Here is a 112,239-nt window from a genome sequence, read left to right on the forward strand (position 1 = left end):
GCCATCAGCGTGGGCGAATAGTCGCGCGCGCCCTGGCGGAAGGCACGGCGATCTGTTTCTGACAGGCGAGCGAGCATGAAGCGAAACGCGGGCGCCAAAGGCGTCGCAATGAAGGGAAGTCGGCGCCAGGTCGTCAAGCACCCGCTGGCGCATCCGGATTTGATTTATGCGTGCGCTGGATTATAGCGTCCGGAATGCGCCCAAATGCCCGTTCCGTGTGCAAAAGACGCTAAAATGCTCGTCTTGGCGATACCTGCCATAGCTACGCCTAACAACGCACCTGCTGGAGAATCGTATGTCAATGGCCGACCGTGACGGCAAGATCTGGATGGATGGCAAGCTCATCGACTGGCGCGATGCCAAGATCCACGTGCTCACCCATACGCTGCATTACGGCATGGGCGTCTTCGAGGGCGTACGCGCCTACAAAACGGTAGACGGCAGCACCGCGATTTTCCGGCTGCAGGAACACACCAAGCGTCTGCTGAACTCGGCCAAGATCTTCCAGATGGACGTGCCGTTCGACCACGCAACGCTCGCCGCCGCGCAATGCGAAGTGGTTCGCGAAAACAAGCTCGAGTCCTGCTATCTGCGCCCGATCATCTGGGTCGGTTCGGAAAAGCTCGGCGTGTCGGCCAAGGGCAACACCATCCACGTGGCGATCGCGGCCTGGCCGTGGGGCGCGTACCTCGGTGAAGAAGGCATCACCAAGGGCATCCGCGTGAAGACCTCGTCGTTCACGCGCCATCACGTGAACGTGTCGATGGTCCGCGCCAAGGCGTCGGGCTGGTACGTGAACTCGATCCTCGCCAACCAGGAAGCCATCGCCGACGGTTACGACGAAGCGCTGCTGCTCGACGTGGACGGCTACGTGTCGGAAGGCTCAGGCGAGAACTTCTTCCTCGTGAACAACGGCAAGCTGTACACGCCCGACCTGGCGTCGTGCCTCGACGGCATCACGCGCGACACGGTCATTACGCTGGCGCGCGACGCGGGCATTCAGGTGATCGAAAAGCGCATCACGCGCGACGAAGTCTATACCTGCGACGAAGCGTTCTTCACCGGCACCGCCGCCGAAGTCACGCCGATCCGCGAACTCGACAACCGCACGATCGGCTCGGGCGCACGCGGGCCGATCACCGAAAAGCTGCAATCGGGCTTCTTCGACATCGTGAACGGCAAGAGCGACAAGTACGCGCACTGGCTCACCAAGATTTAACGCGCGCGGCGCCGGTGTGAACCGGCGCAACGCACGCCCCCTGCATACAACGAGAATCCCTCATGAGCGAAATCAAGGAAATGCCGCTGGTCGAACTGTCGGCAAAAGACCTGCCGGCTTACTGCCCGAACCCGGCCATGCCGCGCTGGAGCGCCCATCCGCGCGTCTTTATCGACGTCACGCACGGCGAAGCCAAGTGCCCGTACTGCAGCACGCGTTACAAGCTGCGCGACGGCGAAGTGGTCAGGGGTCATTGAACACGGCGCACTGAGCATTGATTGCTCGTGGCGCCGCTTGCCGGGCCGGGCGCCCGCTTTATTGCGGGCGAGGTGGCAGGCGGTGTGGCGCGATTGCGCTGCGGGGTTCGCTTCGTAACCGGCTGCACGTGTCACGGTCTGGTTCGTGGTTCGACGGGCCAGTGCCGGTCATGCAACCGGCGGTGACCACGCCGGCGCGAACGCGTGGCCCGGGCCGAAAGCAGACACGCCACAGCAGGGCCGCCGCCGCGGTGCGTCCGGGCATGCCGGACGCGCGCCACGCGGGTCGCGGCCTTTCCCTTTTTACCTATCCGAATGCCACGCGCACAATTCGCGCGGGGCTTCGTTTCGACACCGGACACTCATTCTGATGCGTCGCGCGTTGGTTATCGCACCGAACTGGATCGGTGACGCATTGATGGCGCAGCCGCTGTTTGCGCGCCTCGTTAAATTGCATCCGCGCATCGTCATCGACGCGGTCGCGCCCTCGTGGGTCGCGCCCGTACTTGAACGCATGCCGGAAATCCGCGACGTCTACGCCACCGATCTCGCGCACGGCAAGCTGCAAATGCTGCGCCGCTGGCAGTTGGCGAGCGACCTGCGCGACGTGGGCTACGACGCCGCCTACGTGCTGCCGAACTCGCTCAAGTCGGCGCTGATTCCGTGGATGGCGGGGATCAGGCTGCGCATCGGCTACACCGGCGAAAGCCGCTATGGCCTGTTGAACGTGCGCCACGCGAATCCGCGCAAGGACGAGCGCCCGCCCATGGTGGGCCAGTACGCCGCCCTCGCCTACGCGCCCGGCGCCAAGTTGCCCGACGACCTGCCGATGCCCCGCCTCGACGCGGACCTGAACGAAGCGTCGCGCGTCTCGGCGCGCTTCAATCTGGATACGCGCGTGCCGCTGCTGGTGTTCTGTCCGGGCGCCGAATACGGCCCCGCCAAGCGCTGGCCGCCCGAGCACTTCGCGGCGCTTGCGCAGATGGTGGGTCAGTCGTTCCCCTACACGCAGATCGTCGCGCTCGGTTCGCCGAAAGATGCGCCGCTCGCGCAGGCTATCGCCGAGAAAGCGCCTAACGTGCGCAACCTGTGCGGCCAGACCGCGCTGGGCGAAGCATGCGCGCTGATTTCGCGCGCCAATGCGGTCGTCACGAACGACTCCGGGCTGATGCACGTGGCCGCCGCGCTGCGCCGGCCGCTGGTAGCCGTGTACGGTTCGACCGATCCGCGCCACACGCCGCCCTTGTCCGAGCTTGCGAAGGTACAATGGCTTCATCTCGAATGCAGCCCCTGTTTTGAGCGCGAGTGTCCGCTCGGTCATCTGAACTGCCTGAAGCAGTTGAGCGCCGAGCAGGTATTTGGCGATTTGCGCGGCATGTTGCTGGCGCAACGCTAAACGCCGCTGATACTTGCACGCAACACCGCACGCCCCTGAGCGCGTCGCGTCATGTTCGCGCCTTGCGGCGCGGGCATTCTGGCGCTCGGGTGCGATTGTCCGGTTCCGGGCTGTCCCGCTGACCGCTGCCTTGCAACCGCGCGCCGCGCACAAGAGACTGACGAGCCATGCCACGTTTTGCCCATATCTTCGAAGCCGCCGCCGATACGCTGAACGCCTATTACCAGGCCGTCGCCGAGGTGAATATCGACAGCTTGATGGGTCTGTGGATCGATGAAGAGTTCGTCAGTTGCATCTGCGCCGACGGTTCCCACCTGCACGGCCTCGACAGCATTCGCGCCGGCTTGCAGGTCCAGCTCGAAGCCGCGCCCGTTTCCATCGAACCGCTCGACATCCGCGTCTACGACAGCCTCGGCACCGTGGTCTACGCGATTGCCGAAGCGCACCGCCCGGCCGATCCGAAGGCCACGCCGGCCATGGTGTTCACCACTTACGTGATGGTCCACGAACGCGGCGAATGGCGCATCGCGCATATTCACGCGAGTCCTATGCCCAATGAGGCCGCCAGCCAGTTCGCCACGAAAATGCGGCATGGCCAGGGGTCGCTGCACTGACGCGCGCCGCGCGTTTTACTTTTTGCGTTTTGAAGCAGGTATGAGCACGCCCCGCAGGCAGTCCCCGGCACCGACGGAAGTCCCCTCGCGCAATTCGGGAACGGCGCACGACAAATCCGCTTCTTCCGGCACCGCGCGCGCCGCGGCCGCGGTCGAGGCTGCCGTTGACGCCGCGGTCGAGGCCACCGTCGAACTGCTCTACCGTGCGCCGCTCTGGCTGCCGAACCGGCACGCGCAGACTATCGTCCCGTCCTTGTTCGCACGCCGCCCCGCGGTCTCGTTTCGACGCGAGCGCTGGGACACGCCCGACGGCGACTTCATCGATCTCGACTGGGTGGAGCACGACGCGCAGGCCCGATCAGCGCTCGCGCCCGGTGCTGCGCGTCGGGTTCCCGCCGACACCGCCCCGCTCTTCGTGCTGTTTCACGGTCTGGAAGGCAGTTCGGGTTCGCACTACGCCGCCTCGTTGATGGCGGCCGCGCGCGAGTGCGGCTGGCACGGCGTCGTGCCGCACTTTCGCAGTTGCAGCGGACCGCTGAACCGGATGCCGCGCTTCTACCATCTCGCCGACAGCAACGAAGTCGACTGGATTCTGCGGCGTTTGCGCGCCGCGCATCGCGGGCCGGTCGTTGCGGCCGGCGTGTCGCTTGGCGGCAATGTGCTGCTGCGCTGGCTCGGTGAGCGGCGCGAAGACGCGGCGTCGGTGATCTCGGCCGCGGCGGCGATTTCGACGCCCATCGACGTGCATGCCGGCGGCCGCGCGTTGTCACAGGGCTTCGGTCTCGTCTACACGCGCAGCTTCCTGAAAACGCTCAAGCAGAAGGCCGAGCAGAAGCTGATCCAGTTTCCGGGCCTGTTCGACCGTGACGCGATGCTGGCGAGCCGCACCATGTACGAGTTCGACAACGTGGTGACCGCGCCGCTGCACGGCTTTCGCAATACCGATGAGTACTGGAGCACGGCGACCACGCGCCCGTTGCTGCCGCATATTCAGGTGCCGACGCTGGTGCTGAACGCGCGCAACGACCCGTTCCTGCCGGCTGAAGCATTGCCGTCGCGGCATGAAGTGTCGGCGGCGGTGGAACTCGACCAACCCAGGCACGGCGGCCACGCCGGCTTTATGACCGGGCCGTTCCCGGGCCGCATCGACTGGCTGTCGCGGCGCGTGTTCGGCTATCTGGAGCGGCACCTCGATCATGGATGACATCGTCAAGCAGGCCTTGGCCAAGTGGCCAAACGTACCGAGTTGCACCGGGTGGCTGATGCTGGATAGGCGCGGCAACTGGCGCATGCGCGACGAGGCCGCCCAGGCAAGCGGAACGCCCGGCACGCCGATTCGCCACGAAGCGTTGCTCGGGTTCATCAACCGCAATTACGACGCCGACGAGCAAGGGCAGTGGTTCTTCCAGAATGGCCCGCAGCGCGTATATGTCGAACTGGGCTATACGCCGTGGGTGGTGAGGTTGTCGGCCGATGCCGGCGGTGCGCTCGCATTGCAGGATCAGGCCGGCGGCGCTTTCGAGCCCGCAGCCGTGTTCGTGGATGAAGAAGGCGGGATTCTGTTCACCGACGGCTCAGCGCCACCGAAAGTCGCGGTCTTGCACGATCATGATCTGGAGGTGTTCTCCGATCATGCGACGTTGGCGGACGACTCGATGAGCGGCGAGTTTCGCTGGAACAATCAGGTCGTGTTGCCGTTGCAGGCTGTAAGGCGGGGCGATGTCGCCGGGCGCTTCGGGTTCGTGCCGAGTCCGGCCACCTCAGCCGCTTAAGCACCCTACCGGCTCGCGCCGCAGCTGATTCCTGCGAGCGAGGCCGGATCAACGCGGCGAAGCTCAAGCAAGATCTAACTCTTTTCGTCCAGCCGCTCCTCCTTATAGCGGCTCTCCATCTCATGCAGCCTCGCGTCGACGGTTGCGAGGTCGTAGTAGCCAATCGTCTTCAGATCGCGAGCGTCCTTCAGTTGGCGGATCGCCGAAGGCCACGCGCCTTCGAGCGCGAACTTCTCAGCCATCGCGCGATGCCGCGTCAACGCATCGCCCGTGCCGGCACTGGCCTGCGCGAGATACAGCCACCAGGCAGGCTGATCGGGCTGGGCCCGCGTCTCTCTCTGCGCGAGCGCCTGGGCATCGGCAAAGCGGTGCAACGTCAGCAAGGTGCGGATATGCATGTCGATTGCGGCGTTCGACTGCGGCCAGCGTTTCTGCGCGAACTCGGCCAGACGAGCGGCCTCGTCGTCGCGCCCTGCACGCCGCGCGATGTCGGCGGCCAACACGTCGAGGCTCGGCGAACTCCGCGCAACTCCGCCCTCGGCCCGCTCGCCTGCCGCGAAAGTGGCGCGACACGACGCCAATGACGCCAGCGCGTCGTCGTAACGCTCGAGCAGCATCTGCCCATACGCAATGCCGTACCAGTTCGCCGCCACGTTGACCGCCGTGCGGTCCTCGATCTCGGAGCGCAAGCGCGAAATTTCATCCCCGTACTCGCTGCGCGACTGGTCTTGCAGCAAACGCGAGCGAGCGCGCACAAAACCGTACTCGGCCGATTGATGCGGTTGCCGGTAAGGCGCGCGGCGCGCACGGTCTTCCATGTCGGCGATCCGTTCGCCGGTCAGCGGATGAGTCCGCGCATAGGCCGGCACGCCGGTGTCGCTCATTGCGGCGCGATCGAGGCGGCCGAAGAAGGTCGTCATCGCGTAGGGATCGTAGCCGGCGCCGGCGAGCAGCAGAAAACCCACGCGATCCGCCTCGTGTTCGGCGGAACGCGAGAAACGCAACTGGTTGTCGACCGCATACGCCTGGCCGCCGATCGCGATCGCGCTGCCCAGATCGCCACTATGCGCGAGCACGCCGGCGAGCACGCCGAACAAGAGGCCGGCGAGCGCCGCGTAGGTGCTGCGTTCGCCGGCCGTGATCATGCGCGAAATATGGCGCTGCAAGACGTGTCCCATTTCGTGGCCCAACACCGACGCGAGTTCGGATTCGGTCTGCGTCGCCACAATGAGGCCGGTGTTCACGCCGATAAATCCGCCCGGCAGCGAGAACGCGTTGATCTGCGTGTCGCGCACCGCGAACAGATCGAAGTCTGGACGATACCCGCCGATGTAGAGCGCGCTCGCCGCCGCGGCAAGTTTCGCGGCGACTGAGTTCAGGTAGTCGCGCACCAGCCAGTCGTCGAGATAGTCGGGGTCGCGGCGCAGTTCACGCATCACGCGCTCGCCGAGCTTGCGTTCAGCCTGCGGCGTGAGCGAGCCTGAACCACCGTTGCCGAGATCGGGCAATTGCTGCGTGACGATCGGCGCCCGCCAGTTGGTGTTCGCACCGGAATTGCCGGACAAGCGGCTCTGCGCCCCGCCGTACACGCCGAACACGCCTTGCGCGATATCGGACGGAATGAGCGGATCGCCGTAGACATCGGCCGGGCCGCTGACCAGCGGCGGCTCGGCGGATAGAGTGCTGGGCGCCAAGCCCGAAACACCCTGAGATTGCGCAAACGCGCCCGGCGCCGTCGCCAGCGCGACAGACAGCAACGCAGCAAGGAACCGTTTCGGACGCATCACGAGGTCGATATGACGAGGTCGAAAAACGAAGCCCGCCGCTCGGACTAAGTTAGCGGGCATAGAACGATTGTAATCAGTCGCCACGCGAGTTCGGGTGATTCACGTCATGGTGACTCGCGTGGACCTGGCGCTCCCAACCGCTCGCTGCGCGGCATAATCCACATGAGTGTCGCCGATGACGCCCTTGCGCATCGGCCCGCACAAACGCGCTGCTGCCGCCGCCGGGCTGCGCCGCTGCTATGATAGGCGCCCTCTGAAGGAGCCCAACCATGCCTGAACTCACTCATTTCGACGCCGCCGGCCACGCGCATATGGTGGACGTCGGCGGCAAGCACGAGACCAAGCGCATTGCGGTTGCGCGCGGCTCGATTCGCATGCTGCCGGAGACGTTCGCCCTGATTCGCGACGGCAACGCCAAGAAAGGCGACGTGATCGGTATCGCGCGAATCGCCGCGATTCAAGGTTCGAAGCGCACCGCCGATCTGATCCCGCTCTGTCATCCGCTCGCGCTGACGCGCGTGAAGGTGGATTTCGAACTCGATGAAACGCTGCCGGGCGTGCATTGCACGGTTCAGGCCGAAACGCTTGGGCGAACGGGCGTGGAGATGGAAGCGCTGACTGCCGTGCAGGTCGGGCTGCTGACGGTGTACGACATGTGCAAGGCGGTGGATCGTGGGATGACGATTACTGACGTGAAAGTGCTGGAGAAGCACGGCGGGAAGTCGGGGGATTGGGTGGCGGGGAGTTAACGGGTATTGTCGGCGCGTGGTCGATTCGGGAGTGAGGCGAAGCAACAGCGTATTCTGAAGATGCACCGGATTGTACGTGTGCAATCGGACCCAATCTTCATTGAGCGACCATTGCAGCGTCGAACGCTACCTGATCGCGCCTCCGGTCCGAATCGGCTACACCGGCGAAGGCGCGCCCCTGAAAATAGAGCACTCAATATTTAGGAATATCCATAAACCGCTGAAAGCTTTTCTCGTAGCAAGCGGCGATTGCTTCTAGAGTTGCAGACGCAATACGGAGATTCTTTCTCGCAGGACGGGTTGATGGCGACCACATTTCGTCATGTTTTATATACACAGCCGCAAGTCCCAGTTTGTCGTCATCGCAATTGGCGCGAAGCCGGCCAAAACATCGGTCAATCAGATTAGCGGGTAACAGATCGACTGAAGTCTCCCATGGGTCTTCTACGGTGCCAGCATCGGCATCGATCACTCTCGCAACTAGAATTTTGCGCCAGTTATCTTCGGGGCTGGCGTCGGATGTTATAAGGTGAACGACTGCGGAATAAGGGAATCCGTGAGACAGCAACGCCTTGGCTTGAGAAAAACCATATTCATTTGGGGACTTTCCTTGCTTAGCAAATTTGGCACGAACAGCCTTCAGTTCAATTGCCAAGGTTTCGGACACAACCAGTTCATCATTCTCGTAAGGGACGACTAGTAAATCTATGTCGCCCGGAAAGGACATCGCTGGGAGAACACTGTTTGAGCGAACAAACCTACTGACCATCACACCGCCGTCTCGCCCTATCGAATCATAGAAGTTCGGCACTATCCCTCTGTAGCAAGCCCCAAAGAGACGGCGATTGCAGACAAGGCGAGCACCCAAAGCGATTTCGTCGTCTTTTTCGACCAATCGTTTAGGCAACACAATCGCCACTTCCCCGTCGCGAATTCGACGCGGTCGATTCTTTAAGGAAATTCGTAGGCTGTCCATTTGGTTTTGCGAAGTGCGGCCGATAACAAGTATCCGAGAAAATATCCGTCTCCGTAGACCTCTCAGAGAAAGGAAGCCGCGAACCGGCCCGAGCGACGACGTTCGCAGTGATCAGAAGTCACTTTGACGGATCGACGGTTCCTTGCTTCCCAGTGTAGGGATTCACACTCCCTTTCGACGACCAATTGTCGTACTTTGTCCCGTTCGGGTTGGTTTGGTGATGTCCGGCAACGTAAGTGCCATTGCTACGTATGTATCCGCGAACGTAGTGTTCTCCGCCGCTACTTGAATGGTAACTACTGTGCCCGCCACCCAAGCCGCTGCCTCGTGCAAACGCAGTGGTGGAGATCAGGTATAAACAACAAACGGCCATGGATTTTATTTTCATGGTGGGTGCCCGAAGCTGGTTCGAATTGCAGTCAGGTTTCGTTCTGACTGTTATTGACGCCATGCAATTTCATAACCTCTTCTTCATCCACCCTGCTAAAACCAGCAGTGAAAATGCCACATGCGATGCAAATCATTTTTTACCCAATCATTGAATGCAAGGCGCATATCGTTGAAAGAGCAATCTGCTACCACTGATTTGTCAGTTAAAATCAGCTGATCAATCGAGCGGGTTTCGAACATGACGGTTTCTTGCCCTAGCTTCAAAGACGCGTTTCAGAAGAACATGGCAACACTGAACCTGCCCGCTCCCGACAGTCTGTTCTCGACGTACACCACAGCAATGACTAACTTGTCGGCGATGCTGAATGCACTGGCCAAACTTGGTCCTGGTGCAACGGCTGCGGAAATGATTGGTGCAACGACAGGACTGGAAATTGTCGCCGCAATAGCCGGGATCACGGCAGCGGCTTATACAGGTGCGGTGATTGGCAGCCTGATCGTTGCCGCAAACTCATCATCGGTCTGCGCAACAAGCGCCCAAGTCTCACCGACCGTAAGTCGATGGGCGGGTAGCAACGGCATGCGCATTTCCCCAGTTATGCTGACATTCTTGCAACGCCACCCAGAAGTCATGATCGCCGGTTCTCCGGCGCGGATGAGCTACGCTTTCCGCAATCGCGTGACAACACCGCAGCAAAAGGCGGCGACAGTATGAACTGGATTCTCGACCGCATAGCATTGCTGCTGGCTGCTGTCGCCTGTGCACTCGGTGCATGGACGTTCTACCGGTACACCGGAGAATGGTCGGGTGCGATCATCATGACGGTGGTGATTATCGGGCTGTTTGTCGAGAACCATCGTCTTCGCAAGCTACTGACGGAACATGGCATTGAATCTCGCCCGCGTCGGCGTCGGAACACGTAACAAGGCCGTCACGCGAGGCGACGACTGAGGATTCAGACATGTGCGAGCCGGTGGATCGCGGGATGACGATCACTGACGTGCGCGTCATCGCCCCGCTCGACCTCTAATGCTGTGAAGCTGTGAAGCTTTGAAACGAACGCAGTGGCTCAATCCTCGTCGCTATCGTCGTCTTCATTCACGTCGCCCGGGGGCATACCGTAGCGCTTGACCAGTTCCGCCTTGAAACCAGTCAGCGTTTTCTGCTCGTCGCAGAGCTGGTAGAGATAGCCCAGTTGCGACGGCCAGTCCTTCAGTTCCATCGCAAAGATCTTCAGGCGTTCGACGGTGTCGAACGCTGCCGCCTGATCGCCGCTCAACGCCTGCAGCACCGCATAGCGGCGCAACACCGTTTCGCCCGGTAGCAGCGCGATCGCCTGCCTATGCATGGCGAGCTTGTGTTGCAAATCCATCGAATTCATCGGCAAAAGCGTCGCCATGCCATAGCCGCCCCATGCCTGGAACAGGAACGACGGGTCGGCTCGATACTGGTCGGCGGGACGCGAGCCGTAGTACAGCACCTCGGCGCGCGCGTAATCGCGATACACCGGATACAGCGCCGCCAGTCCGCCAAACACCACCACGGCAAACGCGCCGAACGACACGCGTGCCGGCACGAGGCGCAGCGACCGGGTTTCCAGCAGGCCAAACACGAACATGGCCGGCAACAGGAAGAACATGTATTGCTGCGGATATTCGACCAGCGCGTGCATGACCAGCACACCGATCAGCGCAATGCCAAACACGCGCGCTGAGCTTTGCGGAGCGCGCACCACCCGCACGAGCCATGTGATCAGACCGGACAGCACGATTGCCAGACCGATCAGGCCGGTTTTCGCGAGCAGGTCGATGAAGATGTCGTGTGAATTGTTGGCGATCTCGACAGCGCCCAGCGATTTCACGAACTCATACTGGTAGCTCGGAAATTCACCCCAGCCGACACCCAGCAACGGATGCGTCTTGAACATCGTCCAGCCGTACTTCCACAACGCGAGACGCGGCGCGATCTGGCCGGCGTCCTTGAAGCGTTCTGCCGCGGACTGCCCAAGCTCCAGGTGATAGCGAACGTTGGCCCAGCGAATCAGCGCATTGACCACGAAAAACAGCACGGCCAGCGCGATCGGAATGATCCACTCGCGATTGCTGCGGCGCAGTTGCAGCTGATTGCGGGTCTGCGCGAACGCCATCCAGAAACCCGCCACCACGATCACGCCCATCTGCAGCCACGGACCCCGCGAGACTGTCAGGGCAAGGCCAACCGCGAAAATCGTCGACACGAGAAACCAGATGCTGACGGCAATTCGCCGCGTCTGCACGAGGAACAACGCGCCCGCCATCGCAAATGCGATATAGGTGGCGAGGTGATTGGCCTGAGCCATATTGCCGAACGGCCGGCGCTCGACCGTCACGTTATAGGCAACGACGAGCGGCGAGACGCGCGTTTCGAGGTGAAACAGCTGGATGACCTGGCAGAACACCGCAAACAGCCCGCCGACGATCAACGCGCCGGCTGCCCAGCGCAGCGCGGTCTCGTTGAGCTTGACCCGCGTGAACCCATAACCGGCATGCGTCGCCATGAAGGCCGCCAGCAGATAGCCGCCGCCGAGCCAGTTCATCGACGGCTGCGAGACCGGCAACAGCACCGATTGCGCCACTAGCAACAGCCCGAACAGCAACGGCACCAGCGCGACTACCGGCGACGCGAACGTCACGCGCGGCCTCGCGCTCGCGATCAGCAGCACGACACCCGCGCCGGTCAGCAGATACAACGCGAGTGCGGTGAATTCAGCGTAAAAGGTCGGAATCGGATACGTATGGTTGACAACTGCATAAGGCAGCACCAACGCGAGAGCCAACAGAATGAAAGACAGGTAGCGCGCGAAAGGGGTGGGCATCGAGTAACCGGTGGGCGTCAGCAACCGGCGCACTATACAAAAAAATTCTCCTGCTGTGCGCCGGCCGGGCTGAAATATCCCGGAAATCAGCCTTTTACGTGCGAGCGAATACGATTTGGCCCGCGCTGCCCATCATCTCGCCGTTACTCAAGAACGGCACTCCGGCGGGGCGAGATTCGACGCCAGGCTAGGCGCATCGGTGGGTGCCGGTCCGCCACCCGGCGCCGGCAGTGAGGATACCGTTTTACCGCCCGCGAAACATTCCCACGTGAGCGCTCCCGCCTGCACCGCGCCCTTGCTCAGCGCCACGCGCGCAGTCGGCGCGTCCGCATTGTCAGGAACCGACGGCACGAGCGTGAGCGTGTTCGAACCCGCGGGCGCGACTCGCGTCGTGAAGGCGACGGTAATCTGGCCGGTGTCGTCGTCGACCCGGATCGACTCGACATTGCGAGTGGCAGGCGGCGAGGCGTAACCGCCACTGAACGCATTGCCGCTCGCAGCGTTTTCAGCCACGGCCAGCCGCGCGGACGCCGCCAGCGAAAGCCCTTCGCCGACGCGGCTGCGCGCCAGATAGTCCTGATACGCGGGAATCGCATAGGCGGCGATCACGCCGACGATTGCCAGCACGATCATCAGTTCGATCAGCGTGAAGCCGGAACCGAGGCGTCGGCAGGCACGCGCCAGCCGCGCAGGCCAGCCCGCCCGGTCGAATCGCGCGCGCGGGGACAGCAAGGACTGGGAGTAAGGGGAATACGGCAAAGTAACGATCATCGGCAGGCTCCTGAAACGAAAAACGCCTGCTCCGCGGATTGGGAACAGGCGTTTCAATCGTAGCCAGCAGCGCTCTCGTCACACAGTCAGCCGAACGGCTAACGTTGCGGCGTGGTTCGGTTCAGCTTCGCAGCGGCGCATGAGACGCGCTCGCATCGGCGCCGAAGGCTCACGCCGCCGCGCGATTGGCATTGCGACGCTTGAGCAGATAACCGAGGATCACCACGAACAACGCACCCGCGATGCTCATGCCGTATTCGGCCCACGGCGTATCGAGGATCGGCCAACGGTCGCCGGCCGGGTCGTTGACGATCAGGCCGCCCGCAATCCAACCCAGCAGCGCGGCGCCGAGTGTGATGACAATCGGGAAGCGATCGAGCAGTTTGAGAACCAGCTGACTGCCCCACACGATCAACGGAATGCTCACCACCAGGCCGAAAATCACCAGCGCGAGACGGTGTTCGGGATCAGCGGACTCGGCCGCGCCCGCAATCGCGATCACGTTGTCGAGGCTCATCACCGCGTCCGCGACAATGATGGTCTTGATCGCCGACATCAGCTTGTCAGCCGGCTTGACGTTCTCATGCGCGTCGTGCGCCGGCGCCATCAGGCGCACACCGATCCACAGCAGCAACAGGCCGCCGGCGAACTTCAGCAACGGCACATCGAGCAGCACGACCGCGAACGCGATCAACGCCACGCGCAGCACGATAGCGCCAGCCGTCCCCCACAACACGCCCTTCGTGCGCTGCGACGGCGGCAAATTACGGCAGGCCAGCGCGATCACGACGGCATTATCGCCACCCAGCAGGATGTCGATGACGATGATCTGAATGACAGCGCCCCAATGGAGCGTGGCGAAGAACTCGAGCATGGTTGAAAGAATAAGAAAAAGTCCGGCGCGCGGCCAATAAAAAAGCGGAGGAGTCTACACTCCCCCGCTTTTTGAACCGCACGCTCACGAAAGGGTTTCGTAAGCGTATCAAAAAACACGCCGTGACTGCGCGTGAATTTCGACTTACAGCATTGCCTTCAGAAGACGCGCCATTTCCGACGGGTTCTTCGTGACCTTGATGCCGCACGCGTCCATGATTTCCAGCTTCGCTTCAGCCGTATCCGCACCGCCCGAGATCAGCGCGCCAGCGTGGCCCATGCGCTTGCCCGGAGGCGCCGTAACACCAGCGATGAAGCCGACCACCGGCTTCTTCATGTTGTCCTTGATCCACTCAGCAGCATTGGCTTCGTCCGGACCACCGATCTCGCCGATCATGATGACGGCGTCCGTTTCCGGATCGTCGTTGAACATCTTCATCACGTCGATGTGCTTCAGACCGTTGATCGGGTCGCCGCCGATACCGACTGCCGACGATTGGCCGAGGCCGATCGCCGTCAATTGGCCGACTGCTTCGTACGTCAGCGTGCCCGAACGCGACACGACGCCGATGCGGCCCTTGCGGTGGATGTGACCCGGCATGATGCCGATCTTCAGTTCGTCCGGCGTGATCGTACCCGGGCAGTTCGGACCGAGCAGCAGCGTCTTGCGGTTTTCAGCGCGCATACGAGCCTTCAGCTCGATCATGTCACGGACAGGAATGCCTTCCGTGATACAGATCGCCAGATCCAGATCGGCTTCGACCGCTTCCCAGATCGCGGCAGCAGCGCCTGCCGGCGGAACGTAAATCACCGACACGGTTGCGCCCGTTTCAGCCTTGGCTTCAGCGACGCTAGCGTAGATAGGAATGCCTTCGAAGTCTTCGCCTGCGCGCTTCGGGTTCACGCCTGCAACGTACGCTTCGCGGCCGTTTGCATATTCACGGCAAGCACGCGTGTGGAACTGGCCGGTCTTGCCGGTGATGCCCTGCGTGATGACCTTGGTGTCTTTGTTAATCAGAATCGACATGTATTGACCTCTGTTCGTTTGGCGTCGCGCGATTGCGCCGTGCGGCGGGATGTTCTTCGCCCGCGCCGCTCATGCGCCATTCACGCGCCGCCATTCGTAATCCTGGTAAACGCGCTCGGGACGAGGCTTACGCCTTGCCCGCAGCGGCCGCGACGACCTTCTGAGCCGCTTCTTCCATGCTGTCTGCCGCGATGATCGGCAGACCGGATTCAGCGAGCATCTTCTTGCCGAGGTCTTCGTTCGTGCCCTTCATGCGGACCACGAGCGGCACCTTCAGCGAGACGGCCTTCGACGCCGCGATCACGCCTTCCGCGATCACGTCGCAGCGCATGATGCCGCCGAAAATGTTGACCAGAATCGCGGTCAGGTTCGGGTTCTTCAGCATGATCTTGAACGCTTCCGTGACCTTCTCGGTCGTGGCGCCACCGCCCACGTCCAGGAAGTTCGCCGGTTCGCCGCCGAACAGCTTGATGGTGTCCATCGTTGCCATTGCGAGGCCGGCGCCGTTCACGAGGCAGCCAATGTTGCCGTCGAGCGAGATGTACGCAAGGTCGAACTTCGAGGCTTCGACTTCAGCCGGATCTTCTTCGTCCAGATCGCGATACGCGACGATTTCCGGGTGACGGAACAGTGCGTTCGAATCGAAGTTGAACTTGGCGTCCAACGCGATGACCTTGCCGTCGCCGGTCAGGATCAGCGGGTTGATTTCCGCGAGCGATGCGTCGGTTTCCCAGAATGCCTTGTACAGGCCCTGCAGGATCGCGCGCGCTTGCGGCAGCGAAGCGGCGGGCACGCCGATCTTCGTGGCCAGTTCGTCGGCTTCAGCGTCTTTCAGACCGGTTGCCGGGTCGACAGCGATCTTGTGGATCAGCTCAGGCGTCTTTTCCGCGACTTCTTCGACGTCCATGCCGCCTTCGCTCGATGCCATCACGACGATCTTCTGCGACACGCGATCGATCACGAGGCCGACATACAGTTCCTTCTTGATGTCAGCGCCTTCTTCGATCAGCAGGCGATTCACCTTCTGGCCTTCCGGGCCGGTCTGGTGCGTGACGAGCTGCATGCCGAGGATCTGTTCCGAGTACTCGCGAACCTGATCCAGCGACTTGGCGACCTTCACGCCGCCGCCCTTGCCACGGCCACCCGCGTGGATCTGAGCCTTCACGACCCATACCGGGCCGCCGAGCTCTTCCGCGGCCTTGACCGCATCATCCACCGAGAAGACCGGCTTGCCGCGCGGTACCGCGACGCCGAATTTCCGCAGGATTTCCTTACCCTGGTACTCGTGAATCTTCATGCGTGATTCCCTTCAGTCTGAGAGTTGGATTGAACTTCGTTTCCGCTGCCGTCGTTCATGCCGGACGCGTTGCCGCCTTCGCCTGCCTGGCGGACTGCCCCGTCGCCTGACGATGCCGCGCGATCCGCTGTATACGGAGCGCGGCCATACCAGCGCGGATAAAACTGCTGCACCGCCTCGCCGTCGAAACGCAGCGCGTGGCAGCGTCCCAGCTGGAATGGCGGTTTGTCGTTGGAATGCTCGCCTGTGCTGTTAGACGATTCGCCCCCTGAACCCGCGTTCGCGCCCGGCGTGCTGTCACCGGTGTTCCACACGTCGCCGGCGAATGCCTGAATCGCGGCGGTCGGCAGGATCGCGCACAACTCGGTGAGATGCGTGCAACCCACCGTGCCGCCGAGCAAACGGGCAGATTCACGACGGAAGTTTTGGCGGAGATTGAGCCCGATGAGGGCACGGTAGGCGGGATTGCTGGCTTGGCACAACCCTGGATAGGGCACCCAGTCGGACGACGCCTCGGCGTCGACGACATTGAGCTTGCGATCGATGGTGATGCGAAGCCAGAGTTCATGGATCGGCTGACCATTGGGCCGGACGCCCGACGCAAGCACCACATCACGCGGTTTTTCGTCGGTCAAGCACGCTTCCACATCCCACAGGCCATCGGCTCGCTCGTAGGCTTCCGCTCTGATTGCGCGACGATGGCGCAACTGACGGGACACTGGCGGGGAGAGCGGCATGCGGGAAGGAAAGGCCGGATTGGAAAACCCATGAATTTTAGCATACTGGGTATTTGAGACAGGTCGGAATGCGCGGTGGCGCGCCACAGGCGGCTGAGCGCGGAAGACACCGTCCCAACGGGCTTAGACGCGGGACACAGACCGATGCGGTTTAGTCGCCGGCCTACTCCTCGTCAATCCCCTTGAGGATTTTGCCGATGGTTGCACCCGAAAATCCGCGCGAAGCCAGAAAGCGGGCCTGCTTGGCCCGCTCGGCGGGCGTTTCGGGAAGCCGGCCGAATTTCTTGCGCCAGACGGCCTGGGCACGCGCGAGTTCGGTTTCGCGCAATTGCGCACTCGCCTCTTCGACGAGGGTCTGGTCGACCGCATGCTGCTTCAGTTCGCCGACGATACGGCTCGCACCCAGCCGCGACGAGCGGCGATGGATCAAGCTTTCCGCGAAGCGCGAATCGGACAGCCAGTTTTCGGCTTCGAGCGAATCGAGCAAGGTTTCGAGCGAATCAGTTTCCTCGACGAACGGCTTCAGCTTGCGCGCGAGTTCGGTGCGACTGTATTCACGGCGGGACAAATAGCCGAGCGCGCGCCCTTTCAGCGACCGTGCCGGACGTTGGGATTTTTTGGCTTCGTCTTGCCCGGGTTTCGCCTCACCTGGAACGCGACGCGAGCGGGTGTAGGTGGCCTCGGAAGGATCCGAGCCGGATGGCGGGGAGGATTCAAACTGAGCGCGCTGTGGGCTACGGCCCGCAGCGCGATCGTGTGCGTCGAACGATTCGAATGGATCGAACGACTCGTTGTCTTCATCACGCGGGCCGTCCGCGTGGCGTCCGGTATCGGACAACGGCCGGCCCTTGCGTATCACGTGATGGTTACTCTTCTTCGTCTGCGACTTCTGCGCCTGCGCCGGTCACCGCTTCAGCCATGGCATTCACGCCCAGTGACTCACGGATACGGTTTTCGATCTCGCGAGCGATATCCGGATTTTCGCGCAGGAATTCACGCGCGTTGTCCTTGCCCTGACCAATACGTTCGCCGCTGTAGCTGTACCACGCGCCGGCCTTGTCGACGATCTTGGCCTGCACGCCCAGGTCGATGATTTCGCCCTGACGCGAGATGCCTTCGCCGTACAGAATGTCGAAAATTGCTTCCCTGAACGGTGGCGACACCTTGTTCTTGACAACCTTCACGCGCGTTTCGTTGCCGATCACTTCGTCGTTCTTCTTGATCGAACCGATACGGCGAATGTCCAGACGCACCGACGCGTAGAACTTCAGCGCGTTACCGCCCGTGGTGGTTTCCGGATTGCCGAACATCACGCCGATCTTCATGCGGATCTGGTTGATGAAGATGACGAGGCAGTTCGTGCGCTTGATCGTGCCGGTGAGCTTGCGCAGCGCCTGCGACATGAGACGCGCTTGCAGACCCGGCAGCGAGTCGCCCATTTCACCTTCGATTTCAGCCTTCGGCACGAGTGCCGCGACCGAGTCGATCACGATCATGTCGATCGAGCCCGAACGCACCAGTGCGTCCGCAATTTCGAGCGCCTGTTCACCCGTGTCCGGCTGCGACACCAGCAGGTCGTTCACGTTCACGCCGAGCTTGCCCGCGTACTGGATGTCCAGCGCGTGTTCCGCGTCGATAAACGCCGCCGTGCCGCCGATCTTCTGCATTTCGGCAATGACTTGCAGCGTCAGCGTGGTTTTACCGGACGATTCCGGGCCATAAATTTCGACCACACGGCCACGCGGCAAACCGCCGACGCCCAACGCGATGTCGAGGCCGAGCGATCCGGTTGAAACCACCTGGATGTCTTCGACTACCTCACCTGCGCCGAGCCGCATGACCGACCCTTTGCCGAACTGCTTTTCGATCTGCGCGAGTGCGGCAGCAAGTGCCTTGCTCTTTTCAGCAGTCAGTCCAGCCGAGCCTTTCTTGCTTTCTTCCATGAATCGTCCTTTGCTATGATGAACGGCGTCTGAGGCAGATGTGCAGGTCACTTTTGAAGGACAGCACACGAAACTCAGACACTGTATAAAAAAACAGTAGTTTTGGCAAGCGCGATTCTCATGCGAACACGCATTTTTACCGTCGCGCCACCCCACTACCCACAATAATTTTCGGAGACCGCTGTGCGCCGGGGGACATCCCACGGTGCCGGCAAGGCCAGGCTGGCGCACCATGCGAATTCTGATTGCCGAAGACGACAGCATACTCGCGGACGGTCTGGTTCGATCACTCCGCCAATCGGCCTATGCCGTCGACCACGTGAAGACCGGCGTCGAGGCCGACACCGCGCTGTCCATGCAAACTTTCGACCTGCTGATCCTCGATCTGGGCCTGCCGCGCATGTCCGGGCTGGAGGTGTTGCGCCGCCTGCGTGCGCGCAATTCCAATATGCCGGTGCTAATTCTGACCGCTGCGGACAGCGTCGACGAACGCGTCAAGGGTCTCGACCTCGGCGCCGACGACTACATGGCCAAGCCCTTCGCGCTGAACGAACTCGAGGCACGCGTGCGCGCCTTGACGCGGCGTGGCGCGGGCGGCGGCCCGACGGTCGTGCGGCACGGATCGCTGTCGTTCGATCAGGTCGGCCGGATCGCCTACATCAACGAGCAGGTGATCGACCTGTCCGCGCGCGAGCTGGGCTTGCTCGAAGTGCTGCTGCAACGGATCGGCCGGCTGGTCTCGAAGGAACAACTCGTCGATCACCTGTGCGAATGGGGCGAGGAAGTCAGCAACAACGCCATCGAGGTCTACGTACACCGCCTGCGCAAGAAAATCGAGCCGAGCGGCGTGCGTATCATCACCGTACGCGGGCTGGGCTACTGCCTCGAGAAAGCGGCTGCGCCGGCTAACGCGAGCACCAACGCCATGAGCACGCCCCCGCCCGCCGAGCCTGAACCGCCCGCCTCGCCGCCGTCCGGCCCGATGCCGGCGAGCCACCACTACAAATAGAGGACGCCCATGTCCGCACGCGCAGACCGCGCTACGGCGCACGCGGCGGACCTCGACGAGGCGCGCGACGAGCGCTACGCCAACCCGTTCGCCCCGCCCGACGAAACCGAAGCTGCCGCCGAAGCACGCCCGCGCTCGCTGTTCGGCGAGATTCTCGACTGGATGCTGGCGCCGCTTCTGCTGCTGTGGCCAATGAGCCTCGCCGTCACGTATCTGGTCGCCAAGTCGATCGCGAACGGCCCGTTCGACCGCGCGCTCGAAACCGACGCTTACGTGCTCGCCCGCCAGATCCATCCGGTCAACGGCGTGGCCGAGTTGTCGCTGCCCGATTCCACTCGCGATTTTTTGCGCACCGACAATGTGGACAGCGTGTTCTACCAGGTGCTCGGCACGCGCGGCGAACTCGTGGGCGGCGAGCGCGATATGCCGTTGCCACACGAGGAAGACCGGCCGCAGCCGGGTCTCGTCGAATTCCGCGACGACGTGCTGCGCGGCAATGACATTCGCGTCGCCTATACCACGGTCGAGTTTCCGCAGACGCCGGGTGCGCAGCCGGTACTGGTGCAGGTCGCCGAGACGCTCGACAAACGCAGCCAGCTCGCCAACGACATCATCAAAGGCGTGATCCTGCCGCAGTTCGTGATTCTGCCGCTCGCGATCCTGCTCGTGTGGTTCGGCCTCTCGCGCGGCCTCGCGCCGCTGCACGCGCTGCAAGCGCATATCCGCGCGCGCCGCCCGGACGACCTTTCGCCGCTCGAAGCGCGCCGCGCGCCGCCCGAAATCGAGCCGCTCGTCACCTCGTTCAACGATCTGCTGACGCGCCTCGAACAGAACATGGAGCTGCAAAAGCGCTTTATCGCCGACGCCGCGCATCAGATGAAAACGCCGCTTGCCGGCCTGCGCACCCAGGCCGAACTGGCACTGCGCCAGGACGCCTCCGCCGAAGTGCACCGCTCGCTCGAACAGATCGCCACCAGTTCGGAGCACGCCGCACGGCTCGTCACGCAGTTGCTGGCGCTGGCGCGCGCGGAGAATCGCATGTCGGGCCAGATTTTTACGCCGGTCGAAGTGACGGAAGTGGCGCGCAGCGCAGTGCGCGACTGGGTTCAGGCCGCGCTCGCAAAGGAGATGGATCTCGGCTACGAGGGGCCAGACGAGCCCGTCGAAGTCGACGGCAATCCGGTCATGCTGCGCGAAATGCTGTCGAATCTGATCGACAACGCCATCCGCTATACGCCGCCGGGCGGGCGCATCACCGTCAGGGTGCGGCATGATGCGCCGGCCCGCCTCGTCCATCTGGAAGTCGAGGATACGGGGCTCGGCATTCCGGTCGCCGAGCGTTCGCGGGTGATCGAGCGCTTCTACCGGATTCTCGGCCGAGAAGGCGACGGTAGCGGCCTCGGGCTTGCGATCGTGCGCGAGATAGCGACCATGCACGGCGGCGAGCTGACGATCGACGATAACGTGTATCAAACCTCGCCGCGGCTTGCCGGGACGCTCGTACGTGTCAGCTTGCACATTCACGAGCGGGACGGGACTTACCCTAACGCCTCCTGAAAGCGCACACGCGCCATCTCAATATTAAGAAACGTTGACTGTGCATTGCGCGATTTTGAATATTAATTGACGCGCGTTGAATGAAATCGCGCTGCACGCCGCAAGCTGCGATTTCACCTCCCCACGTCAGTACGCCGTAAGTTTCCACTCCAATAATCGGTTTCACGGGAACGCCGTTACCGGCGGACCGCGTGCATATCAATATTGGAGACGACATATGGCTACCGTTGGCGGGCAAATCTCGCACGTGCCGATGACGAGTGAAGAGAAACGGGTGATCTTCGCATCGTCGCTGGGTACGGTTTTCGAGTGGTACGACTTCTATCTGGCCGGCTCGCTCGCGGCCTTCATCAGCAAGAGCTTCTTCTCCGGCGTCAATCCGACGGCCGCCTTCATCTTCACGCTACTCAGCTTCGCCGCCGGCTTCGCGGTCCGGCCGTTCGGCGCGATCGTGTTCGGGCGGCTCGGCGATCTGGTTGGGCGCAAGTACACGTTCCTCGTGACGATCGTGATCATGGGCCTGTCGACGTTCCTCGTCGGCTTTCTGCCGGGCTACGCATCGATCGGTATCGCCGCGCCGGTGATCTTCGTCGCCATGCGGATGCTGCAAGGTCTGGCGCTCGGCGGCGAGTACGGCGGTGCCGCCACCTACGTGGCCGAACATGCGCCGGCGGGTCGCCGCGGCTTCTACACGGCCTGGATCCAGACAACCGCTACCCTCGGCCTGTTCCTGTCGCTGCTGGTGATTCTCGGCGTGCGCACGGCAATGGGCGAAGAAGCGTTCGGCGACTGGGGCTGGCGCATTCCGTTTGTCGCGTCGATCCTCCTGCTGGGCGTGTCGGTGTGGATTCGTCTGCAACTGCATGAATCGCCGGTGTTCGAGCGCATCAAGGCAGAAGGCAAGACCTCCAAGGCGCCGCTGACCGAAGCCTTCGGCCAGTGGAAGAACCTGAAGATCGTGATTCTCGCGCTGATCGGCCTGACCGCCGGCCAGGCGGTGGTCTGGTACACGGGCCAGTTCTACACGCTGTTCTTCCTGACGCAGACGCTGAAGGTGGACGGCAGCAGCGCCAACATCATGATCGCGATCGCGCTTCTGATCGGCACGCCGTTCTTCCTGTTCTTCGGCTCGCTGTCGGATCGTATCGGCCGCAAGCCGATCATCATGGCCGGCCTGCTGATCGCCGCGTGCACGTACTTCCCGCTGTTCAAGGCGCTGACGCACTACACCAACCCGGCACTGGAAACTGCAACCGCGAAGGCGCCGATCGTCGTGATCGCGAATCCGGACGAGTGCTCGTTCCAGTTCAACCCGGTCGGCACCTCGAAGTTCACGAGTTCCTGCGACATCGCCAAGAGCGCGCTCTCGAAGGCCGGCCTGAACTACGAGAACGTCGCCGCGCCGGCTGGCACGCTGGCGGAGATCAAGGTCGGCGATACGGTGATCAACACGTATGACGGCAAGGCCGCCGACGCCAAGGATCAAGGCAAGGCGTTCGACAAGACGCTCGCGACGACGCTGAAGACCGCAGGTTATCCGCCGAAGGCCGATCCCTCGCAGATCAACTGGCCGATGAGCGTGGTGATCCTGACGATCATGATGATCTACGTGACGATGGTCTACGGCCCGATCGCGGCGATGCTGGTGGAAATGTTCCCCACGCGCATTCGCTATACGTCGATGTCGCTGCCGTATCACATCGGCAATGGCTGGTTCGGCGGCTTCCTGCCGGCGACCGCGTTCGCGATCGTGGCGGCGAAGGGCAATATCTTTTCGGGGCTGTGGTATCCGATCGTGATTGCGCTCATTACCTTCGTGATCGGCATGCTGTTCGTCAAGGAAACCAAGGACTCGGACATCTACGCGAAGGACTGAAACGCCTGATAGCCGCGGCAACTTGAAAAAGTTGTGCGCCGGGGGTTGACAGCCTCCGGCTGCGTCCGCATAATCTCGCTTCTTTCGGCGAATTAGCTCAGTTGGTTAGAGCGACGGAATCATAATCCGCAGGTCCGGGGTTCGAGTCCCTGATTCGCCACCAGTTGCAAGAAAAAGCCGCTGATCCGCAAGGTTCAGCGGCTTTTTTGTTTTGGCTTTCCAAACTGCAACTACAGCAACTTCAAGGAGGTTTCTTGATGACGTTTCGCACCGCCACGCTTGCCGTGGTCACCGCTTCGATCGTGCTTCTCGGCGGCGCTGCCGCGTCGGCCGTTCAGGCCCAGACACCGTCCGACAGCCAATGGCGCACGAGCGCGACCACGCTATCCACGCTGCTGCAGAACGGCTACAAAATCGTCGCTGTCGTGAACGGCGCTCAAGGCAGCGCCGGCCTGGCCGACACGATTTTCGTCCAGCGCGATCAGAGCGCCTTCAAATGCTTCGACCCGCAGCAGCCTGACGCGAAAACGAAAACGTCTGTCGCGCCGCCAGTCTGTTTCGAACTGGTTCCGCCGTCTGGAGCGGCGGGAACGCCCGAGTCGAAGTAGCCGTCGCGCGGGCAACCGCATGCCTCGCACGGCCGTCGTGCGGGAAAACGCAATGACCTGATTCAGGTGCCGCCCCTGATCGCGGGGCGATCGCGACGCGGCCGCCACTGCCCGACTAGGGCCGCGCTCCATTTCACGCATCCGCGCGACGATCGAGTCAGCCTGCTCGGTGACGCGTCGCGGATCCCTCGATCGAGCCGCGATATCAATGCATCACCGGTCCACCAACCGGCTCAGATTGCCCCGCACCCGCTGCAACAGGGCGATCAACTGCTTCGCTTCTTCGTCGGTGAAACCGCTCAGCGCTTCGAGCGCAACTTCGTCGCCGACCTTGCGCGCCCGGCCGAGGGTGCGCTCGGCCTTCGGCGTCATGCGGACCTGCCGTTCGCGGCGGTCCTGCGGGTTGGCGATCCGCTCGATCCAGCCACCCTCTTCCATGCGGTCGAGCAGACGGCCCGCCGATATCGGTGCGACCTCGAGCAGGTCAGCAAGCCGAGCCTGATTGGTGTCGCCGTAATGCGCGAGATAGGCGAGCACGCGACATTGCGCGCGCGTCAGGTCGACTGAGGACTTCGCAAGGTCGTCGAAACGCTTGCCGGTCAGACGGCCGACGTCGGAAATCAGAAAGCCGAAGCGCTCATCGAGTTGGGTTTTCATGGGCGGATTATACGAAAGGCCGCCGTTTTTCAGCGCTGAAGCCCGCGCAATTCAGGCTCCGCATAATTCCCGATGGCGCGCACTTGCGCAACCGATATACTAAGCATGCTTACTATATCGACGATCCTCGCTCATTCATGTCTTCCGACACTCCGGCGGCAAACACCGCCGCGCCGCTCAACCGATCGATGATCACCATTTCGATCATGCTGGCGACGCTGATCCAGACGCTCGACAGCACGATCGCCAACGTGGCGCTGCCGCACATGCAGGGCACGCTGTCCGCGTCGCAGGATGAGATCACGTGGGTGCTGACTTCGTACATCGTCGCCGCCGCGATCGCCACGCCGCTCACGGGCTGGCTCTCGGACCGGTTGAGCGTCAAGCGGTTGCTGATCGTCGCGATCGGCGGCTTCACGGTGTCGTCGGCACTGTGCGGATTGTCGGAGACGCTCACGCAGATCGTGGCGTCGCGCTTGTTGCAAGGCGTTTTCGGCGCGTCGCTGGTGCCGTTGTCGCAGTCCATCCTTCTCGATATCAACCCGCGCGAAAAGCAGGGCCAAGCCATGGCGGTGTGGGGCATGGGCGTGATGGTCGGACCGATTCTCGGGCCGACGCTCGGCGGCTGGCTCACCGACAGCTACAACTGGCGCTGGGTGTTTTTCATCAACGTGCCGATCGGCGCGTTCGCGTTGTTCGGCGTGGCGACCTTCCTGCCTTCGCGCGAGCCGAAGCACGACGTGAAGTTCGATGCGTTCGGCTTCGCCACACTTGGTCTTGCCATCGGCGCATTGCAAGCCATGCTCGATCGGGGCGAGCAACTCGACTGGTTCGGCTCGAACGAAATCGTCATCGAAGCGCTACTCGCCGCGATCAGCTTCGCGTTCTTTCTCGTGCATACGGCAACGGTCGGCAAGAAGTCGTTCTTCAAATACGAGCTGCTGAGGGATCCGAACTTCGCCACCGGCACGTTCTTTATCTTCGTGATCGGCGCGGTGATGTATGCAACGCGCGCCTTGCTGCCGCCCATGTTGCAAAACCTGATGAACTATCCGGTCGCGACCACTGGACTCGTCACGGCGCCGAGCGGCGCGGGCACGATGGTCGCCATGCTGTTCGCCGGGCGGCTGCTGAAGCGGATCGACGCGCGGATCTTGCTGCTCGCCGGCTTCCTGATCTCGGCGTTCGCGCTGTGGCAGATGATGCATTACACGATCGTGCTGTCGGCGTCGGATATCGTTTGGCCTGGCGTGATTCAAGGTTTCGGCCTCGGCCTCGTGTTCGTGCCGCTGAGCGCGTTGACCTTCTCGACGCTCACTCCCGAACTGCGCGCGGACGGCACCGCAACGTACAGCCTGATGCGCAATATAGGCAGCAGCATCGGCATTTCGATCGTGCAGACGCTGATGACCCGCAACACGCAGGTCTCGCACGCGGACCTTGCGGCCAATATCTCGGCGTTCAATCCAGCGGTCCAGCCCATGCTCAATAGCGGCTCGAACTACGACATGGCCGCGCTGAACGTCTCGATCACCCAGCAAGCGTCGATGATCGCGTATCTGAACGACTTCAAGCTGATGTTCATGGCGACGCTGCTGGTCATTCCGCTCCTGCTGCTGATTCGCCCGTCGCACAGGGCGCCGGATGCGTCGGTGGCGCACGCCGCGATGGATTGAGGCGCGGCGGCTGACATGTCGCCCCGAGTCCGGCGGGCTCCGAACCGGCAACCGAGGAACGTTCTGGCGCGGCCGCTGAACCGGATCACCGCCGCGTGACCCTACAAACAGCGCCGCAGGCCGCCTAGGCCTCGATCCGCGCGCGTGTCACACCTAACAGTCCCGCCATCGCCGCGCGCGCCGCGGCGGCATCGCGATCACGAATCGCTTCGAATACCGCCGTATGCTCGGCCAGCGATGCATTGAACACGTCCGCGCGTTTTGCATTCAGACGCAGTTGCGCTTCGAGCGTGCGCTCGATCAGCGTACCGAGCGGAATCAGCAACTCATTGCTGCACGCAATCAGCACGCTCAAATGAAACTGCAGATCGGCGCGCACCCATTCGTCGACATTGCGCGCGGACACCATGGCCGCATGAGCCGCCGCGAGTGCGTGGAAGGTGACGTCCGTGTGCGAGTCCGCCGCGAGACCCGCGGCATACGGCTCGATCATCTCGCGCATTTCCTGCAGCTTGAGCGCGAACGCCATCGGCTCGGCGACCCGCGAGTACCAGTCGAGCACGTCGACATCGAGCAGGTTCCACGCATGTTTCGGACGCACGCGCGTGCCCACGCGCGGACGTGATTCGATCAAGCCCTTCGAAGTGAGCGTGCGCAACGCCTCGCGCAACACCGTGCGACTCACGCCGAAGGTCTCCATCAACTCCGCTTCGCGCGGCAGGATCGAATCGGGCGCGTAATCGCCGCGCAGAATCGCGGTGGCCAGCAGATGGGCCACACGCCCATGCAGATCATGCTGAATAGCTTTCTCCCAGCGGCCTTGCGGCGCTATTGATATTGGAACTGAGCCCGGAAAAGAGCGCGATTATCGGGTATCTCCACCTTGATATCACCTGCTTCGGCTACGTCGTGTCGAGGTCCGGTCTCTCCACTATCTGGCGAATAGTACTATTAATAGTACTTAAATGCGCTTTTGTTGTAGCATGTGAATCCTCAAATATTCCGCATGGGACGAGGGAGCGCTAAACCGCTCACCAGACCGATGCCTCGCATGGGGCCGGAGTAAACGCTAAAGCGCTAACTCCGGCCGTGCTTTGCATGGGGCCGGAGTAAGCGCTAAAGCGCTAACTCCGGCCGACACACAGGAGACGTACACCATGAAAATCACCAAGCTCGAAACCTTCATCGTTCCGCCGCGCTGGTGCTTCCTGAAAATCGAAACCGACGAAGGCATCGTCGGCTGGGGCGAGCCGGTGGTGGAAGGCCGCGCGCATACAGTGGCGGCCGCCGTGGAAGAACTGTCCGACTATCTGATCGGCAAGGATCCGCTGCTCATCGAAGACCACTGGCAGGTGATGTACCGCGCAGGCTTCTACCGTGGCGGCCCGATCACGATGAGCGCGATCGCCGGCGTCGACCAGGCGCTGTGGGACATCAAGGGCAAGCATCACGGCGTGCCGATTCACGCGCTGCTCGGCGGCCAGGTGCGCGATAAGATCAAGGTGTATTCGTGGATCGGCGGCGACCGTCCGAGCGACGTGGCCAATAACGCGCGCGCCGTGGTCGAACGCGGCTTCAAGGCCGTGAAGATGAACGGCTCCGAAGAGTTGCAGATCATCGACACCTTCGACAAGGTGCAAGGCGTTATCAACAACGTGGCGGCGGTGCGCGAGGCGGTCGGACCGAACATCGGCATCGGCGTCGACTTCCACGGCCGCGTGCACAAGCCCATGGCGAAGGTGCTGGCGAAAGAACTCGACCCGTACAAGCTGCTCTTCATCGAAGAGCCGGTGCTGTCGGAAAACGCCGAGGCGCTGCGCGACATCGTCAACCAGACCAACACGCCGATCGCGTTGGGCGAGCGCCTGTATTCGCGCTGGGACTTCAAGCACATTCTGTCGGGCGGTTACGTCGACATCATTCAGCCGGACGCGTCGCACGCGGGCGGCATTACCGAGTGCCGCAAGATCGCATCGATGGCCGAAGCCTACGACGTCGCGCTCGCGCTGCATTGCCCGCTCGGCCCGATCGCGCTGGCAACCTGCCTGCAGATCGACGCGGTGAGCTACAACGCGTTCATCCAGGAGCAGAGCCTCGGCATTCACTACAACCAGGGCAACGACCTGCTGGACTACATCAAGAATCCGGAAGTCTTCAAATACGAAGACGGCTTCGTGTCGATTCCGCAAGGTCCGGGCCTCGGTATCGAGGTCAACGAAGAGAAAGTGCGGGAGATGGCGAAGGTCGGCCATCGCTGGCGCAATCCGGTGTGGCGCCATGAGGACGGCAGCGTCGCCGAATGGTAATCGCATGACGCAACGCCGCCCCAAGGGCGGCGTTTTTGATTTGCGCGGACGCGCTTTGGTATTCGCGCTCAGGCCTTTGTGCTTTCGTCTTTGCGTTCCGACCTTCGCGCCTCCATGAGGCACGGTTGACGCGTTACGTCGACGTGACGCGCACAGCGTCGCAGTAACGTAACATCCCGGACCGAACGGACTGAAACAGGCGTTTTGCGGCCCTTTCCCACCCTGCCACCATCCTCGCAAAGCCTTATCCAGAAAGGCTTTCACGCGATCTGTTCGGCATCGGACATACGCATGGCCCACTCCTTGCTCAAATGCATTCAAACGACAAATGCATCGGGGTACATCATGGGCGAATTCCTTCCGGACTATCTGCTGCGCGAACAGGCCGCCGTCGGCGCGCTGGTGATGTTCGGCGTGCTGCGCATCATCGGCGCGGCGCTGGCATACGAACGCGGCTGGCGCATCTCGGTCGTCGAGAAATGCTTTATCGGCGCCGCGGTCGTCTACTGTCTGCCGCAACTATTCGATCTCATGACGCATACATACGGTATGCGCGCCGCGGGAGCCGAACTCGAAGGCAAAGCCGCGGGCTGTGCCATCGCACTCTTTTGCGCGCCGATCCTCGGACATCGGCTCGGCCTCGAATAATCGGAGGCTGATCATGCGGCTGGCCAAGCGGCTCAGGAGGCGGGCGAGACCCGCATATCGAGCGGGCGACGTGCTGAAGCTCAAATCGGGCGGCCGTCCGATGACCGTGACCTGGAGCGGGCCCGTACTGTTCGCGTCGGGCAACTGGCTGATCTGCCAGTGGTTCAACGCGGCTGGCGACTTGCAGCAGGAGATGTTTCCGGAGGAGACCCTGGAACGGGCGAGCCACGCGCTTGCCGCCTGAAGAGCAGTAGCGGATTGCCGGCCACCGCCGGGCGACCGTGTGTATTGCGCCGCACGCGTTTTAACGTGCGGCGCTTTTCTTGACGTTCAGGGCGCCTGCGGGCCGTCGCAGACTTGAGTCACCGCGGACACGCACGGCGCTCAGATGGCGGCAGCCGCGTCGCTCGTTTTGCGGCCGGTTTTGCGACCCGTTATGCGGCTCTTTTACGACTCGTCTTGCAGCTCATCCCGCCGAGGGGTCAACCGAGCGCGGCAAACGCCGGCACGCTATGCGACAACGCGGCCGCCGCGACGAACGCGCCGATCATTGCCAACGCTTCCAGATACAGGACGTTGACGAAGGTATGGGCGTCCATTGTCGAGGCCGTCCGGCGCAGACGCGGCAGCGCCGAAAAGCGGTTGAGTCCGCCGAGCACCAGCGCGAGCGCGATAAGCGCGAGCTTGAGCATCAGCACATGACCCCACGTGCTGAGTTCGATCGCCTCGAACGAGCCGCCCGAACCGCGCACCGCGTTGAAGATGCCGGAGAGCAGCACCAGCGCGACCGCCACCACCGATACATTCGACACCTGCGTCGCCGTGCGGATCAACATGCCGCGCGCGGTCGAGGTGCCGAGCGCCGGCAGAACCGCGAGCCCCGCCGCCATGGCCAGCCCGCCCCACACGGTGGTGACGAGCACGTGCAGCGTTTGCATGGCGACAGCGGCCGAGGCCGGCCCGGCATCGGCCGCATGCCCGAGCGACGCCTTGCCCGCGGCCACCGCGATCACGGCCAGCCACAGCAGCGCGTTGCGCAGCATGCCGGTATGACTGGTCATGGCCGTGCCGAGCAGCACCAGCGCGCCGGCAAACGCAAGGCTCCAGCCATAGCCGACGTGGGTTTGCATGAGCACGGTCGGCACCACGCCGAGCGCGGCCGGCAAGCCGACGCCGCTCATCGATGCCGCCTGATACAGGAGCCAGCCGAGATCCGCAAGCACCAGCACGACCGTGGCGGTCAGCATCGAGCGTTGCGCGCGCAACCATGCGAGGCGCGCGGGCGAGACCTTCTGCTGGGCGTCCTTCGCGAGCCACGCGCCGAGCAGCGCCGAACCGACGGCAAACGCGAACGCAACGTTCATGAGCGCGGCCATGGCGACCTGCCCGATCCAGAGTGCGTCGATGCTCATTTGACGATGAACGTAAAGTTGCCTTGGGTACGGTGGCCGTCTGTCGCTACCGCCGTCCAATGCACCGCATAGCGGCCGGCGCTCAACTGCGGCAGCGGCAGACGCATGACCTTGGCGTCGCTCCCGTCGACTTGCGACGAAACCTGCGCGGCCGTGTTACCGCTCGCGTCGGCAAGGGAGATCTTGCTGAAAGCCGGCTCGAGCGGCTCGGTAAAACGGATCGTCACTTCGGTGGGCGCGACGACTTCGGCGTTTGCCGCCGGTACGCTCGATGCCAGGTGCGCATGGGCGAACGCGGTGGACGTCGCAACCAGCGCGGCGACGCCAAGCATCGACGCTCGTAGCGCCGGACGGGAAAAATGGAGTAGCTTCATGTATGGCCGATAGCGGATCATCAGGAGAACGGTGGGCGTCAACCCGGGCGCATCCAGGCCGGATAGGGCCGGCGCGCCCGGAAGTGTACGCTTCGATAGTTCGCGCGGGCGTCGGTTCAACCTGCTTTGTTGATAGATCGCCCGCGTTAGCCGCTTGTGCCTTTGATTGCTCAGGCAAAATTGAGATGATCGACAGGTAGTCTGAAGCAGCCCTGCGCGTCAAACTGTCGCATGGTGGTGACAGCCGGAACCTTCTCTAATGTCTCAAATAGTCACCATCACCCTTCGATGATAGAATGCTGCGTCGCCGCAGCGCCGGCTGCCCTTCACACCGAGCCGCTCGAAGTTCGGTCAGGTCCCCGATTTTGATGGAGTTACGCGTGTCTTCAAGACGCATTTTCCGCCCGCTGCTCGCCCTTCTGCTGATCGGCTCCGCGGGTGTCTATAGCGCTGCGAAAGCGCAGACTCAACCGAAGGCCCCCGACACGATGGAAGCGCGCGTGCAAGGCTGCACGGCCTGCCACGGCACTCACGGCCAAGGTACCGACAACGACTACTTCCCACGCCTCGCGGGCAAGCCGGCCGACTATCTGTACAACCAGTTGCAGAACTTCCGCGAAGGGCGCCGCAAGTACCCGCCCATGAACTACCTCGTCACGTATCTCTCGGACGACTACCTTCATCAGATCGCCACGTACTTCTCGCAGCAGCGTCCGCCGTATCCGCCGCCGGCCAAGCCGACGGTGTCGTCGAGCACGCTCGCGCGCGGCCAGCAGATCGTGCTGAACGGCGACGCCTCGAAGCAGATTCCGGCTTGCGCGGCCTGCCACGGCAAGACGTTGACCGGTATGCAACCCGCTATTCCGGGTCTGGTTGGCCTGCACTCCGACTACATCAGCGCGCAGCTGGGCGCATGGCGCTCGGGCTCGCGTCACGCCATTGCGCCTGATTGCATGCACACCATCGCCACGCGCCTGACTGACGAAGACGTGAACGCCGTTGCCGCATGGCTTTCCACGCAACAGGCTCCACAAAACCCCGTGCCGGCTCCGGCCCGCTCGATGAAGACTCCGCTTGCCTGCGGCAGCGAACCGCAATAAGGCACCGGGAGAGACACTCAAATGAAACGCAAGTCTTTGTTCGCCCTCTCGGCAGTCGTCGTCGTTGCGGCTGCCGCACTCGTTCCCGTCCTGTGGTCGGGCGGCGACAACCTGCATAACGGCACGGCCATGGCGGCAACGCCCGCCGACCAGGCCGCGCTGATCAAGAAGGGCGAGTACCTCGCCCGCGCCGGCGACTGTATCGCCTGCCACACGGTGCGCGGCGGCAAGCAATTCGCCGGCGGCCTGCCCATGGCTACGCCGTTCGGCACGATGTTCACGCCGAACATCACGCCTGACGACCAGTACGGTATCGGCAAGTGGACGCAGGACGACTTCTACCGCGCCATGCACACCGGCCGTTCGAAAGACGGCAGCCTGCTGTATCCGGGCTTCCCGTTCACGAGCTACACGAAGGTCACGCGCGCCGACTCGGACGCGATCTACGCGTACCTGCGTTCGGTCACGCCGGTCAACGTGGCGAGCCGTCCTCACGAACTGAAATTCCCGTTCAACCAGCGCAACATGCTGATCGGCTGGCGTACGCTGTTCTTCCGTGAAGGCGAGTACAAGCCGGATCCGACCAAGTCGGTCGAATGGAACCGTGGCGCGTACCTGATCGAAGGCCTCGGCCATTGCGGCATGTGCCATACGTCGATCAACGCCATGGGCGGCCCGGTCAATTCGGCGGCATTTGCCGGCGGCCTGATCCCGCTGCAGAACTGGTATGCGCCGTCGCTCACGTCGAACAAGGAAGCCGGCCTCGGTGACTGGGAAACCAAAGACATCGCCGATCTGCTGAAGACCGGCGTGTCGAACCGCGGTGCGGTGTTCGGCCCGATGGCTGAAGTGGTTCACAACAGCCTGCAGTACATGTCGGACGAGGACATCAACGCGATGGCCACGTACCTGAAGACGATTCCGCAAAAGAGCGAAGCACCGGAACCGCTGCAGCTCGAAACGTCCGAGAAGTTCGGCGGTGAACTGTTGAAGCAAGGCCAGAAGATCTACGCTGACAACTGCGCGAAGTGCCACGCGGAAAATGGCCTCGGCATGCCGCCGGCCTTCCCGCCGCTCGCGAACAACCAGTCGATCCAGATGCCTTCGGCGGTCAACCCGATCCGCATGGTGCTGAACGGCGGTTACCCGCCGAGCACGGACGCCAACCCGCATCCGTACGGCATGCCGCCGTTCGCGCAAGCGTTGTCGAATCAGGAAGTGGCAGCCGTTGTGACGTACATCCGTATGTCGTGGGGCAACCACGGTACGGCCGTGTCGCCGCAGCAAGTGTCCGATCTGCGCTCGGCGCCGCTCGACTAAGCAGCGTTCGTCGCACCCGGGGCGCGGCCAGCGAAATTCGCGGCCGCGCCCTTCGTTTTTTCAGGACCGGTATCATGTGGACGTTCTGGTCCTTATGAACCGCGCAGGAGGAAAGAGTCGTGCATGTCGGTGAGCGTTTCAACAGCATTACCCACCTCGTCGGCGCCGTGCTGTCGGTGGCGGGTCTTGCAACGCTCGTCACGATGGGCGCACTCGACGGCGACGCATACAAGGTGGTCAGCTTCAGCGTCTACGGCGCGATGCTGTTCGTGCTGTATGCTATCTCCACGCTTTATCACAGCGTGCGCAGTCCGCGCGTGAAAGCGGTGCTTCAGAAGTGCGACCATTCGGCGATCTACCTGCTGATCGCCGGCAGTTACACTCCGTTCACGCTAGTCACATTGCGCGGACCGTGGGGCTGGTCGCTATTCGGCGTAAGCTGGGGGCTTGCCGCCCTTGGCATCGTGCAGGAACTGACGCTCGGGCGACGCACCCGCAGCGTTTCGATGGTGCTGTATGTGTTGATGGGATGGCTCGCGCTCGTTGCCGTCCGCCCGCTGGTGCATGCCTTACCGGCAGCGGGTACCGCCTGGCTCGTGGCCGGCGGGATCATCTACAGCGCCGGCATCTACTTCTTCATCAACGACGAGCGCATCCGGCACGGACATGGTATCTGGCACCTGTTCGTACTGGCGGGCAGTCTGTGTCAATTCGTCAGTGTTGCGCGCTACGTCGCGTGACATCCCACGGCGGCGAAATGCAACTTAAGGCCAGTCAACGTGTCTGCATAGCGCGTTGAAGCATTCGGCACGCGCTTCCCGCGTGCCGCCGATTTCTCTGCGACCGGGAACTGGGCTTCGGGCCTCGAACATACCATGTGGGTGTGTTCATGCCGCGTTGATGCCTGCCTGGGCCCATGTGTGCCGTTCGCGAAACTGCATTGCAAAGAGCTTTTATGTCTTTTGATTCTCTCGGCTTGTCCGAACCGTTGGTCCGCGCTGTCCACGAACTTGGCTACACCACGCCGACTCCGATCCAGACGCAAGCGATTCCCGCCGTGCTCAATGGCGGCGACCTGCTGGCCGGCGCGCAAACCGGCACCGGCAAGACCGCCGGCTTCACGTTGCCTATTCTGCAGCGTCTGAACTCCATGCCCGCCGTTGCGACCGGCTCGGGCAAGCGCGCGGTGCGCGCGCTAATACTCACGCCCACGCGTGAGCTGGCCGCACAGGTCGAAGAAAGCGTGCGCGCCTACGGCAAGTATCTGAAGCTGAAGTCGACCGTGATGTTCGGCGGCGTTGGCATCAATCCGCAGATCGGCGCGTTGAGGAGCGGCGTGGACATCGTCGTCGCGACGCCGGGCCGTTTGCTCGACCACATGCAGCAGAAGACCATCGACCTGTCGCATCTCGAGATTCTCGTGCTCGACGAAGCCGACCGCATGCTCGATATGGGCTTCATCCATGACATCAAGCGCGTGCTCGCCAAGCTGCCGCCGAAGCGTCAGAACCTGCTGTTCTCGGCCACCTTCTCCGACGAGATCAAGACGCTCGCTGACAATCTGCTCGACTCGCCGGCGTTGATCGAAGTCGCGCGCCGCAATACGACGGCGGAAACGGTCGCGCAGAAGATTCACCCGGTGGATCGCGACAAGAAGCGCGAACTGCTCACGCATCTGATCAAACAGCACAACTGGTTCCAGGTGCTGGTGTTCACGCGCACCAAGCACGGCGCCAACCGCCTTGCTGAACAGTTGACGAAGGACGGCATCAACTCGCTGGCGATTCACGGCAACAAGAGCCAGTCGGCCCGTACCCGCGCGCTCGCCGAGTTCAAGGACGGTACGCTGCAGGTGCTGGTGGCGACCGACATCGCCGCGCGTGGTATCGATATCGATCAATTGCCGCACGTGGTCAACTACGATCTACCGAATGTACCGGAAGACTACGTGCACCGCATCGGCCGTACGGGCCGCGCAGGCGCGACGGGCGAAGCGGTATCGCTGGTGTGCGTCGACGAACTGCAATTGCTGAAGGACATCGAGAAGCTGATCAAGCGTCCGGTGCCGCAGGAAGTGATCGCCGGCTTCGAGCCGGACCCGACCGCGAAGCCGGAGCCGATCCTGCGCCGCGGCCAGGGTGGTGGTGGCGGCGGTGGCGGTCGTTCGCCGCGCCAGGGTCAAGGCACACCGAAGCGCGACGACGCACGGCGCGATGGCGGCGGTTCTGCGAAACCGGCACAACGCTCGGGTCAACGCCCGGCGAACGGTCAGCAGCAACCGAAGCCGCAGGGTGCGAAGCCGACCGGCAACGGCGGCCAGGCACGTCGTGACGGTCAGCGTCACGACGATCGGCCCCGTGCCGTCGCGCATGAAGGCAGCGCCGCGCAGCATGCGCCGCGTAAGCCGCAGGGCGCGAAGCCGCAAGGCGGCAATCCGGGTGCGTTGCTGGGTGGCGCGAAGCCGCGCAACGACGCGCAGCGCGGTGGCCAACCCACGCGCAGCGGCCAGCGCGGGCGTTGAGGTTTTGCGTTGAGGTTTTGCGTTGAGCCTCTGCGCCAAGCCCCTGCGCCAAGCCTCCAAGCGGCGGCCACATCGGCCGCCGCCTTCTCGCAAACAACGACTAACGGCCAGCAGCAGCAGCCGCAGCTTGCTTCAGGTGTTCGATCTGCCGCTCCCATCGGTCGAGCACCGCCTTTCCCTCCCCTTCCAGGGCGAACGTAATGCCGCTAGTCAGGCGCGCATAACGAACGCTTTGCGCCTCAGCCGTGTCAATCGAACCGTGCAGATAGACGAGCCCACTGGCATCGCCGGCAACACTCGCTAGCGGCGTCATCAGCAGTTGCACCTGATAAAACGCTCTTTCGCAAACAAAGGTAAGTGCCGCCCGGCCGCTTTGCGTAATGGCACGCGTCGCCCTCGCTTGCGGCCACAACGCGATGCATAGCGTGCGCGAATCAGGCGCATACAACTCGCCGACGCCAAGCAGCGACGTGCGCACATGGCCATTCGTATCGACGCTCAGCAGCGACGCGGTAAAACCCGTCTTACTCGCAAGCGACGAACCGTCGAACAACGCGCGCACGGCGTCGGGCCATTCATCGAACACGTTGTGCTCAAGCGGGCGTTCGAAAGCGGGGGAATCGCTCATCATGTCGATCCGGTTGGAAGTGGCCAATCACGCATCATGCCTTGAAAAACGAATGGCCCGCACAAGCGGGCCATTTTCAAAGCGAGGCATCGACGCAGGCGGACGGCAGGCCGATCCGCGCGATCAGCGGAAAAATACGTGCTGCGTGATCTTGGCGAGTGGGTAATGCACGCCCGGCTGAATCCTCGCCGGCAGATCGAGCGGCTTGAGCAGCATCTTCACGCACATATCCGCCGACAGGTTACGCCGCACCAGCGCATTGATACGCGCCGCGCGTTCGCGGTTATAGGCCGAGTCGTGCACGCGTTCCGGATAACGCACCGCAAAGACATGCCGCAAGGCGATCTCCGAGTCTTCGTTCTTGATCTCCATTACGCGGCGCATCAGCGCGCCCAGCACTGCGAGACGGCCGTTGCCTTCGATCCTGTTGTACTTCTTGAAGTACTTGAAAAAGTGCTTGTAGTGACGGACTTCGTCGGTGCGGATGTTGTCGGTGATCTGCTTGAGCACCGGCTCGTCCGAGCACTCGCCGATCGCGCGATACAGCGTAGCCGTGCCGGTCTCCACCACGCAGCGCGCGACCATCTCCAGCGCGCGGGTCTTCTCGAAGTCCTCCACCGAACAGGTCAGCGAGTACTCTTCCATGAAATTGCGAAATGCCGTGTCCCAGTCGAACTCCGGCCACACGTAAGCGATATACGTCTTGAGGGCGCGGCCATGCTGCAACTCTTCCGGCTCCCACTCCTGGTTGAGCCAGGCCGAGACTTCAGGATCGCCGTTAAAGAACGTACTCAGATTGCTGGTGTAAAGATCGGAGCCGCTTTCAATAAACGAAGACGCGCACAGCAGCAGCAGCAAATCTTCGTTAGCGACGGCCTTTTGCCGATCAATGCGGGTGAGGTCGATATCCTCGATCCGCCAAGGCATGACATGGTTCAGCTCTGTGTGCATCGTGTCTTGCTCCGAAAACTGTATCGACTCGTGGAGCATGCTCGAAACAGCCCGCTCTCGCCCGAGCGGTCCGCCGTGTCAGATACAGCGCCTTGATTAGAGTTAACCCCTTGTATCTTGCATCTTAGCCGGTGTTTCGCAACTCTGCAGATAACCCAGCACAGACCATGCCGAGACGCGGCAGTTCCAATTTTCGGGTAGTCAAAACATTCGGTCGGATAAAAGCGCGGCGCGCGAGGCAGAAAAAAAGCCAGCTCGAAGAGCTGGCTCAAGTCTGCGACGATCATCGTCGATGAGGACTGGCAGGACCGGGCGATGTGCCGATTCGAAGCAACCGGCCCTGGCCGCTCAGGCAGGCTGAACACCTTGCGGCGCACGGACGCGGCGCACGCGCCAGGCCACGACGATAAGCGAGAGACCCGACAGCACCGCGGCAATCAGCACGTAGTAGCTGGGCGCGAGTTTGTCGCCGGTCAGGTGAATGAACGTTTCGACGATCGTCGGTGCGAAGCCGCCGAAGATCGTCACGCCGATGCTGTAAGCGATTGAAAGACCGGTCGAGCGCACCTGCGTTGGAAAGATCTCGGACATCAGGGCGGGCATCGGCCCGGAATAGGCGGCCTTGAAAATGCCCGCCGTGCCCTGCAACAGCAGCAGCCAGCCGATGGTCGGATGAGTCTGCAACAGCGCGAACATCTGATAGATCAGCGCCCCCATCAGGATCGACGTGGTTAGCATGATGCGAATCCGGCCAATGCGATCGGACAACGCACCCATCACCGGCGAAAGCAGAAACTGCAGGCCGCCATTGAGCACCACCACGCCGAACGATGCCGCCGCCGGCATATGCAATTGCTTGACGGCATACATCGGCATATAGAGTTGGAGCACGTACACGCCCACCGTGGATTGCGCGACGATGCCAACGGCAAGCAGCAGGTTGACCCACTGGCTGGCGAACGACGCGTCCTTCTCTTCGCTCGCCGCCGCGCGAGTGCCGCTCGCCTCACGCGCGGCGCGCAGCGCCAGGAACTCGGGCGTCTCGTCGAGGTGCGAACGGATGTAATAGCCCACCGGGCCGACCAGCAACCCGAACACGAACGGAATGCGCCAGCCCCAGTTATTCAGTTGCTCGGGCGGCAGCCACGCGGTCAGCAGCGAGCCGAACGCGGCCGCGGTGATCGCGGCGAGCCCCTGGCTCGCGAACTGCCAGCTGGCGTAATAGCCGCGGCGCGACGCGCTATGTTCGACCATGAAGGCCGTCGCACTGCCGAACTCGCCGCCCACCGCGAAGCCTTGCACGAGCCGCGCGAGCAGAATCAGGATCGGCGCCGCAATGCCGATCGACGCGTACGGCGGCATCACGGCCATCGTGAAGGTGCCGACCATCATCAGCGCGATGGCGAGCGTCAGCGCGGCCTTGCGTCCCTTGCGGTCGCCGTAGATGCCCAGCACCACCGCGCCCAGTGGCCGCATGAGGAACGAGATGCCGAAGGTGGCGATGGCGAGCAGCGTGGAGAGCCACTCGTCCTGCATCGGGAAAAACTGTTTGGCGATGATGGTCGCGAAGTAGCCGTAGACCAGAAAGTCGAACCACTCGAGTGCATTGCCGATCGACGACGAAAACACGATCCGCCGCACCATCGCTTTGGAAAGCGGTGCCGATGGAGAATGAGCGGAAGTTGTCGCCGTGGGCGACGCGGGGGTCTGCATGAAGTCTCCTGCCTGTCTGAGGTCTGATGCCCGATGCCGGGTGTGCCGGAAGCGCCGTTGGTGTCCGGCAATTCTGATTGTTGCGATGCCGTGAAATGGCAGTCGATCACGCGCGCCGCCGACTCCGTGCACGATGCCGCGCGTGCGTGGCTGCGCGCGTAGCGAAGCGGCCGACTCGATGGGCGGCCGCCGCGCGCGTGGATGCTTTCAGAACCCGGCGGCCAGCCCGTCACGGCGGCTGTCGCTCGCCGCCACATAGCCGCGCTCCGGATCGTTGCGATCGAGCTTCCAGATGTACTGGCCGGAGCCGAAGTCCATGTACGGATCGTCCACCGATTTGATGACGTGGCCGCGCTTCTGCAAGGCCTCGGCGGTCTTCGGATCGAGCGTCGACTCGATGTCGATCGTGAAGTCGCGATTGACCTTCCAGCGCGGCGCGTCGCACGCGGCCTGCGGCTGCTGACCGTAGTCGAGCATCCGCACGACGGATTGCAGATGACCTTGCGGCTGCATGTCGCCGCCCATCACGCCGAAGCTCATCACCGCTTCCTGCTGGCCGTTCACCTGCTGCGTGAGGAACGACGGAATGATCGTATGGAACGGACGCTTGCCGCCTTCCACCACGTTCGGCGACTTTAGGTCCATGGAAAAACCGCAACCGCGGTTCTGCATGGCGATGCCGCTGTCCGGCACCACGATGCCCGAGCCGAAGCCCATGTAGTTCGACTGGATGAAGCTGACCATCATGCCGCGCTCGTCCGCCACCGACATGTAGATCGTGCCGCCGGCCTTCGGCATGCCAAAGTCGAACTGCGTGGCGCGCTTGTGATCGATCAGCTTGGCGCGCGAGGTCAGGTACGCGTCATCAAGCATCTGCTCGGGCGTGACTTCCATTGAACGCGGATCGGCCACGTAGCGATAGACATCGGCGAATGCGAGCTTCATCGCTTCGATCTGCAAGTGCTGCGACTCGACGTTGTCGACCGCCAGTTCCTTCACATCGAATTTTTCGAGGATGCCCAGCGCGATCAGCGCCGCAATGCCCTGCCCGTTCGGCGGAATCTCGTGCACCGTGTAACCGCGATAGTCCTTGCCGATCGGCTCGACCCAATCCGCTTTGTAGTTGCGCAGATCGTCGGTGGTCAGCGCGCCGCCGCCTTCGCGCGCAAACGCGGCGATCTGCTCGGCGATCTCGCCCTCGTAGTACGCGCGCGGGCCTTGCTCGGCCAGCTTGCGCAGCGTCTTTGCGTGGCCGGGAAAGCGTACCAGCTCACTCACTTCAGGCGCGCGGCCGCGCGGCATGAAGGTTTGCGCGAAGCCCGGCAGGTCCTTCAGTTCCGGCACGGCCGCCGCCCATTTATAGGCGACGATGCTTGCCACCGCATGACCGCGCTCGGCGATCTCGATGGCCGGCTCCATCAGGTCGGCGAACGGCAGCGTGCCGAATTTCTGATGCAGCGCTTCCCAGCCGGCGATCACGCCAGGCACCGTCACCGCGTCCCAGCCACGCGTGGGCTGCTTCGCGAGACCGTTTTCCTCGCCGTACTTGCGCTTGAAATAATCGACGTTCCATGCCGCCGGCGACACGCCTGACGCGTTCAGGCCATGCAGCTTCTTGCCGTCCCACACCAGCGCGAAGGCGTCGCCGCCCAAACCGCACGATACCGGTTCGACCACCGTGATGGCGGCCGCTGCCGCAATGGCCGCATCGACGGCATTGCCGCCCTTCCAAAGCATGCGCAGCCCGGCTTGCGCCGCGAGCGGATGCGAAGTCGAAACGATGTTGCGCGCGAATACGGGGAGGCGCGGCGTCGGATAAGGGTTTTGCCAGTTGAAGCCAGTCATGTCGAACACTCTTGAAAGCGCGGCCCGGCTTGCGGAACGCGGAACCATCGGAAACGGGCGAATCAGGAAAACGCCGGCGAAGCACGAATCAAACGAAGAACCCGGGATTGCATCGTGATCCGACCCAAAAAACAAATTCATTTATGAACTGAATAAATGCGTAAACAACCTGAATGCGTCTCGCCGGCCGCCGCACCGTCGTCTCACGTCTTATGCATGTCGCACGAGTTGGCAGACAAGGCGCGCGATGGTCTTACAATACGCTCACCCCGTTCACGCCCCGTTCACGCATTACCCGCTTACTGGCCAAGCCTGACGCGCCGGCAGCGGGTCACGCAGACAAAAATCCCACGAACCGAGACACATGACCCGAGACCCCCGCCTGACTCTCAACGCCCGGCAACAGGAACTGCTGGAGTGGGTGCAACGCGACGGCTTCGTGACCGTGGACGACCTCGCAGCCCACTTCGACGTGACGCCGCAGACGATCCGCCGCGACGTCAACTGGCTCGCCGACATGAACCTGCTGCGCCGCTATCACGGCGGCGCCAGCCTGCCCACCAGTTCCGAGAACGTCTCCTACACCGCGCGTCAGCGCATGTTCCATGAAGAGAAGCGGCGCATCGCGGCGCTAGTGGCCACTCACATTCCCGACCAGGCGTCGCTCTTCATCAACCTCGGCACCACCACCGAAGAAGTGGCGCGCGCGCTCAACCGCCACCGCGGCCTGCGCGTGATCACCAACAACCTGAACGTCGCCAGCATGATGAGCGGCTATCCGGATTGCGAGGTGCTGGTGACGGGCGGCATCGTGCGGCCGTGGGACAAAGGAATCGTCGGCGAACTGGCGATCGATTTCATCCGGCAGTTCAAGGTGGACTTCGCGATCATCGGCACCTCGAGCATCGAACCCGACGGTACGCTGCGCGATTTCGATACGCGCGAAGTGCGCGTGGCCGAGGCGATCATCCAGCATGCGCGCACCGTTTTCCTCGCCGCCGACAACTCGAAATTCGGCCGGCCCGCGCTGGTCCGTCAAGGCCATCTCGATCAGATCGACGCGTTGTTCACGGACATGGCGCCGCCTGCGGAGATGACCGAGACGCTCACCGCCGCCAACTGCCAGGTGTATGTCGCCGAATAATTCCAGGCGTTCTCCGCCATGTTGCAGCGCACGGGAAACTTCGAGTGAAATCAAGAATCTGGCTGCGACTCCCAACCGCCGCTGACACGCCCAATTGTCAAAGGGAAAATTTACTGGGGCCGATTTGGTGTTTAACGTGCGATTGACTACACTCCAGTTCCCCGGCGTGCATTGCGCGTTCCGCGTAGCGCCGGTTGCGTGAAACTGTCGTGTTAGCCGTACCTCCCGCCTGATTCTTTGCGGACTTCACTGGTTTGAGCCAGTCGCCGGCAAGGCCGTCCGCGTTTGCTTGACATGGAGAGAACGATGCTGAGTCCGCATGAATTCGCCACGTTGTTGCTCGTCAAGGACGCTCCCAATCAAGTCGACATGGAGCGAGAAGAACTCGACGCACTGCTGGAACGCCAGCTCGTGCAACTCGAACGGCTCGCGTCGGGCAACGAACAATGGCGCGTGACTGAAACGGGCGATAGCGCATTGCGGGCCATCAAGCGACTTTCCTAGTTTTCCGGGTCTTACCGCGATTTAACGGGTTTTACCGCGTCTCACCGCCGGACTGTCAGTCGATGTCCGGCGCGGTGACGCGGGCAAGCGGCGCGTGCATGCGGTGCGGTGCGGTGAGATCTCGCCCGAATACCATTCGTGTGAAAAGCAGGACGCCGTCCCGCGTCTGCTTTATTGTGCGCAACTCATTTACGCAGTAAATTGACGCGACGGACTTCCCGCCTTCGCGCATGCCCAAAACGCTTTCCCCCGACGACATCCAGCAATTTCGCGAGGCCATGCGGCGCGTGGCCGAGAACGCGTTCGCCACGCGCGGCGCGGAGGGCGTGACGATGCGCGAACTGGCCAAGGAGTTGGGGTGCAGCGCCATGACGCCCTATCGCTACTTCCGCGACAAGGACGAGATTCTCGCGATGGTCCGCGCGGCCGCCTTCAATCGCTTCGCAACGCGCCTCGAAGCGGCAGCCAAAGCCGCCCCGGAAACGGATCATTCTTTGGTGAGCGAAGCCTACGTCGCTTTCGCACTCGACGAACCGCATGCCTACCGTTTAATGTTCGATTTGACTCAACGGGACAGCGTCTACCCGGAACTCGCCGCCGCCTCGCAGCGCGCGTGGCGCATGCTCGGCGCACACTTCGAGCGGCTCGTGGCCGCGGGCATTCTGGAAGGCGATCCCCAGTTGATCGGCTACGCATACTGGGCGAGTCTGCATGGCTTCACCATGCTGACGCTAGCCAATCAGTTGCCGCTGCCTCAGGCGCAGCAACCGGCCGTCCACGATACGCCAACGCGCGAAGCCGTATTCGCCCAGATTCGCCGCATGTTATGGCGCGGCGCGCAGCCGCAGCGCGGCTAGCGCAAACCACACTTGCATCCGTTCAGCCGCCGGCAGCAAACGTTGTGGAACACAGCCCCCGCTTGAATCTCAGCCGTTGCGCAAAGTCGGATCGACGGCCGCGCGCCAGCTCAACGCGCGGGCCCGCTGGTCGATGAAGAACGTCACCCACTGATTGCGTACTTGCGGATCAGCGCTCGTGCCCTGGCTCGTGTAACGCTGCGCAATCGACGTCTGGAACGCGCAGAAATCGTCCTTCGACAACTTGCCATGCCGGTTCGCCACATAGGCATCGAACACGGCCGCGTAGACGCCTTGCGCGTCGTTGCCGTAGTCGACCGTCTGGGCACTGCACATCTGTTGCAACGACACGAACGACGGTGCGCCCATTGTTCCCGTCAGGCTCGGCGAGCTGACGCATCCCGCGAGAAGCGCTGCGGCGCCGATCATCAAAAGTCCACGCATGAATTCACCTCGAAATGGCTGCTGCCGAGAGTATCGTCCGTGGCCGCGCGTTGCGCCACTACCCGCACACCGGTTTGAGGGTCAGCCAAACGATCCGAACTTTACTTTTTCGAATATGTTCATTAAAGTTCGAAAACGAACACTATCGATTCGATAGATTTTCCAAACGGCTTTTCATATCTCAGATACACAGCGCAGGGGACACAGCAGGTGACGCAAGGCTCAAGATACGATTTGCTCGTCGTGGGCGGTGGGATCAACGGCGCCGGCATCGCTCGCGATGCGGCGGGCCGCGGCCTGTCGGTGCTGCTGTGCGAACAGGACGACCTGGCGGCGCACACCTCGTCGGCCAGTACCAAGCTGATTCACGGCGGCCTGCGCTATCTGGAATACCGCGAGTTCGGGCTGGTGCGCAAAGCCCTGCAGGAGCGTGAAACGCTGCTGCGCGCCGCGCCGCACATCATGTGGCCGCTGCGCTTCGTGATGCCGCACATGCCCGATCTGCGCCCGGCCTGGCTGATCCGCGCCGGTCTTTTCCTGTACGACCATCTCGCCAAACGCGAACTGCTGCCGGGTTCGCGCGGCATTGTGATGCGCAACCATCCGGCGGGCGTGCCGCTGGTCGATTCGATCAAGCGCGGCTTTGTGTACTCGGACGGCTGGGTCAACGACGCGCGTCTGGTCGTATTGAACGCACTGGACGCCAAAGAGCGCGGCGCGAAAATCCTCACGCGCACGAAACTGCTGAGCGCCGTGCGCGCCGGCGGCGAATGGCGCGCCCAGCTCAAGCGCGACGACGGCACGATTCTGGACGTGCGCGCCGCATCGATTGCGAACGCCGCGGGTCCGTGGGTCGGCGAACTGCTGCAAGGCGCGCTCGGCCGCGCGGCGTCGCACAGCGTGCGGCTCGTGAAAGGCAGTCACATCGTCACGCGGCGGCTGTTCGAGCACGATCACGCGTATATCTTCCAGAATCCGGACAAGCGCATCATCTTCGCGATTCCCTACGAACACGATTACACGCTGATCGGCACGACGGATCTCGAGTATCGCGACGACCCGTCGAAAGTAACGATCAACGCGGAAGAAACGCAGTACCTGTGCGACTCGATCAACCGCTATTTCAAGCAGAAGATCTCGCCCGCCGACGTGCGCTGGACCTATTCAGGCGTGCGTCCGCTGCTCGAGGAGGAAGGCGCGGACAACCCGTCGGCGGTCACGCGCGACTACTCGCTCGAACTCGACGCGCCTGCCGGTGAAGCGCCGTTGCTGTCGGTGTTCGGCGGCAAGATCACGACCTTCCGCAAACTGGCGGAAGAAGCCGTCGACAAACTCGCGCAAGCGCTGCAAAACGGCGCGTCGTCATGGACGGCCGGTGCGCCGTTGCCCGGCGGCGATATGCCGAACGCCAACTTCGAGCGCTTTCTCAGCGAATTCAAGCAGCAGCATGCGTGGCTGCCGGCCGATCTGGCGCACCGCCTTGCCCGCGCCTACGGCACACGTGCCAAGCATGTCATCGGCAACGCGCGCTCTGTGGCCGATCTCGGCCGCGCTTTCGCGCCCGGCCTGTACGAAGCGGAACTGACTTATCTGCGCGACACCGAATGGGCGCGCAGCGCGCAGGACGTGCTCTGGCGCCGTTCGAAACTCGGCTTGCATGTCGAACCGGGCACGCTCGATTCGATCACACGCGATATCGATACGTGGTTCGCCCGCGAATCCGCGCGACAGAGCGCATAGTCAGATATCGCTACGCAGCGCACCGCTGCATCTGAAGGAACCGGATCGCTTCACCTCTCGGCTGGACCAGGCTGGGCCGCATCGTCACACGTGTTGCAGCCCGCTTAAAACAACAAGCCGTTCCCGTCGCCGGCTACCCGTCCGGCGATTCATAAAACGCATGGAGAAGAGACAATGCAGGATCAGTACATCCTCGCGCTTGACCAAGGCACCACCAGCTCGCGCGCGATGCTGTTCGACCGGCTCGGCAATATCGTGTCGACCGCTCAAAAGGAATTCCAGCAAATCTACCCGCGTCCGGGCTGGGTCGAGCACGATCCGCAGGAAATCTGGTCGACTCAGGCGGGCGTCGCCGCTGAAGCCGTGACGCGCGCCGGCATGAACGGCACCTCGATCGCCGCGATCGGCATCACCAATCAGCGCGAGACCACGATCGTGTGGGATCGCGAAACCGGCCATCCGATCTATAACGCGATCGTTTGGCAGGATCGCCGCACTGCCGACTTCTGCGACCAGTTGAAGGAGCAGGGTCTCGAAGAAAAAGTCCGCGCGAAAACCGGCTTGCCGATCGATTCGTATTTCTCGGCGACCAAGATCCGCTGGATTCTCGACAACGTAGAAGGCGCGCGCGAAAAAGCCAAACAGGGTCGCCTTGCGTTCGGCACCGTCGATAGCTGGCTCGTGTGGAATTTCACCAAGGGCGGCCTGCACGTCACCGACGTCACCAACGCGTCGCGCACCATGCTGTTCAACATCCACTCGCTGAAATGGGACGACGAGCTGCTCGAAGCGCTCGACATTCCGCGCAGCATGCTGCCGGAAGTGCGGGCTTCGTCGGAAGTGTATGGGCCGACCAAGACCACCGTGTTCGCTTCCAAGATTCCGCTCGCGGGCATCGCCGGCGACCAGCACGCTGCCCTCTTCGGCCAGATGTGCACCGAGTCGGGCATGGTGAAGAACACCTACGGCACCGGCTGCTTCCTCGTGATGAATACCGGCGACAAGCCGATCGAATCGAAGAACAATCTCGTCACCACGATCGCCTGGCAGATCGGCGATCAGATCAATTACGCGCTGGAAGGCAGCATCTTCATTGGCGGCGCCGTGGTGCAATGGCTGCGCGATGGCCTTGGCATCATCAAGAACGCCGCTGAAATCGAAACGCTGGCGCGCAGCGTGCCGCATTGCGACGGCGTGTATCTGGTGCCCGCCTTCGCCGGTCTCGGCGCGCCGCACTGGAACGCACGCGCTCGCGGCACGCTGTTCGGCGTGACGCGCGGCACGTCGTCGGCGCATATCGCACGCGCCGCGCTCGACTCGATCGCCTATCAATCGCTCGACGTGTTGAAGGCGATGGAAGCCGACTCCGGCATTCGCATCGGCGAATTGCGAGTAGACGGCGGCGCCTGCGCGAACAATCTGCTGATGCAATTCCAGGCGGACATTCTCGGCGTCGACGCCGTGCGCCCCAAGGTGTCGGAAACGACCGCGTTGGGCGCGGCTTATCTGGCCGGTCTCGCGGTCGGCTACTGGAAGGATGTCGACGAACTGCAAAGCCAATGGAAGCTCGACCGCCGCTTCACCCCCGCGCTGCCGCATGCCGACGTGAAGGAATGCCTCGACGGCTGGAAGCGCGCGATCCGCGCCGCGAAGGCATGGGCCGACACGCCCTGAGCAGGGTTTTCTAACACTCGCCTCTCGACATAAAGAAGCCGCTTATCCAGCGGCTTCCCTGACAACTATATTTCGGATACCCAACGATGCATCCTTACATTGCAGAATTCATCGGCACGGCGCTCGTGGTGTTGCTCGGCGACGGCGCCGTCGCCAACGTGCTGCTCGCGCGAACCAAAGGCAAAGGCGCGGACCTGATCGTGATCGTGATGGGCTGGGCGATGGCCGTGTTCATCGCCGTCTATGTCACTGCTTCGTTCAGCGGCGCGCACCTGAATCCTGTCGTGACCGTCAGCCTCGCGCTGGCCGGCAAGTTCGCGTGGGCCAAAGTGCCGGGCTATGTGGCCGCGCAGATGCTCGGCGGCATGGCCGGCGCGCTGCTCGTGTGGGTCGCCTATCGCCAGCACTTCGCGAAAGAAGGCGATGCCGACGTGAAGCTCGGCGTGTTCTGCACCGCGCCGGCGATTCGCAGCGTGCCGCATAACCTGCTCACCGAAATGATCGCCACGTTCGTGCTGATTCTCGGCGTGCTGTATCTGGCGTCGCCTCAAGTCGGCCTCGGCGCGCTCGACGCGCTGCCGGTCGGCCTGCTGGTCCTCGGCATCGGCATCTCGCTCGGCGGCCCGACCGGCTACGCAATGAGCCCCGCGCGCGACCTGTCGCCGCGTCTGATGCATGCGCTGCTGCCGATTCCGGGCAAGCGCGACAGCGACTGGCACTATGCGTGGATTCCGGTGTGCGGTCCGTTGCTGGGCGGCGCGGCGGCTGCGTGCCTGTATCTGTATCTGCACGCGCATTGATCTGACGGCGTAGTCAAGAACCGCAGCGGCACGAGCCGCCTCGAACGCCCACCCGGGACGTTCCGAAGCCGTGACGGAGAACGGCGGCGCCGCGCAGGCGCCGCCAAAGCACGTATCATGACGCTTTCACTCTCCGCGCATAAGCTTGCAATTGCCTTGCCCATGCGCTTCGCTTTCCGTTTTCAGCCATGATCGACCACCTCATTTGCGACTGCGACGGCGTGCTCGTCGACAGCGAAATCATCGCTGACCGCGTCATGTTCGAAACGCTGACCGCCACGTTTCCCGGCCTCGATTTCGAACCCATCGTCAAAACGGCTTTTGGCCAGCAAACGTCGCGTTTTCTCGAAGGCATCGAGCAGTCGTTCGACATCACGCTCCCCGCGAATTTTTTCGACACCATCGAACACAACGTCGAGATTGCGCTTGCAGCCTCGCTCAGCCCGATCAACGGCGTGCGCGATGCCTTGCAACGTGTCACGTTGCCGGCCGCCGTCGTCTCGAACAGCCGCATGGCGCGCGTGAACGCGTCGGTACGGCGCGCGGGTTTGCAGCAGATTTTCGGCGAGCGTATTTTCAGCGCGGAACAGGTGGCCCGGCCGAAGCCTTATCCCGATGTCTATCTGTTCGCCGCTCAGACGCTGGGTGTGGAGCCGTCACGCTGTGTGGTGGTGGAGGACAGCGTGGCGGGTCTGAATGCCGCGCGTGCGGCGGGTATGAAAACGATCGCCTTCGTCGGCGCGAGCCATATTCCCGATGGCTACGCGGACGCGCTTCGCAAGATGGGTATGACTCGCATCATGCAGCATATGGACGAATTGCCCGCGCTGGTCGAAGCCGGCGTACGCGGCGAGTTCGGCGACGTGCAGTCGTAGTTTGTTCGCGTCAATCGGATAAGCCGGCTGTCGAGCCGGCGTACGCGGCGACGTACGGACGTAGGCGTTTGCGGCAACTGGAAAGCCGGCTGGAAGAGCCGGCTTTTTTGCATCCGAACTGGAGCGAGTGCGCGCCTCACCTCACGCGCGCGCACCCTTCCCGCACTAAGCCTCGTCAGCCACGCATTCGCGCGCTTGCGCCAACGCCTGACGAAACTCCACCAGTTCGGCAATGGTCAGCATCGGCAGACTGTGTTGCGCGGCGAAGCGCTCCACGTCCGCGCCGCGCGTCATCGTGCCGTCCGGGTTCATCAGTTCGCACAGCACACCGGCCGGCTTCAGACCCGCGAGAATCGCCAGGTCCACCGTGCCTTCGGTATGGCCGCGACGGGCGAGCACGCCGCCGGGTTGCGCACGCAACGGGAACACATGGCCCGGGCGCACGATATCGGCGGGCTTGGCCGTATCGGCGATCGCGGCGCGAATCGTCGTCACCCGATCGAGTGCGGATACGCCGGTGGTCACGCCGTCGCGCGCTTCAATCGAGACGGTGAACGCGGTGCCGTGACGGCTTTCGTTGTTGACAGCCATTGGCGGCAATTCGAGCGCGCGGATCTTCTCGTCCGGCAGGCACAGGCACACGATGCCGCTGCACTCGCGAATCAGCAACGCCATGGTTTCGACGGACAGACGCTCGGCGGAGACGATCAGATCGGCTTCGTTCTCGCGGTCGTGGTCGTCTTGCAGCACGACGGCGCGGCCATCGCGCATGGCTTGCAAGGCGGCGGCGATACGTGGCGGAACGGGCTCGGTGTCGAGCAAGGGGAGATCGAGGAATGCGCTATCCGCAATCGTCGACGGAGCAGGAAAAGTAGCAAAAGACATAGTTGAAACGCTCATCGCAAAAGTTGGGCGAAAAACGTTTCAGGGCATTGCAAACAGACAAAGACGCGCCGCTGAACGCCGCTTCAGGCGGCGTTCGCGCACCGCCCGGACCTGCAAGCGGCGCCACGGAAACGAACATGACTATCTGCACATCTTCTTCCATCCGGACTCTAACCGTCGGCTCTGGCTTCTCACCAGATCTGCTGACCCCATGTCGACCAGCGTGATCGCTTTGGCGATTACGCTGGTCCCATGCAACGCAGTTGCACAGGTCCAAACACACTGACGACGCGGGCGCTCGCGGGCTCACCGGCTCACGCTTTCGCGCTGCCGGCATACCGCCGGTGGGGAATTTCACCCCGCCCTGAAGACGCACTGATTACCGGATCGACCGGCTGGCAAAGCATACAACAGCCGCGCCGCCCATGCAGCGCAACCCTACTGATCAGACGGAAATCCCCAATTCCTGGCTCACCCGTCTGCGAAACGTGATCAAACCGGCGCGGCCTCGCGCGCGGTCTCGCCGTGCGCGGGCACGTCCCAGCGCGGCGGCGTCTCCGCCTTCAGCGTCACGCGAAACGCGCGCGCTTCCGTGTCTCCGGGATTGCGCAGGCTGTGCGGCTGGTCGGCGTCGAACACGATCGCGTCGCCGGTGGCCAGCAACTGGCGCTGATCGTGCACGCTGACTTCCAGCGTGCCTTCGCTCACCACCAGATTCACCGTCGTGCCCGGCGCGCGGCGCGTGCCGGCCTCGGTGTGCAACGGCGCGATACGCAGTTCGTGAAACTCGGCGGCGGTCGGCTCGGCGTCGGGATAAAGCGGCCGGGCCGAATAGCGCCCGTTCGAACTGACGACGCGCGACGAGCGCTCCGCCGGCAAATGCTCAAAGCCGTTAGTCGCATGACGGCGCAAGAAAGCCGCGACCGACACCTTCAACGCAGCCGCCACCTTGCACAGCACCTTGATGGACGGCACGCTGCGCGCCGACTCGATTTGCGCGAGCATCGCACGCGACACGCCGGACGCGCGGGCCAAAGCGTCGAGCGACAGTTGCCGTTCGGCGCGCAAGCGGGCGAGATTCACGCCGACCAGATGTTCCAGTGCATCGAAGGGTTCTGCGGCACGCGGCGACGCATCGGTGTCAGCCGTGGGATCGCGAACCAGCGCAAGCGGGGAATGCATGATTGCCTCCAGAAGCGCCGCCGGACGGCGGGCAAGCGGTTAGTGCAAGCACGATAGCATCGCGTCCCGCCGCGCCCAACGAAGTTATCTTCACACTGTTATCAGCATTGCGGAGGACGTTTTCCGCAATGCTTGTGCGAATTTTTCATAAGGGCGCGCACACGCGCAGACTCGCCGGCTGACACACCCACACCTTCACGCGCGCTGCACCGCGCTCGAGGCCGGTGCGTCCATGCGCGCCGCGAACCACGTGAGCAGCAGCGCCGCCACGCTGACCGCCGCCGCGATCCACGGCAGGGTATCGAGCGAATGGCCATGGTTGATCACGAGCCCGCCGAGCCACGCGCCGCCCGCATTGCCGACGTTGAACGCACCGATGTTCAGCGTCGAAGCCAGATTCGGCGCCGCAGCGGCCTTCTCGACCACGCGCATCTGCAAAGGCGGCACCGTCGCGAAGGCGGCAATACCCCACACGAAAATCGTGATCGCCGCGGCCACTTGCGAATGACTGGTGCGCGCGAAAATCGCCATGACCACCGCCAGCGCGACCAGAATGCCCATCAGTGAGGGCATCAGCGCGCGATCCGCCAGCTTGCCGCCCACCGTGTTGCCGATTGTCAGGCCCACGCCGAACAGCACCAGGATCAGCGTGACGCCGCGTGGCGAGAAGCCGCTCACCTGTTCGAGAATCGGCGCGATATAGGTGAACACGACGAACACGCCGCCGAAGCCGAGCACTGTCATCGCGAGCGCGGTCCAGACTTGCGGGTCCTTCAGTATGCGCACTTCATGACCGAGACCGACCGGGCCTGCGTCGTGACGATTCGGCAGCAGCGCCGTGATGCCCGCGAGCGACAGCACGCCGAATGCGCTGACGATCCAGAACGCCGCGCGCCAGCCGAACTCCTGCCCGATGAACGTGCCGAACGGCACGCCGAGCACGTTCGCGAGCGTCAGGCCGGTGAACATCAGTGCAATCGCGCTCGCGCGCTTTTCCGCCGGCACGAGTGACGCCGCCACCACCGCGCCGATGCCGAAGAACGAACCGTGCGCGAACGAGGTGACCACGCGCGCGACCATCAGCACCGAATAGCTCGACGCGATCGCGCACAGCGTATTGCCGACGATGAACACGCCCATGAGCAACTGCAACGCCAGCTTGCGCGGCATCTTGCTGGTCACCACCGCGAGCAGCGGCGCGCCGACGGCGACGCCGAGCGCGTAGCCGCTCACCAGCAAGCCCGCTGATGGAATCGACACGGCCAGATCGTGCGCGACCTCGGGCAGCAAGCCCATGATGACGAATTCGGTCGTGCCGATCGCGAATGCGCTGATCGCCAGCGCCAGTAATGGAATGGGCATTTTTCTACTCCAGCATTCAAGGTTGAGCGTGATGCAGCGCCGTCACGAATTCGACGACGACGCCCGGCGCGAGCGCCACGAAGAGTTGCGCCTGAGCTTCCTGCGGGCCCATCTGCGGCACATGCGCCGTTTGATAGTCCACGCCGTGCGCACGCAGGCGGCCGAGTAGCGCCTGCCATTCGGCGGCGCTCTCCATGCGGAACGCGATGTGATCGATACGCGGCGCCATCCTGCCGGCAGCGGCAGGCACCGTCGCGTCGATCAGATGAATCAGCGGGCTGCCGTTTGCATAGAGCCAGTAGCCGTCGACCGAAAACGGCGGACGCGCGCCCTCGGTCAGCCCGGCGACATCGACGAAGAGATGTCGGGCGGAATCGAGGTCGGCGGTGACGATCGTCGCGTGATCGAGGTGCATGGTTCGGGCGGCATCAGGGATTTCGATGCTGGGATTGTCGAGGACACGCGTCGATTTGATAATTGGCGTAGCATTTGAAGCATTTTCAAATCTGATTTGAAAGAACTGCCATGGACAACCTCGGTGACATTCGCCTGTTCGTTGAAGCGGCGCAGCAGGGCAGCCTGTCGGCGGCGGGCCGCAAGATGGGTCTGACGCCGGCCGCCGCCAGCGCGCGCCTCGCCAAGCTCGAAGCCGGCCTCAAAGCGCGCCTGTTCGAACGCACCACCCGTCAACTCCGACTCACCGACGAAGGCCGCCTGTACCTGAATTGCTGCCGTCAGGCGCTGCAATCGCTCGACGACGCCGAAGCCGCCCTGCAAGCCGGCCAGGGCGTGGTGCGCGGCAAGGTGCGGGTGTCGGCCACCTCGGACTTCGGCCGCAATCTGCTGATGCACTGGCTCGACGAATTCAACGCGCTCTATCCGGAAGTGACCTTCGCGCTGACGCTCTCGGATTCGCTGTCGAATCTGGTGCAGGAGGATATCGATCTGGCGATCCGCTTCGGCGTGCCGCAGGACAGCTCGCTGGTCGCCCGCAAACTGGCGCCGAACCGCCGCGTGCTGTGCGCGTCGCCGGACTACATCGCACGCAAGGGCGAACCGAAGGATCCGCACGATCTGGCGAATTTCGACTGCATCGTGCTCGGCACCGCATCCGGGCCGGTGAACGAATGGCGCTTCACGCGTGGCGACGAGGTGCAGCACTACACCGTGCCGTTCGAAACCGCCCGCGAGACCAACGACGGCGCGGTGGCCCGCGAATGGGCGCTGCGCGGTTACGGCATCGTGATCAAGTCGATGTGGGACGTGGAAGCCGACCTGCGCGCCGACGGCCTGAAAATCCTGCTGCCGGAATGGCGTTATCCGGATGCACCACTGCACGCGCTCTACCATCGCAACCGCTTCATGGCGCCGCGTGTGCGCGTGCTGCTCGATTTCCTGAGTGAACGCTTCGCGCGGGTGTCGGATGAACTGGAAGGGTTGCTGGGCTTGCCGCCTGAGCCGGCGGGCCGCAAGGCGGCCGCGGAAACCGCATCGCGCGAAGGGCTATAATATTGAGCTACGCTGCAAACGTGCCCCGAAACCCGCCCGCCAGTGGCCGAAAGCGCCGCCACTCGGCCCGCGCGCACGTTTCGCCCCTCTTCACCTTTTAAACGACGCCCCCAGGTTAACCACTGCGACCGGCGAAATTCGATGACCAAGAAAGTTTATGTAAAAACCTTTGGCTGCCAGATGAACGAGTACGACTCCGACAAAATGGTCGACGTACTCGGCGCGGCTGAAGGACTCGTCAAGACCGACACGCCGGAAGACGCGGACGTCATTCTGTTCAATACGTGCTCGGTGCGCGAAAAGGCCCAGGAAAAAGTTTTCTCCGACCTCGGCCGCGTGCGCGAGCTGAAAGAAGCGAATCCGAATCTGATTATCGGCGTGGGCGGCTGCGTGGCGAGCCAGGAAGGCGCGTCGATCGTTGCGCGCGCACCGTATGTCGATCTGGTGTTCGGCCCGCAAACGCTGCACCGTCTGCCGCAAATGATCGACAAGCGCCGCGAAAGCGGCCGCGCGCAAGTGGACATCACGTTCCCGGAAATCGAAAAGTTCGATCACCTGCCGCCGGCTCGTGTGGACGGCCCGAGCGCATTCGTGTCGATCATGGAAGGCTGCAGCAAGTACTGCAGCTATTGCGTCGTGCCGTACACGCGCGGCGAAGAAGTGTCGCGCCCGCTGGACGACGTGCTGACCGAAATCGCAGGCCTCGCCGATCAGGGCGTGCGCGAAGTCACGCTGCTCGGCCAGAACGTGAACGCCTACCGCGCCGGTCTCACGCTCGGTTCGTCGGAAATCGCCGACTTCGCCACGCTGATCGAATACGTCGCGGATATTCCGGGCATCGAACGGATTCGCTACACCACGTCGCATCCGAAAGAATTCACGCAGCGCCTGATCGACACCTACGCGAAGGTGCCGAAGCTCGTCAGCCACCTGCATCTGCCGGTGCAGCACGGCTCGGACCGCATTCTGATGGCCATGAAGCGCGGCTACACGGTGCTCGAATATAAATCGGTAATCCGCAAGCTGCGCGCGATCCGCCCCGACCTGTCGCTCTCCACGGACATGATCGTCGGCTTCCCCGGTGAGACGGAAGAAGACTTCGACAAGATGATGGCGCTCGTGCACGAGATGAAGTACGACACCAGCTTCTCGTTCATCTACAGCCCGCGTCCCGGCACGCCGGCCGCGAATCTGCACGACGACACGCCGCGTGAGGTGAAGCTCAAGCGTCTGCAGCATTTGCAGGCCACCATCGAGGAAAACGTGCAGCGCATTAGCGATTCGATGGTCGGCAAGATCGAGCGCATTCTGGTCGAGCGCCCGGCGCGCAAGGACCCGAATGAACTCGCGGGCCGCACCGAAAACAACCGGGTGGTGAATTTCCCGGCGCCGGTCGCGTCGCACGCGCGGCTGATCGGCCAGATGGTGGACGTGAAAATCGTCAAAGCGTACCCACATTCGCTACGTGGCGAGCTCGTGCTGGTGCATGACGACGCACCGGCCACGACCCACTGAGCGACGCCAACCCGCGACGCAAATCCGCGAAGCAACCCGCGTATCGAAACCGACAGGATCGAACCACCGCCTTGAAGACCACTCAGCAGCATCTGGAATTCACCGCACCGCGTGAAGACAACGCGCGGCTCGCCAACCTCTGCGGCCCGCTCGACGAAAATCTGCGTCAGATCGAGCAGGCGCTCGACGTGACGCTGCAACGCCGTGGCCACCGCATCACGATTCGTGGACGCGGCGCGAAACTCGCACTCACCGCGCTCGAAAAGTTCTACGACAACTCACAGAAGCCGCTGTCGGTCGACGACATCCAGCTCGCGCTCGTTGAAGTGCGTCAACCGGCACGGCATCGCGCGAACGGCAACGGACACGGCACGGAAGCGGTCGACCCGCGTTTCCCGGGCAATCCGGATCATCCGTTCGACCAGCCCGCCGACGCCGTGGACGACGACGTCGAAGAACTCGGCCCGAAGCTGTACACGCGGCGCGCGGATCTGCGCGGCCGCACGCCGGCGCAGCGCGAGTATCTGAAGCAGATCATCTCGCACGACGTGACCTTCGGCATCGGCCCGGCCGGCACCGGCAAGACCTATCTGGCGGTGGCCTGCGCGGTGGACGCGCTGGAGCGCGATCAGGTCAAACGCATCGTGCTGACGCGTCCGGCTGTGGAAGCGGGCGAGCGTCTCGGCTTCCTGCCGGGCGATCTGGCGCAAAAGGTCGATCCGTATCTGCGTCCTTTGTACGACGCGCTGTACGATCTGCTCGGCTTCGACAAGACCGCCAAGATGTTCGAGCGGCAGATGATCGAAATCGCGCCGCTCGCGTACATGCGCGGCCGCACGCTGAACCACGCGTTCATCATTCTCGACGAGGCGCAGAACACCACGCCCGAACAGATGAAAATGTTCCTCACGCGGATCGGCTTCGGTTCGAAAGCGGTCGTGACCGGCGACACGACCCAGGTCGACTTGCCACGCGGCCACAAGAGCGGTCTGATCGAAGCACAGCAGGTGCTCGCCGACGTACGCGGCATCGCGCTCACACGCTTTACGAGTGCGGACGTGGTGCGGCATCCGCTGGTCGCGCGAATTGTGGAGGCGTACGATGCGCATTCGCAGAAAACCGCCAGTCCGGCGGATTCGCGCTAATCGCCCGCAACCGCAACGAACGCAAAAAACGCAACACGACGAAACCGCATGAGCCGCGCCCCAAAACTGACGTTGAACCTGCAATTCCCCGCTGCCAAGGCCTGGCCGGAACACAAGGCGCTGCTGCCGCGCGCCACCGTGGCCGGCTGGATCAAGGCGGCGCTCTTTGCGGACGGTGAACTGACCGTGCGTTTCGTCGACGCCGAAGAAGGCCGCACGCTGAACCGCACCTATCGCGGCAAGGATTATTCGACCAACGTGCTGACCTTCGCCTACGCCGAGTCGGAAGACGATCCGGTGACGGGCGACCTGATCCTGTGCTGCCCGGTGGTCGAGAAGGAAGCCGCCGAGCAGGGCAAGCCGCTCGTCGCGCACTACGCGCATCTGCTCGTGCACGGCACGCTTCACGCCCAGGGCTACGACCACGAAGTCGAGGAAGAAGCCGAGGAAATGGAAGCGATCGAAACGGAAATCCTCGGCAAGCTCGGGTTTCCCGATCCGTACCAGTAGGCGCAGCTCAATAACGCGCCGCCAACGCCCAACTCGCACAAAAGCCCATCGTGAGCACCTCGTCCCCTGAAGCCGACACCCGAACGCCCTGCCCGGACTATCCACCGGTGCTCGGCGAATCGCGGCTGCTGACAGACGAGGAACTGCGCGCATCGCTCGATTGCACGCTGCGCGACTGGGACCGCAAGAGCGATCTATGGCTGTTCGGCTATGGGTCGCTGATCTGGAATCCCGGCCTGCCCACCGTCGAAGCAACCCGATCGCGAGTTCACGGCTACCATCGCGGACTCTATCTCTGGTCGCGCGTCAATCGCGGCACGCCCGAACAGCCCGGCCTCGTGCTCGCGCTCGATCGCGGCGGCTCGTGCACCGGCATCGCGTTCCGGCTCGCGGCCGAAGGCTCGGCGCCGCATCTCGAGGCGCTCTGGCGCCGCGAAATGGCAATGGGCTCGTATCGACCGGCGTGGCTGCCGTGCGTGCTCGCCGACGGCCGGCGCGTCGACGCGCTGGCGTTCGTGATGCGCCGTGACGTGCCGAGCTACACGGGCAAGTTGCACGACGACATCGTCAAAACCGTGTTCGGTTGCGCCAGCGGTCGCTACGGTACTACGCTCGATTACGTCAGCCGCACCGTGCATGCGCTGCGCGAAAGCGGCATGCCGGACCGCGCGCTCGAAGCGCTGCTCGAACGGTGCCGCGAGGAAAGCCGCGAGGCGGACCTGAAGGCGGGCCGGAAAGTGGGCGCGACGGCGGACGTCAAAGCTAACGTCAAAGCGGACCTCAAGACCGACCAGGAATAATCGTCACGAACGGCGCTTTTTTTCCTGGAAACGCTTTTCCGCGCGTAATCAGTTAGGATTGACCCACGCCCGCCCTTCACGGCGAAGCCGCTTCACCCCAGCTTCACTCATCGCCCAGCCGGGCAGGACACGGTCCTGCCATGTGCCTGGTGTATCCTTAATGCTCTGCAACAGCGCGCCCAGTCTTGCCGGGCGCACTACCATGAACGACACGTATCCCAGTCGACGCCATACCGACAAACCGCAGGAAAAGCGCTCACTCCTCGAGCGTCTGACCGACTTCATCTCGCCTGAGCCCGACTCGCGCGCCGAACTCCTGGAAATTCTGCAGGACGCGCACGAACGCAATTTGATCGACGCCGACTCGCTGTCGATGATCGAAGGCGTATTCCAGGTCTCCGAACTCAGCGCGCGCGACATCATGGTGCCGCGTGCGCAAATGGACGCGATCAACATCGCGGACAATCCCGCCGAATTTATCCCGTACGTGCTGGAAAAAGCGCACTCGCGCTATCCGGTCTACGAAGGCAATCGCGACAACATCATCGGCGTGCTGCTCGCCAAAGACCTGCTGCGCTACTACGCCGAAGAAGAGTTCGACGTGCGCGGCATGCTGCGCCCGGCCGTGTTCATCCCCGAGTCGAAGCGTCTGAATGTGCTGCTGCACGACTTCCGCGTGAATCGCAATCACCTCGCGGTGGTGGTCGACGAATACGGTGGCGTGGCCGGCCTGATCACGATCGAAGACGTGCTGGAACAGATCGTCGGCGATATTGAAGACGAATACGATTTCGACGAGGAAAGCGGCAACATCATCGCCTCGCCGGACGGACGCTTCCGCGTGCGCGCGCTGACCGAAATCGAACAGTTCAACGAAGCCTTCGGCACGCATTATTCAGACGACGAAGTCGATACGATCGGCGGACTGGTCACGCATCACTTCGGACGGGTGCCGCATCGGGGCGAAAAAGTCCGCCTCGACGATCTGATCTTCGAGATTCTGCGCGGCGACGCCCGCCAGATTCACATGCTGCTGGTGCGCCGCGATCCGCTCGCCGGCCAGCGCGAGCGCGAAGCGCAGCACGTGCAGACCTGATCCGGTTGCGGCCGGTTTTCTCGCCGCTTCTTCAGGTCGCTTTTCGGCTCGCTGCTTGATCCGCTTTTTGGCTCGCTGCTTGATCCGCTTTTTGGCTCGCTGCTTAGCTCCCTTTTCGACCCGCTTTTCAACCCGCTTCTCAACCCCTCACGCCGACCGCGCAACAATGGCCGACCCGATAACTTCCCGTTCGCGCCGCGGCGTGAACGCTTCCGCCGCCGAGCAAGTTCGCGGCCGCACGCTGCCTCGCTGGCACTACCTCGTCGCGCTGGCCGCCGGCGCGGCCAACACGCTTTCGTTCGCGCCGACGCCGCACGGCGGCTGGCTCGAACTCGCGATCTTCGTGTTCTTCTTCGCCTGGCTCACGCGTGCCACAGGCTGGAAAAGTGCCGCTCTGACGGGCGGCGCGTTCGGCTTCGGCAATTTCGTGACCGGCGTATGGTGGCTCTACGTCAGCATGCATTTTTACGGCGGCATGGCGGCGCCGCTCGCCGGCGCGGCCGTGGTGCTGTTCTCGCTCTATCTGGCGATTTATCCGGCGCTGGCGGCCGGTGTCTGGTCGTTCTGCGCCGGTCACGCGCGCAATGGCGCAACCGCGGACGACACGCCTTTCTCACCCACCTGGCACGGCGCGCTCGCGTTCGCGAGCGCATGGGCGATCGGCGAATGGCTGCGCGGTACGGTGTTCACGGGCTTTCCGTGGCTTGCCAGCGGTTACGCTCAGGTGGACGGCCCGTTCGCCGGCTTCGCACCGGTGGCGGGCGTATACGGCGTCGGCTGGATGCTGGCGCTGGTGGCTGCGCTGATCGTGCAGGCGCTGCTGCCGCTACTTCGCTCGCGCAAGCCGCGCGGCAACGCCAACGGCGAAGCCGGCAGCAACGCCGCCAAGCCGGATGCGGCGCGCGTCGCCGCGCCTGGCGCGATCGCGCTGGCGCTGATCGCCGCCGGCCTGCTGCTGCCGCTCGTGCAATGGACTGTGCCGGCCAACGCGCCGCTGACCGTGCGCCTGCTGCAAGGCAACGTCAAACAGGAAATGAAGTTCGAGGAATCCGGCATGCGCGCCGCGATCGACCAGTATCAGCAGATGATCACCTCGAAGCCGGCCGATCTGATCGTCACGCCGGAAACCGCCATTCCGGTGCTCGCGCAACAATTGCCGGCGCCCTTCGCGTCGGCGGTGCGCAACTTCTCGAACACGACGGGCAGCGCAATCCTGTTCGGCGCGATCGGCGGCACGATCACACCGGAGGGCCAGGTAATCGACTATACGAACAGCCTGTTCGGCGTCACGCCCGGCACGCGCGACGTCTATCGCTACGACAAACACCATCTCGTGCCGTTCGGCGAATTCGTGCCGTGGGGCTTCCGCTGGTTCGTCAACCTGATGAGCATCCCGCTCGGCGATTTCTTCCGAGGCGCGCCGGTGCAGAAGCCGTTCATGGTCCACAACCAGCCGGTCGCGGTGGACATCTGCTACGAGGATATTTTCGGCGAAGAGATTGCGCGGACCATTCGCGAAAGCGACACGCCCGCCGGGGTGTTGGTGAATTCGACCAATCTGGCCTGGTTTGGCGACACGATCGCGCTCGACCAGCATCTGCAGATCGCGCGCATGCGTTCGCTGGAAACCGGCCGCCCGATGCTGCGCGCGACCAACACCGGCATGACCGCCGCGATCGATGCCAACGGCAAGGTGCTCGGGCGCCTGCAACCCTACACGGTCGGCTCGCTCGACCTCACGGTGCAAGGCACTTCCGGCAGCACGCCGTATGTCACGAGCGGCAACAACACCGTGCTGGCGGTTTCACTGTTTCTGCTGGCGTTCGGCTTTGCGTTCGGGCCGGGTATCAGGCGTCGAAAGAACGGCAAGCAGTAAGACGCCGGCCTAGTTGACGGGCACCGTATCGATGAACGACTGGCGCAGCGAGAGCTTCTGGAAGTGTTTGTCCAGATTCGGGTACGGCTCGCGCCAGTTCAATTCGGGCATGCGGAAATCCAGATAGCCCAATGCACAGCCCACCGCGATGTCGGCGAGCGTGTAGTGATTGCCTGCGCACCAGGTCTTGCTGCCCAATCCCTGCGCCATTGCGATAAGGGCTTCGTCGATCTTGCGCTGCTGGCGGGCGACCCACGCGTCCACGCGCTGCTCCGGCGCGCGCTGCGTGCCTTCGAGGCGAATCAGCACCGCTGCGTCGAGCACGCCGTCGGCGAGCGCTTCCCAGCAGCGCACCTCGACGCGCTCACGTCCCGACTGGGGAATCAGCTTGCCGACCGGCGACAGCGTATCCACGTATTCGCAGATCACCCGTGAGTCGAACACCGCTTCGCCATCTTCCATGACGAGGCACGGCACCTTGCCGAGCGGATTGAAGGTGTGAATCCGGGTGTCCGGCGCCCAGACATTCTCGGGCACCAGTTCGTAGTCGATCTTCTTGTCGGCCAGCACGATGCGCGCTTTGCGCACGAAGGGGCTGGCGAGCGAACCGATGAGTTTCATCATTACCATCTGCCTTTTCCTGAATCCGGCGAAAGTATAAGTGCTCGGCGGCTTTAGCGAGCGTTCACGCGCGTCGTGGCGACGCTTCGCGAGCCGCATGCAGCCTCGCTGTGGGCGGGTTGCAACGGCGCCGCGGACACCTTCGCCCCCGCTCGCGTCAGTATCCCGCGCAAAATAACTCCGTGCATGGGCGCTACAATCGCACGATGAACCAGCCGACCGAACCCACCATCGCCATCGACGTCTACCGCACGCGCCGTGAGCGCGTACTCGCCGCGCTTCGGGCGGCGGGCGGCGGCGTCGCCATCGTCCCCACCGCACCGGAAGCGCTGCGCAACCGTGACGCCGATTATCCTTATCGGCACGACAGCTATTTCTACTACCTGACCGGCTTCACGGAACCCGAGGCGTTGCTGGTGCTCGACGCCAGCGCCGCGCCCGGCGGGCCGGCTTCGGTGCTGTTTTGCCGCGAGAAGAATGTCGAGCGCGAGACGTGGGAAGGTTTCCGCTTCGGCCCGGACGGCGCGCGCGCGGCATTCGGTTTCGACGCGGCGTTCGCCGTCGGCGAAATCGATACGCAGCTGCCGCGTCTGCTCGCCGACAAACCGGCGCTGCACTATGCGCTCGGCACCTCGCCGCAACTGGACGAACGGGTGCGCGGCTGGCTCGACGCGGTGCGCGCTCAGGCGCGCGGCGGTGTCGCCGCACCGGCCGCCGCCCACGATCTCGTTCCGTTGCTCGATGACATGCGGCTCATCAAGGACGACCACGAACTCGCCATCATGCGCCGCGCCGGGCAGATCTCGGCCCACGCGCATCGTCGTGCAATGGCCGCGTGCCGTCCCGGCGTGCGTGAATATGAACTCGAAGCCGAACTGCTCTACACGTTCCGCAAATTCGGCGCGCAGGCACCGGCTTATACGTCGATCGTCGCCGCGGGCGCGAACGCCTGCGTGCTGCACTACCCGGCGGGCAGCGCCATTGCACAGGACGGCGACCTGATCCTGATCGACGCGGCCTGCGAACTCGACGGCTACGCCTCCGACATCACGCGCACCTTCCCCGCGAGCGGCCGCTTCACGCCGGCGCAGCGCGAGCTGTACGACATCGTGCTGGCCGCGCAGCAGGCCGCCATCGACGCCACCCGCGCCGGCGCCACCTTCGACGACCCGCACCAGGCCGCCGTGCGCGTGCTGTCGCAGGGCTTGCTCGACACCGGCATCATCGAGCGCGCAAAGTTCGCCTCGGTAGAAGACGTGATCGCGGAGCGCGCCTACGCGCCTTTCTACATGCACCGCACCGGCCATTGGCTCGGCATGGACGTGCACGATGTCGGCGACTATCGCGAACGCGGCGCGCCGCGCGACGAAGCGGGCGCGTTGCCGTGGCGCACGCTGCAGGCATCGATGACGCTGACCATCGAGCCCGGTCTGTATATCCGGCCGACCGAAGGCGTGCCCGAGCGCTACTGGAACATTGGCATCCGCATCGAGGACGACGCCGTCGTCACGCCCACCGGCTGCGAGCTGATGACGCGCGAAGTGCCGGTCGCCGCCGACGAGATCGAAGCGCTGATGCAGGAAGCCCGCGCGGCTCGCGAAACAAGCAAGTAATAGGGAAGTAATCCGCAATGAACGATGTTTCCCAGTCGACGGTGATCCTGAAGCCCGCCGCGGCCGGCCAGCCTTTCGATTTCGACGTGACGATCGTCGGCGCCGGTCCGGTCGGGCTGGCGCTGGCCGGCTGGCTGGCGCGCCGCAGCGCGACACGGGAGTTGAAGATCGCGCTCGTCGACGCGCGCGAGCCGGAAGATTCGATCGCCGATCCGCGCGCCATCGCCGTGTCGCACGGCAGCCGGATGATCCTGGAGCCGCTGCGCTGGCCCGCCGACGCGACCGCGATCCAGCGTATCCACGTCTCGCAGCGCGGCCACTTCGGCCGCACGCTGATCGACCACAGCGAGCACGGTCTGCCGGCGCTCGGCTACGTGCTGCGCTACGGCTCGATCGTCCACGGTCTCGCCGAGGCGGTGCACGCCACCTCCGTGCACTGGTTCCGCTCCACCTCGGCCGGAGCGCCGACGCAGGAACGCGACGGCGTCACGCTGCCGATCGAAACCGCGGGCGTCACGCGGCAGTTGCGCACGCGCATTCTGGTGAATGCCGAAGGCGGCCTGTTCGGCGACCAGAAGTCAGGAAAAGGCCCAGTCAAACGGAACGACCAGGGAGCCGGCGTGAATGTGGGCGAGCACGCCGGCCACCATGAGAACGGCGAAACTCGTGACAACCGAGCCGCCGGCATCGAGGCGACAAGCGCCGGTCAGCAAACCGGCCGGAACGGCGCGGCCGCACGGCGCGCTGGCCGAGCCGCGGTCGAACCGGGCTCGCGGGACTACGGCCAGACCGCACTCGTCGGCACGGTGACCGTGTCGGCGCCGCAACCGCACGTCGCGTGGGAGCGCTTCACGTCGCAAGGTCCGATCGCGTTGCTGCCCATGGGCGGCGTGCGCGGCGCCGATTACGCGCTGGTCTGGTGCTGCGCGCCCGAGGAAGCCGCGCGCCGCGCGCAGCTCTCCGACGAAGCCCTCCTCCAGGAACTCGGCGCCGCGTTCGGCGACCGCATGGGCCGTTTCACGCATATCAAGGGGCGCGCGTCGTTCCCCTTGGGACTGAACGCCGTGGAAACGCTCGTCAACGGGCATATCGTCGCGATCGGCAACGCGGCGCAGACGCTGCATCCGGTAGCCGGTCAGGGCCTGAATCTGGGACTGCGCGACGCACACTCGCTCGCCGACGCCCTCTCGGCGGAAGGTCCGACGCCGCTCGCGCTGGCCACCTTCGCGCAACGCCGCGCGCTCGACCGCCGCATGACGATCGGCGCCACCGACACCCTCGCGCGTCTCTTCACCATCGACTTCGCGCCGCTCGCGATCGTGCGCGGCCTCGCCCTGACCGCGCTCGAATTCCTGCCACCGGTGAAAACCGCGCTGGCACGGCAAATGATGTTCGGACAACGCCGCTAGGCGCGCTGCTCGCCCGCGCCGCGCCGCCTTTTTGCTACACGCGGAAGGTGCCGCGCGGGCGGCGCCGGTTCTATGAAACGGCGCACTTTCATAGAAGATTTAATGGGTTACGACAGACACATGTCGGGTGTCGGCTATCCGTTAACGCTAAAATAGCGGTTTTCCCTCGCATTTCGCGAGTGCTCCGATTGACAGAAACTGAGTAATCGGCCGCGCGCGCGTTCACGTCATGCCCACTCTCGGCTCCCACAATCTGCGTAATAACCTGTTCGTCGCGCCCATGGCCGGCGTGACCGACCGTCCGTTCCGCCAGTTGTGCAAGCGGCTGGGCGCGGGCTATGCGGTGTCGGAAATGGTCGCCTCGAACGCGCAGTTGTGGAAAAGCGAGAAGACCATGCGGCGCGCCAATCACGCGGGCGAGGTCGAGCCCATCGCCGTGCAGATCGCCGGCGCCGATCCGGCCATGATGGCCGAAGCGGCCCGCTACAACGTGGCGAACGGCGCGCAGATCATCGACATCAACATGGGCTGCCCGGCCAAGAAGGTGTGCAACGTGGCGGCGGGTTCGGCCCTGTTGCAGAACGAGCCGCTGGTGCAGCGCATTGTCGAGGCGGTGGTCGGGGCGGTGGGCGTCGGCCCCGACGCGGTACCCGTCACGCTCAAGATCCGCACGGGCTGGGATCGCGAGAACAAAAATGCGCTGAACGTCGCGCGTCTGGCCGAATCGGCCGGTATTTCGATGCTGACCGTGCACGGCCGCACGCGCGCCGACCTGTATCACGGCGACGCCGAATACGAGACCATCGCCGCGGTGAAAGCGGCGGTGCGCATTCCGGTGGTCGCCAACGGCGACATCACGTCGCCGCAAAAAGCCCGCGAGGTGTTGGCCGCGACCGGCGCCGACGCCATCATGATCGGCCGCGCCGCGCAGGGGCGCCCGTGGCTGTTCCGCGAGATCGAGTATTTCCTGCAAACGGGTGAATTGCTGCCGCCGCCGCGCATCGACGAAATCCAGCAGGTGATGAACGAGCATCTCGAAGACCACTACGCCTTCTACGGCGAATTTACGGGCGTGCGCACTGCGCGCAAGCACATCGGCTGGTACACTCGCGGCCTTTCTGGCGCCAACGTGTTCCGGCATCGCATGAATACGCTGGACACCACGCGCGAACAACTCCTCGCCGTCAACGAGTTCTTCGACGCACAAAAGGCGATCTCCGACCGCCTCGTCTATGTCGACGAAACGCTCAACCCGGGCGAGGACCCAACCGACCGACTAGCAGCATGAGCAAGAACAATATCGAACAATCTGTCCGCGACAGCCTGGGGATATATTTCCAGGACCTCGACGGCTCCAATCCGCACGACGTCTACGATATGGTGATTTCGTGCGTGGAAAAACCCCTGCTCGAAGTGGTGCTCGAGCAGGCCGGCGGCAATCAGTCGCTGGCCGCCGAGTATCTCGGCATCAACCGCAATACGCTGCGCAAGAAGCTGCAACAGCACGGTTTGTTGTAGCGCGTTGTAGTTTCTTGCGCCCTGCCACGTTTCCCTTCGGCTTTTCGTCTTCATCATGATCAAGCAAGCGCTCATCTCCGTTTCCGACAAGTCCGGCATCGTCGACTTCGCCAAATCGCTGTCGGACCTCGGCGTCAAGATCCTGTCGACCGGCGGCACCGCGAAACTGCTCGCGGACGCAGGTCTCTCCGTCACCGAAGTCGCCGATTACACGGGCTTCCCGGAAATGCTGGACGGGCGCGTGAAAACGCTGCATCCGAAGGTGCACGGCGGCATTCTGGCGCGCCGCGACCTGCCGGAACACATGGCAGCGCTTGAAAAGCACGACATTCCGACCATCGACCTGCTGGTCGTGAATCTGTACCCGTTCGTGCAGACCGTGTCGAAAGAAGAATGCTCGCTGGAAGACGCGATCGAGAACATCGACATTGGCGGCCCGACCATGCTGCGTTCGGCCGCGAAGAACCATCGCGACGTGACGGTGGTGGTCGATCCGGCCGACTACGCGGTCGTGCTCGACGAGATGCGCGCGAACAGCAACGCCGTGTCGTACAAGACGAACTTCCGCCTCGCCACCAAAGTGTTCGCGCACACCGCGCAATACGACGGCGCGATCACGAACTACCTGACGAGCCTGACCGACGAGTTGCAGCATTCGTCGCGCAACGCTTACCCGGCCACGTTCAACCTGGCGTTCAACAAGGTGCAGGACCTGCGCTACGGCGAAAACCCGCATCAGAGCGCGGCGTTTTACCGCGACCTGGCGGTGCCGGCGGGCGCCCTGGCGAACTACAACCAGTTGCAGGGCAAGGAACTGTCGTACAACAACATCGCGGATTCCGACGCAGCGTGGGAATGCGTGAAGACCTTCGACGTGCCGGCGTGCGTGATCGTGAAGCACGCGAATCCGTGCGGCGTGGCAGTCGGCGCGGACGCCAACGAAGCGTACGCGAAGGCGTTCCAGACCGATCCGACCTCGGCGTTCGGCGGCATCATCGCCTTTAACCGCGAAGTGGATGAGGCGGCGGCGCAAGCGGTGGCCAAGCAGTTCGTCGAAGTGCTGATCGCCCCGTCGTTCAGCGCCGCAGCGCGCCAGGTGTTCGCGGCGAAGCAGAACGTGCGTCTGCTCGAAATCGCGCTGGGCGAAGGCCATAACGCTTTCGATCTGAAGCGCGTAGGCGGCGGCCTGCTGGTGCAGTCGCTCGACTCGAAGAACGTGCAGCCGCGCGAATTGCGCGTGGTCACGAAGCGTCACCCCACGCCGAAGGAAATGGACGATCTGCTGTTCGCCTGGCGCGTGGCGAAGTACGTGAAGTCGAACGCCATCGTGTTCTGCGGCAACGGCATGACGCTCGGCGTCGGCGCGGGCCAGATGAGCCGCGTGGACTCGGCGCGCATTGCGAGCATCAAGGCGCAGAATGCCGGCTTGACGCTGGCGGGTTCGGCCGTGGCGTCGGACGCGTTCTTCCCGTTCCGCGACGGCCTCGACGTGGTGGTGGCGGCGGGCGCGACCTGCGTGATCCAGCCGGGCGGCTCGATGCGCGACGACGAAGTGGTCAGCGCGGCGGACGAACATAACATCGCGATGGTGCTGACGGGCGTGCGTCACTTCCGGCATTGATTTCAGATTCGCGGGCGGCGCAGGTTTCTTGATGAGACTGCGCCGTGTGGCGAGAACTGAGCTTGGAAAGACGGCCTGGCGGATTCTCCGCCGGGCCGTTTTCTTTGGCGCGGCGTTTGTGGCGGGTATGCGCCGCGTTCGTTGCGTCTTCATGCCGTTTCGATGCCGTGCGTGTGCCGTGCTTGTGCCGTGCGTGTGCCGTGCTTGTGCCGTGCGTGTGCCGTGCTTGTGCCGTGCTTGTGCCGTGCTTGTGCCGTGTTAGCACCGCGCTCGTACAGCATAATCGCCGCCCCTTCACGCACCGCTCAGTCGTCCACTTCCTTTCTCGTATAACCTCCGCTCACCTCCGCGTGCTGGCTGATATAAGTGCCGAGCCCCTGCCCACGCCGCGCAAGACGCTTGAGCGCGGCAACGTGCCATTCGCCGACACTCGCTTCCGTGTACCAATACACAACCCCCGGCCTGAAGCGGACCGCGACAAAATCGTCGCCGATTTCATAAGCCTCGACGCCCGAGTCGCCGCTGAGATTCCGATAGCGCTCCATTCGCAAACACCTCCCCCACGCCGCCTTACACCACACACAGCAGTTTTTATTCCGCTGACATCGCCGCGCGCCGTCCGCCGCGCAGCGCGTGTGTTGTAGTATCGCAAGCACCTGGTTTTTACCGCTCCTGCGGCACCTCATGAGAATTCTCGGCATCGACCCCGGCCTGCGCGTGACCGGCTTCGGCGTGATCGACCAGAGCGGCCACACGCTCAGCTATGTCGCGAGCGGCGTCATCAAAACCGCCGACGCCGACCTGCCCTCGCGTCTGGGCACCATCTTCGAAGGCATTTCGACGCTCATCCGCCAGCATTCGCCGGATCAGTCAGCAATCGAAAAAGTGTTCGTCAACGTCAACCCGCAGTCCACCTTGCTGCTTGGCCAGGCGCGCGGCGCGGCCATCTGCGGACTGGTCGCGGGCGGCGTGCCGGTTGCCGAATACACGGCCCTGCAATTGAAGCAGGCTGTGGTGGGCTATGGCCGCGCCACCAAGGAGCAGATGCAGCAGATGGTGGTGCGCCTGCTCAATCTCTCCGGCGTACCCGGCACCGACGCCGCCGACGCGCTCGGCATGGCGATCTGCCACGCGCACGGCGGCACGACACTGAGCACGTTGGGCGGCATCGCACCTTCGCTGGCCAAGAAAGGTTTGCGCGTGAGACGCGGACGCCTGGTCGGATAGCGGCCGATGCGGCATCGCGCATATCAACCGCGATTGCGCATGACTCGCAGGCCACTCGCCGCTCACTCGCTGCGCTACACTCGCCCTTTCTCTCAAGATTGAATTCGCCATGATCGGTCGCATTGCCGGCGTTCTGCTGGAAAAAAACCCGCCGCATCTGCTCGTCGATTGCAACGGCGTCGGTTACGAAGTCGATGTGCCGATGAGCACGTTCTACAACCTGCCCTCGGCCGGCGAACGCATCGTGTTGCTCACGCAGATGATCGTGCGCGAAGACGCGCACCTGCTCTACGGATTCGGCACCGCGGAGGAACGCTCGACCTTCCGCGAACTGCTGAAGATCTCCGGCATCGGCGCGCGCATGGCGTTGGCGGTGCTGTCGGGCATGAGCGTTCACGAGCTCGCACAAACCGTCACGATGCAGGACGCGGCGCGTCTAACGCGCGTGCCGGGCATTGGCAAGAAAACGGCGGAGCGGCTGCTCCTCGAACTGAAGGGCAAGATCGGCGCCGACCTTGGGGCGATGGCGGGCGCAGCGTCGGCATCCGACCACGCCTCCGATATCCTGAACGCACTGCTCGCATTGGGTTACTCCGAAAAAGAAGCATTGGCGGCCGTCAAAAACGTGCCGGCCGGCACCGGTGTTTCCGAAGGCATCAAGCTGGCGTTGAAGGCGCTGTCCAAGGGCTGACGTTCGACCGTCGTATTCGGCAGCGAGGCAACGAGTGAAGCTTCGCACATGCCGGCGAGCCGCGCATCCTGGCCATTCGGCCGAGTTTCGCGGCGAGCGGCTCGCGGTACAATGTCCGCATGATCGAAACCGACAAACTCGCCGCCGAGCGCATCATCGCGGCCACGCCCGTCTCGCCGAACGAAGAAGCGTTCGAGCGCGCGTTGCGCCCGCGCCAGCTCGAAGAATATGTCGGGCAGGAAAAAGTCCGCGGCCAGCTGGAAATCTTTATCGAGGCCGCCAAACGCCGCTCCGAATCGCTCGACCACGTCTTGCTGTTCGGGCCGCCGGGCCTCGGCAAGACCACACTCGCGCACATCATCGCGCGGGAAATGGGTGTCAATCTGCGGCAAACGTCGGGGCCAGTGCTTGAGCGCGCCGGCGACCTCGCCGCGCTGCTCACCAATCTCGAAGCCAACGACGTTTTGTTCATCGACGAAATCCATCGGCTCTCGCCGGTTGTCGAGGAAATTCTGTATCCGGCGTTGGAGGATTATCAGATCGACATCATGATCGGCGAAGGGCCGGCCGCGCGCAGCGTGAAGCTGGACTTGCAGCCGTTCACGCTGGTCGGCGCGACCACGCGCGCGGGGATGCTGACCAACCCGCTGCGCGACCGCTTCGGTATCGTGGCGCGGCTCGAGTTTTATAACGCCGAGGAGCTGGCGCGCATCGTCACGCGTTCTGCGTCGTTGCTCAATGCGCAGATCCATCCGGACGGCGCGTTCGAGATCGCCAAGCGCGCACGCGGCACGCCGCGGATCGCGAACCGCCTGCTGCGGCGCGTGCGCGACTTCGCTGAGGTGAAGGCAGACGGCAACATCACCGCGCAGGTGGCCGACGCCGCGCTCAAGATGCTCGACGTGGACGCGGTCGGCTTCGACCTGATGGACCGCAAGCTGCTCGAAGCGATCCTGCACAAGTTCGACGGCGGCCCGGTCGGCGTCGATAATCTCGCAGCCGCTATCGGCGAAGAGCGCGACACGATTGAAGACGTGCTCGAACCGTATCTGATCCAGCAAGGCTTCCTGCAGCGCACGCCGCGCGGCCGCGTCGCCACGCTGCTCACCTACCGGCATTTCGGCCTTGCCGCGCCCGACTCGTCGAGCGCCCTGCCAAGCCTGTGGGACTCGGCCGCGACCTGAGCCGACACGCGTAGCGCGAGACCGAATCAGGATGTCCGACCAAACCAGCCAGCCCAACTCGCGTAGCGGTTTCTCGCAGTTTCTCACCCGCAGGCTCCGCTCGAAGCTGGCAGCCGGTGTCACGCATCTGACCAGCGGCAGCGGCCCCACGCTCGACTATTCGTCGCCTCCGGGCGACCCCGGCCTGTTCGGCCCGCATTCGGTTTGCTGGAAAGTCCACGCCGATTTCACGTCGATGATGACGGGCGGCATCAGCGCGCTCCTGCTCCAGGCGTTGCATCCGCTCGCGCTCGCCGGCGTGTGGGACCATTCGACGTTTCGCACCGACATTCTCGGCCGACTGCGGCGCACCGCGACTTTCATCGCGGGCACGACGTATGGCAATCGGCACGACGCGCTCGTGCTGGTGGAGCGTGTGAAGCGCATCCATCTCGGCGTCAGCGGCGTTGCGCCTGACGGCCGGCCATATCGCGCGAGTGAGCCAGCGCTGCTCACATGGGTGCATGTCGCCGAAGTGTCGAGCTTCATGACCGCGCATTTGCGCTATGTGAATCCGCTGCTGCCCATGGCCGCGCAGGATCAGTACTTCGCCGAAACCGCACGGATTGCCGAAATGCTCGGCGCGACCAACATTCCTCGCTCGCGAGCGGAGATCGACGCTTACTTGCTGGCAATGCAGCCTGAACTTGTGGCAAGCGAGCGCACACGTGAAGTCGTGAGGATTTTGATGAACACGCCCGCCCCGAGTGCGTCGATGCGGCCCGCCGGCGTGTTGATGCTCAACGCCGGCGTCGACCTTCTGCCCGATTGGGCGCAGGCGATGTTGGGACTACAGCGCTACGCGGCACTGCGCCGTGCGGTGGCGAGGCCCGGCGTGCGGCTGGTCGCGCCGGTGATCCGCTGGGCGCTGGTGAACGGCGTGTCAAAGCGGGCGCGCCGCCGGGTGGCCGCGGGTGGGCGCGAGCCGGAATAACGCAGCCGGACGCGGCTCGCACGAGCGCAAACAACTCACGTCGGCATGTTGAGTCTCGCCGATGGAATATGTGCGCAAACCGCGAGCCGATGGTCAGCTCAGCGAACGGCGCGGCACGCTTGCAAGCTGACTCACGCGGATGGGATATGCGTGCAAACCGCCGCGCCGATGGCCAGCTCAACGAACCGCGCACGGCACGCTTGCAAGCTGACTCACGCGGATGGGATATGCGTGCAAACCGCCGCGTCGATGGCCAGCTCAGCGAACCGCGCACGGCACGCATGCAAGCTGACTTGCCAACGGTCGGCAACGCCAATGCGCACCGGGTTCGCGAACGGTCCAAGTCGGCCGCCGCGCAAACTCACACCACCCAACCGGGCACGCGCCGATCAACGCCCCGGCTCTGCCGGCTTCCTGAAGCTGTCGTCCTCGCTCGGCGAATCGAGATGCGAGACATCCGCCCATGCCACGATCGTCGCGTGGCCGTCGCCGAAATCCACCGTGTTCACGCTCGTGTTCAGCAACGGGTAGTCACGCGGCGCATCGAGCGATAGACCGCAGGCAAAGCGCCGCACGCAATCAAGCACGCCACCATGCGCGACGCAGGCAATCCGCCCGCCAGGATGCGCGGCCACCAGCGGTTCGATCGCGTGCAGCACGCGATGGTAAAGCGCGCGTTGCGACTCACCATCCGGCGGTGAGAAGCCGGGATCGCGAGTTTGCCAGTGCGCGTATTCGTCGGGGAAACGCAGCGCGATCTCGTCGCTGTCATGGCCCTGGAAAGCGCCATACGAACGCTCGCGCAGGCCTTCGCGCAACTGCAGCGGCAAGCCCAGTGTGTCGGCGACCGGCTGCGCGGTTTGCTGCGCGCGTTGCAGGTCGCTCGAATAGATCGCGTCGAGCCGCGCACCCTGCTTCGCCTCATGGGCGAAGCGGCGCGCGAGTCGTTGCGCCTGTGCGAGGCCCGTGGTCGCAAGCGGAATGTCGATGTGGCCTTGAATGCGCTTGATGCGGTTCCAGTCGGTCTCGCCGTGCCGGATGAACAGAATCTGCGTCGTCATGGGATGAAAGTGGGCGCCATTGGCCGGTTATGCCGAGCCGCTATTGTCGCAAAAAGCGGCTGGAGGGCTGAAAGGTCGCTGCGTGCCGCAGCACGCATGCGGGAACGACGGCAGAAGATCAGGCGTTGGTCTGCAGCCAGAACGTGACCGGCCCGTCGTTGACGAGCGACACCTGCATATCGGCGCCGAATTCGCCGGTTTCGACGATCGGATGTTTCGCGCGCGCTGCCGCGACGAAATAATCGAAGAGGCGCTTGCCTTCATCCGGCGGCGCGGCCGGCGTAAAGCTCGGACGCAGGCCGCTGTTGGTATCCGCGGCCAGCGTGAACTGCGACACGAGCAGCAGGCCGCCCGCGCGCCCGGCGCCGTCGAGATTTTGCACGGAGAGATTCATTTTGCCGGCCGCGTCGCTGAAGACGCGGTAGCCGAGCACCTTGGCGAGCAGCCGGTCGGCCGCCGCCTCGGTATCGCCGCGTTCGGCGCATACCAGTGCCAGCAGGCCGGCCTCGATCGCGCCGGTCACCCGGTCGGCCACGCGCACTTCCGCGCGCCGCACGCGTTGAATCAGCGCGATCATCGGTTCGACGCCAGAGGCGATACTCGACTCATCATGCCGTCAGCGTGACGCGGGCAAAACGGCGTTTGCCGACTTGCACGACGTACTCGCCGGCTTCGACTTTCAGGCCCTTGTCCGACACGGTCGTGCCATCGATCTTCACACCGCCCTGCTCGATGTTGCGCAGCGCTTCGCTCGTCGACGGCACGAGGTTGGCCTGCTTGAGCAACTGGCCGATCGCGAGCGGTGCGCCCGCGAGCGTCACGGCCGGGATATCGTCCGGCACGCCACCCTTCGCACGATGGTTGAAGTCTTCGAGCGCGCGTTCGGCGTCGGCTTGCGAGTGGAAGCGCGCAACGATTTCCTGGCCGAGCAACACCTTGAAGTCGCGAGGATTACGGCCTGCTTCGATTTCCTTCTTGAAGCCGGCGATTTCTTCCATTGGCCGGAACGACAGCAGTTCGAAGTAACGCCACATCAGCACGTCGGAAATGCTCATCAGCTTGCCGAACATGTCGGTCGGCTTTTCGCTGATGCCGATGTAGTTGTTCTTCGACTTCGACATTTTCTCGACGCCGTCCAGCCCTTCGAGCAGCGGCATCGTCAGAATGCACTGCTGTTCCTGGCCGTATTGCTTCTGCAATTCACGGCCGACCAGCAGGTTGAACTTCTGGTCCGTGCCGCCGAGTTCGAGGTCCGCATTCAGCGCGACCGAGTCGTAGCCTTGCATGAGCGGGTACAGGAACTCGTGGATCGAGATCGGCACGCCGCCCTGAAAACGCTTGGTGAAATCTTCGCGTTCCAGAATCCGCGCCACCGTGTAGCGCGACGCGAGCTTGATCATGCCGTCGGCGCCGAGCGGCATCGACCATTCGCTGTTGTAGCGAATCTCGGTCTTGTCGCGGTCGAGCACGAGCGCGGCCTGCTCGAAATACGTCTTGGCGTTCGATTCGATCTGCTCGCGCGTGAGCGGCGGGCGCGTGGCGTTACGGCCCGACGGATCGCCGATCAGCGACGTGAAATCGCCGATCAGAAAGATCACCGTGTGGCCGAGATCCTGCAACTGGCGCATCTTGTTCAACACGACCGTGTGGCCGATGTGGATGTCCGGCGCGGTCGGATCGAGACCGAGCTTGATACGCAGCGGCTTGCCCGTCGCCGCGCTCCTCGCGAGTTTTTGCGCGAATTCGTCTTCGATCAGCAGTTCATCGACCCCGCGCTTGGTGACGGCGAGGGCGTGACGGACTTCGTCGGTGATCGGGAAGGCAGGGCTGGGCTTGGTGGACTCGGTGCTCATGCTGGAAACTTGAAGTCGCGAAAAAAGGAGATTGTCCCATAGATGCGCGCCGCCGCGCCCATCGACGCAGCCGCAGGCGGGCCGCGGACACGCGATTTCCGCGTCCGGCGCCGTGCCGCCGGCATTGCTGCGCTTTATATTCGGCCGCGCTTCACCCGATAATCTGCTACAACGGATCGCAACGAACCATCGAGAGGAGCAGCAACGTGGCGCAAGACCCCGCAGACGGCGTCTACTTTGGATTGATGTCCGGCACGAGCATGGACGGCGTGGACGGCGTGGCCGTCAGGTTCGCGCAAGGCAAGCCGCCCGTCGTGCTGGCCGAAGCATTTGTCGGCTTTGCCGCGGGCCTGCGCGAGGCATTGTTCGCGCTCCAGCAACCCGGAGACAACGAGATCGAGCGCGAGGCGCTGGCCGCCAACGCACTCGCCACGCGTTACGCGGTGTGCTGCCACGAACTGCTGCACGGCAGCCGCGTACCCGCCGCGGAGGTGCGCGCGATCGGCGTGCATGGGCAGACGGTGCGGCATCGGCCGGAAAAGGGTTACACGCGGCAAATCAACAACCCGGCGCTGCTCGCGGAAATGATGCATATCGACGTGATCGCCGATTTCCGCAGCCGCGACGTGGCGGCCGGCGGCCAGGGCGCGCCGCTCGTGCCGGCGTTTCACGCCACCGTGTTCGGCGCGAAGAACGAAACACGGGTGGTCTGCAATCTCGGCGGGATCAGCAATATCACGATTCTGAACGCGACCGGCAGCGTGCGCGGCTTCGATTGCGGGCCGGCCAACGCGCTGCTCGACGAATGGGCGCAACGCCATCTGGGCAAACCATTCGACGAAAATGGCCATTTCGCGGCGGGCGGCCAGGCGGATCGCACGCTGCTGAACGCCCTGCTCGACGAGCCCTTTTTCAGCCAGCAGCCGCCGAAAAGCACCGGCCGCGACCTGTTCAATGCGCAATGGCTCGACGCGAAGCTGCAGCCGTTCGCCGCCCTCGCCCCAGCGGACGTTCAAGCGACGCTGGTTGCGCTTACCGCGGTGACGGTCGCGCGCGAAATCGAGCGGCATGCGTCGGACGCGCGAGCGGTCTATGTGTGCGGCGGCGGCGCGCGCAATCCGGAGATTTTGCGGGCCTTGCAGCAGGCGCTGGAGGACAGCGGTGTCAGCGGCGTCCCCGTCATGACGACCGATGCGCTCGGCGTGCCGCCGAGCCAGGTGGAGCCACTGGCGTTCGCGTGGCTCGCGATGCGCTGCGTGGCGCGTCGTCCGGGCAATTTGCCGGCGGTGACGGGCGCGTCCGCCGAGCGCGTACTCGGGGCAATCTACCCGCGTTGAGCGCGGCGCAGATTTTAGCGCAGGCGATAAAAAACGGGGCCGAAGCCCCGTTTTTCACAATCTGATGCTTAACAACCGGCCGTTAAACCGAGAACGATGAACCGCAACCACAGGTGGTCGTGGCGTTCGGGTTCTTGATGACGAACTGCGCGCCGTTGATGTCGTCCTTGTAGTCGATCTCAGCGCCGACCAGATACTGGTAGCTCATCGAATCGATCAGCAGCTGGACGCCGCTCTTGTTCATGACGGTGTCGTCTTCGTTGACGGCTTCGTCGAACGTAAAACCGTACTGAAAGCCCGAGCAGCCGCCGCCCTGCACGAAAACGCGCAGTTTGAGGTCCGCATTGCCTTCTTCTTCGATCAGTTGCTTGACCTTGTCAGCCGCTGCGTCGGTAAAAACGAAGGGGGCGGGCATCTCGGTCACGGGTGTTTCGGTGACTGCGTTCATTCGAACTCTCCAAAAAGCTTCTAACCGCTATTGTAGGGCTGATCTCGATATCGTGCCGAAGCCCACAAAGTCAATGGGTTCTTACAGAAATCAACGACAGGCGAATTTGCCCCCACCAGCCCGTCAGAGCGGGATAAATCGCCACTCCGGCGACGAGTTCGTTGCCGCAATTGCCGCACCAGCAGCGAGCCGCGAACCCATGAAAAAAGCCGCCTTCGCGAAAGCGTTGGCGGCTTTTGCAGCGCACCGGCCCGAAAGCCGGTTTGCACCCGAAACGATTAACGCTTCGAGAATTGCTTCCGGCGACGTGCCTTGTGGAAGCCGACCTTCTTACGTTCGACTTCACGAGCGTCACGCGTGACGAAACCAGCTTTCGACAGTTCCGGCTTCAGCGTTGCGTCGTAGTCCATCAGCGCGCGGGTGATGCCGTGGCGAACCGCACCGGCTTGACCCGTTTCACCGCCACCCGTCACGTTGACCTTGATGTCGAACGTAACGCCGTGGTTCGTGAGTTCCAGCGGCTGACGCACGATCATCAGCGACGTTTCGCGCGAGAAGTAATCGGCGATAGGCTTGCCGTTCACAACGATATCGCCCTTGCCTGCCTTGATGAAGACGCGTGCGACGGCGCTCTTGCGGCGGCCCGTGCCGTAATTCCAGTTACCGATCATGTGGGCTCCCCTTAGATCTCGAGCGCTTTCGGCTGTTGTGCCGAATGCGGATGCGTTGCTTCAGCGTAGACCTTCAGCTTCTTGATCATCGCGTAGCCGAGCGGGCCCTTCGGCAGCATGCCCTTGACCGCTTTCTCGAGCGCACGGCCCGGGAAGCGTTCTTGCATCTTGCCGAACGTCGTTTCATAGATACCGCCCGGGTAGCCCGAGTGGCGGTAGTACTTCTTGTCAGTAGCCTTGTTGCCCGTGACCTTCAGCTTGCCGGCGTTGATAACGATGATGAAATCACCGGTGTCGACGTGCGGAGTGAATTCAGGCTTGTGCTTGCCGCGAAGACGGTGTGCCACTTCGCTGGCGACACGCCCGAGAACCTTATCCGTCGCGTCAATCACGTACCATTCACGCGTAACCTCATGGGCTTTTGCGGAAAACGTCTTCATGATCGATCCAAAAAAATTGCTGCGCCCAATGTGTTTTTTCCTGCTTGTAGTGTGCGCATCGAGGCGCGTGCAGGCTCTCCCTGGTTCTTCCTCCGCGGGCGCGGATGCGGAAAAGCCCTGAATTATAAAGGAATTTGCTACGGCAAGTCAAAACGTACGGGACTTTGCGTGAGATTCCCGGCAATCCGGTAGCCGGGGAGCGCGTTTCGGAGCCCTTTCGTGCCTGATTCGGCTTGCCCGGAAGGGACAAGACGCGGGCGTCATGCGGCCTCTCGGACGAAACGCGCGGGCGAAAAAAAACCCGAACTAGCGGTTCGGGTTTAATCCACCAAAGGAGGAGGTGGAGGAGACAGATCGAATTATATGAGCGCACCTTGTGCGACGCAAGAACATTTGCATTGCGAAATGCTATTTCATAATGCGGCAATCATCATTCTCAGCCTCAAAGCAACGAATTCTCTTTCAAATCAGTCACTAAAGGTCGGCCGACCTGATATTCAGGTAGACATCGTCTAGAGTAAAACCCCTAAACTCGTCAGGGCATTCCCGAATCGGCCGAACATGCCGCAGCGCAACACGCAAGCCGTCATCACGCATAACTTGCGACAAAAGTCGCCTCGGGCGGACGCTCAAACACCGGGCTACAATGCCGTCTCGATATAGCGAAGCGCGGTGGAGCACAGCATGGAATGCAAAGTGAGCTGGATGGGGCAAGACGGGATGGCGTTCGCAGCCGAGACGGGCAGCGGCCATCTGGTGGCGATGGACGGCGCGCCCGAAAGCGGCGGCCGCAACCTCGCGCCGCGTCCGATGGAAATGGTTTTGCTCGGCACGGGCGGCTGCACCGCCTACGACGTCGTGATGATCCTGAAGAAAAGCCGTCAGGAAATCAGCGATTGCTCGGTGACGCTGAAGGCCGAACGCGCCAGCGAAGACCCAAAAGTGTTCACCAAGATTCATTTCCACTTCACCGTGACGGGCAAGAATCTGAACCCGGCCACCGTGGAACGCGCAATCAACCTGTCGCACGACAAGTACTGCTCGGCGTCGATCATGATCGCGAAGACCGCTGAGCTGACGCACTCGTTCGACATCGTGGCGAGCTGAGCGCCGAGCTGCGGCTGCGGCGCGGGTTCAAACGCGCGCCGCCCGAAAACGGCCTGATAAAAGAAAAATGCCGGCGTCCAGAAGGACGCCGGCATTTTTTGTTCGGTGGCAAAGCAGGCCGATAAGCCGGATTCTGTGCACGCGCCACGTCCGAAGACGCAACACGCGTGGCAGCCATTCCTCTAGGCGCGCCATTGCTGACGCGCTCAAGCTTCCTACCCGCAGACGTGACGGGGGCCCCGTCCTGCATCTCGAAGATGCTAGCCTGCCTACTTGGAATTGCTCCGGGTGGAGGTTACCGTGCCGGTCTGCCTTGCAGCAGCCGCGGTGCGCTCTTACCGCACCGTTTCACCCTTACCTGATCCCGGCTTGCGCCGGGCCATCGGCGGTTTGCTTTCTGTTGCCCTGTTCCGCGTGTCGCCACGGATGGCCGTTAGCCATCACCCTGCCCTGTGGAGTCCGGACTTTCCTCGCCCTCGTTGGCCGAAACCTCGGAGGCCGCGACTGCCTGGCCTGCTTTGCTGCGGCGGATTTTAACACCTGCGGGAGCCCCGAGCCGACCCGACGGCTGAAATAGCCGAATGGCCAAGATGAGATGCGACCGAACCCAACGCGCTCAACGCGCGCGCCGCCCGCAGCGAAATACGGCAGTGTCGTCGTAGAACGAGGGAGATTCGTTCTCCGGCCACCAGCCCGGAATGCCCAGCACTGGAAGCGGCGCGAACATGCGGCTCGTGAGTGCGTCGGTACTGAGCAGCGCCTCGGCGACGGACTCGTCGAGCCACACGTCCCGTTTCGTCGCGTCCCATTCGAAATATGCAGCCGGCACATCGACGATCCACGCGTGGCCCGTGCAGGCCTTGAACGGCGCGATCAGCTTTTCCAGCAATGCATGGCCGAAGCAGCGCACTTCGCAACTCATGCCCCACGCATCACGCCGCGCCACCAGCAGCGTGTGCCAGTCGAAACCGCGCAAGGCCGCGCTCAAAGCGGGATCCGCGCATGCGAACAGCAGCGCGTTCTCGTCGAACAGCGTCAGCGTATCGCGCACGCCGCCGCGGGTCGGGCCGACGCCCAGCACGTCGATGGCCGCCGACTGACGCACGTTCAGCGCCGCCTTGATGCGCGGAAACGCAAACCACATCGACGCATTGAAGAAGTCGTGCAGATTGTGGCGGGTCGGCACGCAGCCGGTGGACGCGATATGCGCCTCGTACGCCGCGCCTGGCGGCAGATCGTCCTGTGCGATGAACGCAAGGCGCTGGCCACGCCCCGTGGTTTGCCGCGTTTCACCGGCATCGGCGTTCATCTCGGCGAGCAGGGTCTCGTAGCCCGTCAGCGCGGCCTGCTGCCAGCGCCTGCCGCGTGCGGCGAACGGCGCGAACCACGGCCTTGCCCAGTCGATTGCGGCGAAGCCCGCCGGCTTCGCCTCATGCGCCTGCATCTACCTCAACCTCAAACGAGACGCCAGCCGATCGACTCGCCGCCGCGCAGCGGCACGACCGGCGTATCGCCAACCGGCAACTCGGCCGGCAGCGTCCATTCTTCACGACGCAGCGTGACCTTCTCCTCGCTGCGCGGCAGACCGTAGAAGTCCGCGCCAAAAAAGCTTGCAAAGCCTTCGAGCTTGTCGAGCGCGTTGGCTTTGTCGAACGCTTCCGTGTACAGCTCCAACGCGTGCAGCGCCGTATAGCAACCCGCGCAGCCGCAAGCGTGCTCTTTCAGCCCCTTCGGATGCGGCGCGCTGTCCGTGCCGAGGAAGAAGCGCGGATTGCCCGACGTCGCCGCCTCGACCAGCGCCACGCGATGCGTCTCGCGCTTCAACACCGGCAAACAGTAGTAATGCGGACGAATGCCGCCCTGGAAGATCGCGTTGCGGTTGTACAGCAGGTGATGCGCGGTGATCGTCGCGCCCAGCAGCCCCGGCGCCACGCCGGCTTCGCGGATGTAGTCGACCGCGTCTTTCGTGGTGATGTGCTCGAACACCACCTTCAGCGCCGGAAACGCGCGGCGCAGCGGCGTCATGACCCGGTCGATGAACACCTTCTCGCGGTCGAACAGGTCGATCGACGAATCGGTCACTTCACCGTGCACCAGCAGCGGCATGCCCACTTCCTGCATTACTTCGAGCGTTTTCGTGCACTTCATGATGTCGGTGACGCCCGCGTCCGAGTTGGTCGTCGCGCCCGCCGGATACAGCTTCACGCCATGCACGAAGCCGCTTTCGCGCGCACGGCGGATTTCGTCTGGCGGCGTGTTGTCGGTCAGGTACAACGTCATTAGCGGTTCGAACTTCGCGCCTTGGGGAATCGCCGCGACGATCCGCTCGCGATAAGCCTGCGCCATCGCGGTGGTCGTGACCGGCGGCTTCAGGTTCGGCATGATGATCGCACGGCCGAACTGGCGCGCGGTGTCCGGCAGCACGGCGGCCAGCATCGCGCCGTCGCGGACGTGCAGATGCCAGTCGTCCGGGCGGGCGAGCGTGATGGAGTCGAGGGAAGCGTTGGAAGCAGTCATGGCGGCAGGAGACGAGATTCGACGACAAAAGCCAATCTATGCGGTCAAACCGCAACGTTGCGGCATAAACACACGTCAATTTTGCTATTTGGCGTTTCTGGCTCGGTGATATGCTTGGAAAATCATCATTGTAACGGCTCGACCCGTTCACAGGCTTACCCGCAACATGTGCCAACTACTCGGAATGAACTGCGCCGCGCCAACGGACGTCACGTTCTCGTTCACCGGCTTTGCGGCGCGCGGCGGCGTCACCGATCACCATGCCGACGGCTGGGGCATCGCCTTCTTTGAAGACAAAGCCTGCCGCCTGTTCATCGACCATCAATCGTCGGCGACCTCGCCGATCGCCGAGATGGTCAAGCGCTACCCGATCAAATCGAAGAACACCATTGCGCATATCCGCAAGGCGACGCAGGGGCATATCCTGCTGGAAAACTGCCACCCGTTCATGCGTGAATTGTGGGGACGCCACTGGATCTTTGCGCACAACGGCGACCTCAAGGATTATTCGCCGGTGTTATCAGGCGTGTATCAGCCGGTCGGCACGACCGACAGCGAGCTCGCTTTCTGCGCGCTGCTCGAAGGTTTGCGTAAGGCTTTTCCCGGCGCGCAGCAGCCGCCGCTCGACGAACTGTTTGCCGCGCTCGAAACCCTCACACGCGAAATCACGCAGTTCGGCGTGTTCAATTTTCTGATGTCGAACGGCCAGGCGCTGTTCGCGCATTGCTCCACGCATCTGCACTACATCGTGCGGCGCTGGCCGTTTTCCACCGCGCATCTCGTCGATGCGGACGTGTCGATCGATTTCGCCAAGTACACTACGCCCGAAGACCGCGTCGCGGTGATCGCCACCAAGCCGCTGACCGACAACGAAGTCTGGAGCGCATTCGAACCGGGCGATCTGATGATGTTCCAGCACGGCGAGGTGATTGGCCGCGTCAATGTGCCGGTGCCGGCTTCGGTACTGGAAAAGCTGCGCAATCCCGCGTTGGATGCGTCGGCTTCGGCCAGTACGATCGCAGCTTCGATCGAGCCCATGCCCGAGCGGGACGCCGAGGTGGACCTCGAAGCAGCGGACGACGCGGCAGCGTTCGAATCATGAGCGCCTGAGCACATCACCTGACCATTTAAAGCCCGCTACCTTCGCTCAAGCCGGATCGCCATACACAGAAAAGCCGCTCTTTCAGAGCGGCTTTTTTTTGCCAGTGTCGTAGCACCGCGCCGCCTGAACGGCGCGGCTTCAAAACACACTTAGTGCAGGATCTTGGCCAAAAAGTCCTTCGCGCGATCCGACTTCGGATTGGCGAAGAAGTCTTCCTTGCGGTCGTCTTCCACGATCAAGCCCTTGTCCATGAAGATCACGCGATGCGCGACCTTCTTCGCGAAGCCCATTTCGTGCGTCACGCACATCATGGTCATGCCTTCCTGCGCGAGTTCGACCATCACGTCGAGCACTTCGTTGATCATTTCCGGATCGAGCGCCGAGGTCGGCTCGTCGAACAGCATGGCGATCGGGTCCATCGACAACGCGCGCGCAATCGCCACGCGCTGTTGCTGGCCACCCGACAACTGCCCCGGGAATTTGTCCGCATGCGCGCGCAAGCCCACGCGATCGAGCAGCTTCAGCCCTTTCGCCGTGGCTTCGTCTTTCGAACGGCCCAGCACCTTCACCTGAGCAAGCGTGAGGTTCTGCACGATCGACAGATGCGGAAACAGTTCGAAGTGCTGGAACACCATGCCGACTTTGGAACGCAGCTTCGACAGATTGGTTTTCTTGTCGGTCAGCGACTGACCGTTGATGATGATCTCGCCCTTCTGGAACGGCTCGAGGCCGTTGACGGTTTTGATCAGCGTGGACTTGCCCGAGCCCGACGGCCCGCACACCACCACCACTTCACCCTTTTTGACTTCCGTCGTGCAGTCGGTCAGCACCTGGAACTGACCGTACCACTTCGAAACATTCTTGATAGAGATCATCTTGCGACCTTTTTCTGAAGACCTTTGACGAGGCTCGACGCGATCACGCAGATCGCGAAATAACACGCGCCCGCGAACAGTACCATCTCGACATTCGTACCGTCACGGTCGCCAATATTCGTGGCGGTGCGGAAGAAGTCGGCGAGGCTGATCACGTAGACGAGCGACGTATCCTGAAACAGCACGATACCCTGCGTGAGCAGCAGCGGAACCATGGCGCGGAATGCCTGCGGCAGCACGATCAGGCGCATGGCCTGCGCGTAGTTCATGCCGAGCGCGAACGCCGCGTTGACCTGCCCGCGCGGCACGGCCTGAATGCCGGCGCGGATGATCTCCGAATAGTACGCCGCCTCGAACAGCGAGAACGCGACCATGGCCGACGCGAGGCGAATGTCGATATCCGCCGACAACCCGAGCACGTTCTGCAGCACTTGCGGCACGATCAGGAAGAACCATAGCAGCACCATCACCAGCGGGATCGAACGGAAGATCGTTACGTAGCCCTTCGCGAACCACTCGAAGGCCTTGAACGACGACAGCCGCAACATGGCGAGGACCGTGCCCCAGACAATGCCGAACACGATCGCGATCAACGTGATCTTGAAGGTGACGACGGCGCCGGTCCACAGCGTAGGCAATGCGCCCGGAATACCGCTCCAGTCGAAATGATGCATTACTTGCCTCCGATATAGCCGGGCAACCGGGTCTTGGCTTCGACCCAGCGCATGAGTTGCATCACGACCAGATTGATCAGCATGTACGCCAGCGTGACCGCGATAAACGACTCATACGTCTGCGACGTGTAGTCGACCAGTTGGCGCGCCTGAGCGGACAGATCGAGCAGACCGATCGTCGACGCCACCGCCGAGTTCTTGAAGATATTCAGAAACTCGGACGTGAGCGGCGGCACGATGATCCGGTACGCGACCGGCAGCAGCACATAACGATAGGTCTGCCACTGCGTGAAACCCATGGCCAGACCCGCGGCGCGCTGGCCGCGCGGCAGTGCGTTGATACCCGAGCGCACTTGCTCGCACACGCGCGCGGCGGTGAAGAGCCCGAGACAGATGATCGACGACGAAAAGAACTGCGCACTCGGCGGCAGTTGCTTGAACCAGTTGCCCACGGAAACAGGCAGCAACTCCGGTATCACCAGATACCAGATGAAGAACTGCACGATCAGCGGAATGTTCCGGAAAATCGCGACATAGACCGTGCCGATACCCGACGCCCACTTGTTCGGCACGGTGCGCAGCACGCCGAACAACGACCCGACGATCAGCGCGATCACCCATGCCGACAGCGACACGGTAATCGTCACCCAGAAGCCCGACAGCAACCAGCCCAGATAGGTGGTCGGCTCGCCGGTGGAGACCGGACTCAGCAAAATGCCCCAGTTCCAGTGATATGACATGACCAAGACTCCAGCAAAAAGAAACGGAAGAAGCGCGTGGCCCCTTCCGTTTCGTTCAGCGTTTCAAAAAAACAGCTAAGGTTTAATCGATTGCCTTGTCATTCGGGCTCTTGTAGAGCGCCTTGATGTCATCGCTTTCCGGGAAGTTCAGGTTCAGGCCCTTCGGCGGAATCGGCGATTCGAACCACTTCTTGTAGATCGTGTCGGCCTCGCCCGAGGTTTCGACCTTGGCGATTGCCTCGTCGACCACCTTCTTGAATTCCGGATCGTTCTTGCGAATCATGCAGCCGTACGCTTCATGCGATTGCGGCGCGCCGACGATCACGAAATCGCCCGGATTGTTCGACTTGGCGCGTTCGCCCGCGAGCAGTGCGTCGTCCATCATGAAGGCAGCGGCGCGGCCCGTGGAGAGCGTCAGGAACGACTCGCCGTGGTCCTTCGCGCTGATGATGTTCATGCCCATGCTCTTGTCCTGATTCATCTTGCGAAGCAGGCGCTCGGAAGTGGTGCCGGCGGTCGTGACGACCGTCTTGCCCTTCAGGTCGGCCCAGTCCTTGATACCGGAGTCTTTCTTGGTCATGAGGCGCGTGCCGATCACGAAGATCGTGTTCGAGAAGGCAACCTGCTGCTGACGTTCAGCATTGTTGGTGGTCGAGCCGCATTCCATGTCGACGGTGCCGTTCTGCACCAGCGGAATACGGTTTTGCGACGTGACCGGCGTGAGCTTGACCTTCAGGCCAGGCATGTTCAGCTTCTGCTTCACCGCCTCCACCACCTTCAGGGCGAATTCCTGCGAGTAGCCGATAACGTTCTGCTTGTCGTCGTAATACGAAAACGGGATGGACGATTCGCGATGGCCCAGCGAAATGACGCCCGTGTCCTTGATCTTTTTCAGCGTACCAGCGTCTTGCGCATGCGCGCCAACCGTAAACAGTCCGAGAGTCGCGAGCAGCAGCGCAGCTTTTTTAACCTTCATTTTTGATCTCCTTGGCAAGAACCGGCGCCAGTTTAGCAAAGTAATTATTCTGAAAGTATCGCTATAAACCATGTTGTTGCGTGGCCGCCGCTAACGCTTCGCGGCCCGTCGGGACGGTCGGTCAACCTTTCCGCATATAGAAAGGCGGGCGGCATCGATACGATGCTGCCCGCCGGGTCCAACACGCCGTCTTGTGGACCGCGTTGAAGCAAGGTTTGCCGGCGGATCCGCGCGATAACGGAGCCGCCGTTCGAAACGCAAAGATCAGGGATACAGGCCGCGCAGTTCGCGCGCTTCCAGGATCCGCTTACATGCGACGATAAACGCCGCCGTCCGCACGGACACCTTTTGCTCGCTCGAAACCTGCCACACGGCGGCGAATGCTTCACGCATCACACGCTCCAGACGCTGGTTGATCTCGTCTTCCGTCCAGAAGAAGCTCGAGAAGTCCTGCACCCATTCGAAGTACGACACGGTCACGCCGCCGGCGTTGGCCACCACGTCCGGAATCACGAGAATGCCGCGATCGTGCAGGATGTCGTCCGCAGCCGTGGTGGTCGGGCCGTTGGCGCCTTCCACGACGATCTTCGTCTTGATCTTCGCCGCGTTCTTTTCGGTGATCTGGTTCTCCAGCGCGGCCGGAATCAGAATGTCCGATTCGACGGTCCAGAATTCTTCATTGCTTACGGCGTCCGCTTCCGGGAAGCCGCCCACGCCGCCGTGCCTGGCCACATGCTCGAGCAGTGCGACGGCGTCGATACCCGTCGCCTTGTACAGCGAGCCGGTGTGGTCCTGCACCGCGACCAGCTTCGAACCCGCTTCCTGGAACAGACGCGCCGCGATCCCGCCCACGTTGCCGAAGCCCTGCACCGCAATGCGCGCGCCTTCGATTTCCACACCGATACGGCGTGCGGCTTCGGAGGCCACCACGAACACGCCGCGGCCCGTTGCCTCGCGGCGGCCGAGCGAACCGCCCAGCGTGATCGGCTTGCCCGTCACGACGCCCGTGGCCGTTTGGCCCTGGTTCATCGAGTACGTGTCCATCATCCACGCCATGATCTGCTCGTTCGTGTTCACGTCCGGCGCGGGAATGTCGGTATTCGGTCCGATGATGATGCCGATTTCGCTGGTGTAGCGGCGCGTCACGCGCTCGAGCTCACCACGCGACAACGTGCGCGGGTCGACACGGATGCCGCCCTTCGCGCCGCCGTACGGCACGTTCACGGCAGCATTCTTCACCGACATCCACGCCGACAGGGCCATCACTTCCGACAACGTCACGTCCTGGTGGTAACGCACACCGCCCTTGCCCGGACCGCGCGACACGTTGTGCTGCACGCGATAGCCTTCGAAGTGCGCGACCGTGCCGTTATCGAGTTCGATAGGCACGTCGACGACCAGAATGCGCTTCGGGCGCTTCAGGGTTTCGAGCCAGCGGGACAGGGAGCCGAGGTACGGCGCGACGCGATCGACCTGACGCAGGTAGTTGCCCCACGGGCCGAGGTCGTCTTTATTCAGGTAGGAAGGAACCGACTGCAACGTTGCTGCGGATTGTGCGACTTGTGCTGCCTGTTGCTGGGATGACATGAACGCTCCGGCGTTGATCGAATGACAGCATTGTCGAAAAACGCCGATTTGAAATCCAATGCCGTTTCCTTATCCGATTATGTTTTTTTTGCATAACCATCGAGAAGCCGCAAATTCGCGTCGTAGGGAGGCAGGATTTCAGGCCGCGCCTTGCGCCAGTTCCTCCGACACCACGTCCCACAACTGACGCACGAGTATCTGTCGCGCATCGTCGCTCTTCGCCGCGAGCTTGTCGCGATAGAGACGAATCTCCATGGTCAGCGTGAGCTGGCCCTCGGGCGTGCCACGCGTCGCGCGGTCGAGGCGGATCAGCTTGCCGTCGGCGACCGCGTCTTCCACCGCGCTGTGCGGCAGGAAGGCGATGCCGTGGCCGGCCAGCGCCATCGCCTTGAGTCCTTCGGCCATGTCGGTTTCATACAGCCGGTCGAGATACAGACGCTCCGGCGCGTTGGCCAGGATCACTTCGGTCATGCGGCCCAGATAGGCGTTCGGCGTATAGGACAGGTAAGGCGTGGGCGCCTCGGCGGTGCCCGGCAGCGTATGACGCGGCCGGCCGGCACGGCCGGGCGCCGAGAACGGACTGATCGGCTCGATGCCGAGCGTCAGCATGTCGTAGCGGCCCGGATCGAGCGCGACCGGGTGGCTCGGGTGGTGATAGCCCATCATCAGATCGCAGCCGCCTTCCACCAGCGAGAGCGCCGCGTCGTGCACGTTCAGCGCGCGCAGCCGCGTGTGGATCGGGCCCATCTGCGCTTCGATACGCTGCAGCCAGCGCGGAAAGTAAGTCAACGACAGCGTATGCGGCACCGCGAACTCGATGGTTGCCTGCGGCGTCGCCGTATGGCCGCGCAGCAGCGCGCGCGCTTCATGGAACTGCGACAGCATCGCGAGCGCCTGCTCGTTGAACACCTGACCGGCCGCGGTCAGCCGCGTCGGGTAAACCGAACGGTCGATCAGTTCCGTGCCGAGCCACGCTTCCAGGGCCTGAATCCGCCGCGAGAAGGCCGGCTGCGTCACGTGACGCAGTTCGGCCGAACGACTGAAACTACGCGTTTCCGCGAGCGAAACGAAGTCTTCGAGCCATTTCAGTTCCATGCGGGGCCTGCCACCAGCGGAGGAGAGAAGTCAGCATTCTAGATGGTGTCGCGAAGCGGACCAGCCTGACTGCGGAAATCGGGGCTGTCGGCGTCCGGTGGTAAAATTCGCGTTTTCCCGCAGTTTGTTCCGCGTTTTCACCCTTGCGCTTAGCCCTCACCCGGCCCCCATCATGTCCGACACCCGCCCCGACACTCTGTTCGCGCTGAACGCGCTCTCCCCGCTCGACGGCCGCTACGCCTCGAAAACCGAAGCCCTGCGCGACTGGCTCTCGGAAGCCGCGTTCATGCGCAATCGCGTGACGGTCGAAATCCATTGGCTGATCGCGCTCTCGCACGCCGGCTTCGCCGAAGTGCCGCGTTTCTCCGCAGCCTCCGAACAATTCCTGCTGCAACTGGCCGAGCGCTTCACCGCGCACGACGCCGCGCGCATCAAGGAAATCGAACGCGTGACGAACCACGACGTGAAGGCGGTCGAGTACTGGCTGAAGGAATCGGTCAAGGGTCAGGAAGAACTGGAACGCGCGAGCGAGTTCATCCACTTCGCGTGTACCTCGGAAGACATCAACAACACCTCGCACGGCCTGATGCTGGCGGGCGCCCGTGAACACGTGATCCTGCCGGCGCTGCGCTCGGTACATCAACGTCTCGTCGCACTGGCCCACGCGCACGCCGATCAGGCCATGCTGTCGCGCACGCATGGCCAGCCGGCCAGCCCGACTACGCTCGGCAAGGAAATCGCCAACGTCGCGGCGCGTCTGGAACGCGCGATCGACCGCATCGCGAAGGTCGAACTGCTCGGCAAGATGAACGGCGCGGTCGGCAACTTCAACGCGCACCTGTCCGCGTATCCGGAGTTCGACTGGGAAGCGTTCTCGCGCGAAGTGGTCGAGCAGCGCCTCAAGCTCACCTTCAACCCGTACACGATCCAGATCGAACCGCACGACTACATGGCGGAGCTGTTCGACGCCGTGTCGCGCGCCAACACGATCCTGCTGGATCTGGACCGCGACGTGTGGGGCTACATCTCGGTCGGCTACTTCAAGCAACGCACCAAGGCCGGTGAAATCGGTTCGTCCACGATGCCGCACAAGGTCAATCCGATCGACTTCGAAAACTCGGAAGGCAACCTGGGCCTGGCGAACGCCACGCTGCGCCATCTCGCCGACAAGCTGCCGGTGTCGCGCTGGCAGCGCGACCTGACCGATTCGACGGTGCTGCGCAATATCGGCGTCGCGTTCGGTTACTCGCTGCTTGCGTACGACTCGCTGATCCGCGGCCTCGACAAGCTCGAAGTGAATGCGCAGCGTCTGCACGAAGACCTCGACAACTGCTGGGAAGTGCTGGCTGAGCCGGTTCAAACGGTGATGCGCCGCTACGGCATCGAGAATCCGTACGAACAACTGAAGGAACTGACGCGCGGCAAGGGCATCACGCGTGAAGCGCTGCAAACGTTCGTCAGCGGCCTGGCGATTCCGCAGGACGCGAAAGATCGCTTGCTCGCCATGACGCCGGCTTCGTACATTGGTAAAGCTGCAGAACTGGCCAAGCGCATCGCCTGATTTGCGTTGGCCGCTCCTGACCTCGTTGCACGAGGCATAAAAAAACCGCTCCGAGGAGCGGTTTTTTTTCATCTGCAGCGACCGGGCAAATTCACTTACGCGCTTCGACCTGGATCAACACGCTTTCGACGATCTCTTCCGGCGACAGTTCGATGCTCACCGTGATCGCCTCATCGGCGCCCGGCTCTTCGAGCGTATCGAGCTGGCTTTGCAGCAGCGACGGATCGAAGAAATGGCCGGTGCGCGTGGTCAGCCGCTGCTCCAGCACCTCACGCGAACCCTTGAGGTAGACGAAGCACACGTCCCTGTCGCCATCGCGCAGAACGTCGCGATACGAGCGTTTCAGCGACGAACACGTGAACACCGCCGTCTCGCCCGCCGTCTGCTTCTCCTCGATCGCGGCGCGAATCGTTTTCAGCCACGGCCAGCGGTCTTCGTCCGTCAGCGGAATGCCGTGGTGCATTTTCTCTTTGTTGGCGGCGCTGTGAAACGCGTCGCCGTCGGTGAACGCGCAGTGCAGGCGCTCTGCCAGCATTTCGCCAATTCTCGTCTTGCCGGCGCCGGACACGCCCATTGCGATCAGAATCATCAAAAACTCCTTACAAGACCGCCGCGAGTGCGAAGGTCAAACCCAACCCCATCAGCGAGATGATGGTTTCGAGGAGCGACCATGTCTTGAAGGTCTGCCCCACCGTCATCCCGAAGTACTCCTTGATCAGCCAGAAACCGCCGTCGTTCACGTGCGAAAAGATCAGCGAACCCGAACCCGTGGCCAGCACCAGCAGTTCCGGCTTCACCTGCACCGCGCCCGCTGCCGCGATCGGTGCGACGATGCCGCAAGCGGTGGTCATCGCGACCGTCGCCGAACCCGTTGCCAGACGAATCAGCGCCGCGACGAGCCAGCCGAACAGCAGCGGCGACAGATGCGCCGACGTCGCCGCATTGACGATTTCCTTCGAAATGCCGCTATCCATCAGCACGCGGCCGAACCCGCCGCCCGCGCCGACGATCAGCGTAATGCCCGCGATCGGCGCGAGACACTCGCCGCAGAATTTCTGGATCTGCTCGCGATTGAAGCCGCGGCTTGCGCCGAAGGTCCAGAAGCTGACGAGCACGGCGATCAGCAGCGCCACATCCGAATTGCCAGCGAAGCGCAGCAGATCGTTCGGCAAGGTTTTCGGCGTGAACACGAGGTCGGCCCAGCTGCCGACCAGCATCAGGATAACCGGCAGCAGGATCGTGAACAGCGTGATGCCGAAGCTCGGCAGTTCACGCTTGGGCGCCGCCTGTTGCGCACCGTTGTTCGCGCCATTCGCGTCGCCAGCGCCGAGAAACTGCGAAGCGAGCGCGTTGTCTTTCGGCAGCTTGATATAGCGGCTGATCAGCAACGCAAACAGCGGACCCGCGACGATCGCGGTCGGCACGCCGACGATCAGGCCATACGCAATGGTCCGGCCGATATCCGCGTGATACGCCTGCACCGCGAGCATCGCGGCCGGGTGCGGCGGAAGCAGGCCGTGCACGACGGACAGACCCGCGACCATTGGCAAGCCGACTAGCAGCAACGATTTGTTGGTGCGCTTCGCGACGTTGAAAGCGATTGGAATCAGCAGCACGAAACCGACTTCGAAGAACACCGGCAAGCCGACGATGATCGCCACGATCATCATCGCCCAATGGATGTTCTTCTCCCCGAAGAAGTCGATCAACGTAGTGGCGATGCGCTCGGCGCCGCCCGATTCGGCCATCATCTTGCCGAGCATCGTACCCAGACCGACGACGATGGCGATGTGCCCGAGCGTGTTGCCGTTACCCGTTTCGAATGACTTGACGATGGTGCCGATCGGCATGCCGGATGCGAGCCCGAGTAGCAGCGACACGATGATCAGAACGAGGAAAGGGTAAACCTTGTAGCGCGTGATCAGCAGGATCAGCAATGCGATGGCGATCACCGCGAAGACCAGCAGCGTGCTGCCGTGGACAGCTTCCATGAAGCTCCTCCTTTTGCGTTATTGATTTGAGTGCCCCCAACCTGGCGCTTCGCGCCAGCCCCCGAGGGGGCCACAAAAAACTTGGGGCGGCCCGGTGTTTTCTTGTGAATGCGGACAACAGTCAGCACCCTGTCTCACGGCGACCTGTGCGGCGCCTCGAAACCGGGCTGACCGCGCGGACGCTGAATTTTACTGTGTGTTGCCGACCCACGCGCGCCGCTCGCGTATGCATATTGAAAAAAGAGCCTCGCCGCGACAGCTCAGATGGCTGTATCGACGAGGCTCCTTTTGCGTAGGGCCTTGAAGACCGCTTGACGTGCGGGCCGCTTCGACTTAATGGGCGGGCGCGGTCAACTGGCTCGCGGCGCGCGCGAGACGCGTGACTTCTTCCCAGTTGTGCGAAGCAAGCGCGGCTTTCGGCGTGAGCCACGAACCGCCGACGCACACCACGTTCGGCAGCGACAGGAAAGTCGAAGCCGATTCGGCCGTGATACCGCCGGTCGGGCAGAATTTCAGATTCGGGAACGGGCCGTGGAAAGCTTGCAGCATCGGCACGCCGCCGGCCTGCTGGGCCGGGAAAAACTTCACGATCTCGTAGCCGAGTTCGAGCGCCGTGATGATGTCGGTCGGCGTCATCACGCCCGGCAGCAGCGGCAAGCCTGCGTCCTGTGCGGCCTTGTGCATGTCTTTCGTCAGCCCCGGCGAAACGCCGAACTGCGCACCCGCCTTTTTAGCCTGAGCGCAGTGCTCGGGCTTCGTAATCGTGCCGACACCGACCACGATGTCTTCAGCCAACTGGCTTGCGCGTTCGATCGCTTCCAGACCGGCGGCGGTGCGCAAGGTAATTTCCAGCACCTTCACGCCGCCTGCATGCAGCGCGCGCGACACCTGCTCACCCTGTTCGACCGAGTCGAACGCGAGCACCGGAATCACCGGGCCGAGGCGCACGATATCGCTTACTGTTTTCGACGTCATAGTCAGACTCCTTGTTCTGCAGCACTTAGCTGGCTTGAGTGGTGCTTGTATGTTTTCCGGTGTGAGCTTTGGCCGCTTCGCCGTGATGCGCCGAATGCTCGCCCACCATCGCGCCGAATACCGACGCACCCTGCTCCGCCGGCGCCGCCGCCGCGCGGAACACGCCGAACAACTCCCGGCCGAAACCCACTTCGTTTGCCGCCTGATGCAGCGGCACGGCGTTCGGCCGCGCGGCCCATTCGGCCGCGTCGACCTCGATGTCGAGCACGCCGGCTTCGGCGTCGATCACCAGCATGTCGCCCGTGCGCACCTTGCCGATCGGCCCTTGCAGCAAGGCTTCAGGCGACAGATGAATCACCGCCGGCACCTTGCCCGACGCGCCGGACATCCGGCCGTCCGTGACCAGTGCGACGTGGAAACCCTGATCCTGCAACACACCGAGTAGCGGCGTCAAACGATGCAGCTCGGGCATGCCGTTTGCGCGCGCGCCCTGGAAGCGCACCACGGCGATGAAGTCGCGCTTCAATTCGCCTTTGTCGAACGCTTCCTGCACGGCTTCCTGCGAATCGAACACGATCGCCGGCGCCTTCACCTTGCGATGCGCCGCCGCGACGGCCGAAATCTTGATCACGCCGCGGCCGAGCTTGCCCTGCATCAGACGCAAGCCGCCATCCGGCTGGAACGGTTCCTTGATGCCGCGCAGCACCGCCGTGTCTTCGCTCGCTTGCGCGCCCGGCACCCATTGCAGCTTGCCGTCGATCAGCTTCGGCTCTTCCGTGTAGTGCTTGAGTCCCTTGCCCGCGACCGTGTTGACGTCCTCGTGCAGCAAGCCGCCTTCCAGCAGATTGCGCACCAGGAAGGCGACGCCGCCGGCCGCGTGGAAGTGGTTCACGTCGGCCTTGCCGTTCGGATAGATCTTCGCGAGCAGCGGCACGGCTTGCGACAGCGCGTCGAAGTCGTCCCAATCGATCACGATGCCCGCCGCGCGAGCAATCGCCACCAGGTGCAGCGTGTGATTGGTCGAGCCGCCCGTCGCCAGCAACGCGACGATGCCGTTGACGATCGCTTTTTCGTCGATCACGTGGCCGATCGGCGTGTAGTTGCCGCGCTCCACCGTCAGATCGAGCACGCGGCGCGCGGCCTGCGCGGTCAGCGCGTCGCGCAGTGGCGTATGCGGATGCACGAAAGCCGAACTCGGCAGATGCAAACCCATCACTTCCATCAGCATCTGATTGCTGTTGGCCGTGCCGTAGAACGTGCAGGTGCCGTGGCTGTGATACGCGGCAGCTTCCGCTTCGAGCAGCGCGTCGCGGCCGCACTGGCCGGTGGCGAAGAGCTGGCGTGTCTTGGCTTTGTCGTCGTTGGACAGGCCGCTGCCCATCGGGCCGGCCGGCACGAAAATGGTCGGCAGATGGCCGAATTGCAGCGCGCCGATCAGCAGGCCCGGCACGATCTTGTCGCAAATGCCGAGGCACAGTGCCGCGTCGAACATGTTGTGCGTTAGCGCGACCGCCGTGCTCATCGCGATCACTTCTCGCGAGAACAGCGACAGCTCCATGCCCGCATTGCCTTGCGTAATGCCGTCGCACATGGCCGGCACGCCGCCCGCGAATTGCGCGACGCCGCCGTTTTCACGCGCGGCCTGCTTGATGATGTCCGGGTAGTTTTTGTACGGCGCGTGGGCCGACAACATTTCGTTGTACGAGGACACGATGCCGATGTTCGGCTCGCGAATCTGTTTGATGACGAGCTTGTCGTTGCCTTCGAGCCCGGCGAAACCGTGGGCCAGATTGGCGCAGGAGAGCGCGCCGCGCGCCGGGAACCGGCCTTGCGCCTGGTCGATGCGGGCCAGATACGCCTCGCGGGTGGGCTTGCTGCGCTCGACCACGCGTTGCGTGACCTTCAACAATTGCGAATGCGGGGAAACCATCGGAGCTCCTTCGTCGCTGGCGTGGGGCGGGCGCGCACTGTGCCAGGTAGGTATCGCGGGGTGTCGGATCAACTGACTGACGCCATCTTAGTAGAAAAACTACACGATCGCAACGACGAACGCTGCTGCGCTGCGGCATACGGAGACAGCCGGAAACGCCCGGCCAGCCTTGCTCTCGCATGCAACGGCCGAAACCTAGGGATTACACCTACCGCCTCAAATGTAGTTTTTGTACCTCTTCAGCAATCAGATATAGTCCACGCATTCTTCAGCATAGTGCGAGTTTTCCAATGATGCTGTCCCAGGTGGAAGAGATGCGCGACCAGTTGCGGCCGTCCGAGCGCAAACTGGCCGACTACGTGATCGAAGCGCCGCGCGAAGTGCTCGATCTTTCCATGACGGAAGTGGCCGCCCGCGCAGGCGTGAGCCAGCCGACCATCGCGCGGTTTTGTCATGCGCTCGGCTTTTCGGGGTTTCGTGAGTTCAAGATCCGGCTTGCGCAGGGGATTGCGTCCGGTGTGCCCACCGTCTATCGGGACGTGCGGCCGGACGAAGGCGCTCCCGGCCTCATCGCGAAGGTATTCGACCGGACCATCGGCACCTTGATCGAAGTGCGCAACAGCCTGTCGCCGGATAGCGTCGAAGCGGCCGTCGAGTTGCTCGCGAACGCGGCGCGCATCGAGTTCTACGGCGCGGGCGGCTCGGGCATCGCCGCGCAGGATATTCAGCACAAGTTTTTCCGCCTCGGCATGCCAAGCGTCGCCTACTCCGATCCGCATACCTATTCGATGTCGGCGGCACTGCTCGGCCCCGGCGATGTGGTGGTGGCGGTATCGAATACCGGCCGCACCCGCGACATCATCGAAGCCGCGCGTTCAGCGCTCGCTCGTGGCGCGAAAGTGATCGCGATCACGCATGGCAGCTCACCGCTCGCGCGAGTCGCGTCGATCTGTCTGTTCTCGAATGTGGCCGAGGAAAACGATGTGTTTTCGCCGATGACATCGCGTATGTCGCATCTGGCGATCGGCGACATTCTGGCGGTCGGCGTCGCGCTCAAGCGTGGTCCCGAGTTAGTGGAGCGCGTGGGACAGGCGAAAGGCGTAATCGGCCGGTTGCGGGTCGACGACGAGGGTTGAGGCGTTGCAGATGAAAAAGGCCTGCGCGATGGCAGGCCTTCGGGGTCGAGCGATGCGGGCTGCGCGTTACTCGGCGAATACGCGGACGTCGACGCGGCGGTTCTGCATGCGGCCTTCGGGCGTCGCATTCGACGCGACCGGATCAGTACTGCCCAGACCTCGTGCGACGAACTGCTCGGCGTGGAGGCCACCATCACGCAGGTATTGTGCGACGGCGTCGGCGCGAGCCTCGGACAAACTCAGGTTATGGGCTTCCGAGCCTGTCGCGTCGGTGTAGCCCACCACCGTCACGCGATGCAGGTTCACGCCCCGGTTCACGCTCATGAAGTGGTCGAGATTCCTCTTTGCAATTGAGCCAAGCACCGCGCTATCCGTCGCGAAGTTCGCGTTGCCTTGCAGCAGCAGGCGAACCTGCGGCGCCACCTGTTTTGCTTGCGGCTGCGCAGCGGGCTGTTGCAGCACCGGCTGCTGCGGGAGCTGATCTGCAACAACCGGTCTGCCGCACATGAAGGTCAATTCGCGCGCATCCTTCTTCAGCGCGCCGTCGCTTACGCGATCAACGGCTTCGAGCCATGTCACCGGTTGATTCTTGCAGGTCTCCCCCGCCACACGCACGCAACTCTTCGAGCTTTCGAAGAGTCCCTCGCAATTGACCCGATAGATCGGCGCCTGCTGATTCGGCACGCTCACCGCGTGAAGCGTATAGGTTGGCCCCGACTGCGTGCTACACGCAGCGAGAAACATCACACACGCGCCGAGCAATAGCGCGCGCGAAGACTTGGAAAGCGTTAAGTTCATTTTCAGGGATTCAGTCAATTGAGGCGGCGCCCTTGCCGTGTGTTCCTCGGACAAGGGCGCGCAAGCAGTCAAGTCAAAGCAGATCTGGCTGACGGACGAGGCTCAAGCCCCATCCGTCATGGCACTTACCACTGGTAGGAAGCACCCACGCCCACCGTCGTGCCTTGCGAGCTCGTACCCGCGCCGGCCTTCATCTTCAGGTTCTGGGTGATGCGGGCCGAGACGCCGAGCGCGACGGCCTGCGAACCCTTATACGAGCCGCCGCCGACACCGACCGCGATCGTCTTGCCTTGATCGACGTCCGGGATCATCGTCAGTGCCGTAGCGGCCGCGATACCTGCGTACGCATTTTTCGCGACCTGGTTCAAGCCGTTCTGCACCGCGTTGATCTGCTGGTCCGTGTAGTCCTTCGCCGAGGTACCGGCCGGCAGGTTGCCGACCGACGCGCCGATCGCTTCGTTCAACTGGCCGACGTTGACTGCGTCGGTGGTTGCCGTGCCGGCCGCGACGTTGGTGATCTGGCGTTCGTTGCCCGCCGAACCCACCGACACCGTGTTCTCGCGATCCGCCACCGAGTTCGCACCCAGCGCCACCGAATTCGCCGCGCTCGCCTTCGCGTTCGCGCCCATTGCCGTGGCGTGCGTGCCGCTGGCGACGGCCGATTCCGTGTCACGGTTGCCGTCTGCCGCGAACATCGGGTTGCCGGCCGAACTGATGATATTCGTGACGTTGGAGATGGCCGCGTTCATCTGGCTGACGTTGACCGCATCGTCAGCGGCCGTGCCTGCCGCCACGTTGCGGATCGTCGTGCCGCCCGCCACGCCGTTACCCATTGTGACGCTGCTGTAGTTCGCCGACCCGTCAGTGTTGTGGTCGTACGTCACGGCAGCGTTGGTCGTGCCATCCGTATTGATCACGCCCGACGCCTTCAACTGCGCGACGTTCACCGCGTCCGTATCCGCCGTACCGGCCGCCACGTTGGTGATCTGGCGTTCGTTGCCCGCCGAACCCACCGACACCGTGTTGGCACGGTTAGCGACGGAGTTCGAACCCAGCGCGACCGAGTTCGCTGCCTGCGACTGCGCGTTACCGCCGATCGCCACCGACTCCGCACCGCTTGCCTGCGAATCGGCCAGGGCCGAGTTCACGTGGACGTACATGACGCCACCGCCGGTGGTGATGCTGTTCAGCGTGTTGTTGATCGTGCTGATATCGGTGGTGTTCTGCGTCACACGGTTGTCGAGGTTGGTGATCGCGTCGCCCGCGTTGTGGACGGTCGCGCCGTTCACAACGTAAGTCGGGGCCGAGATCGAGCCATCCGTGTTCACCGTCGAGCCACCGCCGATCGCATCCGCCACGCTCTGCGACACGCCGTAGAGCTGCGCGCCGTTCACCGCATCCACGCTTGTCGCGGTCACTGCGCCGGCGGCCACACCCGTCAGCTGACGCGCGCCTGCTGTCCCGGCAAAGTCGACCAGCGCGCCGTCGGTGCCCTTCGCGACCGTGATGGTGCGCGACGTCGGGTCCTGCTGCACCAGGCCGACCGAACCGTTGTTCATGTTGTTCGTCAGGTTGATGATGTCCGCGGTGTTCTGCGTCACCTGCTGGTTGGTGGCAAACAGTTCGCTGCCGTTCACCGCATCCGTGCTCGTCGCGCTCAGGCGGCCAGCCGCCACGTTCGTGATCGTGCGCTCGCTGCCCGATGCACCCACGCTCACCGTGCTCGACGGAGCCATGCCTGCAAACGTGTAGGTGATGCCGCCGATCGTCGTGCCGGAGGTGGCGACCGCCGTTGTGGTCGTCGAACCTGCGCCCAGTGCCACCGAATTTACCGCCGACGCTTTCGCGCCGCCGCCGACTGCAACGGCATTGGCTCCAATTGCCTGGGAATTAGTTCCCAATGCGGTGGCGTAGGAAGTGCCGCCAGCACCACTGGCCGTCGACGATGCGCCCAACGCGATGTCGCCAAGGCCCACGGCCGATGCCGCGTTGCCTGCCGCAAACGTGTAGTCCGCTGCAGCCGACGAGGACGAGCCCATCGCAATCGCGCTCGTCCCGTTCGTTTTTGCTGTGTTGCCCAGCGCCACCGCGCTCGTGCCAGTCGACTTCGCTGAGTTGCCAAGCGCTATCGAGGTGCCGCCCGTCGCCGTTGCCCGCGCACCGATCGCGACGCCTTGCGCCGCGGCACTATCAACGTTGGCCTGCGTGCCGATCGCCACGCCGTCCGCGCTCGACGCGCTTGCCTGATAACCCATCGCGTTCGAATAGCCACCCGATGCCGATGCTGACGCGCCAAGCGCAATCGACGCACTACCGGTACTGGTCGCGCCGAAGCCGATAGCGATAGCACTATTCGCCCCTGCAGAGGCCGCCTGGCCGAACGCCGTTGAGCTCTGACCTGTAGCGATGGCGTTTTGTCCGATCGCTATCGCGTCCGAGTTTGTTCCATACACCCAATGCGAGGCCATCGCGCCGCTGCCATAGGCAATTGCCGCGCCTCCGCCGCTTGTCCCGCCATCGAGCGCACCTGCGTTCGCTTCATGCACACTGCCCACACCCGCCGCCAGCATGGCAACCGCAAGCAGCTTCCTGTTACTACTTTTCTTCCCGCGGCTCTTCGTCTCTTCCGATGCGGCTACATAAGTACCGGTTGTTTCATTCCAAACGGTTTTGTAAGTCTTGTTCAAGGTTAAATCCTGTCGAACGTGTGATAACTGTTCTGATTTGCGGAGGACTGATAGGGCGCTGCACGCAGATCAAGCGATTGCTGAGGGAATTAAAGGAAACGGTTGCATGAACAAGAACTTTCGAACCATCTCATTAACCCGTCAGTGGGCGATCTGAATATAGATCGCGACCACCTACGCTTTAATGGGACGATTCTGAAAAGATCGGAACGAAATAAGAAATGGCTACGCAGATAGGAAGAATTTCGAAACATCGCCTTACCGCGTCACGAAACACCCCAAAACTTCACAAACAAATATCGAATTAATTGATTACGCTTATCCGCCAGGAGGCGAAACCAAGATTATTCTGATTGCGATACACGTTGAGCCTTAGCGCAATTGAAAAATTATTTTTCCAATCGAACAATACGAAAATCTGATTTTTCTTAATGAAAATTCTTAACTTTAGGAAAAGTCCTGTTGAGAAGCACATTCGCCATCCGCAAAATCGGAAGCATTGCTTCAACAAAGAGCCCCGCTACCTGGATGTAGACATAAAGCGCGCATCCAAAGCGACCGGCTCGACTGCGGCCGGCTCCGGTGTCCGATTCCGTGGAGTTCCACTTCGTCCCAGCGAGCGCGAGCTAGCGGCCAGGCGGATCCCCGGCGTTGCGTCGAGCCAAACCCACTTTCAACAAGGAAAAACCATGAAATGCTTTGTCACCCTGACCACTGTGGGCCTGTTGCTCTCGTCCGTCGCATCGTATTCATACGCCACCACGCCAGACGAAGCCGCGCTGATCGCACTCGAACAATCTTGGGCCCAAGCTGCCTCCAGTCACGACGAAGCCGTGCTCGACAAAGTGCTTGACGACTCGTATGTCGAGATCACAGCAAATGGCACGAGTCGCAGTAAATCCGACGCGCTCGCAGCGCCAGGGTTGCCCGCGGGTGCGTCCCAATCGCTCGATCAAGTCGAGGCGCACGTGGACGGCGATATCGCAGTAGTCACTGGCGTGAACTACTACTCGCCAGCGCCTGGCGCATTGAAAGTCAAGTTCGTCTTCACCGACGTCTATGCCAAGCGACCTGACGGTTGGCGCGTCATTTCATCGCATATGACGCGCCGGCCCATGTAGTGTCAGCGGATCGCGGCGACTGAACGCGGTCTTGCGGCTGCGTCCTATGTCGCTGGGCTCGCGGTTTCAACTGCGGCAAACACTGGCGTCGTCGCGAGCAAAAAGCAAAGAGGCGCGATAGGCTCGCGCCTCTTTTGCTTTGCTGTTGCTGGAATGTGCCGCCGACCGTCTCAGTGCGTGGCCGCAGCAATGGCTACGTCCGCGTTTTCATGCGTCGAATTACGTGTCGCAAATTTGCGCGATTCGGCTTGCTCGCGAGCCTGCATGGTTTTCTGCCCCGCCTCCGCCAGCAACTTCGCCGCTGCACCCGCCGTGATCCGCCGGTGCGCGATACCCTTCGCATCGAGCGCAATCACCTGATACAACTCGCGGTCGCCTTCCACTTCCCGCTCGTATTCCTCGCACGTTTCAACCAGCAGTTCGAGCAGCACTTGCCGGCTGCGTCGTTCGTGGTGGGTCAATGCAGGATTCCTATATATCGAGGTCGCAAGCGTGGCCAAACGGTTAAGTTGGGTCAACTGCCGGTCGCAGGAACCGAATGCCGACAACGCGAGCTTTTCGTACTGCAAGGCATCGACTGGTGGGCGTGAGGCGGGTTGATTTTTGATGGACTTGCTCATGGTGCGATCTCCTGAAACTTAACTGGATCGCCCGACACTCGCTTGCAAGGAGGGTGAGCGGGCACGTAGCGGGTTAGCAGACCGGGCCAAAAACATACCGGCGAGCCTTTCGGCTCCCCACCACGGCCCGCCCATTGAAATTAGACGTGCAGAGGCAGACGCACGCCCGCCTAGGCGGGGTGCGGTTTTTGGCACTGGCTGCTAAACCAGACCATCGGTTGGTGCCAATGGTGCGGAAATTATAAATCAGCCCACACGCGCATTGGTCGTCCCAATATAGCCTCACAACCGCGCTATCCGTTCAGCCTAAGACAATCCGTCGCACATCGAAACCAACAATAAAAAAAGGCGGTTTGCCGAACCCAGCAAACCGCCCTTCACAATTCCGCGCCTGCAACCTGACCAACGCAGCGAACGCTCGCCCACGCTTTAAAACGGCTTGATCACCACCAACGCCACCGCCGCCAACATCCCCAGCACCGGCAACTCGTTGAACATCCGATACCACTTATCCGACCGACGATTCTCACCGCGCTCGAACGTCCGCAGCAACACACCGCAGTACGCGTGATACCCGATCAGCAGCACCACCACACCAACCTTCGCGTGAATCCAACCCTGCCCGCTGCCGATGCCAATCACGAGCCAAAGCCACAGTCCACATGCCAGCGCCGGCACCGCGATAAACGTCATGAAGCGAAACAGCTTGCGCGCCATCGTCAACAGACGCGCCGTGGCCGCGGGTTCCGTTTCCATCGCCAGATTGACGAAGATGCGCGGCAGATAGAACAGGCCGGCGAACCACGAAGCAACCAGGACGATATGAAAGGTTTTGACCCAAAGCATCGACGATCCTTGTGCAGCGTATTGGCGTAAAGAGAAGCGCGCACATCACCGCGCTTCTACGAAAGACTAGCCCGCGAAGCCGCCCTTATTGACGGCCTTCGCCGTGCCCGAGCACGACGTATTTCATCGACGTCAGCCCTTCGAGTCCCACCGGACCGCGCGCATGCAGCTTGTCGTTCGAGATGCCGATCTCCGCGCCCAGACCGAATTCGAAACCATCGGCAAAACGCGTCGACGCGTTGACCATTACGCTCGCTGAGTCCACTTCGCGCAGGAAGCGCATTGCGCGATCGTGGTCTTCGGTAACGATCGCGTCGGTGTGCTGCGAACTGTACTCGTTAATGTGCTCGATCGCCGCGTCGAGATCGTCCACCACCTTGATCGCCAGCACGGGCGCAAGATATTCGGTACGCCAGTCTTCTTCGCTTGCATCGACGAGCGGGCCCACGCCCGCATCCGCCAGCACCGCGCGCGCCGCCGCGTCCACGCGCAGTTCGACTTGCTTGTCGCGATACAGCTTGCCCAAAGGCGGCAGCACTTGAGCCGCGATACCGCGCGCGACCAGCAGCGTTTCCATCGTATTGCAGGTGCCGTAGCGGTGCGTCTTGGCGTTGTCGCAAACGGTCAGCGCCTTGGTCAGATCCGCGCGATCGTCCACGTACACGTGGCAGATGCCGTCGAGGTGCTTGATCATCGGCACGCGCGCTTCGTTCATCAGGCGCTCGATCAGGCTCTTGCCGCCGCGCGGCACGATCACGTCGACGTACTCCGTCATGGTGATCAGCTTGCCGACCGCCGCGCGGTCCGAGGTGGCCACCACTTGCACGGCGTCCTGCGGCAATCCGGCGGCTTCGAGACCTTCGCCGATCAGCTTTGCCAGCGCCGTATTGCATTCGAGCGCTTCCGAACCGCCGCGCAGAATGGTGGCGTTGCCCGACTTGAGGCAGAGCGCCGCGGCGTCGATCGTCACGTTCGGACGCGATTCGTAGATGATGCCGATCACGCCGAGCGGCACGCGCATCTGACCGACCTGAATGCCGCTCGGCCGGTACTTCAGATTGCTGATCTCGCCGATCGGATCGGCCAGCGCGGCGACTTGCCGCAGACCTTCCACCATCGTCTTCAGCGCTTTGTCCGACAGCGTCAAACGGTCGATGAACGCGGCGTCGTGGCCTTTCTCGCGAGCCTTGGCCACGTCGCGCGCATTCGCTTCTTTCAGCGAGGCGGCATCACGCTCGATCGCCTCGGCGACGGCTGCGAGCGCGGCGTTCTTCGCCGCCGTCGACGCCCGCGCCATCGCCCGCGATGCTTGGCGGGCGCGACGGCCGAGGTCGGTCATGTACTGGTCGATATCCATGGAAATTCTCGTGGTGCCGCGCACATCGAGGTGCGGCGGACGGACAGAATGAGCGAATGATTCAACGATTGTAAGTCGAGCGAAGGCGCTTTGCTTGCCGCCGGGCGGGTTGTTCTTCACCCCGGCGCACGAGGAACGCAGCAGGCTTGCCGGTTCACTCGCGCTTCAGGAAGACATCACGATGCGATTCAATGGCGATTCAAGGGTGCCTCTTGAGCGACTCAAAAGCGCCCTCACAGCTTGCCGGCTGGCCTGGCGTTGCCGTTCAGGCCGGCCTTCGTGCCGGTGCAGCAGTTCCAGGTCGAGGTCGTGGCGGTGGCACGGGCGACGTTTTCGGCGAAGCCACCGTCATGGCCAATTCGAACAGGCCATCCCACGGATCAGGCGGCGGATCGTTGCGATGATTGCCCGGCGTGCCGCCCGACAAACCTTTGACCTGCCGATCCAGCCGCGCCGCCAGCGCAAGCGCCTTTTCCAGCGTGCCTTCGCTGACCCGCGACAAGGCCGGCCCAATCAACCGTTCGCGCGGACCCCATACGCGGTTCTCGCGCACCAGCATCGCAAGCGGCTTGCCGGCCGCGACGCCGCGTTTGATGCGCAGCAGCGTGCGTATTTCTTCCACCACGGCCCACAGCACCAGCACTGCGGCCTCGCCTTCGCCGCGCAAACCGTCGAGCATGCGCGACAGGCGGCCGACGTCGCCGGCCAGCATCGCTTCGTTCAACTTGAAAACGTCATAACGGGCGACGTTGAGCACGGCGTCCTGAACCTGCTCGAAGCTCAGCGACCCGGACGGATACAGCAGCCCGAGTTTCTGGATTTCCTGATGCGCGGCAAGCAGATTGCCCTCCACACGCTCGGCGATAAAGGCCAGCGCGCGCCGCCCTTCTTCACCGGCAGCCACGCGTTGGCCCTGAGCCGCGAGCCGCTGGCCGACCCAATTCGGCAATTGCGCACGCTCGACCGGATCGATTTTCAGCGCGACGCCCGCGTCGGACAACGCCGTGAACCACGCCGACTTCTGCGTGGCCGCATCGAGTCGCGGCAGCGTGATCATGGTGAGCACGTCGTCGTTCACGGCGGCGGCCAGCGCTTTCAGCGCGTCCGCGCCTTCCTTGCCTGGCTTGCCCGACGGAATGCGCAACTCGACCAGTTGACGGTCGCCGAACAGCGACATCGACTGGCTCGCGCCCAGCAGCGAACTCCAGTCGAACCCGCGCTCCACCGTAAACACCGAGCGATCGGTGAAGCCGGCCGCGCGCGCGGTGGCGCGAATCCGGTCGCACGCTTCCTGCGCGAGCAGGTGCTCGTCGCCGTACACGACGTACAGTCCGGCAAGTCCCTTGGCGAGATGCGCTTCGAGCGCGTCAAGTCGCAGTTGCATGGCTACCGATCGGCGAGGTTGAACAGGTGCGGCACATTAAGCGAAACAAAGAACGCGGCACGACGCTCACAGCGGCGGCGGCGGCAACGGCGCGCGCGGCGCAATCGACGGCACTTCCTGGCCCGGCGCCGGGTGCATCGTGCGAACGACAGACAGACGTCGCGTGAGCTGGTCGATCGCGTCGTTTTCCATATCGGCGAAGAGAATTTCGCTTTCGGCGGCTTTCGCTTGCGAATATTGATCGCTATAGGTCATCGCGCGGTTCAGCGCGATCACGCTCGGCGGAATCAGCAGCGTGCCGTCCTTGGCCGTTAGCGAATAGGTCATCGAAAGATTCAGTGCGTACTCTTCGACCGCGCCCAGCGAGTTCAGCGTCAGCGTGCTGGTGCCACGGCCTTCGGTGATCTGCAACGTGGCGTCGGCATTCGCGACGGACGTGACCACGACCGTGTCGCTGCCGCCTTGCACGATACGCGTCAAGCGCGCGGCCGCCGATGGAGAACCGCCGGCGATAAAGAGGCGTTTGAATGCGTAGTCCTGCTGGCCGCGCAGCTGGAAGCCGCAGGCGGACAACATCAGCACGCTGCAAGCCAGCGTCAAAAACGATCTGCGAGTCACATTGGCTCCTGGTTCGCAGTAGATTCCGCAGCGCGGACAAGCGCCGCCGCGCGCGGCGGCGTCCTGCCTGCTGTCATGTCTTCGTTGATCCTCACACGACCACGTTCACGAGACGACCCGGCACCACGATGATCTTCTTGGGCGCCTTGCCTTCGCTGAACTTGGCGACCATCTCGTGAGCGGCCGCAAGCTGTTCGATCGCTTCACGCGAGGCGTCTTTGGCCACCGTGATCGCGCCGCGCACCTTGCCGTTCACCTGCAGCACGAGTTCGATCTCGGACTGCTCCAGCGCCTTCTCGTCGACCTTCGGCCACGGCGCGTCGAGCAGCGAGCCGAGTTCGTCGGCGTAACCGAGTTCCTGCCACAACTGGAACGTGAGGTGCGGCACAACCGGATACAACACGCGCAGCATCACGCTGCAGGTTTCGCGCAGCACGGCCGGCCGGGCGCCCTTCGCGCTGTCGAGCGCGTTGAGCATCTTCATCGCGGCCGACACCACCGTGTTGTATTGCAGACGCTGATAGTCGAAGTCGGCCTGCTTCAGCACGCTGTAAATCTCGCGGCGCAAGGTTTTCTCGACGTCGCTCAGTTGCGCGGCGTCGAACGTGCCGCCCTGGCGCAACGCGGCTTCGTTCGTCTGACTGAAACTCCACACACGGCGCAGGAAGCGGCTCGCGCCTTCCACGCCCGAACCGGACCATTCGAGCGACTGCTCGGGCGGTGCGGCGAACATGACGAACAGACGCGCGGTGTCCGCGCCGTGCTGATCGATCAGCAATTGCGGATCGACGCCGTTGTTCTTCGACTTCGACATTTTCTCGACGCCGCCGAGCACCACCGGCTGGCCGTCCGCGTTGAGGATCGCGCCGACCGGGCGGCCCTTGTCGTCGAACGAGACGGTCACGTCGGCCGGGTTGTACCAGGTCTTCTTGCCCGCTTCGTTTTCACGATAGTAGGTTTCGTTGAGCACCATGCCCTGCGTCAGCAGGTTCTTGGCCGGCTCGCCGAACTTGATCAGGCCGAGGTCGCGCATCACCTTCGCCCAGAAGCGCGAGTACAACAGGTGAAGAATCGCGTGCTCGATGCCGCCGATGTACTGGTCCATCGGCGCCCAGTAATCGGTGCGCTCGTCGACCATGGTCTTCGCACCCGGCGACGCATAGCGGTAGAAGTACCACGACGAATCGACGAAGGTGTCCATCGTGTCGGTTTCGCGTTTGGCCGCACCGCCACAGGTCGGGCAGGTGCAGTTCACGAACGCTTCGGACTTGGCGAGCGGATTGCCCGTGCCGTCCGGCACGAGGTCTTCCGGCAGCACCACCGGCAGATCTTTTTCCGGCACCGGCACGTCGCCGCACGTCGGGCAGTGAATGATCGGAATCGGCGTGCCCCAGTAGCGCTGGCGCGACACGCCCCAGTCACGCAGACGCCACGTGATCTGCTTGTCGCCGAGGCCCAATTCCTTCAGGTCGGCGGCGATCCGGTCGACTGCCTGTTCGTAGTTGAGGCCGTCGTACTTGCCGCTGTTGATCAGCGTGCCGGTCTTCTCGCCGTACCATTCCTGCCAGGCATCGGTCGAGTATTCCTTGCCTTCAACCGCGACCACCTGCTTGATCGGCAGACCGTATTTCTTCACGAACGCAAAGTCGCGCTCGTCGTGCGCCGGCACGCCCATCACCGCGCCTTCGCCGTAGCTCATCAGCACGTAGTTGCCGATCCACACTTCGACCTGCTCCTGCGTCAGCGGATGCGTGACGGTGAAGCCGGTGGCCATGCCCTTCTTTTCCATGGTCGCGACGTCGGCTTCAGCCACGCCGCCGCGCTTGCATTCCTCGATGAAGGCCTGCAGTTCCGGCTTGTCTTGCGCAAGGCGCGTGGCGAGCGGATGCTCGGCGGCGACCGCGCAGAAGGTGACGCCCATGATCGTGTCGGCGCGCGTGGTGAAAACGCGCAGCAGCTTCTGTTCACCGTCGATCTCGTACGGGAAGCCGAAATTCACGCCGAAGCTCTTGCCGATCCAGTTCTGCTGCATGATCTTGACGCGCTCGGGCCAGCCGAGGCCGTCGAGGTCGTTCAGCAGCTCGTCCGCGTACTGCGTAATGCGCATGTAGTACATCGGGATTTCGCGCTTTTCGACGAGCGCGCCCGAACGCCAGCCGCGGCCGTCGATCACCTGCTCGTTGGCGAGCACTGTCTGATCGACCGGATCCCAGTTGACGGTGCCGGTTTTCTTGTACGCGATGCCCTTTTCCAGCATCTTCAGGAACAGCCACTGGTTCCACTTGTAGTAGTCGGGGCTGCAGGTCGCGACTTCGCGCGACCAGTCGATCGCGAGGCCCATGGACTGCATCTGCTTCTTCATGTAAGCGATGTTGTCGTAGGTCCACTGCGCGGGCGGCACGTTGTTGGCCATCGCGGCGTTTTCCGCCGGCATGCCGAACGCGTCCCAACCCATCGGCATCAGCACGTTGTAGCCGTTCATCCGCAGATAGCGGTACATCACGTCGTTGATCGTGTAATTGCGCACGTGACCCATGTGCAGCTTGCCCGACGGGTACGGCAGCATCGAGACGCAATAGAACTTGGGCTTGTCGGTGACTTCCGTCGTCTTGTACGCGTCGATGGCGCGCCATTGCCCTTGCGCGGCGGATTCGACGTCGGAGGGAACGTATTTTTCGTGCATGGTGTGATGGGATCGCTGGGTTCGGTGCTTTCGCACCGGGCCTGGTGCTCTGCTGGATGAAATGGCGTTGATTCCCCTTCTGCGGGGGAAAGGGCTGATTATACCGTCCGCGGACGGGTACGCCGCGCCTACGGCCTGGCGGCAGGCGGCGGCGGGTCGGTCACGAAACCGATCCGCTCGAGGCCGGCCTGCTGCGCCGCGCCCATGACCTGGGCGATCACCTCGTAGCGCGTGGAGCGCTCGGCGCTCAGATGAATCTCGGGCTGGTCGCTCTGCTTGCCCGCTTGCGCGAAGCGCGCGCGCATCTGCTCGAGCGTGATGACGGTGCCGTTCCAGTAGAGTTTGCCGGCGGCGTCGATGGAAAGAGAAATGGTTTGCGGCGTCTGGCGCGCGGGCGCGGCCGCGACTTTCGGCAAATCGAGCCGGATCGCGTGCGTGAACAAAGGCGCGGTAATGATAAAAATCACCAGCAGCACCAGCATCACGTCGATCAGCGGCGTCATGTTGATCTCGGCCATGGGCGCGGCCGTCTGCTTTTTCTCGAGTCCGCCGAATGCCATGTCGCCTCCTTCTGCCTGAGCGGCGCGCCTAGTGGGTCGAGGCCTGGTGGGCGCGCGCGTGCGCTGGAACCTGTTCCGCCGGCGCGCACACGTAGGCGTGCAGGTCGTGCGCAAAGCCGTCGAGCTCTTCCGACAACTGCCGCACCAGCCGGCCGAGCACGTTGTACGCGAGCACCGCCGGGATCGCGACCACGAGGCCGAAAGCGGTCATGATGAGCGCCTCGCCAACCGGCCCGGCGACATTTTCGATCTGCGCCTGACCGCTCGCCGCAATGCTGCCGAGCGCGTGATAGATGCCCCACACGGTGCCGAGCAAGCCGACGAACGGCGCCGTGCTGCCCACCGAGGCCAGCAGCACCTGGCCGAATTCGAGCCGCCGCTGCGACGCATTGAGCGCCTGGCGCAGCGCTCGCAGCACCCGCTCGCCACGCTCGACGCGGGCGAGCAGCGCGCCCGGAATATCCACCTCAGCCGCATGAAGCGCCGCTTCCGCGAGCGGCGTGAAGACCCGTTCGCGGTCCGCGCGCCTGAGCGCCGCGACACCTTCGGACAACGTGGGCGCCTGCCAGAACTGCGCGATCGCACGCGTGGCCTGACGCTTGGCGCGCGTGAGGATCCAGCTTTTGACGATCAGAAAACACCAGCTCGCAATCGACATGGCCAGCAGCACGTAAGCGACGCCATGCGTGATCGCGTCGCTGGTTTGCAGGTAATGGATGATGCCGCTGCTGCCTGCCATCTGACCTCGCCGTGGAGTAGTGATTTCACGAGCTCGCCGGGAGACGCCCTGCCCCCGGCCTTCGCTCAGAATACGTCGGACACAGCGTTGAATTCAGCGTTCAACGCAGGCCGAGTACGTCTTGCATGTCGAAAAAGCCGGTGGAGTGGCCTTCGAGGAAACGGACAGCACGAAGCGCGCCTTGCGCATACGACAGACGGCTCGCCGATTTGTGCGTGATCTCGATTCGCTCGCCGATGCCCGCAAACAGCACCGTATGGTCGCCGACAATGTCGCCGCCGCGGATCGCCGAAAAACCGATCGTGGACGGGTCGCGTTCGCCGGTGACGCCTTCGCGGCTGTAGACCGCGCAGTCGTCGAGATTGCGGCCGAGCGCGTTGGCGATCACTTCGCCCATGGTCAACGCCGTGCCGGACGGCGCGTCGACCTTGTGACGGTGATGCGCCTCGATGATCTCGATGTCGTAGCCCGTCGCGAAGTGCTTCGCGGCGTATTCGAGCAGCTTCAGCGTAACGTTCACGCCAACGCTCATGTTCGACGCAAACATGATGGCGATCTTGTCCGCCGCGGCGCGCAGTTGCGCCTTCTGCTCGTTGTCGAAGCCGGTGGTGCCGATCACCATTTTCACGTTGTGACGCTGCGCCGCTTCAAGATGCATCAGCGTGCCTTCGGGGCGCGTGAAGTCGATCAGGTAGTCGGATTCGGCGAATACGCGCTCGACGTCGTCGGTTAGCATGACGCCCGTCTGTTTGCCGAGAAACGCGCCGGCGTCCTGGCCGAGTTGCGGGGAGCCCGCGCGATCGAGTGCGCCGGACAGCGTGGCGTCGGTATCGTTGAGGACTGTTTCGATGAGCATGCGGCCCATACGGCCCGATGCGCCAGCAATGGCAATTTTCATGGCTACGAGGGTTCGAAAAGGCAAAACCCGGCAAAGGCGGGCGAAAGCGGCGGCGGGCAGCACCCGTGCGCCGCGCATGACTGAAAAAGCAGAGAACCGCACGGACGCCGCGCACTGCGGCTGCCCGTGCGCGGCGTTCGTCTCAAGCGTGAGTCTTAAGCATGGGTCTTAAGACAGGGACAGCGCAATTAGCCGCCCGTTCCCGTAGACGAGGACGAGGTCAGCGGCGCGTTGTGCGTCGGGCCGCCGTTGCTGCTCTGCGGTCCCGTCGGGCCGACCGGATTGCTGTTGTCCGTACCCGGATTCTGCGGCGGCGGCGGACGATGGAACTGGAACTGCGGCTGCCCATTGCCCGTGGGGCTTTGCTGCGGGATGCCGCCGCCGTTCGCCGTCGGCGCGCTCGGCACACTCGGACGCGCGGGCGACAGCTGCACCGCATTGGTCGCACGATTGGCGGCTTGCGCGGCTTCCGCGTTGGCGTCCGTTGACGGCGTCGCCGCGCCGGCAGCGCCAGCGACGGACGGCGAACGCACGGTGTCCAGCGTGACCGGCGCCGCCGCGGCTGCATCGCTCGCGCCACTCGCGCCGCTCGCCACGGCAGTGGCGGCCTTCTTCTTGCCCAGCTTGTCGCCGTCGATTTCGGCCAGCAATTCGAGGTTGGACGGCAGATCGTCACCACCCGACCAGCTGGCGACGCGGTCGCCCGCGAACATGACCACGAAGTCGCGCTGCTGGACGACACTCGTCGAGCCACGCTTGAAATAGAACACGTAGTCCCAGCGGTCCGCGTGGAACATGTCGGTCAGGAGCGGCGTGCCGAGCAATTGCTTGACCTGCGCGCGGGTCAAGCCGACCTGCATCTGTGCAGCCGCTTCTTTCGAGACGAAATTGCCTTGCACCACCGTGATACGGTACGGCGTGATGCTTTGGGCAATACGCTGTGTCAGGCTGTCGTAAGTGGAACATCCGGCAAGAACCGCGACAGTCGCAACAGCGATCAAGGTACCCCGCATGCGGCTCCCCCGGTAGATCAATTGAGATTTTGAAATCATTTCACTCACCGTGCGGGCCCGCTGACGAGCCGCGCGAGTTTCATTCCATCGAAGATGACCAGAACGCCAAAAACACATTACTATGAGAGCCCAGCATTGTACTCTAGGGATCCCTTGTCATGACCAATCCAACCGATCTCAAGAATATCGGGCTCAAGGCGACCCTTCCGCGCCTCAAAATCCTTGAGATTTTCCAGCACAGCCCGGTGCGTCACCTGACCGCCGAAGATGTGTACCGCAACCTGCTGCACGAAGAACTCGATATCGGGCTTGCAACCGTGTATCGCGTGCTGACGCAATTCGAGCAGGCCGGCCTGCTCTCGCGCAGCAATTTCGAGTCGGGTAAAGCGGTGTTCGAATTGAATGAGGGGTCGCACCACGACCACCTCGTGTGTCTCGATTGCGGGCTCGTCGAAGAGTTTTTCGACTCCGAAATCGAGAGCCGTCAGCAGTCCATCGCGAAGGAACGCGGCTTCAAGCTGCAGGAGCACGCGTTGGCTCTGTACGGTGCCTGCACCAAGGAGAACTGCCCGCATCGCAAGCATTGACGCGAGGCCGGCCGCGCTGGGGTGCGCGGTCCGGCGGGCAAAAAAAGACCCGGCCGATGCAAATCGGCCGGGTCTTTTTGCATCTGCGACGCGGTTCTGTACGCGAGCCGTTGACGCCCCTAGCCCACCAGCTCGGCGCTCGCTTCGAACGTCAGCCGCCACGGCTCTACCAATGACAATTCGTCGCAATTGGGCTGCTCGCCGCCCCGATCGACCACCACGAAATCGCTCACCCGATCGAGCGCGAGCAACGGGTGATGCCAGACGCCTTTCGCATAGTTCACGCCCTGCCACGCATCGGTCCAGAAGGCGCGCATTTGCGACGGATCGAATTCGCCGGCCGGCGCGACCACCACCAGATAGCGGCCCGCCGTTAAGGGAATGAAAGCCTGACTGCCGAGCGGATGCCGCTCCATCATCGTGATCTCGACCGGCAGCGCGCGCGGCTGCGCGCGAAACAGGTTGATCAGCGGCCGCCCGCCTTGCTCCGTCACGTCGACGCAGGCGAGGTCGTGATAACGCTCGGTCGTGCCGCCGTTGATGGCGAAATGACGTGCGCCGTCCAGTTCGATAACGTCGCCGAACGGCGCGAAAGCCGCGCGCGTGAGCCGTT

109 protein-coding genes, 1 tRNA gene, 1 other RNA gene and 1 riboswitch (2 of these 112 only partly in view) are annotated in these 112,239 nt (G+C 63.1%); of the genes, 53 read left to right on the top strand and 58 right to left on the bottom strand.

The features are described from left to right. On the bottom strand, positions 1-77 hold the 5' portion of the coding sequence (locus tag P0D68_RS10590; protein ID WP_408295959.1) for an AzlC family ABC transporter permease. It extends 670 nt beyond the left edge of the window; 77 of the gene's 747 nt are visible here — the first part of the coding sequence; it begins with the start codon at positions 75-77; its stop codon lies beyond the left edge, outside the window. Between the two features lie 218 nt (positions 78-295). On the opposite strand from P0D68_RS10590, the gene P0D68_RS10595 reads away from it, so the two are divergent. From P0D68_RS10595 to P0D68_RS10620, 6 genes are all read left to right on the top strand, one after another. Beyond that, positions 296-1,219 (top strand): branched-chain amino acid transaminase, encoded by a 924-nt coding sequence (locus P0D68_RS10595; RefSeq protein WP_091799376.1) that lies wholly within the window; start codon positions 296-298, stop codon positions 1,217-1,219. Positions 1,220-1,281: 62 nt separating this feature from the next. Then, on the top strand, positions 1,282-1,476 hold the full coding sequence (locus P0D68_RS10600) for a zinc-finger domain-containing protein (RefSeq protein WP_042321180.1): 195 nt from the start codon (positions 1,282-1,284) through the stop codon (positions 1,474-1,476). A 370-nt stretch (positions 1,477-1,846) separates the two neighbouring features. Continuing rightward, the gene (gene waaF / locus P0D68_RS10605) at positions 1,847-2,872 is read left to right on the top strand and encodes a lipopolysaccharide heptosyltransferase II (RefSeq protein WP_091799373.1); all 1,026 of its coding nucleotides are present in this window, start codon (positions 1,847-1,849) and stop codon (positions 2,870-2,872) included. A gap of 167 nt (positions 2,873-3,039) precedes the next feature. After that, positions 3,040-3,486, top strand: coding sequence for a nuclear transport factor 2 family protein (locus tag P0D68_RS10610; protein ID WP_091799370.1), 447 nt, complete (start codon positions 3,040-3,042; stop codon positions 3,484-3,486). A gap of 40 nt (positions 3,487-3,526) precedes the next feature. Then, positions 3,527-4,690: a YheT family hydrolase gene (locus P0D68_RS10615; RefSeq protein ID WP_091801035.1), complete on the top strand. Its 1,164-nt coding sequence runs from the start codon at positions 3,527-3,529 to the stop codon at positions 4,688-4,690. Further along, a complete protein-coding gene (locus P0D68_RS10620; RefSeq protein ID WP_408295954.1) occupies positions 4,683-5,258 on the top strand; it encodes a DUF2946 family protein in 576 nt (191 codons plus the stop codon). Before P0D68_RS10615 ends, P0D68_RS10620 begins: the two co-directional genes overlap by 8 nt. 74 nt (positions 5,259-5,332) lie before the next feature. Here the strand turns inward: P0D68_RS10620 and P0D68_RS10625 are convergent, their stop codons facing one another. Further along, complete coding sequence (locus tag P0D68_RS10625; RefSeq protein WP_408295951.1) at positions 5,333-7,042, bottom strand: M48 family metalloprotease; 1,710 nt, start codon at positions 7,040-7,042, stop codon at positions 5,333-5,335. 272 nt (positions 7,043-7,314) lie between these two features. On the opposite strand from P0D68_RS10625, the gene moaC reads away from it, so the two are divergent. Next, the gene (moaC, locus tag P0D68_RS10630) at positions 7,315-7,794 is read left to right on the top strand and encodes a cyclic pyranopterin monophosphate synthase MoaC (RefSeq protein ID WP_408295948.1); all 480 of its coding nucleotides are present in this window, start codon (positions 7,315-7,317) and stop codon (positions 7,792-7,794) included. Between the two features lie 193 nt (positions 7,795-7,987). On the opposite strand, the gene P0D68_RS10635 is transcribed toward moaC, so the two are convergent. Then, entirely contained in the window at positions 7,988-8,770 is a 783-nt protein-coding gene (locus tag P0D68_RS10635; protein WP_143048379.1) for a hypothetical protein, read from the bottom strand. Between the two features lie 371 nt (positions 8,771-9,141). Between P0D68_RS10635 and P0D68_RS10640 the strand changes: the two genes are divergently transcribed. From P0D68_RS10640 to P0D68_RS10650, 3 genes are all read left to right on the top strand, one after another. Next, entirely contained in the window at positions 9,142-9,312 is a 171-nt protein-coding gene (locus P0D68_RS10640; protein WP_177205070.1) for a hypothetical protein, read from the top strand. 131 nt (positions 9,313-9,443) lie between these two features. After that, a complete protein-coding gene (locus P0D68_RS10645) occupies positions 9,444-9,875 on the top strand; it encodes a hypothetical protein (protein WP_143048378.1) in 432 nt (143 codons plus the stop codon). Next, a complete protein-coding gene (locus tag P0D68_RS10650) occupies positions 9,872-10,084 on the top strand; it encodes a hypothetical protein (protein WP_091799351.1) in 213 nt (70 codons plus the stop codon). The genes P0D68_RS10645 and P0D68_RS10650 overlap by 4 nt, the downstream gene beginning before the upstream one ends. 146 nt (positions 10,085-10,230) lie before the next feature. On the opposite strand, the gene P0D68_RS10655 is transcribed toward P0D68_RS10650, so the two are convergent. The 8 genes from P0D68_RS10655 to recA all read right to left on the bottom strand — a co-directional run bounded on the left by P0D68_RS10655 (position 10,231) and on the right by recA (position 18,663). Then, positions 10,231-12,015 carry a PglL family O-oligosaccharyltransferase gene (locus P0D68_RS10655; RefSeq protein WP_091801032.1) on the bottom strand — a complete coding sequence of 595 codons (1,785 nt, stop codon included), beginning with the start codon at positions 12,013-12,015 and terminating at the stop codon, positions 10,231-10,233. Between the two features lie 147 nt (positions 12,016-12,162). After that, positions 12,163-12,786 carry a pilin gene (locus P0D68_RS10660; protein ID WP_408295943.1) on the bottom strand — a complete coding sequence of 208 codons (624 nt, stop codon included), beginning with the start codon at positions 12,784-12,786 and terminating at the stop codon, positions 12,163-12,165. Positions 12,787-12,955: 169 nt separating this feature from the next. Next, complete coding sequence (locus P0D68_RS10665) at positions 12,956-13,660, bottom strand: TerC family protein (RefSeq protein ID WP_091799345.1); 705 nt, start codon at positions 13,658-13,660, stop codon at positions 12,956-12,958. 144 nt (positions 13,661-13,804) lie between these two features. Then, on the bottom strand, positions 13,805-14,686 hold the full coding sequence (gene sucD / locus P0D68_RS10670) for a succinate--CoA ligase subunit alpha (protein ID WP_091799342.1): 882 nt from the start codon (positions 14,684-14,686) through the stop codon (positions 13,805-13,807). Between the two features lie 127 nt (positions 14,687-14,813). Beyond that, positions 14,814-15,983, bottom strand: a complete 1,170-nt coding sequence (gene sucC / locus P0D68_RS10675) for an ADP-forming succinate--CoA ligase subunit beta (RefSeq protein WP_012434252.1) — start codon at positions 15,981-15,983, stop codon at positions 14,814-14,816. Then, positions 15,980-16,720, bottom strand: coding sequence for a DUF2889 domain-containing protein (locus tag P0D68_RS10680; protein WP_091799338.1), 741 nt, complete (start codon positions 16,718-16,720; stop codon positions 15,980-15,982). Before P0D68_RS10680 ends, sucC begins: the two co-directional genes overlap by 4 nt. A 163-nt stretch (positions 16,721-16,883) precedes the next feature. Then, the gene (gene recX, locus P0D68_RS10685; protein ID WP_408295938.1) at positions 16,884-17,579 is read right to left on the bottom strand and encodes a recombination regulator RecX; all 696 of its coding nucleotides are present in this window, start codon (positions 17,577-17,579) and stop codon (positions 16,884-16,886) included. A gap of 7 nt (positions 17,580-17,586) precedes the next feature. Continuing rightward, positions 17,587-18,663, bottom strand: a complete 1,077-nt coding sequence (gene recA, locus P0D68_RS10690) for a recombinase RecA (protein WP_042321135.1) — start codon at positions 18,661-18,663, stop codon at positions 17,587-17,589. A gap of 232 nt (positions 18,664-18,895) precedes the next feature. On the opposite strand from recA, the gene P0D68_RS10695 reads away from it, so the two are divergent. The 5 genes from P0D68_RS10695 (at position 18,896) to P0D68_RS10715 (ending at position 23,713) form a co-directional block, all read left to right on the top strand. Further along, positions 18,896-19,672 (top strand): response regulator, encoded by a 777-nt coding sequence (locus tag P0D68_RS10695; protein ID WP_408295935.1) that lies wholly within the window; start codon positions 18,896-18,898, stop codon positions 19,670-19,672. A gap of 9 nt (positions 19,673-19,681) precedes the next feature. Beyond that, positions 19,682-21,229, top strand: coding sequence for a sensor histidine kinase (locus P0D68_RS10700; protein ID WP_091799329.1), 1,548 nt, complete (start codon positions 19,682-19,684; stop codon positions 21,227-21,229). 217 nt (positions 21,230-21,446) lie between these two features. After that, on the top strand, positions 21,447-23,105 hold the full coding sequence (locus P0D68_RS10705) for an MFS transporter (RefSeq protein ID WP_091799325.1): 1,659 nt from the start codon (positions 21,447-21,449) through the stop codon (positions 23,103-23,105). An 86-nt stretch (positions 23,106-23,191) separates the two neighbouring features. Next, positions 23,192-23,268: transfer RNA gene (locus P0D68_RS10710), tRNA-Met, on the top strand. A gap of 94 nt (positions 23,269-23,362) precedes the next feature. Further along, positions 23,363-23,713: a hypothetical protein gene (locus P0D68_RS10715; RefSeq protein WP_408295931.1), complete on the top strand. Its 351-nt coding sequence runs from the start codon at positions 23,363-23,365 to the stop codon at positions 23,711-23,713. 213 nt (positions 23,714-23,926) lie between these two features. Here P0D68_RS10715 and P0D68_RS10720 read toward each other — a convergent pair whose 3' ends face one another. Next, on the bottom strand, positions 23,927-24,370 hold the full coding sequence (locus P0D68_RS10720) for a MarR family winged helix-turn-helix transcriptional regulator (RefSeq protein ID WP_091799318.1): 444 nt from the start codon (positions 24,368-24,370) through the stop codon (positions 23,927-23,929). A 137-nt stretch (positions 24,371-24,507) separates the two neighbouring features. Here P0D68_RS10720 and P0D68_RS10725 point away from each other — a divergent pair, with 137 nt between their 5' ends. Next, complete coding sequence (locus tag P0D68_RS10725) at positions 24,508-26,046, top strand: DHA2 family efflux MFS transporter permease subunit (RefSeq protein WP_091801029.1); 1,539 nt, start codon at positions 24,508-24,510, stop codon at positions 26,044-26,046. A 124-nt stretch (positions 26,047-26,170) separates the two neighbouring features. Here P0D68_RS10725 and P0D68_RS10730 read toward each other — a convergent pair whose 3' ends face one another. Beyond that, positions 26,171-26,848 (bottom strand): FadR/GntR family transcriptional regulator, encoded by a 678-nt coding sequence (locus P0D68_RS10730; protein ID WP_408296469.1) that lies wholly within the window; start codon positions 26,846-26,848, stop codon positions 26,171-26,173. A gap of 355 nt (positions 26,849-27,203) precedes the next feature. On the opposite strand from P0D68_RS10730, the gene dgoD reads away from it, so the two are divergent. From dgoD to P0D68_RS10745, 3 genes are all read left to right on the top strand, one after another. After that, positions 27,204-28,352, top strand: a complete 1,149-nt coding sequence (dgoD, locus tag P0D68_RS10735; protein ID WP_074765636.1) for a galactonate dehydratase — start codon at positions 27,204-27,206, stop codon at positions 28,350-28,352. Between the two features lie 345 nt (positions 28,353-28,697). After that, the gene (locus P0D68_RS10740) at positions 28,698-29,000 is read left to right on the top strand and encodes a hypothetical protein (RefSeq protein ID WP_408295927.1); all 303 of its coding nucleotides are present in this window, start codon (positions 28,698-28,700) and stop codon (positions 28,998-29,000) included. A 70-nt stretch (positions 29,001-29,070) separates the two neighbouring features. Beyond that, positions 29,071-29,244, top strand: a complete 174-nt coding sequence (locus P0D68_RS10745) for a YodC family protein (protein WP_286162025.1) — start codon at positions 29,071-29,073, stop codon at positions 29,242-29,244. Between the two features lie 238 nt (positions 29,245-29,482). On the opposite strand, the gene P0D68_RS10750 is transcribed toward P0D68_RS10745, so the two are convergent. Both P0D68_RS10750 and copC read right to left on the bottom strand, forming a co-directional pair. After that, on the bottom strand, positions 29,483-30,412 hold the full coding sequence (locus tag P0D68_RS10750) for a CopD family protein (RefSeq protein ID WP_408295924.1): 930 nt from the start codon (positions 30,410-30,412) through the stop codon (positions 29,483-29,485). Continuing rightward, positions 30,409-30,786: a copper homeostasis periplasmic binding protein CopC gene (copC, locus tag P0D68_RS10755; protein ID WP_408295921.1), complete on the bottom strand. Its 378-nt coding sequence runs from the start codon at positions 30,784-30,786 to the stop codon at positions 30,409-30,411. Before copC ends, P0D68_RS10750 begins: the two co-directional genes overlap by 4 nt. A 368-nt stretch (positions 30,787-31,154) precedes the next feature. On the opposite strand from copC, the gene P0D68_RS10760 reads away from it, so the two are divergent. The 4 genes from P0D68_RS10760 to P0D68_RS10775 all read left to right on the top strand — a co-directional run bounded on the left by P0D68_RS10760 (position 31,155) and on the right by P0D68_RS10775 (position 35,727). Further along, a complete protein-coding gene (locus tag P0D68_RS10760) occupies positions 31,155-31,886 on the top strand; it encodes a c-type cytochrome (RefSeq protein ID WP_012434267.1) in 732 nt (243 codons plus the stop codon). Positions 31,887-31,907: 21 nt separating this feature from the next. Then, complete coding sequence (locus P0D68_RS10765; RefSeq protein WP_091799299.1) at positions 31,908-33,206, top strand: c-type cytochrome; 1,299 nt, start codon at positions 31,908-31,910, stop codon at positions 33,204-33,206. A gap of 119 nt (positions 33,207-33,325) precedes the next feature. After that, positions 33,326-33,946: a PAQR family membrane homeostasis protein TrhA gene (gene trhA, locus P0D68_RS10770; protein ID WP_091799296.1), complete on the top strand. Its 621-nt coding sequence runs from the start codon at positions 33,326-33,328 to the stop codon at positions 33,944-33,946. A gap of 215 nt (positions 33,947-34,161) precedes the next feature. Continuing rightward, positions 34,162-35,727: a DEAD/DEAH box helicase gene (locus P0D68_RS10775; RefSeq protein WP_408301267.1), complete on the top strand. Its 1,566-nt coding sequence runs from the start codon at positions 34,162-34,164 to the stop codon at positions 35,725-35,727. Between the two features lie 100 nt (positions 35,728-35,827). Here the strand turns inward: P0D68_RS10775 and P0D68_RS10780 are convergent, their stop codons facing one another. From P0D68_RS10780 to ggt, 4 genes are all read right to left on the bottom strand, one after another. Beyond that, positions 35,828-36,355 carry a hypothetical protein gene (locus tag P0D68_RS10780; RefSeq protein WP_408301272.1) on the bottom strand — a complete coding sequence of 176 codons (528 nt, stop codon included), beginning with the start codon at positions 36,353-36,355 and terminating at the stop codon, positions 35,828-35,830. Positions 36,356-36,478: 123 nt separating this feature from the next. Then, positions 36,479-37,306: a ferritin-like domain-containing protein gene (locus P0D68_RS10785; protein ID WP_091801020.1), complete on the bottom strand. Its 828-nt coding sequence runs from the start codon at positions 37,304-37,306 to the stop codon at positions 36,479-36,481. Positions 37,307-37,654: 348 nt separating this feature from the next. Next, positions 37,655-39,019 (bottom strand): MFS transporter, encoded by a 1,365-nt coding sequence (locus tag P0D68_RS10790; RefSeq protein WP_408301265.1) that lies wholly within the window; start codon positions 39,017-39,019, stop codon positions 37,655-37,657. Between the two features lie 207 nt (positions 39,020-39,226). Then, positions 39,227-40,864 carry a gamma-glutamyltransferase gene (ggt, locus tag P0D68_RS10795; RefSeq protein ID WP_408301263.1) on the bottom strand — a complete coding sequence of 546 codons (1,638 nt, stop codon included), beginning with the start codon at positions 40,862-40,864 and terminating at the stop codon, positions 39,227-39,229. 364 nt (positions 40,865-41,228) lie between these two features. Here ggt and P0D68_RS10800 point away from each other — a divergent pair, with 364 nt between their 5' ends. The 3 genes from P0D68_RS10800 (at position 41,229) to P0D68_RS10810 (ending at position 43,369) form a co-directional block, all read left to right on the top strand. Beyond that, a complete protein-coding gene (locus P0D68_RS10800; RefSeq protein WP_091799287.1) occupies positions 41,229-42,008 on the top strand; it encodes a DeoR/GlpR family DNA-binding transcription regulator in 780 nt (259 codons plus the stop codon). Between the two features lie 306 nt (positions 42,009-42,314). Then, entirely contained in the window at positions 42,315-42,512 is a 198-nt protein-coding gene (locus P0D68_RS10805) for a hypothetical protein (RefSeq protein WP_177205069.1), read from the top strand. Between the two features lie 230 nt (positions 42,513-42,742). Further along, positions 42,743-43,369, top strand: coding sequence for a TetR/AcrR family transcriptional regulator (locus P0D68_RS10810; RefSeq protein WP_408301261.1), 627 nt, complete (start codon positions 42,743-42,745; stop codon positions 43,367-43,369). A gap of 69 nt (positions 43,370-43,438) precedes the next feature. Here the strand turns inward: P0D68_RS10810 and P0D68_RS10815 are convergent, their stop codons facing one another. Further along, on the bottom strand, positions 43,439-43,813 hold the full coding sequence (locus P0D68_RS10815; protein ID WP_408186180.1) for a hypothetical protein: 375 nt from the start codon (positions 43,811-43,813) through the stop codon (positions 43,439-43,441). A gap of 210 nt (positions 43,814-44,023) precedes the next feature. Between P0D68_RS10815 and glpD the strand changes: the two genes are divergently transcribed. The 4 genes from glpD to P0D68_RS10835 all read left to right on the top strand — a co-directional run bounded on the left by glpD (position 44,024) and on the right by P0D68_RS10835 (position 48,902). Continuing rightward, the gene (glpD, locus tag P0D68_RS10820; RefSeq protein WP_408301259.1) at positions 44,024-45,553 is read left to right on the top strand and encodes a glycerol-3-phosphate dehydrogenase; all 1,530 of its coding nucleotides are present in this window, start codon (positions 44,024-44,026) and stop codon (positions 45,551-45,553) included. A gap of 174 nt (positions 45,554-45,727) precedes the next feature. Then, positions 45,728-47,227, top strand: coding sequence for a glycerol kinase GlpK (glpK, locus tag P0D68_RS10825; RefSeq protein WP_091799272.1), 1,500 nt, complete (start codon positions 45,728-45,730; stop codon positions 47,225-47,227). An 86-nt stretch (positions 47,228-47,313) separates the two neighbouring features. Next, positions 47,314-48,027, top strand: coding sequence for an MIP/aquaporin family protein (locus P0D68_RS10830; RefSeq protein WP_408186179.1), 714 nt, complete (start codon positions 47,314-47,316; stop codon positions 48,025-48,027). Between the two features lie 188 nt (positions 48,028-48,215). Then, positions 48,216-48,902, top strand: coding sequence for an HAD family hydrolase (locus P0D68_RS10835; protein WP_408301256.1), 687 nt, complete (start codon positions 48,216-48,218; stop codon positions 48,900-48,902). A 165-nt stretch (positions 48,903-49,067) separates the two neighbouring features. Here the strand turns inward: P0D68_RS10835 and ribB are convergent, their stop codons facing one another. The 4 genes from ribB to P0D68_RS10855 form a co-directional block, all read right to left on the bottom strand. Continuing rightward, positions 49,068-49,787 carry a 3,4-dihydroxy-2-butanone-4-phosphate synthase gene (gene ribB, locus P0D68_RS10840; RefSeq protein ID WP_408301254.1) on the bottom strand — a complete coding sequence of 240 codons (720 nt, stop codon included), beginning with the start codon at positions 49,785-49,787 and terminating at the stop codon, positions 49,068-49,070. Between the two features lie 147 nt (positions 49,788-49,934). Beyond that, positions 49,935-50,163, bottom strand: a riboswitch (FMN riboswitch). Between the two features lie 116 nt (positions 50,164-50,279). Then, positions 50,280-50,969: a helix-turn-helix domain-containing protein gene (locus P0D68_RS10845; protein ID WP_091799260.1), complete on the bottom strand. Its 690-nt coding sequence runs from the start codon at positions 50,967-50,969 to the stop codon at positions 50,280-50,282. Positions 50,970-51,164: 195 nt separating this feature from the next. Further along, complete coding sequence (locus tag P0D68_RS10850) at positions 51,165-52,331, bottom strand: MFS transporter (protein WP_408301251.1); 1,167 nt, start codon at positions 52,329-52,331, stop codon at positions 51,165-51,167. A gap of 16 nt (positions 52,332-52,347) precedes the next feature. Beyond that, a complete protein-coding gene (locus P0D68_RS10855) occupies positions 52,348-52,746 on the bottom strand; it encodes a VOC family protein (RefSeq protein ID WP_408301249.1) in 399 nt (132 codons plus the stop codon). Between the two features lie 110 nt (positions 52,747-52,856). Between P0D68_RS10855 and P0D68_RS10860 the strand changes: the two genes are divergently transcribed. The 7 genes from P0D68_RS10860 to lnt all read left to right on the top strand — a co-directional run bounded on the left by P0D68_RS10860 (position 52,857) and on the right by lnt (position 60,782). Then, a complete protein-coding gene (locus P0D68_RS10860; RefSeq protein WP_091799252.1) occupies positions 52,857-53,840 on the top strand; it encodes a LysR family transcriptional regulator in 984 nt (327 codons plus the stop codon). A 141-nt stretch (positions 53,841-53,981) separates the two neighbouring features. Further along, positions 53,982-55,355, top strand: a complete 1,374-nt coding sequence (gene miaB / locus P0D68_RS10865; protein WP_091799250.1) for a tRNA (N6-isopentenyl adenosine(37)-C2)-methylthiotransferase MiaB — start codon at positions 53,982-53,984, stop codon at positions 55,353-55,355. Positions 55,356-55,426: 71 nt separating this feature from the next. Then, positions 55,427-56,500 (top strand): PhoH family protein, encoded by a 1,074-nt coding sequence (locus P0D68_RS10870; RefSeq protein ID WP_408186174.1) that lies wholly within the window; start codon positions 55,427-55,429, stop codon positions 56,498-56,500. 48 nt (positions 56,501-56,548) lie between these two features. Next, the gene (gene ybeY / locus P0D68_RS10875; RefSeq protein ID WP_091799244.1) at positions 56,549-57,010 is read left to right on the top strand and encodes an rRNA maturation RNase YbeY; all 462 of its coding nucleotides are present in this window, start codon (positions 56,549-56,551) and stop codon (positions 57,008-57,010) included. Between the two features lie 50 nt (positions 57,011-57,060). After that, positions 57,061-57,810, top strand: a complete 750-nt coding sequence (locus tag P0D68_RS10880) for a gamma-glutamylcyclotransferase (protein WP_408301245.1) — start codon at positions 57,061-57,063, stop codon at positions 57,808-57,810. A gap of 202 nt (positions 57,811-58,012) precedes the next feature. Continuing rightward, on the top strand, positions 58,013-58,906 hold the full coding sequence (locus tag P0D68_RS10885) for a CorC family transporter (RefSeq protein ID WP_408186172.1): 894 nt from the start codon (positions 58,013-58,015) through the stop codon (positions 58,904-58,906). 166 nt (positions 58,907-59,072) lie between these two features. Further along, entirely contained in the window at positions 59,073-60,782 is a 1,710-nt protein-coding gene (gene lnt, locus P0D68_RS10890) for an apolipoprotein N-acyltransferase (protein WP_408301243.1), read from the top strand. Positions 60,783-60,791: 9 nt separating this feature from the next. Here lnt and P0D68_RS10895 read toward each other — a convergent pair whose 3' ends face one another. Then, the gene (locus tag P0D68_RS10895) at positions 60,792-61,406 is read right to left on the bottom strand and encodes a glutathione S-transferase C-terminal domain-containing protein (RefSeq protein ID WP_408186170.1); all 615 of its coding nucleotides are present in this window, start codon (positions 61,404-61,406) and stop codon (positions 60,792-60,794) included. Between the two features lie 203 nt (positions 61,407-61,609). On the opposite strand from P0D68_RS10895, the gene P0D68_RS10900 reads away from it, so the two are divergent. The 5 genes from P0D68_RS10900 to purH all read left to right on the top strand — a co-directional run bounded on the left by P0D68_RS10900 (position 61,610) and on the right by purH (position 67,564). Next, the gene (locus P0D68_RS10900) at positions 61,610-63,016 is read left to right on the top strand and encodes an aminopeptidase P N-terminal domain-containing protein (protein ID WP_408301241.1); all 1,407 of its coding nucleotides are present in this window, start codon (positions 61,610-61,612) and stop codon (positions 63,014-63,016) included. A gap of 17 nt (positions 63,017-63,033) precedes the next feature. Further along, complete coding sequence (locus P0D68_RS10905) at positions 63,034-64,425, top strand: UbiH/UbiF/VisC/COQ6 family ubiquinone biosynthesis hydroxylase (protein WP_408301239.1); 1,392 nt, start codon at positions 63,034-63,036, stop codon at positions 64,423-64,425. 229 nt (positions 64,426-64,654) lie between these two features. Further along, a complete protein-coding gene (gene dusB, locus P0D68_RS10910; protein WP_408301237.1) occupies positions 64,655-65,713 on the top strand; it encodes a tRNA dihydrouridine synthase DusB in 1,059 nt (352 codons plus the stop codon). Beyond that, positions 65,710-65,943, top strand: coding sequence for a Fis family transcriptional regulator (locus tag P0D68_RS10915; RefSeq protein ID WP_006049915.1), 234 nt, complete (start codon positions 65,710-65,712; stop codon positions 65,941-65,943). The genes dusB and P0D68_RS10915 overlap by 4 nt, the downstream gene beginning before the upstream one ends. 55 nt (positions 65,944-65,998) lie before the next feature. After that, positions 65,999-67,564, top strand: a complete 1,566-nt coding sequence (gene purH / locus P0D68_RS10920) for a bifunctional phosphoribosylaminoimidazolecarboxamide formyltransferase/IMP cyclohydrolase (protein ID WP_408301235.1) — start codon at positions 65,999-66,001, stop codon at positions 67,562-67,564. A 305-nt stretch (positions 67,565-67,869) separates the two neighbouring features. On the opposite strand, the gene P0D68_RS10925 is transcribed toward purH, so the two are convergent. Next, positions 67,870-68,109 carry a hypothetical protein gene (locus tag P0D68_RS10925; RefSeq protein ID WP_408301233.1) on the bottom strand — a complete coding sequence of 80 codons (240 nt, stop codon included), beginning with the start codon at positions 68,107-68,109 and terminating at the stop codon, positions 67,870-67,872. Between the two features lie 139 nt (positions 68,110-68,248). On the opposite strand from P0D68_RS10925, the gene ruvC reads away from it, so the two are divergent. The 4 genes from ruvC (at position 68,249) to P0D68_RS10945 (ending at position 71,639) form a co-directional block, all read left to right on the top strand. After that, complete coding sequence (gene ruvC / locus P0D68_RS10930) at positions 68,249-68,791, top strand: crossover junction endodeoxyribonuclease RuvC (RefSeq protein WP_007180437.1); 543 nt, start codon at positions 68,249-68,251, stop codon at positions 68,789-68,791. Between the two features lie 109 nt (positions 68,792-68,900). Beyond that, entirely contained in the window at positions 68,901-69,482 is a 582-nt protein-coding gene (gene ruvA, locus P0D68_RS10935; RefSeq protein ID WP_091799214.1) for a Holliday junction branch migration protein RuvA, read from the top strand. A gap of 119 nt (positions 69,483-69,601) precedes the next feature. After that, a complete protein-coding gene (gene ruvB, locus P0D68_RS10940; protein WP_095418265.1) occupies positions 69,602-70,666 on the top strand; it encodes a Holliday junction branch migration DNA helicase RuvB in 1,065 nt (354 codons plus the stop codon). Between the two features lie 31 nt (positions 70,667-70,697). Next, the gene (locus P0D68_RS10945; RefSeq protein ID WP_408186167.1) at positions 70,698-71,639 is read left to right on the top strand and encodes an oxygenase MpaB family protein; all 942 of its coding nucleotides are present in this window, start codon (positions 70,698-70,700) and stop codon (positions 71,637-71,639) included. A 389-nt stretch (positions 71,640-72,028) separates the two neighbouring features. On the opposite strand, the gene P0D68_RS10950 is transcribed toward P0D68_RS10945, so the two are convergent. The 3 genes from P0D68_RS10950 to tyrS all read right to left on the bottom strand — a co-directional run bounded on the left by P0D68_RS10950 (position 72,029) and on the right by tyrS (position 74,553). After that, positions 72,029-72,700, bottom strand: a complete 672-nt coding sequence (locus P0D68_RS10950; protein WP_091799205.1) for a histidine phosphatase family protein — start codon at positions 72,698-72,700, stop codon at positions 72,029-72,031. A gap of 118 nt (positions 72,701-72,818) precedes the next feature. Then, positions 72,819-73,277, bottom strand: a complete 459-nt coding sequence (gene dtd / locus P0D68_RS10955; protein WP_134457836.1) for a D-aminoacyl-tRNA deacylase — start codon at positions 73,275-73,277, stop codon at positions 72,819-72,821. A 31-nt stretch (positions 73,278-73,308) separates the two neighbouring features. Then, positions 73,309-74,553 carry a tyrosine--tRNA ligase gene (tyrS, locus tag P0D68_RS10960; RefSeq protein WP_408301230.1) on the bottom strand — a complete coding sequence of 415 codons (1,245 nt, stop codon included), beginning with the start codon at positions 74,551-74,553 and terminating at the stop codon, positions 73,309-73,311. A gap of 206 nt (positions 74,554-74,759) precedes the next feature. Between tyrS and P0D68_RS10965 the strand changes: the two genes are divergently transcribed. Next, the gene (locus tag P0D68_RS10965; protein ID WP_408301228.1) at positions 74,760-75,890 is read left to right on the top strand and encodes an anhydro-N-acetylmuramic acid kinase; all 1,131 of its coding nucleotides are present in this window, start codon (positions 74,760-74,762) and stop codon (positions 75,888-75,890) included. 82 nt (positions 75,891-75,972) lie between these two features. Here the strand turns inward: P0D68_RS10965 and erpA are convergent, their stop codons facing one another. The 3 genes from erpA to rplM all read right to left on the bottom strand — a co-directional run bounded on the left by erpA (position 75,973) and on the right by rplM (position 77,449). Next, on the bottom strand, positions 75,973-76,338 hold the full coding sequence (gene erpA / locus P0D68_RS10970) for an iron-sulfur cluster insertion protein ErpA (RefSeq protein WP_013340463.1): 366 nt from the start codon (positions 76,336-76,338) through the stop codon (positions 75,973-75,975). Positions 76,339-76,616: 278 nt separating this feature from the next. Then, positions 76,617-77,009 (bottom strand): 30S ribosomal protein S9, encoded by a 393-nt coding sequence (gene rpsI, locus P0D68_RS10975; RefSeq protein ID WP_011489810.1) that lies wholly within the window; start codon positions 77,007-77,009, stop codon positions 76,617-76,619. An 11-nt stretch (positions 77,010-77,020) separates the two neighbouring features. Further along, entirely contained in the window at positions 77,021-77,449 is a 429-nt protein-coding gene (gene rplM / locus P0D68_RS10980) for a 50S ribosomal protein L13 (protein ID WP_020069304.1), read from the bottom strand. Between the two features lie 684 nt (positions 77,450-78,133). On the opposite strand from rplM, the gene P0D68_RS10985 reads away from it, so the two are divergent. Further along, complete coding sequence (locus P0D68_RS10985) at positions 78,134-78,556, top strand: OsmC family protein (RefSeq protein ID WP_408468379.1); 423 nt, start codon at positions 78,134-78,136, stop codon at positions 78,554-78,556. A gap of 106 nt (positions 78,557-78,662) precedes the next feature. Here P0D68_RS10985 and rnpB read toward each other — a convergent pair. From rnpB to pyrC, 3 genes are all read right to left on the bottom strand, one after another. Then, an RNA gene (gene rnpB / locus P0D68_RS10990) (RNase P RNA component class A) lies at positions 78,663-79,076 on the bottom strand. Between the two features lie 96 nt (positions 79,077-79,172). Continuing rightward, a complete protein-coding gene (locus P0D68_RS10995; RefSeq protein WP_408301226.1) occupies positions 79,173-80,000 on the bottom strand; it encodes a DUF3025 domain-containing protein in 828 nt (275 codons plus the stop codon). Between the two features lie 11 nt (positions 80,001-80,011). Continuing rightward, a complete protein-coding gene (gene pyrC / locus P0D68_RS11000) occupies positions 80,012-81,073 on the bottom strand; it encodes a dihydroorotase (RefSeq protein ID WP_408301224.1) in 1,062 nt (353 codons plus the stop codon). A 166-nt stretch (positions 81,074-81,239) separates the two neighbouring features. On the opposite strand from pyrC, the gene P0D68_RS11005 reads away from it, so the two are divergent. Beyond that, positions 81,240-82,175, top strand: a complete 936-nt coding sequence (locus tag P0D68_RS11005; protein ID WP_408186161.1) for a class II glutamine amidotransferase — start codon at positions 81,240-81,242, stop codon at positions 82,173-82,175. Between the two features lie 149 nt (positions 82,176-82,324). Here the strand turns inward: P0D68_RS11005 and P0D68_RS11010 are convergent, their stop codons facing one another. The 6 genes from P0D68_RS11010 to P0D68_RS11035 all read right to left on the bottom strand — a co-directional run bounded on the left by P0D68_RS11010 (position 82,325) and on the right by P0D68_RS11035 (position 88,122). Beyond that, entirely contained in the window at positions 82,325-83,050 is a 726-nt protein-coding gene (locus P0D68_RS11010) for an amino acid ABC transporter ATP-binding protein (RefSeq protein WP_007180417.1), read from the bottom strand. Beyond that, a complete protein-coding gene (gene gltK, locus P0D68_RS11015) occupies positions 83,047-83,724 on the bottom strand; it encodes a glutamate/aspartate ABC transporter permease GltK (RefSeq protein ID WP_091799182.1) in 678 nt (225 codons plus the stop codon). Before gltK ends, P0D68_RS11010 begins: the two co-directional genes overlap by 4 nt. Then, the gene (locus P0D68_RS11020; RefSeq protein WP_091799179.1) at positions 83,724-84,464 is read right to left on the bottom strand and encodes an amino acid ABC transporter permease; all 741 of its coding nucleotides are present in this window, start codon (positions 84,462-84,464) and stop codon (positions 83,724-83,726) included. The genes gltK and P0D68_RS11020 overlap by 1 nt, the downstream gene beginning before the upstream one ends. An 82-nt stretch (positions 84,465-84,546) precedes the next feature. Further along, on the bottom strand, positions 84,547-85,440 hold the full coding sequence (locus P0D68_RS11025; protein WP_408186160.1) for a glutamate/aspartate ABC transporter substrate-binding protein: 894 nt from the start codon (positions 85,438-85,440) through the stop codon (positions 84,547-84,549). A gap of 264 nt (positions 85,441-85,704) precedes the next feature. Then, on the bottom strand, positions 85,705-87,027 hold the full coding sequence (locus tag P0D68_RS11030) for a Glu/Leu/Phe/Val family dehydrogenase (protein WP_408301220.1): 1,323 nt from the start codon (positions 87,025-87,027) through the stop codon (positions 85,705-85,707). 138 nt (positions 87,028-87,165) lie between these two features. After that, positions 87,166-88,122, bottom strand: a complete 957-nt coding sequence (locus P0D68_RS11035; RefSeq protein ID WP_091799169.1) for a LysR family transcriptional regulator — start codon at positions 88,120-88,122, stop codon at positions 87,166-87,168. A 172-nt stretch (positions 88,123-88,294) separates the two neighbouring features. Between P0D68_RS11035 and purB the strand changes: the two genes are divergently transcribed. Continuing rightward, positions 88,295-89,683 carry an adenylosuccinate lyase gene (purB, locus tag P0D68_RS11040; protein ID WP_091799166.1) on the top strand — a complete coding sequence of 463 codons (1,389 nt, stop codon included), beginning with the start codon at positions 88,295-88,297 and terminating at the stop codon, positions 89,681-89,683. A gap of 91 nt (positions 89,684-89,774) precedes the next feature. Here purB and P0D68_RS11045 read toward each other — a convergent pair whose 3' ends face one another. From P0D68_RS11045 to edd, 4 genes are all read right to left on the bottom strand, one after another. Further along, positions 89,775-90,272 (bottom strand): gluconokinase, encoded by a 498-nt coding sequence (locus P0D68_RS11045; protein ID WP_091799164.1) that lies wholly within the window; start codon positions 90,270-90,272, stop codon positions 89,775-89,777. Positions 90,273-90,282: 10 nt separating this feature from the next. Beyond that, positions 90,283-91,674 (bottom strand): GntP family permease, encoded by a 1,392-nt coding sequence (locus P0D68_RS11050; RefSeq protein WP_091799161.1) that lies wholly within the window; start codon positions 91,672-91,674, stop codon positions 90,283-90,285. 333 nt (positions 91,675-92,007) lie between these two features. After that, complete coding sequence (gene eda, locus P0D68_RS11055) at positions 92,008-92,649, bottom strand: bifunctional 4-hydroxy-2-oxoglutarate aldolase/2-dehydro-3-deoxy-phosphogluconate aldolase (RefSeq protein ID WP_408301217.1); 642 nt, start codon at positions 92,647-92,649, stop codon at positions 92,008-92,010. Between the two features lie 25 nt (positions 92,650-92,674). Next, positions 92,675-94,579, bottom strand: coding sequence for a phosphogluconate dehydratase (gene edd, locus P0D68_RS11060; RefSeq protein ID WP_408186158.1), 1,905 nt, complete (start codon positions 94,577-94,579; stop codon positions 92,675-92,677). A 290-nt stretch (positions 94,580-94,869) separates the two neighbouring features. On the opposite strand from edd, the gene P0D68_RS11065 reads away from it, so the two are divergent. Then, on the top strand, positions 94,870-95,715 hold the full coding sequence (locus P0D68_RS11065; protein WP_408301215.1) for a MurR/RpiR family transcriptional regulator: 846 nt from the start codon (positions 94,870-94,872) through the stop codon (positions 95,713-95,715). Positions 95,716-95,781: 66 nt separating this feature from the next. Here the strand turns inward: P0D68_RS11065 and P0D68_RS11070 are convergent, their stop codons facing one another. Both P0D68_RS11070 and P0D68_RS11075 read right to left on the bottom strand, forming a co-directional pair. Beyond that, positions 95,782-96,513, bottom strand: a complete 732-nt coding sequence (locus P0D68_RS11070; protein ID WP_408301213.1) for an OmpA family protein — start codon at positions 96,511-96,513, stop codon at positions 95,782-95,784. Between the two features lie 125 nt (positions 96,514-96,638). Continuing rightward, complete coding sequence (locus P0D68_RS11075) at positions 96,639-99,200, bottom strand: YadA family autotransporter adhesin (protein WP_408468384.1); 2,562 nt, start codon at positions 99,198-99,200, stop codon at positions 96,639-96,641. A 431-nt stretch (positions 99,201-99,631) separates the two neighbouring features. On the opposite strand from P0D68_RS11075, the gene P0D68_RS11080 reads away from it, so the two are divergent. After that, positions 99,632-100,321 carry a nuclear transport factor 2 family protein gene (locus P0D68_RS11080; protein WP_408301209.1) on the top strand — a complete coding sequence of 230 codons (690 nt, stop codon included), beginning with the start codon at positions 99,632-99,634 and terminating at the stop codon, positions 100,319-100,321. A gap of 170 nt (positions 100,322-100,491) precedes the next feature. On the opposite strand, the gene P0D68_RS11085 is transcribed toward P0D68_RS11080, so the two are convergent. The 10 genes from P0D68_RS11085 to P0D68_RS11130 all read right to left on the bottom strand — a co-directional run bounded on the left by P0D68_RS11085 (position 100,492) and on the right by P0D68_RS11130 (position 111,039). Continuing rightward, positions 100,492-100,941, bottom strand: coding sequence for a hypothetical protein (locus P0D68_RS11085; RefSeq protein WP_408301207.1), 450 nt, complete (start codon positions 100,939-100,941; stop codon positions 100,492-100,494). A 429-nt stretch (positions 100,942-101,370) separates the two neighbouring features. Beyond that, entirely contained in the window at positions 101,371-101,787 is a 417-nt protein-coding gene (locus P0D68_RS11090) for a CopD family protein (RefSeq protein WP_007180398.1), read from the bottom strand. A gap of 85 nt (positions 101,788-101,872) precedes the next feature. Further along, positions 101,873-103,144, bottom strand: coding sequence for a glutamate-5-semialdehyde dehydrogenase (locus tag P0D68_RS11095; protein WP_408468389.1), 1,272 nt, complete (start codon positions 103,142-103,144; stop codon positions 101,873-101,875). 265 nt (positions 103,145-103,409) lie between these two features. Next, entirely contained in the window at positions 103,410-104,528 is a 1,119-nt protein-coding gene (gene holA, locus P0D68_RS11100) for a DNA polymerase III subunit delta (RefSeq protein WP_408301203.1), read from the bottom strand. A gap of 66 nt (positions 104,529-104,594) precedes the next feature. Next, complete coding sequence (locus P0D68_RS11105; RefSeq protein ID WP_091799135.1) at positions 104,595-105,146, bottom strand: LPS-assembly lipoprotein LptE; 552 nt, start codon at positions 105,144-105,146, stop codon at positions 104,595-104,597. Positions 105,147-105,237: 91 nt separating this feature from the next. Further along, entirely contained in the window at positions 105,238-107,829 is a 2,592-nt protein-coding gene (gene leuS, locus P0D68_RS11110; protein ID WP_408301201.1) for a leucine--tRNA ligase, read from the bottom strand. 128 nt (positions 107,830-107,957) lie between these two features. Beyond that, positions 107,958-108,389 (bottom strand): ExbD/TolR family protein, encoded by a 432-nt coding sequence (locus P0D68_RS11115; protein WP_408301199.1) that lies wholly within the window; start codon positions 108,387-108,389, stop codon positions 107,958-107,960. A 28-nt stretch (positions 108,390-108,417) separates the two neighbouring features. Then, positions 108,418-109,128, bottom strand: a complete 711-nt coding sequence (locus tag P0D68_RS11120) for a MotA/TolQ/ExbB proton channel family protein (RefSeq protein WP_408301197.1) — start codon at positions 109,126-109,128, stop codon at positions 108,418-108,420. 100 nt (positions 109,129-109,228) lie between these two features. Then, positions 109,229-110,026 (bottom strand): 4-hydroxy-tetrahydrodipicolinate reductase, encoded by a 798-nt coding sequence (gene dapB / locus P0D68_RS11125; RefSeq protein WP_091799121.1) that lies wholly within the window; start codon positions 110,024-110,026, stop codon positions 109,229-109,231. A 188-nt stretch (positions 110,027-110,214) separates the two neighbouring features. After that, positions 110,215-111,039, bottom strand: coding sequence for an outer membrane protein assembly factor BamE (locus tag P0D68_RS11130; protein ID WP_091799118.1), 825 nt, complete (start codon positions 111,037-111,039; stop codon positions 110,215-110,217). Between the two features lie 158 nt (positions 111,040-111,197). Between P0D68_RS11130 and fur the strand changes: the two genes are divergently transcribed. Continuing rightward, a complete protein-coding gene (gene fur, locus P0D68_RS11135; protein WP_012434340.1) occupies positions 111,198-111,626 on the top strand; it encodes a ferric iron uptake transcriptional regulator in 429 nt (142 codons plus the stop codon). Positions 111,627-111,745: 119 nt separating this feature from the next. Here fur and P0D68_RS11140 read toward each other — a convergent pair whose 3' ends face one another. After that, positions 111,746-112,239: the 3' portion of an ureidoglycolate lyase gene (locus tag P0D68_RS11140; RefSeq protein ID WP_408186905.1), read on the bottom strand. The gene runs 19 nt beyond the window's last position; 494 of the gene's 513 nt are visible here — the last part of the coding sequence; the start codon falls outside the window, past its right edge; the stop codon is at positions 111,746-111,748.

It is taken from the genome of Paraburkholderia sp. RL17-380-BIE-A (genome assembly GCF_046028085.1).
In the GTDB taxonomy this organism is placed as follows: domain Bacteria; phylum Pseudomonadota; class Gammaproteobacteria; order Burkholderiales; family Burkholderiaceae; genus Paraburkholderia.

What these genes read in the sequence shown, in the direction of transcription:
- P0D68_RS10595 (WP_091799376.1), top strand. Translation starts at nt 296, where the DNA reads ATGTCAATGGCCGACCGTGACGGCAAGATCTGGATGGATGGCAAGCTC.
- P0D68_RS10600 (WP_042321180.1), top strand. Translation starts at nt 1,282, where the DNA reads ATGAGCGAAATCAAGGAAATGCCGCTGGTCGAACTGTCGGCAAAAGAC.
- waaF (WP_091799373.1), top strand. Translation starts at nt 1,847, where the DNA reads ATGCGTCGCGCGTTGGTTATCGCACCGAACTGGATCGGTGACGCATTG.
- P0D68_RS10610 (WP_091799370.1), top strand. Translation starts at nt 3,040, where the DNA reads ATGCCACGTTTTGCCCATATCTTCGAAGCCGCCGCCGATACGCTGAAC.
- P0D68_RS10615 (WP_091801035.1), top strand. Translation starts at nt 3,527, where the DNA reads ATGAGCACGCCCCGCAGGCAGTCCCCGGCACCGACGGAAGTCCCCTCG.
- P0D68_RS10620 (WP_408295954.1), top strand. Translation starts at nt 4,683, where the DNA reads ATGGATGACATCGTCAAGCAGGCCTTGGCCAAGTGGCCAAACGTACCG.
- P0D68_RS10625 (WP_408295951.1), bottom strand. Translation starts at nt 7,042, where the DNA reads ATGCGTCCGAAACGGTTCCTTGCTGCGTTGCTGTCTGTCGCGCTGGCG.
- moaC (WP_408295948.1), top strand. Translation starts at nt 7,315, where the DNA reads ATGCCTGAACTCACTCATTTCGACGCCGCCGGCCACGCGCATATGGTG.
- P0D68_RS10635 (WP_143048379.1), bottom strand. Translation starts at nt 8,770, where the DNA reads ATGGACAGCCTACGAATTTCCTTAAAGAATCGACCGCGTCGAATTCGC.
- P0D68_RS10640 (WP_177205070.1), top strand. Translation starts at nt 9,142, where the DNA reads ATGGATTTTATTTTCATGGTGGGTGCCCGAAGCTGGTTCGAATTGCAG.
- P0D68_RS10645 (WP_143048378.1), top strand. Translation starts at nt 9,444, where the DNA reads ATGGCAACACTGAACCTGCCCGCTCCCGACAGTCTGTTCTCGACGTAC.
- P0D68_RS10650 (WP_091799351.1), top strand. Translation starts at nt 9,872, where the DNA reads ATGAACTGGATTCTCGACCGCATAGCATTGCTGCTGGCTGCTGTCGCC.
- P0D68_RS10655 (WP_091801032.1), bottom strand. Translation starts at nt 12,015, where the DNA reads ATGCCCACCCCTTTCGCGCGCTACCTGTCTTTCATTCTGTTGGCTCTC.
- P0D68_RS10660 (WP_408295943.1), bottom strand. Translation starts at nt 12,786, where the DNA reads ATGATCGTTACTTTGCCGTATTCCCCTTACTCCCAGTCCTTGCTGTCC.
- P0D68_RS10665 (WP_091799345.1), bottom strand. Translation starts at nt 13,660, where the DNA reads ATGCTCGAGTTCTTCGCCACGCTCCATTGGGGCGCTGTCATTCAGATC.
- sucD (WP_091799342.1), bottom strand. Translation starts at nt 14,686, where the DNA reads ATGTCGATTCTGATTAACAAAGACACCAAGGTCATCACGCAGGGCATC.
- sucC (WP_012434252.1), bottom strand. Translation starts at nt 15,983, where the DNA reads ATGAAGATTCACGAGTACCAGGGTAAGGAAATCCTGCGGAAATTCGGC.
- P0D68_RS10680 (WP_091799338.1), bottom strand. Translation starts at nt 16,720, where the DNA reads ATGCCGCTCTCCCCGCCAGTGTCCCGTCAGTTGCGCCATCGTCGCGCA.
- recA (WP_042321135.1), bottom strand. Translation starts at nt 18,663, where the DNA reads ATGGAAGAAAGCAAGAAAGGCTCGGCTGGACTGACTGCTGAAAAGAGC.
- P0D68_RS10695 (WP_408295935.1), top strand. Translation starts at nt 18,896, where the DNA reads ATGCGAATTCTGATTGCCGAAGACGACAGCATACTCGCGGACGGTCTG.
- P0D68_RS10700 (WP_091799329.1), top strand. Translation starts at nt 19,682, where the DNA reads ATGTCCGCACGCGCAGACCGCGCTACGGCGCACGCGGCGGACCTCGAC.
- P0D68_RS10705 (WP_091799325.1), top strand. Translation starts at nt 21,447, where the DNA reads ATGGCTACCGTTGGCGGGCAAATCTCGCACGTGCCGATGACGAGTGAA.
- P0D68_RS10715 (WP_408295931.1), top strand. Translation starts at nt 23,363, where the DNA reads ATGACGTTTCGCACCGCCACGCTTGCCGTGGTCACCGCTTCGATCGTG.
- P0D68_RS10720 (WP_091799318.1), bottom strand. Translation starts at nt 24,370, where the DNA reads ATGAAAACCCAACTCGATGAGCGCTTCGGCTTTCTGATTTCCGACGTC.
- P0D68_RS10725 (WP_091801029.1), top strand. Translation starts at nt 24,508, where the DNA reads ATGTCTTCCGACACTCCGGCGGCAAACACCGCCGCGCCGCTCAACCGA.
- dgoD (WP_074765636.1), top strand. Translation starts at nt 27,204, where the DNA reads ATGAAAATCACCAAGCTCGAAACCTTCATCGTTCCGCCGCGCTGGTGC.
- P0D68_RS10740 (WP_408295927.1), top strand. Translation starts at nt 28,698, where the DNA reads ATGGGCGAATTCCTTCCGGACTATCTGCTGCGCGAACAGGCCGCCGTC.
- P0D68_RS10750 (WP_408295924.1), bottom strand. Translation starts at nt 30,412, where the DNA reads ATGAGCATCGACGCACTCTGGATCGGGCAGGTCGCCATGGCCGCGCTC.
- copC (WP_408295921.1), bottom strand. Translation starts at nt 30,786, where the DNA reads ATGAAGCTACTCCATTTTTCCCGTCCGGCGCTACGAGCGTCGATGCTT.
- P0D68_RS10760 (WP_012434267.1), top strand. Translation starts at nt 31,155, where the DNA reads ATGGAGTTACGCGTGTCTTCAAGACGCATTTTCCGCCCGCTGCTCGCC.
- P0D68_RS10765 (WP_091799299.1), top strand. Translation starts at nt 31,908, where the DNA reads ATGAAACGCAAGTCTTTGTTCGCCCTCTCGGCAGTCGTCGTCGTTGCG.
- P0D68_RS10775 (WP_408301267.1), top strand. Translation starts at nt 34,162, where the DNA reads ATGTCTTTTGATTCTCTCGGCTTGTCCGAACCGTTGGTCCGCGCTGTC.
- P0D68_RS10780 (WP_408301272.1), bottom strand. Translation starts at nt 36,355, where the DNA reads ATGAGCGATTCCCCCGCTTTCGAACGCCCGCTTGAGCACAACGTGTTC.
- P0D68_RS10785 (WP_091801020.1), bottom strand. Translation starts at nt 37,306, where the DNA reads ATGCACACAGAGCTGAACCATGTCATGCCTTGGCGGATCGAGGATATC.
- P0D68_RS10790 (WP_408301265.1), bottom strand. Translation starts at nt 39,019, where the DNA reads ATGCAGACCCCCGCGTCGCCCACGGCGACAACTTCCGCTCATTCTCCA.
- ggt (WP_408301263.1), bottom strand. Translation starts at nt 40,864, where the DNA reads ATGACTGGCTTCAACTGGCAAAACCCTTATCCGACGCCGCGCCTCCCC.
- P0D68_RS10800 (WP_091799287.1), top strand. Translation starts at nt 41,229, where the DNA reads ATGACCCGAGACCCCCGCCTGACTCTCAACGCCCGGCAACAGGAACTG.
- P0D68_RS10805 (WP_177205069.1), top strand. Translation starts at nt 42,315, where the DNA reads ATGCTGAGTCCGCATGAATTCGCCACGTTGTTGCTCGTCAAGGACGCT.
- P0D68_RS10810 (WP_408301261.1), top strand. Translation starts at nt 42,743, where the DNA reads ATGCCCAAAACGCTTTCCCCCGACGACATCCAGCAATTTCGCGAGGCC.
- P0D68_RS10815 (WP_408186180.1), bottom strand. Translation starts at nt 43,813, where the DNA reads ATGCGTGGACTTTTGATGATCGGCGCCGCAGCGCTTCTCGCGGGATGC.
- glpK (WP_091799272.1), top strand. Translation starts at nt 45,728, where the DNA reads ATGCAGGATCAGTACATCCTCGCGCTTGACCAAGGCACCACCAGCTCG.
- P0D68_RS10830 (WP_408186179.1), top strand. Translation starts at nt 47,314, where the DNA reads ATGCATCCTTACATTGCAGAATTCATCGGCACGGCGCTCGTGGTGTTG.
- P0D68_RS10835 (WP_408301256.1), top strand. Translation starts at nt 48,216, where the DNA reads ATGATCGACCACCTCATTTGCGACTGCGACGGCGTGCTCGTCGACAGC.
- ribB (WP_408301254.1), bottom strand. Translation starts at nt 49,787, where the DNA reads ATGTCTTTTGCTACTTTTCCTGCTCCGTCGACGATTGCGGATAGCGCA.
- P0D68_RS10845 (WP_091799260.1), bottom strand. Translation starts at nt 50,969, where the DNA reads ATGCATTCCCCGCTTGCGCTGGTTCGCGATCCCACGGCTGACACCGAT.
- P0D68_RS10850 (WP_408301251.1), bottom strand. Translation starts at nt 52,331, where the DNA reads ATGCCCATTCCATTACTGGCGCTGGCGATCAGCGCATTCGCGATCGGC.
- P0D68_RS10855 (WP_408301249.1), bottom strand. Translation starts at nt 52,746, where the DNA reads ATGCACCTCGATCACGCGACGATCGTCACCGCCGACCTCGATTCCGCC.
- P0D68_RS10860 (WP_091799252.1), top strand. Translation starts at nt 52,857, where the DNA reads ATGGACAACCTCGGTGACATTCGCCTGTTCGTTGAAGCGGCGCAGCAG.
- miaB (WP_091799250.1), top strand. Translation starts at nt 53,982, where the DNA reads ATGACCAAGAAAGTTTATGTAAAAACCTTTGGCTGCCAGATGAACGAG.
- ybeY (WP_091799244.1), top strand. Translation starts at nt 56,549, where the DNA reads ATGAGCCGCGCCCCAAAACTGACGTTGAACCTGCAATTCCCCGCTGCC.
- P0D68_RS10885 (WP_408186172.1), top strand. Translation starts at nt 58,013, where the DNA reads ATGAACGACACGTATCCCAGTCGACGCCATACCGACAAACCGCAGGAA.
- lnt (WP_408301243.1), top strand. Translation starts at nt 59,073, where the DNA reads ATGGCCGACCCGATAACTTCCCGTTCGCGCCGCGGCGTGAACGCTTCC.
- P0D68_RS10895 (WP_408186170.1), bottom strand. Translation starts at nt 61,406, where the DNA reads ATGATGAAACTCATCGGTTCGCTCGCCAGCCCCTTCGTGCGCAAAGCG.
- P0D68_RS10900 (WP_408301241.1), top strand. Translation starts at nt 61,610, where the DNA reads ATGAACCAGCCGACCGAACCCACCATCGCCATCGACGTCTACCGCACG.
- P0D68_RS10905 (WP_408301239.1), top strand. Translation starts at nt 63,034, where the DNA reads ATGAACGATGTTTCCCAGTCGACGGTGATCCTGAAGCCCGCCGCGGCC.
- dusB (WP_408301237.1), top strand. Translation starts at nt 64,655, where the DNA reads ATGCCCACTCTCGGCTCCCACAATCTGCGTAATAACCTGTTCGTCGCG.
- P0D68_RS10915 (WP_006049915.1), top strand. Translation starts at nt 65,710, where the DNA reads ATGAGCAAGAACAATATCGAACAATCTGTCCGCGACAGCCTGGGGATA.
- purH (WP_408301235.1), top strand. Translation starts at nt 65,999, where the DNA reads ATGATCAAGCAAGCGCTCATCTCCGTTTCCGACAAGTCCGGCATCGTC.
- P0D68_RS10925 (WP_408301233.1), bottom strand. Translation starts at nt 68,109, where the DNA reads ATGGAGCGCTATCGGAATCTCAGCGGCGACTCGGGCGTCGAGGCTTAT.
- ruvC (WP_007180437.1), top strand. Translation starts at nt 68,249, where the DNA reads ATGAGAATTCTCGGCATCGACCCCGGCCTGCGCGTGACCGGCTTCGGC.
- ruvA (WP_091799214.1), top strand. Translation starts at nt 68,901, where the DNA reads ATGATCGGTCGCATTGCCGGCGTTCTGCTGGAAAAAAACCCGCCGCAT.
- ruvB (WP_095418265.1), top strand. Translation starts at nt 69,602, where the DNA reads ATGATCGAAACCGACAAACTCGCCGCCGAGCGCATCATCGCGGCCACG.
- P0D68_RS10945 (WP_408186167.1), top strand. Translation starts at nt 70,698, where the DNA reads ATGTCCGACCAAACCAGCCAGCCCAACTCGCGTAGCGGTTTCTCGCAG.
- P0D68_RS10950 (WP_091799205.1), bottom strand. Translation starts at nt 72,700, where the DNA reads ATGACGACGCAGATTCTGTTCATCCGGCACGGCGAGACCGACTGGAAC.
- dtd (WP_134457836.1), bottom strand. Translation starts at nt 73,277, where the DNA reads ATGATCGCGCTGATTCAACGCGTGCGGCGCGCGGAAGTGCGCGTGGCC.
- tyrS (WP_408301230.1), bottom strand. Translation starts at nt 74,553, where the DNA reads ATGAGCACCGAGTCCACCAAGCCCAGCCCTGCCTTCCCGATCACCGAC.
- erpA (WP_013340463.1), bottom strand. Translation starts at nt 76,338, where the DNA reads ATGAACGCAGTCACCGAAACACCCGTGACCGAGATGCCCGCCCCCTTC.
- rpsI (WP_011489810.1), bottom strand. Translation starts at nt 77,009, where the DNA reads ATGATCGGTAACTGGAATTACGGCACGGGCCGCCGCAAGAGCGCCGTC.
- rplM (WP_020069304.1), bottom strand. Translation starts at nt 77,449, where the DNA reads ATGAAGACGTTTTCCGCAAAAGCCCATGAGGTTACGCGTGAATGGTAC.
- P0D68_RS10985 (WP_408468379.1), top strand. Translation starts at nt 78,134, where the DNA reads ATGGAATGCAAAGTGAGCTGGATGGGGCAAGACGGGATGGCGTTCGCA.
- P0D68_RS10995 (WP_408301226.1), bottom strand. Translation starts at nt 80,000, where the DNA reads ATGCAGGCGCATGAGGCGAAGCCGGCGGGCTTCGCCGCAATCGACTGG.
- pyrC (WP_408301224.1), bottom strand. Translation starts at nt 81,073, where the DNA reads ATGACTGCTTCCAACGCTTCCCTCGACTCCATCACGCTCGCCCGCCCG.
- P0D68_RS11005 (WP_408186161.1), top strand. Translation starts at nt 81,240, where the DNA reads ATGTGCCAACTACTCGGAATGAACTGCGCCGCGCCAACGGACGTCACG.
- P0D68_RS11010 (WP_007180417.1), bottom strand. Translation starts at nt 83,050, where the DNA reads ATGATCTCTATCAAGAATGTTTCGAAGTGGTACGGTCAGTTCCAGGTG.
- gltK (WP_091799182.1), bottom strand. Translation starts at nt 83,724, where the DNA reads ATGCATCATTTCGACTGGAGCGGTATTCCGGGCGCATTGCCTACGCTG.
- P0D68_RS11020 (WP_091799179.1), bottom strand. Translation starts at nt 84,464, where the DNA reads ATGTCATATCACTGGAACTGGGGCATTTTGCTGAGTCCGGTCTCCACC.
- P0D68_RS11025 (WP_408186160.1), bottom strand. Translation starts at nt 85,440, where the DNA reads ATGAAGGTTAAAAAAGCTGCGCTGCTGCTCGCGACTCTCGGACTGTTT.
- P0D68_RS11030 (WP_408301220.1), bottom strand. Translation starts at nt 87,027, where the DNA reads ATGTCATCCCAGCAACAGGCAGCACAAGTCGCACAATCCGCAGCAACG.
- P0D68_RS11035 (WP_091799169.1), bottom strand. Translation starts at nt 88,122, where the DNA reads ATGGAACTGAAATGGCTCGAAGACTTCGTTTCGCTCGCGGAAACGCGT.
- purB (WP_091799166.1), top strand. Translation starts at nt 88,295, where the DNA reads ATGTCCGACACCCGCCCCGACACTCTGTTCGCGCTGAACGCGCTCTCC.
- P0D68_RS11045 (WP_091799164.1), bottom strand. Translation starts at nt 90,272, where the DNA reads ATGATTCTGATCGCAATGGGCGTGTCCGGCGCCGGCAAGACGAGAATT.
- P0D68_RS11050 (WP_091799161.1), bottom strand. Translation starts at nt 91,674, where the DNA reads ATGGAAGCTGTCCACGGCAGCACGCTGCTGGTCTTCGCGGTGATCGCC.
- eda (WP_408301217.1), bottom strand. Translation starts at nt 92,649, where the DNA reads ATGACGTCGAAAACAGTAAGCGATATCGTGCGCCTCGGCCCGGTGATT.
- edd (WP_408186158.1), bottom strand. Translation starts at nt 94,579, where the DNA reads ATGGTTTCCCCGCATTCGCAATTGTTGAAGGTCACGCAACGCGTGGTC.
- P0D68_RS11065 (WP_408301215.1), top strand. Translation starts at nt 94,870, where the DNA reads ATGATGCTGTCCCAGGTGGAAGAGATGCGCGACCAGTTGCGGCCGTCC.
- P0D68_RS11070 (WP_408301213.1), bottom strand. Translation starts at nt 96,513, where the DNA reads ATGAACTTAACGCTTTCCAAGTCTTCGCGCGCGCTATTGCTCGGCGCG.
- P0D68_RS11080 (WP_408301209.1), top strand. Translation starts at nt 99,632, where the DNA reads ATGAAAATTCTTAACTTTAGGAAAAGTCCTGTTGAGAAGCACATTCGC.
- P0D68_RS11085 (WP_408301207.1), bottom strand. Translation starts at nt 100,941, where the DNA reads ATGAGCAAGTCCATCAAAAATCAACCCGCCTCACGCCCACCAGTCGAT.
- P0D68_RS11090 (WP_007180398.1), bottom strand. Translation starts at nt 101,787, where the DNA reads ATGCTTTGGGTCAAAACCTTTCATATCGTCCTGGTTGCTTCGTGGTTC.
- P0D68_RS11095 (WP_408468389.1), bottom strand. Translation starts at nt 103,144, where the DNA reads ATGGATATCGACCAGTACATGACCGACCTCGGCCGTCGCGCCCGCCAA.
- holA (WP_408301203.1), bottom strand. Translation starts at nt 104,528, where the DNA reads ATGCAACTGCGACTTGACGCGCTCGAAGCGCATCTCGCCAAGGGACTT.
- leuS (WP_408301201.1), bottom strand. Translation starts at nt 107,829, where the DNA reads ATGCACGAAAAATACGTTCCCTCCGACGTCGAATCCGCCGCGCAAGGG.
- P0D68_RS11115 (WP_408301199.1), bottom strand. Translation starts at nt 108,389, where the DNA reads ATGGCATTCGGCGGACTCGAGAAAAAGCAGACGGCCGCGCCCATGGCC.
- P0D68_RS11120 (WP_408301197.1), bottom strand. Translation starts at nt 109,128, where the DNA reads ATGGCAGGCAGCAGCGGCATCATCCATTACCTGCAAACCAGCGACGCG.
- dapB (WP_091799121.1), bottom strand. Translation starts at nt 110,026, where the DNA reads ATGAAAATTGCCATTGCTGGCGCATCGGGCCGTATGGGCCGCATGCTC.
- P0D68_RS11130 (WP_091799118.1), bottom strand. Translation starts at nt 111,039, where the DNA reads ATGCGGGGTACCTTGATCGCTGTTGCGACTGTCGCGGTTCTTGCCGGA.
- fur (WP_012434340.1), top strand. Translation starts at nt 111,198, where the DNA reads ATGACCAATCCAACCGATCTCAAGAATATCGGGCTCAAGGCGACCCTT.